The sequence below is a fragment of the Pseudomonas sp. URIL14HWK12:I12 genome, from assembly GCF_003097135.1.
Lineage (GTDB): Bacteria > Pseudomonadota > Gammaproteobacteria > Pseudomonadales > Pseudomonadaceae > Aquipseudomonas.
Genome location: NZ_QEQL01000002.1, coordinates 279,117 through 392,007, shown reverse-complemented (window position 1 = coordinate 392,007; position 112,891 = coordinate 279,117). Strand labels below are relative to the sequence as shown.

The 112,891-nt window shown below is 63.6% G+C and carries 106 protein-coding genes, 5 tRNA genes and 1 riboswitch (2 of these 112 only partly in view); of the genes, 36 read left to right on the top strand and 75 right to left on the bottom strand.

All coding sequences use genetic code 11. The features are described from left to right. The 4 genes from F474_RS08905 to F474_RS08890 all read right to left on the bottom strand — a co-directional run. A protein-coding gene (locus tag F474_RS08905) for an amidase (protein ID WP_097085498.1) crosses the window boundary here: on the bottom strand, positions 1–1,027 show its 5' portion. It extends 680 nt beyond the left edge of the window; 1,027 of the gene's 1,707 nt are visible here — the first part of the coding sequence; the start codon lies at positions 1,025–1,027; the stop codon falls past the left edge of the window. A gap of 444 nt (positions 1,028–1,471) precedes the next feature. Continuing rightward, complete coding sequence (locus F474_RS08900; RefSeq protein WP_097085499.1) at positions 1,472–1,906, bottom strand: hypothetical protein; 435 nt, start codon at positions 1,904–1,906, stop codon at positions 1,472–1,474. 50 nt (positions 1,907–1,956) lie between these two features. Further along, positions 1,957–2,691, bottom strand: coding sequence for a gamma-glutamyl-gamma-aminobutyrate hydrolase family protein (locus F474_RS08895; protein ID WP_097085500.1), 735 nt, complete (start codon positions 2,689–2,691; stop codon positions 1,957–1,959). A gap of 254 nt (positions 2,692–2,945) precedes the next feature. Further along, a complete protein-coding gene (locus F474_RS08890; protein WP_097085501.1) occupies positions 2,946–4,445 on the bottom strand; it encodes a CoA-acylating methylmalonate-semialdehyde dehydrogenase in 1,500 nt (499 codons plus the stop codon). Between the two features lie 112 nt (positions 4,446–4,557). Between F474_RS08890 and F474_RS08885 the strand changes: the two genes are divergently transcribed. Then, positions 4,558–5,502 carry a LysR family transcriptional regulator gene (locus F474_RS08885; protein ID WP_097085502.1) on the top strand — a complete coding sequence of 315 codons (945 nt, stop codon included), beginning with the start codon at positions 4,558–4,560 and terminating at the stop codon, positions 5,500–5,502. A gap of 46 nt (positions 5,503–5,548) precedes the next feature. Here the strand turns inward: F474_RS08885 and F474_RS08880 are convergent. Beyond that, positions 5,549–5,638, bottom strand: a tRNA-Ser gene (locus F474_RS08880). A 207-nt stretch (positions 5,639–5,845) separates the two neighbouring features. Between F474_RS08880 and F474_RS08875 the strand changes: the two genes are divergently transcribed. From F474_RS08875 to F474_RS08865, 3 genes are all read left to right on the top strand, one after another. Further along, on the top strand, positions 5,846–6,541 hold the full coding sequence (locus tag F474_RS08875) for a crotonase/enoyl-CoA hydratase family protein (protein WP_097085503.1): 696 nt from the start codon (positions 5,846–5,848) through the stop codon (positions 6,539–6,541). 74 nt (positions 6,542–6,615) lie between these two features. After that, positions 6,616–7,359 (top strand): 1-acyl-sn-glycerol-3-phosphate acyltransferase, encoded by a 744-nt coding sequence (locus F474_RS08870; protein WP_097085504.1) that lies wholly within the window; start codon positions 6,616–6,618, stop codon positions 7,357–7,359. Positions 7,360–7,389: 30 nt separating this feature from the next. After that, positions 7,390–8,361, top strand: coding sequence for a magnesium and cobalt transport protein CorA (locus tag F474_RS08865; protein WP_097085505.1), 972 nt, complete (start codon positions 7,390–7,392; stop codon positions 8,359–8,361). On the opposite strand, the gene F474_RS08860 is transcribed toward F474_RS08865, so the two are convergent. The 3 genes from F474_RS08860 to F474_RS08850 all read right to left on the bottom strand — a co-directional run bounded on the left by F474_RS08860 (position 8,339) and on the right by F474_RS08850 (position 10,330). Continuing rightward, positions 8,339–9,073, bottom strand: coding sequence for an amidotransferase (locus F474_RS08860; RefSeq protein ID WP_097085506.1), 735 nt, complete (start codon positions 9,071–9,073; stop codon positions 8,339–8,341). The two genes, F474_RS08865 and F474_RS08860, sit on opposite strands and share 23 nt — an antisense overlap. Positions 9,074–9,574: 501 nt before the next feature. Beyond that, on the bottom strand, positions 9,575–9,916 hold the full coding sequence (locus F474_RS08855) for a ribonuclease E inhibitor RraB (protein WP_097085507.1): 342 nt from the start codon (positions 9,914–9,916) through the stop codon (positions 9,575–9,577). A gap of 174 nt (positions 9,917–10,090) precedes the next feature. Then, positions 10,091–10,330 (bottom strand): hypothetical protein, encoded by a 240-nt coding sequence (locus tag F474_RS08850; RefSeq protein WP_097085611.1) that lies wholly within the window; start codon positions 10,328–10,330, stop codon positions 10,091–10,093. Between the two features lie 217 nt (positions 10,331–10,547). Between F474_RS08850 and F474_RS08845 the strand changes: the two genes are divergently transcribed. Together F474_RS08845 and alkB are read left to right on the top strand one after the other, a co-directional pair. Further along, complete coding sequence (locus F474_RS08845; RefSeq protein ID WP_097085508.1) at positions 10,548–13,070, top strand: penicillin acylase family protein; 2,523 nt, start codon at positions 10,548–10,550, stop codon at positions 13,068–13,070. A 7-nt stretch (positions 13,071–13,077) separates the two neighbouring features. Then, positions 13,078–13,737, top strand: a complete 660-nt coding sequence (alkB, locus tag F474_RS08840) for a DNA oxidative demethylase AlkB (RefSeq protein WP_097085509.1) — start codon at positions 13,078–13,080, stop codon at positions 13,735–13,737. Here alkB and F474_RS08835 read toward each other — a convergent pair. The 7 genes from F474_RS08835 to alaS all read right to left on the bottom strand — a co-directional run bounded on the left by F474_RS08835 (position 13,722) and on the right by alaS (position 19,276). Then, positions 13,722–14,351, bottom strand: a complete 630-nt coding sequence (locus tag F474_RS08835) for a DUF998 domain-containing protein (protein WP_097085510.1) — start codon at positions 14,349–14,351, stop codon at positions 13,722–13,724. The genes alkB and F474_RS08835 overlap by 16 nt on opposite strands. A gap of 135 nt (positions 14,352–14,486) precedes the next feature. Beyond that, positions 14,487–14,563: transfer RNA gene (locus F474_RS08830), tRNA-Arg, on the bottom strand. A gap of 74 nt (positions 14,564–14,637) precedes the next feature. Next, positions 14,638–14,714, bottom strand: a tRNA-Arg gene (locus F474_RS08825). A 142-nt stretch (positions 14,715–14,856) separates the two neighbouring features. Then, positions 14,857–14,947, bottom strand: a tRNA-Ser gene (locus F474_RS08820). A gap of 61 nt (positions 14,948–15,008) precedes the next feature. Next, the gene (csrA, locus tag F474_RS08815) at positions 15,009–15,197 is read right to left on the bottom strand and encodes a carbon storage regulator CsrA (RefSeq protein ID WP_097085511.1); all 189 of its coding nucleotides are present in this window, start codon (positions 15,195–15,197) and stop codon (positions 15,009–15,011) included. Between the two features lie 121 nt (positions 15,198–15,318). Beyond that, entirely contained in the window at positions 15,319–16,554 is a 1,236-nt protein-coding gene (locus F474_RS08810; protein WP_097085512.1) for an aspartate kinase, read from the bottom strand. Between the two features lie 97 nt (positions 16,555–16,651). After that, entirely contained in the window at positions 16,652–19,276 is a 2,625-nt protein-coding gene (gene alaS / locus F474_RS08805) for an alanine--tRNA ligase (protein ID WP_097085513.1), read from the bottom strand. Positions 19,277–19,569: 293 nt separating this feature from the next. Beyond that, a riboswitch (FMN riboswitch) is annotated at positions 19,570–19,715 on the top strand. 84 nt (positions 19,716–19,799) lie between these two features. Between alaS and F474_RS08800 the strand changes: the two genes are divergently transcribed. Next, on the top strand, positions 19,800–20,300 hold the full coding sequence (locus F474_RS08800; protein ID WP_097085514.1) for a 6,7-dimethyl-8-ribityllumazine synthase: 501 nt from the start codon (positions 19,800–19,802) through the stop codon (positions 20,298–20,300). A gap of 100 nt (positions 20,301–20,400) precedes the next feature. Here the strand turns inward: F474_RS08800 and F474_RS08795 are convergent, their stop codons facing one another. The 19 genes from F474_RS08795 to acs form a co-directional block, all read right to left on the bottom strand. After that, positions 20,401–21,378 carry a succinylglutamate desuccinylase gene (locus F474_RS08795; RefSeq protein WP_097085515.1) on the bottom strand — a complete coding sequence of 326 codons (978 nt, stop codon included), beginning with the start codon at positions 21,376–21,378 and terminating at the stop codon, positions 20,401–20,403. Positions 21,379–21,414: 36 nt separating this feature from the next. Beyond that, entirely contained in the window at positions 21,415–21,708 is a 294-nt protein-coding gene (locus F474_RS08790; protein WP_097085516.1) for a topoisomerase II, read from the bottom strand. Positions 21,709–21,726: 18 nt separating this feature from the next. Beyond that, positions 21,727–23,070, bottom strand: a complete 1,344-nt coding sequence (gene astB / locus F474_RS08785; protein ID WP_097085517.1) for an N-succinylarginine dihydrolase — start codon at positions 23,068–23,070, stop codon at positions 21,727–21,729. Between the two features lie 63 nt (positions 23,071–23,133). Beyond that, the gene (gene astA, locus F474_RS08780) at positions 23,134–24,150 is read right to left on the bottom strand and encodes an arginine N-succinyltransferase (RefSeq protein ID WP_097085518.1); all 1,017 of its coding nucleotides are present in this window, start codon (positions 24,148–24,150) and stop codon (positions 23,134–23,136) included. Positions 24,151–24,182: 32 nt separating this feature from the next. Continuing rightward, on the bottom strand, positions 24,183–25,202 hold the full coding sequence (gene aruF / locus F474_RS08775) for an arginine/ornithine succinyltransferase subunit alpha (RefSeq protein WP_097085519.1): 1,020 nt from the start codon (positions 25,200–25,202) through the stop codon (positions 24,183–24,185). 52 nt (positions 25,203–25,254) lie between these two features. Then, complete coding sequence (locus F474_RS08770) at positions 25,255–26,475, bottom strand: aspartate aminotransferase family protein (RefSeq protein WP_097085520.1); 1,221 nt, start codon at positions 26,473–26,475, stop codon at positions 25,255–25,257. Positions 26,476–26,711: 236 nt separating this feature from the next. Then, positions 26,712–27,869 (bottom strand): glutathionylspermidine synthase family protein, encoded by a 1,158-nt coding sequence (locus F474_RS08765; protein ID WP_097085521.1) that lies wholly within the window; start codon positions 27,867–27,869, stop codon positions 26,712–26,714. 2 nt (positions 27,870–27,871) lie between these two features. Continuing rightward, positions 27,872–28,546 (bottom strand): DUF1190 domain-containing protein, encoded by a 675-nt coding sequence (locus F474_RS08760; RefSeq protein WP_097085522.1) that lies wholly within the window; start codon positions 28,544–28,546, stop codon positions 27,872–27,874. A 25-nt stretch (positions 28,547–28,571) separates the two neighbouring features. Continuing rightward, entirely contained in the window at positions 28,572–28,997 is a 426-nt protein-coding gene (locus tag F474_RS08755; protein WP_097085523.1) for a DUF350 domain-containing protein, read from the bottom strand. A gap of 13 nt (positions 28,998–29,010) precedes the next feature. Then, a complete protein-coding gene (locus F474_RS08750; RefSeq protein WP_097085524.1) occupies positions 29,011–29,658 on the bottom strand; it encodes a DUF2491 family protein in 648 nt (215 codons plus the stop codon). A gap of 51 nt (positions 29,659–29,709) precedes the next feature. Beyond that, positions 29,710–30,408, bottom strand: coding sequence for a PspA/IM30 family protein (locus F474_RS08745; protein WP_097085525.1), 699 nt, complete (start codon positions 30,406–30,408; stop codon positions 29,710–29,712). A 15-nt stretch (positions 30,409–30,423) separates the two neighbouring features. Then, complete coding sequence (locus tag F474_RS08740; RefSeq protein ID WP_097085526.1) at positions 30,424–30,849, bottom strand: YjfI family protein; 426 nt, start codon at positions 30,847–30,849, stop codon at positions 30,424–30,426. A 172-nt stretch (positions 30,850–31,021) separates the two neighbouring features. After that, complete coding sequence (gene argR / locus F474_RS08735) at positions 31,022–32,002, bottom strand: transcriptional regulator ArgR (protein WP_097085527.1); 981 nt, start codon at positions 32,000–32,002, stop codon at positions 31,022–31,024. Positions 32,003–32,032: 30 nt separating this feature from the next. After that, entirely contained in the window at positions 32,033–32,797 is a 765-nt protein-coding gene (locus F474_RS08730; protein WP_097085528.1) for an ABC transporter ATP-binding protein, read from the bottom strand. A gap of 19 nt (positions 32,798–32,816) precedes the next feature. Next, on the bottom strand, positions 32,817–33,923 hold the full coding sequence (locus F474_RS08725) for a succinylglutamate desuccinylase/aspartoacylase family protein (RefSeq protein ID WP_097085529.1): 1,107 nt from the start codon (positions 33,921–33,923) through the stop codon (positions 32,817–32,819). Between the two features lie 3 nt (positions 33,924–33,926). Continuing rightward, positions 33,927–34,586 (bottom strand): ABC transporter permease, encoded by a 660-nt coding sequence (locus F474_RS08720; protein WP_371916151.1) that lies wholly within the window; start codon positions 34,584–34,586, stop codon positions 33,927–33,929. A gap of 35 nt (positions 34,587–34,621) precedes the next feature. Beyond that, complete coding sequence (locus F474_RS08715) at positions 34,622–35,311, bottom strand: ABC transporter permease (protein ID WP_097085531.1); 690 nt, start codon at positions 35,309–35,311, stop codon at positions 34,622–34,624. 34 nt (positions 35,312–35,345) lie between these two features. Continuing rightward, entirely contained in the window at positions 35,346–36,122 is a 777-nt protein-coding gene (locus F474_RS08710; RefSeq protein ID WP_097085532.1) for an ABC transporter substrate-binding protein, read from the bottom strand. A 209-nt stretch (positions 36,123–36,331) separates the two neighbouring features. Continuing rightward, positions 36,332–38,293 (bottom strand): acetate--CoA ligase, encoded by a 1,962-nt coding sequence (gene acs, locus F474_RS08705; protein WP_097085533.1) that lies wholly within the window; start codon positions 38,291–38,293, stop codon positions 36,332–36,334. A 219-nt stretch (positions 38,294–38,512) separates the two neighbouring features. On the opposite strand from acs, the gene F474_RS08700 reads away from it, so the two are divergent. Next, positions 38,513–42,904 (top strand): deaminase domain-containing protein, encoded by a 4,392-nt coding sequence (locus F474_RS08700; RefSeq protein ID WP_097085534.1) that lies wholly within the window; start codon positions 38,513–38,515, stop codon positions 42,902–42,904. 82 nt (positions 42,905–42,986) lie between these two features. Beyond that, the gene (locus F474_RS08695) at positions 42,987–44,177 is read left to right on the top strand and encodes an MFS transporter (RefSeq protein ID WP_097085535.1); all 1,191 of its coding nucleotides are present in this window, start codon (positions 42,987–42,989) and stop codon (positions 44,175–44,177) included. On the opposite strand, the gene arfB is transcribed toward F474_RS08695, so the two are convergent. The 7 genes from arfB to F474_RS08660 all read right to left on the bottom strand — a co-directional run bounded on the left by arfB (position 44,171) and on the right by F474_RS08660 (position 50,377). Further along, a complete protein-coding gene (gene arfB / locus F474_RS08690; protein ID WP_097085536.1) occupies positions 44,171–44,587 on the bottom strand; it encodes an alternative ribosome rescue aminoacyl-tRNA hydrolase ArfB in 417 nt (138 codons plus the stop codon). The genes F474_RS08695 and arfB overlap by 7 nt on opposite strands. A gap of 2 nt (positions 44,588–44,589) precedes the next feature. Continuing rightward, the gene (locus tag F474_RS08685) at positions 44,590–45,972 is read right to left on the bottom strand and encodes an amino acid permease (protein WP_097085537.1); all 1,383 of its coding nucleotides are present in this window, start codon (positions 45,970–45,972) and stop codon (positions 44,590–44,592) included. 137 nt (positions 45,973–46,109) lie between these two features. Continuing rightward, positions 46,110–47,138: a 23S rRNA pseudouridine(2605) synthase RluB gene (rluB, locus tag F474_RS08680; protein ID WP_097085538.1), complete on the bottom strand. Its 1,029-nt coding sequence runs from the start codon at positions 47,136–47,138 to the stop codon at positions 46,110–46,112. An 83-nt stretch (positions 47,139–47,221) separates the two neighbouring features. Next, positions 47,222–48,043 carry an SMC-Scp complex subunit ScpB gene (scpB, locus tag F474_RS08675; protein WP_097085539.1) on the bottom strand — a complete coding sequence of 274 codons (822 nt, stop codon included), beginning with the start codon at positions 48,041–48,043 and terminating at the stop codon, positions 47,222–47,224. Between the two features lie 12 nt (positions 48,044–48,055). After that, complete coding sequence (locus F474_RS08670; protein ID WP_165830297.1) at positions 48,056–48,769, bottom strand: ScpA family protein; 714 nt, start codon at positions 48,767–48,769, stop codon at positions 48,056–48,058. A gap of 110 nt (positions 48,770–48,879) precedes the next feature. Beyond that, a complete protein-coding gene (locus F474_RS08665) occupies positions 48,880–49,509 on the bottom strand; it encodes an L-threonylcarbamoyladenylate synthase (RefSeq protein WP_097085612.1) in 630 nt (209 codons plus the stop codon). Positions 49,510–49,519: 10 nt separating this feature from the next. Further along, positions 49,520–50,377: a PHP domain-containing protein gene (locus F474_RS08660; protein WP_097085541.1), complete on the bottom strand. Its 858-nt coding sequence runs from the start codon at positions 50,375–50,377 to the stop codon at positions 49,520–49,522. 66 nt (positions 50,378–50,443) lie between these two features. On the opposite strand from F474_RS08660, the gene F474_RS08655 reads away from it, so the two are divergent. The 5 genes from F474_RS08655 to F474_RS08635 all read left to right on the top strand — a co-directional run bounded on the left by F474_RS08655 (position 50,444) and on the right by F474_RS08635 (position 54,021). Then, complete coding sequence (locus F474_RS08655; protein WP_097085542.1) at positions 50,444–51,031, top strand: septation protein A; 588 nt, start codon at positions 50,444–50,446, stop codon at positions 51,029–51,031. Between the two features lies 1 nt (position 51,032). Next, positions 51,033–51,332, top strand: coding sequence for a YciI family protein (locus tag F474_RS08650; protein WP_097085543.1), 300 nt, complete (start codon positions 51,033–51,035; stop codon positions 51,330–51,332). A gap of 3 nt (positions 51,333–51,335) precedes the next feature. Continuing rightward, complete coding sequence (locus F474_RS08645; protein ID WP_097085544.1) at positions 51,336–52,013, top strand: response regulator transcription factor; 678 nt, start codon at positions 51,336–51,338, stop codon at positions 52,011–52,013. Positions 52,014–52,145: 132 nt separating this feature from the next. Next, entirely contained in the window at positions 52,146–52,619 is a 474-nt protein-coding gene (locus F474_RS08640; RefSeq protein ID WP_097085545.1) for a Spy/CpxP family protein refolding chaperone, read from the top strand. Positions 52,620–52,689: 70 nt separating this feature from the next. Next, complete coding sequence (locus tag F474_RS08635) at positions 52,690–54,021, top strand: HAMP domain-containing sensor histidine kinase (RefSeq protein ID WP_256577761.1); 1,332 nt, start codon at positions 52,690–52,692, stop codon at positions 54,019–54,021. A gap of 7 nt (positions 54,022–54,028) precedes the next feature. Here the strand turns inward: F474_RS08635 and F474_RS08630 are convergent, their stop codons facing one another. The 3 genes from F474_RS08630 to F474_RS08620 form a co-directional block, all read right to left on the bottom strand. Further along, positions 54,029–54,268, bottom strand: a complete 240-nt coding sequence (locus F474_RS08630; protein ID WP_097085546.1) for a hypothetical protein — start codon at positions 54,266–54,268, stop codon at positions 54,029–54,031. Positions 54,269–54,342: 74 nt separating this feature from the next. Further along, positions 54,343–55,107, bottom strand: a complete 765-nt coding sequence (tam, locus tag F474_RS08625) for a trans-aconitate 2-methyltransferase (protein ID WP_097085547.1) — start codon at positions 55,105–55,107, stop codon at positions 54,343–54,345. Positions 55,108–55,125: 18 nt separating this feature from the next. After that, a complete protein-coding gene (locus F474_RS08620; protein WP_097085548.1) occupies positions 55,126–55,521 on the bottom strand; it encodes a hypothetical protein in 396 nt (131 codons plus the stop codon). Positions 55,522–55,680: 159 nt separating this feature from the next. Between F474_RS08620 and F474_RS08615 the strand changes: the two genes are divergently transcribed. Beyond that, the gene (locus tag F474_RS08615) at positions 55,681–55,899 is read left to right on the top strand and encodes a hypothetical protein (protein ID WP_097085549.1); all 219 of its coding nucleotides are present in this window, start codon (positions 55,681–55,683) and stop codon (positions 55,897–55,899) included. Here the strand turns inward: F474_RS08615 and F474_RS08610 are convergent. Continuing rightward, positions 55,893–56,990 (bottom strand): glycerophosphodiester phosphodiesterase, encoded by a 1,098-nt coding sequence (locus tag F474_RS08610; protein WP_097085550.1) that lies wholly within the window; start codon positions 56,988–56,990, stop codon positions 55,893–55,895. The genes F474_RS08615 and F474_RS08610 overlap by 7 nt on opposite strands. Positions 56,991–57,111: 121 nt before the next feature. Between F474_RS08610 and F474_RS08605 the strand changes: the two genes are divergently transcribed. Continuing rightward, the gene (locus F474_RS08605; protein WP_097085614.1) at positions 57,112–58,092 is read left to right on the top strand and encodes a DUF4917 family protein; all 981 of its coding nucleotides are present in this window, start codon (positions 57,112–57,114) and stop codon (positions 58,090–58,092) included. 3 nt (positions 58,093–58,095) lie between these two features. On the opposite strand, the gene F474_RS08600 is transcribed toward F474_RS08605, so the two are convergent. Further along, a complete protein-coding gene (locus F474_RS08600) occupies positions 58,096–59,307 on the bottom strand; it encodes an SAM-dependent methyltransferase (RefSeq protein WP_371916152.1) in 1,212 nt (403 codons plus the stop codon). Between the two features lie 183 nt (positions 59,308–59,490). On the opposite strand from F474_RS08600, the gene bglX reads away from it, so the two are divergent. The 7 genes from bglX to F474_RS08565 all read left to right on the top strand — a co-directional run bounded on the left by bglX (position 59,491) and on the right by F474_RS08565 (position 68,551). Further along, positions 59,491–61,782 carry a beta-glucosidase BglX gene (gene bglX, locus F474_RS08595; RefSeq protein ID WP_097085551.1) on the top strand — a complete coding sequence of 764 codons (2,292 nt, stop codon included), beginning with the start codon at positions 59,491–59,493 and terminating at the stop codon, positions 61,780–61,782. A 13-nt stretch (positions 61,783–61,795) separates the two neighbouring features. Beyond that, positions 61,796–63,535 carry an ATP-binding protein gene (locus F474_RS08590; protein ID WP_097085552.1) on the top strand — a complete coding sequence of 580 codons (1,740 nt, stop codon included), beginning with the start codon at positions 61,796–61,798 and terminating at the stop codon, positions 63,533–63,535. Continuing rightward, positions 63,532–64,863, top strand: coding sequence for a sigma-54 dependent transcriptional regulator (locus F474_RS08585; protein WP_097085553.1), 1,332 nt, complete (start codon positions 63,532–63,534; stop codon positions 64,861–64,863). Before F474_RS08590 ends, F474_RS08585 begins: the two co-directional genes overlap by 4 nt. Before the next feature lie 170 nt (positions 64,864–65,033). Next, positions 65,034–66,347, top strand: coding sequence for an MFS transporter (locus F474_RS08580; RefSeq protein ID WP_097085554.1), 1,314 nt, complete (start codon positions 65,034–65,036; stop codon positions 66,345–66,347). 58 nt (positions 66,348–66,405) lie between these two features. Next, complete coding sequence (locus F474_RS08575) at positions 66,406–66,885, top strand: MgtC/SapB family protein (RefSeq protein ID WP_097085555.1); 480 nt, start codon at positions 66,406–66,408, stop codon at positions 66,883–66,885. Between the two features lie 134 nt (positions 66,886–67,019). After that, positions 67,020–67,775 (top strand): L-ornithine N(alpha)-acyltransferase, encoded by a 756-nt coding sequence (olsB, locus tag F474_RS08570; RefSeq protein WP_097085556.1) that lies wholly within the window; start codon positions 67,020–67,022, stop codon positions 67,773–67,775. After that, a complete protein-coding gene (locus F474_RS08565) occupies positions 67,775–68,551 on the top strand; it encodes a 1-acyl-sn-glycerol-3-phosphate acyltransferase (RefSeq protein ID WP_097085557.1) in 777 nt (258 codons plus the stop codon). Before olsB ends, F474_RS08565 begins: the two co-directional genes overlap by 1 nt. Here F474_RS08565 and F474_RS08560 read toward each other — a convergent pair. After that, positions 68,497–69,120, bottom strand: a complete 624-nt coding sequence (locus F474_RS08560; RefSeq protein WP_097085616.1) for an ACP phosphodiesterase — start codon at positions 69,118–69,120, stop codon at positions 68,497–68,499. The genes F474_RS08565 and F474_RS08560 overlap by 55 nt on opposite strands. Positions 69,121–69,256: 136 nt before the next feature. On the opposite strand from F474_RS08560, the gene F474_RS08555 reads away from it, so the two are divergent. From F474_RS08555 to F474_RS08545, 3 genes are all read left to right on the top strand, one after another. Beyond that, a complete protein-coding gene (locus F474_RS08555; protein WP_097085558.1) occupies positions 69,257–69,559 on the top strand; it encodes a helix-turn-helix transcriptional regulator in 303 nt (100 codons plus the stop codon). A 57-nt stretch (positions 69,560–69,616) separates the two neighbouring features. Then, complete coding sequence (locus F474_RS08550) at positions 69,617–70,666, top strand: alkene reductase (protein ID WP_097085559.1); 1,050 nt, start codon at positions 69,617–69,619, stop codon at positions 70,664–70,666. A 311-nt stretch (positions 70,667–70,977) separates the two neighbouring features. After that, complete coding sequence (locus F474_RS08545; protein WP_097085560.1) at positions 70,978–73,128, top strand: TonB-dependent siderophore receptor; 2,151 nt, start codon at positions 70,978–70,980, stop codon at positions 73,126–73,128. Positions 73,129–73,190: 62 nt separating this feature from the next. Here F474_RS08545 and F474_RS08540 read toward each other — a convergent pair whose 3' ends face one another. The 3 genes from F474_RS08540 to F474_RS08530 all read right to left on the bottom strand — a co-directional run bounded on the left by F474_RS08540 (position 73,191) and on the right by F474_RS08530 (position 76,061). Beyond that, on the bottom strand, positions 73,191–74,066 hold the full coding sequence (locus F474_RS08540) for an ATPase (protein ID WP_097085561.1): 876 nt from the start codon (positions 74,064–74,066) through the stop codon (positions 73,191–73,193). A gap of 61 nt (positions 74,067–74,127) precedes the next feature. Beyond that, on the bottom strand, positions 74,128–75,132 hold the full coding sequence (locus F474_RS08535; protein ID WP_097085562.1) for an NAD(P)-dependent oxidoreductase: 1,005 nt from the start codon (positions 75,130–75,132) through the stop codon (positions 74,128–74,130). After that, positions 75,129–76,061, bottom strand: a complete 933-nt coding sequence (locus F474_RS08530) for a LysR family transcriptional regulator ArgP (RefSeq protein ID WP_097085617.1) — start codon at positions 76,059–76,061, stop codon at positions 75,129–75,131. Before F474_RS08530 ends, F474_RS08535 begins: the two co-directional genes overlap by 4 nt. A gap of 126 nt (positions 76,062–76,187) precedes the next feature. Between F474_RS08530 and F474_RS08525 the strand changes: the two genes are divergently transcribed. The 3 genes from F474_RS08525 to F474_RS08515 all read left to right on the top strand — a co-directional run bounded on the left by F474_RS08525 (position 76,188) and on the right by F474_RS08515 (position 79,851). Then, entirely contained in the window at positions 76,188–76,787 is a 600-nt protein-coding gene (locus F474_RS08525; RefSeq protein WP_097085563.1) for a LysE/ArgO family amino acid transporter, read from the top strand. A 163-nt stretch (positions 76,788–76,950) separates the two neighbouring features. Next, on the top strand, positions 76,951–77,547 hold the full coding sequence (locus F474_RS08520; protein WP_097085564.1) for a superoxide dismutase: 597 nt from the start codon (positions 76,951–76,953) through the stop codon (positions 77,545–77,547). Between the two features lie 246 nt (positions 77,548–77,793). Continuing rightward, a complete protein-coding gene (locus tag F474_RS08515) occupies positions 77,794–79,851 on the top strand; it encodes a bifunctional diguanylate cyclase/phosphodiesterase (protein ID WP_097085565.1) in 2,058 nt (685 codons plus the stop codon). Positions 79,852–79,970: 119 nt separating this feature from the next. Here F474_RS08515 and F474_RS08510 read toward each other — a convergent pair whose 3' ends face one another. Further along, on the bottom strand, positions 79,971–81,353 hold the full coding sequence (locus tag F474_RS08510; RefSeq protein WP_097085566.1) for an MFS transporter: 1,383 nt from the start codon (positions 81,351–81,353) through the stop codon (positions 79,971–79,973). 84 nt (positions 81,354–81,437) lie between these two features. After that, the gene (locus tag F474_RS08505; RefSeq protein ID WP_097085567.1) at positions 81,438–82,340 is read right to left on the bottom strand and encodes a helix-turn-helix domain-containing protein; all 903 of its coding nucleotides are present in this window, start codon (positions 82,338–82,340) and stop codon (positions 81,438–81,440) included. Between the two features lie 137 nt (positions 82,341–82,477). Between F474_RS08505 and pobA the strand changes: the two genes are divergently transcribed. The 5 genes from pobA to F474_RS08480 all read left to right on the top strand — a co-directional run bounded on the left by pobA (position 82,478) and on the right by F474_RS08480 (position 88,730). Further along, on the top strand, positions 82,478–83,659 hold the full coding sequence (gene pobA, locus F474_RS08500) for a 4-hydroxybenzoate 3-monooxygenase (RefSeq protein ID WP_097085568.1): 1,182 nt from the start codon (positions 82,478–82,480) through the stop codon (positions 83,657–83,659). 128 nt (positions 83,660–83,787) lie between these two features. Continuing rightward, positions 83,788–85,110, top strand: a complete 1,323-nt coding sequence (locus tag F474_RS08495; RefSeq protein ID WP_097085569.1) for an imelysin family protein — start codon at positions 83,788–83,790, stop codon at positions 85,108–85,110. A 31-nt stretch (positions 85,111–85,141) separates the two neighbouring features. After that, a complete protein-coding gene (locus F474_RS08490) occupies positions 85,142–86,563 on the top strand; it encodes a di-heme oxidoredictase family protein (RefSeq protein ID WP_097085570.1) in 1,422 nt (473 codons plus the stop codon). A gap of 20 nt (positions 86,564–86,583) precedes the next feature. Beyond that, a complete protein-coding gene (locus tag F474_RS08485; RefSeq protein ID WP_097085571.1) occupies positions 86,584–87,645 on the top strand; it encodes an imelysin family protein in 1,062 nt (353 codons plus the stop codon). A gap of 2 nt (positions 87,646–87,647) precedes the next feature. Next, the gene (locus F474_RS08480) at positions 87,648–88,730 is read left to right on the top strand and encodes a DUF1513 domain-containing protein (protein ID WP_097085572.1); all 1,083 of its coding nucleotides are present in this window, start codon (positions 87,648–87,650) and stop codon (positions 88,728–88,730) included. Between the two features lie 53 nt (positions 88,731–88,783). Here the strand turns inward: F474_RS08480 and F474_RS08475 are convergent, their stop codons facing one another. From F474_RS08475 to colR, 4 genes are all read right to left on the bottom strand, one after another. Next, the gene (locus tag F474_RS08475; RefSeq protein ID WP_097085573.1) at positions 88,784–89,008 is read right to left on the bottom strand and encodes a hypothetical protein; all 225 of its coding nucleotides are present in this window, start codon (positions 89,006–89,008) and stop codon (positions 88,784–88,786) included. Then, on the bottom strand, positions 89,008–89,688 hold the full coding sequence (locus tag F474_RS08470; RefSeq protein WP_097085574.1) for a lipopolysaccharide kinase InaA family protein: 681 nt from the start codon (positions 89,686–89,688) through the stop codon (positions 89,008–89,010). Before F474_RS08470 ends, F474_RS08475 begins: the two co-directional genes overlap by 1 nt. Positions 89,689–89,803: 115 nt before the next feature. Next, positions 89,804–91,090, bottom strand: a complete 1,287-nt coding sequence (locus tag F474_RS08465; protein WP_097085575.1) for a HAMP domain-containing sensor histidine kinase — start codon at positions 91,088–91,090, stop codon at positions 89,804–89,806. Continuing rightward, positions 91,080–91,763, bottom strand: coding sequence for a two-component system response regulator ColR (colR, locus tag F474_RS08460; RefSeq protein WP_097085576.1), 684 nt, complete (start codon positions 91,761–91,763; stop codon positions 91,080–91,082). The genes F474_RS08465 and colR overlap by 11 nt, the downstream gene beginning before the upstream one ends. Before the next feature lie 177 nt (positions 91,764–91,940). On the opposite strand from colR, the gene F474_RS08455 reads away from it, so the two are divergent. Next, on the top strand, positions 91,941–92,684 hold the full coding sequence (locus tag F474_RS08455) for a phosphatase PAP2 family protein (RefSeq protein ID WP_097085577.1): 744 nt from the start codon (positions 91,941–91,943) through the stop codon (positions 92,682–92,684). Here the strand turns inward: F474_RS08455 and F474_RS08450 are convergent. From F474_RS08450 to leuC, 15 genes are all read right to left on the bottom strand, one after another. Next, positions 92,675–93,442: an SDR family oxidoreductase gene (locus F474_RS08450; protein ID WP_371916153.1), complete on the bottom strand. Its 768-nt coding sequence runs from the start codon at positions 93,440–93,442 to the stop codon at positions 92,675–92,677. The genes F474_RS08455 and F474_RS08450 overlap by 10 nt on opposite strands. A 5-nt stretch (positions 93,443–93,447) precedes the next feature. After that, positions 93,448–94,659 (bottom strand): O-succinylhomoserine sulfhydrylase, encoded by a 1,212-nt coding sequence (locus F474_RS08445; RefSeq protein ID WP_097085579.1) that lies wholly within the window; start codon positions 94,657–94,659, stop codon positions 93,448–93,450. Between the two features lie 13 nt (positions 94,660–94,672). Continuing rightward, positions 94,673–96,178, bottom strand: coding sequence for an amidophosphoribosyltransferase (gene purF / locus F474_RS08440; RefSeq protein ID WP_097085580.1), 1,506 nt, complete (start codon positions 96,176–96,178; stop codon positions 94,673–94,675). Between the two features lie 16 nt (positions 96,179–96,194). Continuing rightward, a complete protein-coding gene (locus F474_RS08435; RefSeq protein ID WP_097085581.1) occupies positions 96,195–96,776 on the bottom strand; it encodes a CvpA family protein in 582 nt (193 codons plus the stop codon). 94 nt (positions 96,777–96,870) lie between these two features. Further along, positions 96,871–97,551 carry an SPOR domain-containing protein gene (locus F474_RS08430; RefSeq protein WP_097085582.1) on the bottom strand — a complete coding sequence of 227 codons (681 nt, stop codon included), beginning with the start codon at positions 97,549–97,551 and terminating at the stop codon, positions 96,871–96,873. Positions 97,552–97,566: 15 nt separating this feature from the next. Then, positions 97,567–98,847 carry a bifunctional tetrahydrofolate synthase/dihydrofolate synthase gene (gene folC, locus F474_RS08425; RefSeq protein WP_097085583.1) on the bottom strand — a complete coding sequence of 427 codons (1,281 nt, stop codon included), beginning with the start codon at positions 98,845–98,847 and terminating at the stop codon, positions 97,567–97,569. After that, entirely contained in the window at positions 98,844–99,740 is an 897-nt protein-coding gene (accD, locus tag F474_RS08420; protein WP_097085584.1) for an acetyl-CoA carboxylase, carboxyltransferase subunit beta, read from the bottom strand. The genes folC and accD overlap by 4 nt, the downstream gene beginning before the upstream one ends. A gap of 171 nt (positions 99,741–99,911) precedes the next feature. Continuing rightward, on the bottom strand, positions 99,912–100,547 hold the full coding sequence (locus F474_RS08415; protein ID WP_097085585.1) for a phosphoribosylanthranilate isomerase: 636 nt from the start codon (positions 100,545–100,547) through the stop codon (positions 99,912–99,914). Positions 100,548–100,604: 57 nt separating this feature from the next. Then, a complete protein-coding gene (gene truA, locus F474_RS08410) occupies positions 100,605–101,429 on the bottom strand; it encodes a tRNA pseudouridine(38-40) synthase TruA (RefSeq protein WP_097085618.1) in 825 nt (274 codons plus the stop codon). A 100-nt stretch (positions 101,430–101,529) separates the two neighbouring features. After that, entirely contained in the window at positions 101,530–104,073 is a 2,544-nt protein-coding gene (locus tag F474_RS08405; RefSeq protein WP_097085586.1) for a FimV/HubP family polar landmark protein, read from the bottom strand. 68 nt (positions 104,074–104,141) lie between these two features. After that, the gene (locus tag F474_RS08400) at positions 104,142–105,134 is read right to left on the bottom strand and encodes an aspartate-semialdehyde dehydrogenase (protein ID WP_097085587.1); all 993 of its coding nucleotides are present in this window, start codon (positions 105,132–105,134) and stop codon (positions 104,142–104,144) included. Positions 105,135–105,256: 122 nt separating this feature from the next. Beyond that, a complete protein-coding gene (asd, locus tag F474_RS08395; RefSeq protein WP_097085588.1) occupies positions 105,257–106,369 on the bottom strand; it encodes an aspartate-semialdehyde dehydrogenase in 1,113 nt (370 codons plus the stop codon). 64 nt (positions 106,370–106,433) lie between these two features. Continuing rightward, positions 106,434–107,516: a 3-isopropylmalate dehydrogenase gene (leuB, locus tag F474_RS08390; RefSeq protein WP_097085589.1), complete on the bottom strand. Its 1,083-nt coding sequence runs from the start codon at positions 107,514–107,516 to the stop codon at positions 106,434–106,436. Positions 107,517–107,588: 72 nt separating this feature from the next. Beyond that, positions 107,589–108,227 carry a 3-isopropylmalate dehydratase small subunit gene (leuD, locus tag F474_RS08385; RefSeq protein WP_097085590.1) on the bottom strand — a complete coding sequence of 213 codons (639 nt, stop codon included), beginning with the start codon at positions 108,225–108,227 and terminating at the stop codon, positions 107,589–107,591. Next, a complete protein-coding gene (gene leuC / locus F474_RS08380; protein WP_097085591.1) occupies positions 108,224–109,657 on the bottom strand; it encodes a 3-isopropylmalate dehydratase large subunit in 1,434 nt (477 codons plus the stop codon). Before leuC ends, leuD begins: the two co-directional genes overlap by 4 nt. 143 nt (positions 109,658–109,800) lie before the next feature. Here leuC and F474_RS08375 point away from each other — a divergent pair, with 143 nt between their 5' ends. After that, a complete protein-coding gene (locus F474_RS08375; RefSeq protein ID WP_097085592.1) occupies positions 109,801–110,679 on the top strand; it encodes a LysR family transcriptional regulator in 879 nt (292 codons plus the stop codon). Between the two features lie 138 nt (positions 110,680–110,817). Here the strand turns inward: F474_RS08375 and F474_RS08370 are convergent, their stop codons facing one another. The 4 genes from F474_RS08370 to F474_RS08355 all read right to left on the bottom strand — a co-directional run. Next, entirely contained in the window at positions 110,818–111,264 is a 447-nt protein-coding gene (locus tag F474_RS08370) for an Hsp20 family protein (protein ID WP_097085593.1), read from the bottom strand. A gap of 66 nt (positions 111,265–111,330) precedes the next feature. Then, positions 111,331–112,314, bottom strand: coding sequence for a tRNA-dihydrouridine synthase (locus F474_RS08365; protein ID WP_097085619.1), 984 nt, complete (start codon positions 112,312–112,314; stop codon positions 111,331–111,333). 4 nt (positions 112,315–112,318) lie between these two features. Then, complete coding sequence (locus F474_RS08360) at positions 112,319–112,756, bottom strand: thioesterase family protein (RefSeq protein ID WP_097085594.1); 438 nt, start codon at positions 112,754–112,756, stop codon at positions 112,319–112,321. 104 nt (positions 112,757–112,860) lie between these two features. Further along, positions 112,861–112,891 (bottom strand) — tRNA-Glu (locus F474_RS08355); it runs 45 nt beyond the window's last position.

Below are 112,891 nucleotides of genomic sequence, written 5' to 3'. Positions count from 1 at the left end.
GGAAGTCCGTCTCGATCACTTGCGCGCCTGCCGCCAGTAACGCATCGCGAGCCTGCTCCCACAATGCGATGACGCTGGCACGGGTGTGGATGCGCTGGCCAGTCGGCCCACCGATGCCGGGGTTGGCCGAAGTGCCGGCGGCCTCGTCGCGGTTGATGAACATGCGCGGTACCCCAAACCGCTTACCTGCCAGGGAGCTTGGGGTGGCCTTGAGCTCAGCGTAGCTCGCTGGGCGCACCTGCTCAACGCTGGGGAGCGGCACCCACGGCTGCAGGCGCCACAGATCGCCGCGAGGGTCGGGGTCGGGGGCGACGATCACCTCGAGCACCTCCAGCAGGTCGCCCATGGTACGGGCGTAGGGCACCACCACATCCATGGTCGGGGTCAGCGGCCAGTTGCCGCGCACTGAAATCACGCCACGAGACGGCGTATAGGCGCACAGGCCGTTATTCGACGCCGGGCCTCGCCCGCTGGACCAGGTTTCTTCGGCCATGCCGAATGCAGCAAAGCTGGCTGCGGTCGCAGTGCCAGCGCCATTCGAGGAGCCCGAGGCGAAGGGCGCGGTTAGAAAGCTTGCGTTGTAGGGGCTTTCGGCGCGGCCGTACACACCACGCTGCATGCCGCCGTTAGCCATTGGCGGCATGTTGGTCTTGCCCAGGCAGATGGCGCCGGCCTGGCGCAGGCGCTCAATGGTGAAAGCGTCGCGCTGGGCGACTAGGTGCTGGAACGCGGGGCTGCCCGACGCCGCCGTCATGCCTTTGACCAGATAGCTGTCCTTGGCGGTATAGGGAATGCCGTCAAGCGGGCCGAGGCATTCACCACGCGCGCGGCGGGCATCAGAGGCCTGCGCCTCGGCCAACGCTTGCCGGTTGCGCACTACCACCGCGTTCAATGCTGTCGCCGTGCCGACTCGATCATAGGCATCGATCCGTGCCAGATAGGCTTCGACAAGCTGCACCGACGTCGCCTGGCCGCTTTCGAGTGCCTGGCGCAGCTGGGCAATGGACGCTTCAGTGACTTCGATCATGGAGTATGCCCTTCCTTATCAACACAGCCCGCCCTGCGTCAGCGGTATCTGGCTCGACTGTATAACGGCCGACGTAGCCGCACTCACTTCCTGACGCACTTTTGCCCTCGTAGGCTTCACACTCGGCATGTAATTTCTGGCCCCCTGAATTACCAGAGGTGCATACCATGCTAAAGCAACTATCGATGATCGTCCTTGCAAGCCCCTTGGTAGGGTGCGTTGCCACGCCTCTCGAGGAGGCGCCAGCGCCCCTCTGGCAGCCGCAGGTACCGCAGGCACCTGCAGTGTACGTCCACCCTCGCAGTGCGGGGCCAACTCAGTCGAAGATGTGCAGGCAGGTGTCCTGCAGTCCCCGGCCGATGCCTGCGCATTGAAGCACCGTCGGATTCCCAAACGCCCCAGGCGAGCGAGAAACACCCGCCGAGCTTGATACTGCGCTGCGGCTCAGCGCTTGAAGTGCGCCACTGCATCGGAGAAGCGCTGGCACGCTTGCTCGGTCGCTGTGACGGCGCGATAGAGCGCGCGCCCTTCCCCGCTACGCACCACCAGCTTGCAACGCCCTTGGCGCGCCTTGTACAAGTCGACCTTGGCCACTTGATTGAAATACACCAGCACCTGCAAATTGCGTGAGACACCCGGGCGAGATGCAGCGGTTTCTTCACCCACCGGCTTGGCGTACAACGGCCCGCTAGCGTAGCCGAAATAATCGGGTGTCACGTACGTTTGATCAGGGGCGCGTTTGCCCGGCAACCCCTGCAAAACCTCCACCATGGCAGCGCGCGCTGGCTCATCACCAATCGGTGCGGGTGTGTAATCCACCGTTCGGCTCCCGCAACCGGCCAACATCAAGGCGGCCAGCCCAACAATCCCTGCCTTCATCCCTTCGCTCCTGGGTCATCAAAGGGCGCGAAGGATACCGGCTCACCAGCTCAAAGGCCACGTTCAGCCCTGTAGGCTCTGCACGCATCACCGAAGGCTTGGAATAACTTGACCGACACCGGGTTACTTGCCGCCAGCCACTCAGGGTGCCACTGCACCGCAAGCAGAAACGACGCGAGGCTTTCTCCACCGAAGGCCTCGATGACCCCGTCCGGCGCGCGACCAAGGACTTCAAGGCCTGCAGCCAACCGGGCGATGCCCTGGCCATGCAGTGAATTCACGCGAATTTCAGTGCTTCCCAGCGCATCGGCCAACCAGGAATTGGCGGCCAGGCTTACGCTATGGCTGTCGCCATATTGCTCGGCGATGGGGGCGTCAGGGTTTTCCCTGTGATCCATCACCCCTGGCTGAGCGTAGAGTTTTTGATGGATGTCGCCGCCCAGGGCCACGTTGATTTCCTGCATGCCGCGACAGATGCCGAACAGTGGCACACGCCGCTCGAGGGCGGCGCGGATCAACGGCAGGTCGAAGTTATCGCGATCACGGTCCTGGGGTTTTTCTGGGGTAAGGTTTTCCTGACCGTAGTGCGCAGGGTCGATATTCGAGCCGGCGCCCGTCAGATACACACCATCTGCCAAGGCGAGGTATTGCTGGAGGTCGTCGATGCCGCAGCAGGTGGGCACCAGCAACGGTACACAGCCGGCAAGTTCTACCAGAGGTGTGATGTACTTGTGGGTCATCACCTGGTACGGATGGCCCTTGCGCTCCTGCGCCCCCATGGTCATGAGCACGACCGGTTTATCACGCGAAGCTGTTGCACTGGTCACGATTGCACCGCCAAGGCTTGTTGTTTGTAAAATATCTCAATCGAAGAGGCCCGATAATAGCCGTCCAAGACCCAATCTCGGCTGATAGCCTCATAAGATGTAAAACATACTAAACAAAAGCTCTCGCACCCGGCAAATATTCCCACACACAAATGCCAAGCCCCGAAGGGCACATACCGTTCGGGGCTTGGCGGTGCCACGGTGCACGCAACCTATTTGGCCACGGGCATCGCGAACTCTGCGCCTTTCTCGATGCTTTCTGGCCAGCGCTGCATGATGGACTTCTGCTTGGTATAGAAGCGCACACCCTCAGTGCCGTAGGCATGCATGTCGCCGAACAGGCTCTTCTTCCAACCGCCGAAGCCGTGCCAGGCCATAGGCACCGGAATCGGCACGTTGATGCCGACCATTCCTACTTCGATACGCCGCGAGAACTCGCGGGCTACGTTGCCATCGCGAGTGAAGCAGCTCACACCGTTACCGAACTCATGTTCGTTGATCAGGCGTACGGCTTCGGCGAAGTCCGGCACGCGCACACAGGCCAGAACAGGGCCGAAGATCTCTTCACGGTAGATCGCCATTTCCGGGGTAACGTGATCGAACAAGGTCGCCCCCAGCCAGAAGCCGTTCTCAAGCCCCGCCTCGGCTGGCTTGAAGCCCCGGCCGTCCACCACCAGGCTAGCCCCCGCGTCAACGCCTTGCTGAATGTACCCGGTGATGCGCTCATGCGCCGCGCGGCTGACGATGGGCCCCATCTCTGCCTTGAGGTCACGGCCGTCGGTCACACGCAGCTCGGCCGCACGTCGGGCCAGCGCCTCTACCACTTTATCGGCCACATCCCCGACCAGCACCGCCACCGAGATGGCCATGCAGCGTTCGCCAGCACTGCCATAGGCAGCGCCCATCAGGGCATCGACGGTTTTCTCGATATCCGCGTCGGGCATGACCACCATATGGTTCTTCGCCCCGCCCAACCCTTGCACGCGCTTGCCGTTGCGGGCGCCAGTTTCATAGATGTACTGCGCGATCGGTGTCGAGCCTACGAAGCTAAGCGCTTTGACGTGCGGGTGCTCAAGCAGCGCATCGACCGCGACCTTGTCACCTTGCACCACGTTGAACACACCCTTGGGCAGCCCTGCTTCGCGCAACAGCTCGGCCATGAACAACGACGCGCTCGGATCGGTAGGGCTGGGTTTGAGCACGAAGGTGTTACCGGCTGCGATGGCGATCGGGTACATCCACATGGGGACCATTACCGGGAAATTGAACGGCGTGACACCGGCCACGACGCCCAGCGGCTGGCGCACGGTCCAGTTGTCGATACCACGCGATACCTGATCGGAGTGGTCCCCTTTGAGCAGGTGTGGAATGCCGCAGGCGAATTCCAGAATATCGATGCCACGCTCTACCTCACCCTGGGCGTCGGTGAACACCTTGCCATGCTCGGCGGTGATGATGCGGGCAAGGTCGTCCTTGCGCTCCTGCAGCAGCTGCAGGTAGCGGAACAGTACGCGGGCACGGCGAATGGGCGGAGTATCGCTCCACTCGGGGAACGCCGCACGTGCCGCAGCCACGGCTTCATCGACGGTGCTGGCGCTCGCCAATGCCACACGCCCGGTGACCTCACCGGTGGCGGGGTTGTAGACATCCTGGTAGCGGTCGTCACGGCTGACGCGGGCGTCGTCGATGTAATGCTCGATGGTGGTGCTCATGGCGGTTTTCCCTCAGCTGTCGATGGGCGATGTGCCCACGATAGCGTTGGAATTTGTTCTTAACGAGAGCAGAATCCAGAACTCATTGTGCGCTCAGGAGAACAATAACCCTATGGATCGTGTGCAGGTCGACGGCCTCTGGTCGCACATTCATTGGCTGGCGGTGCTTGAGGACCAAGGCACTTACACCGCAGCTGCTACCCGCCTGGGCGTAAGCAAGTCGGTGGTGAGCCAGAAAATCAGCGACCTGGAGCGCGCTGCAGGGACTTCCTTGGTCACTCGAACCACCCGCAGCGTCCGGCTCACCGAAGCGGGCGCGGCGCTTACCCGTGAAGTGCGAGGTGCCTACGCCCACATTGAGCAGAGCTTCCGGACAGTTCGTGACTCAGCCGGCGCCGTCGGTGGCCTGCTGCGCCTGACCGCTCCGGTCGCCTTCGCCCGCCAGCAACTGGTGCCGCACCTTGCAGGCTTCTTCGCGTTGTACCCTCAGGTGCGCATCCAGTTGGACGTATCCGACGCTCTGAGCTCTATTGCCGCGCAAGGTTATGACCTGGCGGTGCGCCACAGCTTTCAGGTGCCCGAGACCCATGTCGCCTGGAAGCTCTGCGACACCGCGTCGGTGCTGGTGGCCAGCGAGCAGTACCTGGCCGATTACGGTGAGCCGGCCTCGCCCCAGGCCCTGAGCGGGCATAACTGCCTCTACTACCCCCGAGGAGCCGACCAGCCCGCATGGACGTTCGAGCGCAGCGCCGGCAATGCAGATGACGCCGAGCGAGTCACCGTACCCATCAGCGGAAGCTTTGCCACCAATAACAGCGAAGCCCTGCGTGATGCGGCCCTCAACCATATCGGTATTGCCCTGCTGCCGGATTTCAGCGCACACGCGGCACTGGCTGCTGGCAGCTTGCGCAGAGTGCTGCCGGGGTGGCGGCTCAGGGGGGCCTTTGCAGGTGAGATCTACTTGATCAGGCCTTATTCCCCACAGGTACCGCGGGCGGTGACGGCACTGGTGGGGTATCTGCGGGAAAAACTCGGGAATGGTTTTCCAATGCCCTGAAAGCACAAAACCCCTGAAGCAGGAGGCTTCAGGGGTTTCGCTAATGTGGCGGTGAAGAAGGGATTTGAACCCTTGATACAGTTTCCTGTATACACACTTTCCAGGCGTGCTCCTTCGACCACTCGGACACTTCACCGGGTTCGGCACAGGCTTGCTGTACCGAGGCGCGCTAATGTAGTCGAAAGCTGTGCTGATGGCAAAGGTTTTTTTGCAGAATTTTCATGTGCTTAACCAGCGCCCCTGCAAGGGCCCTGTGACCGGGCGGTCAGCCTTGGTGCTTTACCTGCACGCTGGCGATGGGTAACGTCACGCACCACACTGCCCTGGAACGGACGCACCTCCCATGACCGACCTGATCGATTACCGCCTCAACGACGGCGTCGCCACCTTGATGCTCAACAATGGCAAGGTCAACGCCCTGTCGCCTGAGGTGATCACCGCTTTCCATCAGTGCCTTGACCGCGCACAAGCTGACGACGCCGTTGTGCTGATCACGGGGCAAGCCGGTGTGTTTTCCGGAGGCTACGATCTGAAGGTCATGGGGGCCGGCATGGCCCAGGCCACCGAGCTGGTCGCCAGCGGTTCGGCGCTGGCGCGCAGGCTGCTCGCCCATCCGGCACCGGTGGTGATGGCCTGCAGCGGCCACGCCATTGCCAAGGGCGCCTTCCTGCTGATGTGCGGCGACTACCGCGTCGGCATCGAGGGCCCATTTCAGATTGGCCTGAACGAAGTGATGATCGGCATGACCATGCACCATGCGGGTATCGCGCTGGCGCGCGCGCGCCTGCAGCCCGCGGCTTTCGAACGCGCAGTGAACAATGCCGAGATGTTCAACCCCCAGGCCGCGGTCGCTGCAGGGTTTCTCGACGAGGTGGTTGAGCCAGCACGCTTCCAGGAACGCGCCGAGGAAGTGGCGGTGAAGCTTTCGCATCTCAACCGCAATGCTCATGCAGCCACCAAGCGCAAAGTGCGCAAAGCTTTGCTCGAAGCACTCGACCACGCCATCGTGCTCGACCGCGAGCAGCTTCTCACCGCCTGAATCCTGCCGTTCATTTGCCGCCAGCGGCGCGCGACCGTACACTTCCTGCCTTCAGCACAAAGGTATGGCGCGCGATGCTTTATTTGCTCCGCATGGTCCTGGTGGGCCTGAATTTTCTTTTCGTCGGTTTCGTCGGCCTGATCATTGGCATGCTGCGGCCATTCAACCCCGACAACAACCGCCTTTACGGTCGCCTGTACAGCCACCCAGCCTTACGTATTCTGGGGCTGAAGCTCGAAGCCGAGGTCGGCCCCCTGCACGACCAGCCTCCCGGGTGCGTGATCATCGCCAATCATCAATCGAACTGGGACCTGTTCCTGCTCGGCACCGTGGTGCCCCGTCGCATGGCCTGCATGGGTAAAAAAAGCCTCAAATGGGTACCGCTGTTCGGCCAGTTGTTCTGGCTGGGCGGCAACGTGCTGCTCAACCGCGAAAACGCCTACCAGGCCCGCCGTGCGCTGCGCACCACCTCACGGGTACTGGCTGAGCAGAACACCTCGATCTGGATTTTCCCGGAAGGCACGCGCAACGCCGGCGAAACGCTGCTTCCCTTCAAGAAAGGCGCCTTTCAGATGGCCATCGAAGCGGGCGTTCCCATCGTTCCGCTGTGCGTAAGCCGCTACCGTGGCCGGTTGAATTTCAATCGCTGGCGCAGCGGCGAGCTTCGCGTACGATCACTGCCGCCAATCCCGACCCAGGGCATGACCAGCAAGGATGTGCCTGAGTTGATGGCGCGCTGCCGCGAGCAGATGCAGTTCTGTATCGATCATCTTTCTGCGCCGGCGGCACAGAACTCCGTCGCGCCTGTTCGATCTTAAGCTCCACACTTATAAAAAGGGCGGGCCAGCATGGGCAGAGTGGTTGCCTCGGCGGTGTATGCCGCCGGCAAGAAACTTCGTGACATTCCAATCGATCAAGGGCGGGAGTGGGCTAAGGAACCCGGCCACTTTGTCTGGATAGGCCTGGAAGAGCCCGATGCGCAAACTCTGGCCACGTTGCAAGCCCAGTTCAACCTGCACGAGCTGGCTATCGAAGATGCACTTGAACGCCACAGCCGCACCAAACTGGAAACCTTCGGGGATGCGCTGTTCATCGTGACCTATTCGCCCGTTCGTGAGAATGGCGTGCTGGTATTCATCGAAACCCATATCTTCGCCGGCAAAGGCTACGTGGTGACGTGCCGCAACGGGCACTCGGCTTCCTACGCGCAGGTTCGTCAACGTTGCGAGGCGCGCCCATTGCTGCTGGATCACGGCGAAGACTTCGTGCTGTACGCCCTGCTGGATTTCGTGACCGAGTGTTACCACCCTGTTGCCGAGGCGATCCATCAGGAGATCGAAGTACTGGAGCGTCAGGTGCTGTCTCGTCATCCGCCCGAGGACGATATCCGCCAACTCCACCAACTGCGACGGGAGCTGCTGCGCCTGGGCCGCTACCTGGCGCCGATGGTGGAGATCAGCGAGGAGCTGCAAAGGCTGACGTTCCCGTTCATTGACAAGAATATGCGGCCCTACTTTCGCGACGTGCAGATCCACGTCAACCGGCAAATGGAAGACCTTGCAGGGGCGCGTGACATCGCCGGGCAGACCATCGAGATCGGCATGCTGCTGGAGTCTGCGCGCCAAAGCATCACCCAGCGCAAGTTCGCTGCCTGGGCTGCCATTCTTGCGCTGCCTACCGCCATCGCGGGCATCTACGGCATGAATTTCCAGTACATGCCCGAGCTCAACTGGCACTACGGCTATTTCGCCGTATTGGGGGTGATCGGCGGTGGCTGCTGCGGTTTGTTCGCGATTTTCAAGCGCTCTGGTTGGCTTTAGTGCTTCCAGCAGCTACAAATCGCATCATCCACTCGGCCACCGTTGCTCCGTCGTGGTCATGGGCCAGGCTGGCCATTGCGGCGGCATAAACGTCATCGCCCAGGTGCATTTGGCGCAAGTCCAGCAGTGCACGCGAGTAGTCATGCACGAATTCGGGGTGGCCCTGGAAGCACAGCACCTGGTCGTTGAGCTGGTAGGCCGCGAACGGGCAAAATTCGCTAGAGGCGACCACTGTCGCGCCCTCGGGAAGCTGGGTGACTTGATCCTGATGGCTGATCAGCAGCGTCAGGCCTTGCGCCGCAGGCGTCATCCAAGCAGTAGGTTGGCCGACTTTATAGCGGTGGGTACCTACGCCCCATCCCTGATGGGCTCGCTCAGCCTTGCCGCCCAGCGTCAATGCCAGTAGCTGATGACCAAAGCAGATACCCAACAATTTGGCGCCTTCTGCATAGCGAGCGAGCAGAAAGTCCTTGAGCGGCGCAATCCAGTGGTCGTCGCCGAAAGAGTCGGCCTTGCTGCCGGTGACCAGGTAGGCGTCATAGGGCTGGCCAAGCTCGGGGTAGCGGCCGTCTACTACATTGAAGATCTCGAACTCAGCAGCAATCGGCTGGCGCTTGAACAGCTGCGTGAACATATGGCCATAGCCCCGGTAACGCTCCACCAGCTCAGGGCGGATATGGTCGGTTTCCAGGATGCAGATTCGCAATGGCATGGGCGGCCTCTCAAGTTGGCGGGCAAGGCCCGTACAAAAACCGCCAAAGCCTGCAACGAAAGCGACGCGCTGGCAAGGGCTGACGAACGGTCAATAGCCCGAACGGCCTGCTGGAGCGGCTCTAGCATGAGAGTGGCAACGCCTCAAGTTATCGTTCCATAAGACTTTGGCATGAAAAACATTATTAGTGCGTACAAACCGCTCTAAGCCGCGTGACGATTCATGCTTACAGTAAAGGGGTGAGGCCACGTAAACGGGGGCTTGCGACACGTTATGCATCATGCTCAGCACCTGCGGCCTAGAACGGATGGGCCAGCACGGGCAGGCAATAACAACAATGAAGGCATGCAGCCATGTTCAAACATCCCAAAATTCGCCAAGCGAGCTTAATCGTTTTTGCCACCACCCTGGTGCTGATCATTCCCAACCTGGGACGCTGGTTCGGCTAACGCCAGCGATAAAAAAGGCCAGCAATGCCGGCCCTCTTTCACGCCACGCGGGTCAGGCGTTGAGCTTGCGTACCCGCTGTTTGACACCCCAGCCTTCGAACTCGCCTCCCAGTGGCCTTACCACCTTGGCGAAATCCTGTTCGAATTCATCGATGCCGTCGTAAGTGGCAAACATCAAGCGCGACAACTCCAGGTGCCAGCCTCCCTCCTCGCGCTCATGCACCTGTGCGTTCAGAGACTCGCCACGGAACTGACCGGCCGCCGCGCGTGCGGTGCCCTCATCGGGAAACGTGGCATAGAACTCAATGGGGTGGATGCTGGCAAAGTCGAAACCACCTTCTTTCATACGGCGCAGAACGGCTGTGCTGACGTCTTCGGAATAGGCATTGCTCATGAAACGTCCTCCCAGGTTGCTATGGATAGGGCTTTCAGTGTTCCGTGGGCCTCCTGTTACGAGGTTCGTGCAGGGCGTTGCATGTTGCGAGGTACGTGTTGCGCGGTTCGAGTGGCTGAAGGGTAGGAACGCCCGGCGCGCGCCGGGCTTGCCTTCACTGTAGCGGGATCCGGCTCAGGCAGCTATCTCTTGGATGGAAGTGATCTTCACTCCATTCTGCTCCTCCAGCCACTTGGCCGTGGGAGCGGTGACTCGACCCTCGAAATCGTTGAGGTCGGCTTTTTCGATCACCGGGAACAGGTGCGCTCGGATCGCCAATGCCGCCTCTTCAGCGCTGGGGCACTGCTCGGAGCGGATCGGCAGGCGGGTGGGTACGCCTTTCTGATCAACGAAGGTGATCTCCCACTCTTTCATCGGCATCTCCCTCCACAGGATGAGGACGGACAGCCTCCACGATGGCGGCTGTTGTCCTACTCTTGACCCACGGGCCCTGCCGGTTGTTCCAGCGCTATGCATGGCGCCCAACCCCATGCGATGGAAGGCCATAAATATCCTCGCCGCCCCGCTTGCGCGGCGCCTGTCACGTCACTACCTTAGCGCCTTCCCGTTTGCCCCCTGCGCAGGAGCCCTCATGTCGCGCGCCTTTGTTTCCCGTTTCGCCTCAGTGGCGGTGTTCGGCAGCTTGCTGGGCCTTGCCGGTTGCCAGAGCTGGATGGACGACCGCTACCAAGGCAGCCTTCCGCCGACGCAGGGCGTACAGCCCTTGACTGGGCTGGGGCAAAACGTGTCTGTGCGCCGCAACGCCCTGGGCATGCCGCTGATCGAAACCAGCAATTTCCATGATGCATTGTTCGCATTGGGCTACGTGCATGCCAGTGACCGGATCAGCCAGATGGCAAGCATGCGATTGCTCGCCCAGGGCAGGCTCTCGGAGCTGGCTGGCCCTGCGGCGTTGGACGTCGACCGTTTCATGCGAACGGTCGATCTCAAAAGCCGCGCCAGCGAGCTCTACGCTGCCGCCTCTCCGCGCATGAAGCAGTTTTTCGAAATCTACGCCCGCGGCGTGAACGCCTGGCTGTTCCGCTACCGCGACAAGCTGCCGATGGACCTGGCCGAAGCAGGCTACACCCCTGAATACTGGAAGCCTGAAGACTCTGCACTGTTGTTCTGCCTGATGAATTTCAGCCTTTCCAGCAACCTTCAGGAAGAGCTCAACTCGCTGGTGCTGGCGCAGAAGGTCGGGGCCGACAAGCTCGCCTGGCTGCTGCCGATCTACCCTGACGAGGCCCTGCCATTCAGTGAGGCCGACAAACTCAAGGGGCTGAATCTGGCCGGGCAGTTCGCCAGCCTCGACGCCGTGCGCGAGCAACTCGCAGCATTGGGCCAAAGCGGCCTGGCCGCGTCCAACAACTGGGCATTCGCTCCCGCTCGAAGCCGCAGCGGCAAAAGCCTGCTGGCCAACGACACCCACCTGCCGATCGGCCTGCCATCGGCCTGGAATTTCGTGCAACTTCGCTCGCCGAAATTCCAGGCTGCCGGCATCACACTAGCAGGCGTGCCCGCTGTGGTAGCAGGCTTCAACGGCAAGCTGGCGTGGGGCATGACGATGGTGATGGGCGACAACCAGGATGTTTTCCTCGAACAACTCAAACGCGATAACGGCCGCCTGATGTACCTGGATAACGGCCAGTGGCGGCCAGCCGTCGCCCGCAACGAAACCTATTTCATCAAGGGTGAGAAGCCCGTACGCGAAGTAGTCTACTCCACAGCCCACGGCCCCTTGCTCAACCCCGCCCTGGGTGAGCGCAAGCTCGACGTGCAGCCATTGGGCGTTACCAGCCGTTACGGCCTCGCCCTGAAAACTCCCGACTTCAAAGGTGACAAGTCCCTCGACGCCTTCTTCGACCTGACCCGCGCCGCCAGCGTCGACAAAGCCTTCGACGCCAGCCGTGAGATCCGTGCCGTGGCGCTGAACCTGGTGTTCGCCGACGCTCAGCACATCGGCTGGCAGGTAACCGGGCGCTACCCTAATCGCAAGGATGGCAAAGGCCTGGTGCCCTCGCCCGGGTGGTCTGGCCAGTACGATTGGGACGGCTACGCCGATGCGATGCTGCACCCCTATGATCAGGACCCAGCCCAAGGCTGGCTGGGCACCGCTAACCAGCGTACGGTGCAGCCCGGCTACGGCATGCAGTTGTCCAGCTCATGGTACTACCCTGCGCGGAGTGAACGCCTGGCTCAACTGGCCTCCGCTGGTAAGCAGGATGCCCGCAGCATGATCGCCATGCAGTACGACCAGACCACCACCTTCGCCGCCAAGCTGCAGCAGATGTTCCAGGCTCCAGGCATGGCCGCCCCGCTCAAACAGGCGATTGAAGCGCTTCCGGAAGCCGACCGTGGCCGCGCGCGCGAAGCACTGAGCCGGCTGATGGCGTTCAACGGCAACCTCAGCCCGACATCCGCCGACGCCGCGTTGTACGAGCTGTTTCTGCAGGAAAGCTGCAAGCAGATCTTCCTCGACGAGTTAGGGCCTGAAGACAGCCCCAGCTGGAAGGCCTTCGTTGCGAATGCCGACACCAGCTACTCGGCGCAGGCCGATCATTTGCTCGGCCGTGACGACAGCCCTTTCTGGGACGACACGCGCACCCCGCAGAAAGAAGACAAACCCACCATCCTGGCAAGAAGCCTCGCCGCCGCAGTGCGCGCTGGCGAGGCCCAACTTGGCAGCGACCGCCAGGCGTGGCAGTGGGGCAAGCTGCACCAATACAGCTTCATCAGCGACAGCAGCAAACTGGCCCCCTGGCTCGACACCACGCAACGTGCCAGCCTTTCGGCGCTCAGCGGCTATCTCAACCGTGGCCCCTTCCCTGCTGGCGGCGACCAAGACACACTGAACGCATCCGCTTGGCATTGGGGGGGCAGTAACTTCGACGCGTGGCTGATTCCGGCGATGCGAATCGTTGTGGATTTTGGCCAGCCTGAGCCGATGATGGGCGTGAACAGCACCGGTCAGTCGGGCAACCCGGCGAGCCCGCATTACGCCGACGGCATCGATGCCTGGCTCAAGGGGCGCTATGTCACCTTCCCGATGCAGCCTCAGAACTTCGACAAGGCCTATGGCACCCAGCGCCTGACTCTGGTGCCCGGCAAGTGAGCTGACCATGCACACCCTCGACCTGTTCGCAGGTGTCGAGCATCCCCCAGGCCTACCCTTTGCGCTCGGCGAGGCGGCCTGGCACCTTCCAGGCTTCGCCCTACCCTGGGCAGAGGCCCTCTACCCCGAGCTGTTTGCCATTCGCGCCCAAGCGCCTTTGCGGCAGTTGAGCACTCCAGGGGGCGGGCGCATGAGCGTGGGCACCACCAGCTGCGGGGCTCTGGGCTGGGTGAGTGATGCACGAGGTTACCGCTACACGGCCTTCGATCCCGACAGCGGCCGGCCCTGGCCGGCAATGCCGGCGATGTTCGCCGCCCTGGCGGGCAACGCTGCCGCCGCCGCTGGTTACGAAGGCTTCGCCCCAGATACCTGCCTGATCAACCACTATCGGCCGGGTGCCGGCATGGGGCTCCATCAGGACCGCGACGAGCGCGACCTGAACGCGCCCATCGTCTCGGTCTCGCTGGGTATCGGCGCGGTGTTTCTCTGGGGGGGCCATCAGCGCAGCGACAAAGCACTGCGCATCGCACTGGCGCACGGGGACGTGGTGGTATGGGGCGGCGCGGACCGCCTGCGCTTTCACGGCGTGATGCCACTTGCGCCTGCCATGCACCCTAGGCTGGGCGCGCGGCGGATCAACCTGACGTTTCGTCAGGCACGCGCCTGACGGCGGATCAGCATCCAGGCGAACACCGCCACCCATATCACCTGGCTGAAATAGTTGAAACGTTGGTAGAGGCCAAAACTGGTGTCCATCTGCGCAGCGGCGGCCATCCATGGGATGGACGCGACCGTGGCAAAGGTCAGGATGATCGACCAGAAACCGAACCATCGTTCTTGGGCGCGAAACGCCAGCCAGCTCCAGAGGGCACTGGCGGCCAGCAGCGTCAGCAACATGGCAAACCCCGCTGTATTGTGGATCAGCTGCGAGGTGGAAGGCTCTGCTGGCTTGCACAGGGCATCGCAGGGGAAATAGCCAGCGAAGAAACTGGCCAGGCCATGGGCGCCGATCAATACGCCAGTGAACCTGCCCAGCTTCGGCAGTTGCGGGGTAAAGACCACGCCCAAGGCAAAGATGATGAAAAACAAGCCCAGCGGATAATTGTTCAGCAATGCAGACATGCCTCGGGTCGGGGCGCCTACGGCCCCTAGAGCGCTCATGGCCTGATTGATATGGCTGTAGCCTGGGTAGAATTGGCCAGTGATGAACAGACCCAGCAGCAGCCAGAAAGGAATGATCAGGCCCACCGCATAGGCCGGGGTGCGTCCATTGAAGAACATGACGGGTAACGTCCGTTGAAAAGGGGGACCAGACCTTACAACAGCAGCATGGGCAGCACAACGCGGGGATTATTGCCGCCCATTTTTCGGCAGACAAAGAAAAAGCCCGCATCAAAGGATGCGGGCTTTTTGATATGGCGCACTCGAGAGGATTCGAACCTCTGACCGCCCGGTTCGTAGCCGGGTACTCTATCCAGCTGAGCTACGAGTGCGTGTTGGTAGTTTTAGACCAGATCACCACTGGTTTATCTGAAGCCACCTTACCAAGGTTAGCTGACTTCTGATATGGCGCACTCGAGAGGATTCGAACCTCTGACCGCCCGGTTCGTAGCCGGGTACTCTATCCAGCTGAGCTACGAGTGCGTATTTCGTGTGGCGCATTGTAGAGATTTTTAAGAGCCTGTCAAATCTTTTTCTTAGTGATTTCAATCACTTAGCGTTTGGATTATGACTCAGCCTTCTTTCGCGCCCAACCACTGCGCTTCTACACTACAGCCTTGAATAATGGCGGAGAAGGGGGGATTCGAACCCCCGACACCCTTTTGAGGTGTACTCCCTTAGCAGGGGAGCGCCTTCGGCCACTCGGCCACCTCTCCGCAACACGGGGCGTATATTAACCAGCTTCCTCCCCGTTTGCAAACTAAAAATCGATAAAAATTAAAGGCTTGGTTCTTCGTCTTTCTCTTTCTTGATGCGCTGGTAGATTTCCTCGCGGTGAACCGCGACTTCTTTGGGCGCATTTACACCAATACGCACCTGATTGCCCTTCACACCCAGCACAGTCACGGTGATCTCGCCATCGCCAATCACCAGGCTTTCCGCACAGCGGCGGGTCAAAATCAGCATTTACTACTCTCCTACGTACAACAGTCGGTAACCGACACGTCTGCGAACAATGCGATGGCTGCCCGGTAGCAGCACAAAAACAAAGGGCGCGCCAGAAGGCGCGCCCAAGGACAAGGCTGGCTTATTCAGCCTGGCTGTTACTGGCGTCCAGCTCGAAAGCGGTGTGCAGTGCGCGCACCGCAAGCTCAAGGTACTTCTCTTCGATGACCACCGAGACCTTGATCTCAGACGTCGAGATCATCTGGATATTGATGCTCTCTTTGGCCAGTGCCTCGAACATGCGGCTGGCAACACCTGCGTGCGACCGCATGCCTACGCCAACGATCGACACCTTGGCGATCTTGGTGTCGCCGATCACTTCTCGCGCTCCCATTTCACGCGCGGTCGTCTCAAGCACCTGCTGGGCCTTGAGGTATTCGTTGCGGTGAACAGTGAAGGTGAAGTCGGTGGTGTTATCGTGCGACACGTTCTGCACGATCATGTCGACTTCGATGTTGGCCGCGCTCACCGGGCCGAGGATCTTGAACGCAACGCCCGGGGTATCAGGCACGCCACGGATCGTCAGCTTGGCTTCGTCGCGGTTGAAAGCGATGCCGGAAATGATCGGCTGTTCCATGGTTTCCTCTTCGTCGATGGTGATCAGGGTGCCAGGACCCTCTTGGAAGCTGTGCAACACGCGCAGCGGGACGTTGTATTTGCCAGCGAACTCCACGGCGCGAATCTGCAGCACTTTGGAGCCGAGGCTTGCCATTTCCAACATTTCTTCGAACGTGATCTTCTCCAGCCGCCGTGCTTGTGCAACGACGCGCGGATCGGTGGTGTAAACCCCGTCGACATCGGTGTAGATCTGGCACTCGTCGGCCTTGAGCGCTGCTGCCAGGGCAACGCCTGTGGTATCGGAACCTCCACGGCCAAGCGTGGTGATATTGCCCTGCTCGTCCACGCCCTGGAAACCGGCCACTACCACGACCCGGCCCTGCTTGAGGTCGGCGCGGATGCGCTGGTCGTCGATTTGCTGGATGCGCGCCTTGGTGTGCGCGTCATCGGTCAGGATGCGCACCTGGTTGCCGGTATAGGACACAGCAGGGACGCCGCGCTCGATCAACGCCATCGCCAGCAGGCCGATGGTGACCTGCTCGCCTGTGGAGACGATCACATCCAGCTCGCGCGGGCTGGGCTGCTCGCTGATCTGCGTGGCAAGGCCGATCAGGCGGTTGGTTTCGCCACTCATGGCCGACACCACCACCACGATATCGTGACCTTCAGCGCGGAATTTCTTGACCTTCTCGGCCACTTGCTGGATCCGCTCGACTGTCCCGACCGAGGTGCCCCCGAATTTTTGTACGATCAAAGCCATCTTATTGCCGCCTCAGCCCGTGAAGGGCGCCCATTGAACTATCAAACCCAGCCTGGCCGCAGCACCGGCGCGATAACACCGGCTGCTGCCCAGCTGCTTAAAGCCCCTGCTCGACAAAAGGCACCGCCAGCGCCAGTGCGCCGTCCAGGGCATCGATATCGACACCACCGCCCTGAGCCATGTCAGGGCGGCCGCCGCCCTTACCGCCAACCGCAGCAGCGGCTTGCTTCATCAAATCGCCTGCCTTGACCTTGGCCGACAGCTCCTTGGATACCCCCGACACCAGGACCACCTTGCCCTCGTGTACGCCGCCCAACAGGATCACACCCTGGCCAAGCTTGTTCTTGAGCTGGTCGACCAGCGCCAGCAAGCCCTTGCCATCCACGCCATCGAGACGGGCAGCCAGTACCTTGACCCCTTTGACGTCCAGCGCCTGTGCGCCGAGATCGTCGCCCGCTGCGCTGGCGGCCTTGGCCTGCAACTGCTCGAGCTGTTTTTCCAGCTGGCGGTTGCGCTCCAGCACTGCACCGAGCTTGTCGACCAGGTTGTCGCGGCTGCCCTTGAGCAGGTTGGCCGCTTCCTTGAGCTGGTCTTCGGCGCTGTTGACCCAGGCCAGCGCTGCGGCCCCGGTGATGCCTTCGATACGGCGCACGCCAGACGCCACGCCGCCTTCGCTGATGATCTTGAACAACGCGATGTCGCCGGTGCGCTTGGCATGGATGCCGCCACAGAGCTCTACGGAGAAATCGCCGCCCATGGTCAACACCCGCACGCTCTCGCCATACTTCTCGCCGAACAGTGCCATGGCGCCCTTGCGCTTGGCGCTCTCGATGTCCATTTCTTCGGTTTGCACCGGTGTGTTGCGGCGAATCTCAGCGTTGACGATGTCTTCGATCTGGCGCAGTTGCTCAGGTTTGATCGCCTCGAAATGGCTGAAGTCGAAGCGCAGGCGCTGCGAATCCACCAGCGAGCCCTTCTGCTGCACATGGTCGCCCAGCACGATACGCAGCGCCGCGTGCAACAGGTGTGTTGCCGAATGGTTCAGCGAGGTGGCCTGCTGCAGCGCCGCCTCGACCTGGGTGCCGACCTTCTCGCCCACCTTGAGAGTGCCAAGGGTGATCACACCATGGTGCAGGAAAGCGCCACCGGTTTTGGTGGTGTCGCGTACCTCGAAGCGCGAGTTGGCACCTTGCAGGTAACCGCGGTCGCCGATCTGCCCCCCGGACTCGGCATAGAACGGCGTTTGATCGAGAATCACCACGCCCTCCTCGCCCTCGGCCAGTGCTTCGACCGCCTGGCCGGCCTGGTAGAGTGCTACCACGGTCGCTTCGCTGCTGTGCTCGCGATAGCCGGTGAACACGGTGTCCTTGTCGACCTTGACCAGGCTGTTGTAGTCCATGCCGAACGCGCTGGCCGAACGGGCACGCTCGCGCTGGGCCTGCATCTCACGCTCGAAACCTGCCTCGTCGAGCGTCAGCTGGCGCTCACGGGCGATGTCGCCGGTCAGGTCCATCGGGAAGCCGTAGGTGTCGTACAGTTTGAACACCACTTCGCCCGGCACGACGTTGCCCTTGAGCTCGGCCAGGTCTTGCTCGAGGATCTTCAGGCCCTGCTCCAGCGTTTTGGCAAACTGCTCTTCTTCGCCTTTCAGCACACGCTCGATGTGCCCTTGCTGCGCCTTGAGCTCAGGGAACGCCTCGCCCATCTCGGCCACCAGCGAAGCAACGATGCGATGGAAGAAGCTGCCCGTGGCGCCAAGCTTGTTACCGTGGCGGCAGGCGCGGCGGATGATGCGGCGCAGGACATAGCCGCGGCCTTCGTTGGACGGCAGCACGCCGTCGGCGATCAGGAAGCCACAAGAACGGATATGGTCGGCCACAACCTTGAGCGAAGGCTGCCCCTCGTTGCTGCAGCCAATGGCCTGGGCCGCGGCGCTCAGCAGGTTCTGGAACAGGTCGATCTCATAGTTGGAGTGCACGTGCTGCAGCACGGCGCTCACCCGCTCCAGGCCCATACCGGTGTCGACCGAAGGTGCCGGCAAGGGGTGCAACACGCCATCGGCCGTGCGGTTGAACTGCATGAAAACGTTGTTCCAGATCTCGATGTAGCGATCACCGTCTTCTTCTGGGGACCCGGGCGGGCCACCCCAGATGTCCGGGCCGTGGTCGTAGAAGATCTCGGTGCACGGGCCGCAGGGGCCGGTGTCGCCCATGGTCCAGAAGTTGTCGGAAGCATACGGCGCGCCCTTGTTGTCGCCGATACGTACCATGCGCTCTGCTGGCACGCCGATTTCCTTGGTCCAGATGTCGTAGGCTTCGTCGTCGGTGGCGTAGACGGTGACCCAGAGCTTTTCCTTGGGCAGCTTGAGCCACTGCTCGCCGGTCAGGAACGTCCAGGCGAAGGTGATGGCGTCACGCTTGAAATAGTCGCCGAAGCTGAAGTTACCCAGCATTTCGAAAAAGGTGTGATGGCGAGCGGTGTACCCGACGTTTTCCAGGTCGTTGTGCTTGCCGCCGGCGCGTACGCATTTCTGGCTGCTGACCGCGCGGGTGTAGGCGCGCTTTTCCTGGCCCAGGAAGCAGTCCTTGAACTGGTTCATGCCCGCATTGGTGAACAGCAGGGTCGGGTCATTGTTGGGAATCAGGGAGCTGGAGGCGACACGGGTGTGGCCTTGCTCTTCGAAGAAGCTCAGGAAGGCTTCACGGATTTCTGCGCTTTTCATAGGTTCTTCCACGGAGACTGCGGCCCAGGGCGTGGGCTGAACGTCGGATCGACGGCAAAGGGCCGCATTATATAGGCCCTGTCGGCTGGGTACAGCGAGTTTGTACGATCGAGACCATAGTTTTACACAGGGACTTTTGCCCGCGACATTGGCGTGTTCGCCAGCGCCACGATTCGTGGCGACCCCCGCGTGAATGCGAGACATGAGTCTAGCGCAGCCGCCGACGGGCGTGGCCGATGCTGTGCAGCGTGCTGAAAACTATGGTAATAATTGCTCCGCCGCACCGTGTGCGGCAACGTTCTCAGGGCGGGGTGAGAGTCCCCACCGGCGGTAATGGCGTACCAACGCCTAGCCCGCGAGCGCTCCCCCACGGGGAGGTCAGCAGAGCCGGTGTGATTCCGGGGCCGACGGTTACAGTCCGGATGAAGAGAGAACGGGATTCACGCCCAAGGGCCGCCCCGGCGTACCCTTAAGATCCCTTTCGATCCGATGCCCTGTTTCATTTATGAACAGGAGATTCGCCATGCAACCCGTTTCCATCGACAGCAAGCATCACGAACGCATCGCTTTCGTTCAAGCTTGCTGGCACAAAGACATTGTCGATCAAGCCCGGCTGGGTTTCGTCGCCGAAATGGCCCAGCTGGGTTACCAAGAGCAGGACATCGACTTCTTTGAAGTCGGCGGCGCTTACGAAATTCCTCTGCACGCCAAGCTGCTTGCCAACAGCGGCCGTTACGCAGGGGTCATCGCGGCGGCCCTGGTGGTCGATGGTGGCATTTACCGCCACGACTTCGTCGCGCAGACCGTGGTCGGCGCGCTGATGCAAGTGCAGCTCGAAACCGAAGTGCCGATGTTCTCGGTGGTGCTAACCCCGCACCACTTCCATGACGGCAAGGAACATCACGACTACTTCTTCCGCCACTTCGAGCTCAAGGGCCAGGAAGCGGCCCGCACCTGTGCCGATACACTGGCCAAAATCCGCAACCTGCGCCGCCTGACTCTTCCGCAGAAAGTTGCAGTCTGAGCCAAACCGCCGCCCGGCCAGCCGCCCTCCCGCGTGAGCAATACGGCTCACGCTGCGGGAGGGCGCCTCGCTTCTGAAGGTGCAGGCCGGTCGATATCGATCAAAGCGGCGCCACCACCAAACCCGCGCGCATTCCATTGCGCACGCGCGCACTGGGTAGCACCAGCCGCTCACCCTCCTCTTCCACCAGCCAGCGCTTGCTTTCATCCACAGCCAGCAGCGTGCCGCGCGGCAACTCGCCAAAATGCTCGAGATCTTCGCTCAGGCGCCATTGAAAGCCGTCGCTGTGCTTGATGATTTCGCGCACCACGCGATAAGGCTGAAGCTCATCGGCCAGTGATTCGTTCGGCTGAGCCCCCTCACCCTGGATTAGCCCACGCAGGCGCTGCTCCAGCGTTTCATAGAACGTGTGGCTCGCTGGCAGGTTGCCCAGCTCCAGGTTGAACGCGTCAACCGCCAAGTGCTGGCTACTGTAACCGCTGAAGGTCGGCACGCTGGCACGGTGATAAAGCACCCCGCGCATGCCCAGCGCCGCCAGCCGAGCCAACTGCTGGCGTGGTGTGCTCTGCCCCTCGCGCCAGGGGCAGATGGCGAAAGGGCCAATGGCCGAAGCGCGCATAGAGGTGTGCAGGTCGTAATGCAGCCGTGCGCGCCCCGGTTGGGCGAAAAAGCTTTCGGCCAACCTTTCGAGCTCACCTGCACGGATGGCGTCTGGGCCCGAGGACAGCTCATGGCGCCCACAGAACAAACGGTTGAGGTCCTGTTCGAGATAACGGCCACCCCGGCGCAGCGCACCGGGGCTGCCGAACAGGAAAAGCACCCGTGCGTGAGGGTGCAGCTCGCCTCGGGCAATGGCGTGAATCAGTTCGTCGAGCAGGGCGACCGGAACGGTCTCGTTACCGTGCAGCCCTGCCGAGAGCAACAGATCGAGCCCGCAATCACGGGAGGCCGCTGGAGTGATCTCCAGCGCCCCCTCGGCCAGCCAACGCAGGCGAGTGCCCGCCACGGTCATCTGGGTCTGCTGGGCGGGCTCCCGGCCCGCCAGCGTCAGTTCAAGCAGCTTGCCGAGTGAAAGCATCGGGCGAATCCTTGTGCCGGTAAGCCGGGGAACCGATCAGTGATGGTGACCGCAATCAGGGCCGTGTACATGGCCGTCATCGTCGTCCCCGGCATCGGCCGGCTCCATTTCCAGCTGCAGGCTCACAAGGTTGGTGGCCATCGGCCGCAATACCAGATTGGCGTATTCGGTGTCGCCATCCTCGACATCGACCCCTATCAGCAACTGGCCACTGCCATCCTGCTGAATCCACAGCTCCTTGCCCTGCCACACCACCGCCATGCGTGTGCAGGAGGTCTCCAACTGGGTGCCGTCGTCGTCTTCGAGGATCAGGCGCAGTGCATCAGCCATGTGTTCGTTCCCTTCTGGTCATCGTTGAAAGGGATAGACCGACCCGATCCCCAGGATCGCGGTCAGCTCATCCAGCGCCGTTCGGCATTCGTGCAGCAATTGAGGGTCGGCCAGGTCCGCTTCGCCCAGGCGATCACGGTAATGGCGCTGCACCCACAGGTCGAGCCGCTCGTGCAGTTGCGCGGTCATCATAACCCCTGGCGTGACCGCTGCCAGCTCCTTCTCGTTGAGCACCACGCGCAGCCGCAGGCAGGCTGGGCCACCGCCGTTGCGCATGCTCTGCTTCAGGTCAAAGGCCAGCACCTGGGTAATCGGCCCACCGCTGGCCAGCAGCTGCTGCAGATACCCCCAAACCCCTGCATGCTGGCGGCACTCCTCGGGCACCAGCAAGCACATGCCGCCGCCGGGCAAGGTCAGCAACTGGCTATTGAACAGGTAGGAGCGCACGGCGTCCTCCACCGAAATCTGCTGGCTCGGCACGCTGATCGGCAGTAACTGGCCACCTCGCTCGGCAAGCCGCGCACGCAATGCCTCGAGCACCTGGTCGCTGTCGACGAACGCCTGTTCGTGATGCAGCAGCACCGGCCCATTGGCCACGGCGATCACATCGTTATGAAATACACCCTGGTCGATCACGTGGGGGTTCTGCTGGGCGAACACCACCCCGGAATCCTTCAGGCCGTGCAGCCTGGCCACGGCCTCGGAGGCTTCGAGCGTCTGGCGTGCCGGGTAATGCAGCGGTGACGGCTTGCGCCCGTCGTAGGCACTGCGCCCATAGACGAACAACTCCACGCCCGGGCTTGCATGGTGGGCGCACAGGCGCCCGTGGTTGGCAGCCCCTTCATCGCCGAACGCCTGCACCGCGGGCAGCGCCGGATGGTGCGCGAAGTGCGCAGGGTCATTGAACATCGCTTGCAGCAGGCGGCCGGTGATGTCGTGCTCAAGGCTGCGATGGAATTTGCAGTTGAGGTTGGCCACGGTGAAGTGCACACGGCCGTCGCTCGTATCGGCACTGGGGCTGACGGTTGCGGCGTTAGCCACCCACATGCTCGATGCCGAACTGCTGGCCACCAGCAACGGCAGGGCCTGGCGCGCGGCTTTTTCGATCACCTGGCTATCGCTGCCAGCAAACCCAAGCCTGCGCAAGGCCGCCACGTCCGGGCGCTCCTGGGGCGGGATCACACCCTGCAGCAAACCCAGGTCCATCAGGGCCTTCATTTTGGCCAGGCCTTGGCGGGCGGCTTCCCTGGGGTTGGCCACGGCCTGGCAGTTGTTCTGCGATGCCAGGTTGCCCCACGACAAGCCGCCGTAGTTGTGCGTAGGCCCCACCAGGCCGTCAAAATTGACTTCGAACGCTCTCATCGGCGCCGCTCCGGTCTTTTTTCTGATCAGGCGACAGGCTCTTGCGGCCCGCTCGCCGGGTATTCAACCCGCCAGCGGCACTGCGCGCACCTGGTCACCGGGGTACAGGCGCAAGCGCTGGGCAGTGGCAGGGTCCACGACCAGAGTGCCAGCGGCCACCCGTGCGGGGGCGGCGACAATGCGGCACTCTTCGCGCAGGCGGTTGTGGATCAGGTAGGGCGCCGCGCTTTCGCCTGCGGTGCCCACGGCCAGGATCAACACCTGGCTGTCGCGCACGGCGCGAATACGCGCGGTCTCGCACTCCACCGCCGGGCCTGCATCGAAGATATCCACGTAGCCCTGGTAGCTGAAGCCCTCGGCTTCCAGCATGGCCAGGGCCGGTTCCGATTCAGGGTGAACCCGCCCGATGACCGCACGTGCGGCCTCAGAGAGAAAGCAGGTGTACAGCGGAAACTTGGGCATCAGCTCAGCGATGAACGCGCGGTTACCAACCCCGGTGAGGTAGTCGGCCTGGCTGAACTCCATCCTGAAAAAGTGCCGGCCCAGGCTCTCCCAGAACGGCGAGCGGCCGGTCTCATCGCTCATCCCCCGCATTTCGGCCATCACGCGGCGGCCGAACAACTCAGGAAACTGCGCCATGAACAGCAGCCGCGCCTTGGCCAGCAAACGGCCGTTGAGGCCGGTGCGCAGGTCCTGGCGCAGGAACAGCGAGCACAACTCGGAGTTGCCGGTCAGGTCGTTGGCCAGAAACAAGGTCGGGATTTCGCGGTAGATGTCGAGCTCGCGCGAAGCGTTGACCGTCAGGCCGACGCGGTAGTTGTACCAGGGCTCGCGCTGGCCCACCGCAGCGATGATGCCACTGATACCGACCACTTCGCCGCCGTCGCTTTCGAGCACGAACAGGTAGTCGGCGTCGGCACGGTCGGCGTCGCCGCGGAAGGTTCTTTCCGCGGCTGCAACACGCTCGGCCAGCCGCGTTTCGTTGGGGGGCAAGGTAGTCAGGCCAGTGCCGGCACCGGCACCATGGGCCAGCTCGATCAGCGCTGGCAGGTCACTGCCGCGCACAGGGCGAACGATCATGCTTTCTCCTAAGGGCTGGCCCTGCGAGGGTCTCAAACCGGTATCAGGCGCACACTGGCGCCGTCGCTTACATTCAGCGCCTGAGCCTGGGCCGCGCTCAGCGTCAGCGGCTGGCCAGGGGCCCAGTCCAGGGTCAGCATCACGGCCCGGTAGCCCTGCAGCTGCTCGTTGCTCAGCAGGTAGGGCCGCCCGTGGCTGGGCTCCCCCTCGCCCAGGCGCACGGCCACCAAGCGGCTCTGGCCGATGGAGCGGATGCCTGATACCCGGGCATTGAGGGTGGGGCCGCCGTCGAAAATATCGATGTAGTGGTCGGTTTCGAAACCCTCACGCATCAGGATGTCGAAGGTCACCTGCGCACGCGGGTGCACTTGGCCCATGGCCTCCTGCGCGGTATCGGGCAGCAAGGGTACGTAGATGGGATAGTGCGGCATCAGCTCGGCGATGAAGGTACGGTTGTTGAGCCCGCACAGCCGTTCGGCCTCGGCATAGCTGATGTTGAAAAAATTACGCCCCACTGCATCCCAGAAGGGCGAGTCGCCGTTTTCATCGCTGTAGCCGACGATTTCGGTAACCACCGAGTCGGCGAAGCGCTCCGGGTGCGCTGCCATGAACAGCAACCGCGCGCGGGAATTGAGCTCAGCCCACGCGCTGCGCACCAGCTCAGGCACCACATAGAAGCTGGTTAACAGGCTGTTGCCGGTCAGGTCGTGGCAGGGCGAAAGCACGTGGATCTTGTTATGGATCGCCAGCTCCCGCGAGGCATGCACGAAGGTTTCGTTGCGAAAGCTGTAAAACGGCTCGCTGTACCCAGCCGACGCAACGATGGCTGAGCAGCCCATCAGCCGAGACGTGCTGAGATCTTCGAGCACGAAGAAGTAGGTTTCTTCGCCGTTGAACATCACCTCGGCCGCGAACGACGACTCCGAGGCTGCGATCTTATCGGCCAGCCGCTGAGCGTCGTTGGGCAGGGAAGTGACGCCGATGGGGCTATCGGCGGCCAGCCGCTGAACCTCTTGAAGGTCAGCCATTTGCGCAGGGCGCATCACCAGCATCGTGCCACTCCTAGAAAACAGGTTACAGGCCGGGGGTACCCCCGCCTGGGGCTCAAGCCCCGGTCAGTTCCGCCACGGCACGTTCGAAGCGGTCCAGGCCTTCGTCGATGTCCGCGTTGTCGATCACCAGGCTTGGCGCGAACCGCACCACATCCGGGCCTGCTTGCAGGATCATCAGGTCATGCTTCTCGGCCATCTTGAAGAACTCGCCTGCCTTGCCCTTCCAGGCGTCGGTGAGCACACAGCCAATCAGCAGGCCCTTGCCGCGAACTTGGCTGAAAACGCCATAACGCTCGCCGATCCCACGCAGGCGCACGTTGAAACGCTCCGCACGCGCCGTCACGCCTTCAAGCACGTGCGGGGTGTTGACCACATCAACCACCGCCTCGGCCACCGCGCAAGCCAGCGGGTTGCCGCCATAGGTGGTGCCGTGCACGCCTACGCTGAAGTGCTTGGCCAGTGCTTCACGGGTGAGCATCGCACCGATCGGGAAGCCCCCGCCCAGGCTCTTGGCGCTGGAAAGGATGTCCGGCACCACGCCGTAATTCATGTAGGCGAACAGCTTGCCGGTGCGCCCCATGCCACTCTGCACCTCGTCAAACACCAGCAGCGCATTGTGCGCATCGCACAGCGCCCGGGCACCTTCGAGATAAGCCTGGTCGGCCGGCAGCACCCCGCCCTCCCCTTGGATCGGCTCGATCACCACAGCGCAGGTTTTCTCGGAGATGGCCGCTTCAAGCGCTGCGAGGTCGTTGTAGGGCACATGGGTGATGCCTTCGATCTTCGGCCCGAAACCGTCCGAATACTTGGCCTGGCCGCCCACGCTCACGGTGAACAGCGTGCGCCCGTGAAAACTGTTGAGGCAGGCGATGATTTCGTTCTTCTCAGGCCCGAAGCGATCGTGGGCAACACGCCGTGCCAGCTTGAAGGCAGCCTCGTTGGCCTCGGCGCCGGAGTTGGTGAAAAACACCCGATCAGCGAAGGTCCCCGCCACCAGCTTCTTGGCCAGGCGCAAGGTTGGCTCGTTGGTGAACACATTGGAGACGTGCCACACCTTGTGCGCCTGTTCGGTGAGGGCCTTGACCAGCACCGGATGAGCATGCCCCAGCACGTTGACTGCGATGCCGCCGGAGAAGTCGATCAGTTCTCGGCCTGCCTGGTCCCACACACGGGAACCGGCCCCTCGCACGGGAATGAAACCGGCTGGGGCATAGGTAGGCACGATGACGTGATCGAAATCGGTGCGCTGCACCACGGGGTGCTCAACGGACATTGCAGTCTCCTGAAGCGAAACGCGCACCCTGCAGGGGTGGCGGTTGGGGAAGAAAGTGTAAGGACTGGGCGGGCAGTGGCCTTGTCGCCAGGCGACAACTTGTTACAACCTGAACCCACCACCCCACGAAGCTTATACCCAGGCGACATAAACCTACGTGAATGCGTAGTTTAAACGTTGCCAAGGGCGTTTTGAAACGGGGGATTTCAAGGGAAGCCCTCTTTGTCCGCCACCGCTCAATCCAGCACCACATGTGGCAGGAAACGGCTGCTGTCCTTGGTGATGAGGCTGTCGTCCTCGCGGATGCCGATACCCGCCGGTACATCACCCACCACCCAGGCGCCTATGAGCGTGTAGCTATCGCCGAAGCGCGGCAGCGGCGCCATGGCCTGGAGAATATAGGGCGCATCCGTGTAGGGCCCGCTTTCGGCCACGCGTTGGCCTTGCTCGGTGCACAGCTCGATGTTGGCGCCCTCGCGGGAGAAGAAAGGCTTGCGCACCCAGCCCTGCTTCACTGGCTCGCCGGGCGCTGGGTCGACGAACGCCGGCAACAGGTTCGGGTGCCCTTCGAAAAAGCGCCACAGCAGGGGCAGGATGCCCTTGTTGCTGATGATCGCCTTCCAGGCCGGCTCGACGAATTGGGTACCGCTGCCAGCGACCGCCTCGCCGAACGGCTCCTCGAAGATGTGCTCCCAGGCGTGCAGCTTGAACAGCCGGGTAATCGGCTCGCCCGAAAGGTCGATGAAGCGCCCTTGGGCATCCAGGCCGATATCCTGCAAGTCGATATGCCGCGCATCTATGCCGGCGTGCGCGGCCATGCGCCGCAAGAAGTCGGTCGTGCCGCGGTCTTCGCTGGAGCCCGCGATCGCGGAGAACCACCAGGGGCTAGCAGTGCCGAACGTCGCCAGGGCCCTGACCAGGTCTTCGGCGAGGGTGTTGAACTGGTTGGCATGCGCCGGCAGCTCGCCGCGGGCGATCTGCTCTTCCAGCCAAAGCAGTTGGATGGCGCCGGCTTCGAGCAGTGAGGTAGGCGTGTCGTAGTTAGCCTCCAGCAGCTTGGCCGGCCCGTTGCCACAGTAGGAAAAATCGAACCGCCCGTACAGATGCGGCTCGGCCCGGCGCCAGGAATCGCACACCAGGTCATGGAAGGCCGAAGGGATGGCAAGCTCGGTGAGTAATTGCTCGCTCTGCACCACGCGGTCAACGACCTCCAGGCACATCTGGTGCAGGGCGCGAGTGGGCGCTTCCAGATCCTGAGTCACCTGGCGTTCGCTGAAACGGTAGTAAGCGCGCTCATCCCAGTAACGCTCGCCGTCGAAGGTATGAAAGCCGAAGCCCTGCGCTTCAACTCGCGCCTGCCAGCCCGGGCGCTCGGCGATCGGAACCTTTTTCATGCTCAACCGCCAGAGCTGAAGCCGCCTCGAGTGGCGCTGCCCCACCCGCTGCGTGCCGTGGCCGAGCTGCCAAAGCCGCCGCGGGACACCGCCGAGCCGACAGATTCATTGCGCCCGAGCGTCGGGGGCACGTAGCTGCCAGTGCTTCGCGCCTGGGTCGAGCGGCTGAAGGTCTGGCCATTGTCCGCTTGGCGCGACAGGGTTGAGGTCGAGTACCCGCCCGCCCGGTTGCGCATGTCGTAGATGGGCTCGGAGTAATAGCGGTTACCGCCGCCGAGCATCTGGCCCAGCAACAGCCCGGTCAACAGCCCGTTGCCGCTCTCCCCCTGCGAGCGCGCCTGTTCGGCGGCCTGGCGAGGTACGTCGCCCGACATTGCCAATTCGAAGCCGCCGAGCCGCGGGACGTACTTGCCACCGGAGGTCAGCTGGCAGTAGCCGGGGACGAAGTCTTCCTCACAGGCTGCCTGATCGTCGTAGGTGGGGGCGATCTTGCGGTGATCGTCCAGCGCGTGCATGTACGCGGTGGAGCACACGTCGACCGGCACCTTGGCGTCCACACACTCCTGCACGGTTTTGAAATCCTTGCGCGCGGTGACGTTCACCGAGTCGTCACAGCCGGCCAGGGCCAGGGGCAGCGCACCCACCAGCACGAGGGTCGCGCAGCTTCGGTTTCTCATCGCTTTCTCCTTGTGCGAGGCAGGCTCAGGCCGCCGGCGTCATGCAGGCCGAATTGAGCAAGCCAATGCTGATCGCCACCGCCGCCGAATAGATGGCCGCCGCCAGCTCACCACGGGCGATACGTGCCGACAACCCTTTGACTACCAGGCTGGTGGCACCGAACGCCAGCAGTTGTACCAGCGCCGCGATCAGCACCCACACTGTGAAATCGAGCACGCTCACGCTGTAGGCGATGATGTTGCTTGCCGGCAGCGCAAAGCCTACCAGCGAGCCACCCAGTGCCACCGCCGCGGCCACGTTGTTGTCGCGAATCAATGCGAACTCACGGTGCGGCGTGATGCGGGTGTAGATGAACTGGAACAGGGCGAAGAGCACCGCCGCGACAGCGATGTAGACGATGAAGCCAAACACGGCCGTGGCATTGAGCGACAGGGCGAGTGCGTCGAGCATGGAGATGTCCTTGTCAGAGAACCTGAAGGTCAGGCAGTTGCAGGGTCACCCCCACCGCCGTGGTGAGGCTGACGTTGCCCTGCTCGTCTTCCTCGACGGAAAACAGCAGGTATTCCTTGCGGTTGACCAGGCCGATTTCGCGCGCATAAAGCATCGCGTGGTGTTTGACCGTGTAGCTGGCCTCGGGGCTGGTGACCGATTCGTGCAAGGGTACCAGTTCGGCCAACCCCATTTCACTCCCCCACTGCCGCTCGAAGCTTTCGCCTTCGTGCTCAAGCGTCGGCAAGCCGATATTGGCAGTCAGGCGCTGCAGCTCTGCCTTGCTGGTCACATTCAGCGCACTGAAGTAACCGAACAGTTGCACCTCGTCGATAGCCTCGTTGCCCGCACCGCCCATGACCACTTGCAGGTAGTAGTCTTCGTCGTCCAGGTAATAGCGCAACAGGCGGCTGCCCTGGCCCAGTTCGATGCTGCCGCGGGCGCAGATCTTTTCGTCGCCGGGGACCACGACATAGGAATGGCCGTCAAGCAGGCTTGCCAGCGACGGCGACAGGCTTGGCATGCGCCCGATGTCCAGGCCCAGGGGCCCTTCAGCCCTGGCCTGGGGCGCACCCTTTGCAACGGGTGCTTCCAGCCCCAGCATACGTTTGATCAGGCCCATGGCCTCGCTCCTCGATAAGGCGGCGCAAGCCTGGGCTCGCACCGCACCGGGTTACTGCTGTGGGTTCTGCTTGGCCTTGAGCCGGGCCAGCACGTCGGCGCCGCTGGTGGCCGAAGCGCCGATGCCAGCCTGTTGCAGGCGCCGCTCGAGGTCGCCGCCGTTGGCTGCATTGGCCAGCTCTTCGGCGGCCTCGAGCTTGGCATCGCGTTCATCCTGGCGCTGCTTGATGCGGGCCAGGGAGTCGACCGCCGTTTCCAGCTTGCCATTCGCGCCGCCGGTCGCCGTTGCGGTGGCGACCCTAGCCTGCTGCACGCTTTCCCGGGCCTTGGCCATCTCAACCTGCTGCTTGAGGCCCTTGATCTGTGCCTCAGCCTTGCTCAGTTGGGCCTGCAATGCATTGGCCTGTTGCCCGAACTGGTCGGCCAGTACCTGTTCCTGATTGCGCTGGCCTTCGATCTCGGCAACCTTGGCGGCGCATTCGGTGGCCAGGGCTTCTTCGCCCTTGTCGAGCGCGGCCATGGCCTTGCCTTCCCAGTTGGCGATGTCGTTGTTCAGCGCCTCGAGGCGCTGTTGCGACAGCTTGTGCCGCGCCTTGATGTCGACCAGCCCGTTGCGCGCTTTCAGCAGCGCAGCCTCGGCGTCACGCTGCTCCTGCTCGAGAATGCGAATGGCATTGGCGTCGACGATTGCCTCACCGGCTTCGGACACGCCGCCCCGTACGGCAGTGATGATTTTTTTCCAGATACTCATGAAAGTTGGCTCCGGTCAGGCAGTGAAATGGTCGGCGAACGCTTCGCTGGCACGTACCAGGTTTTCGGCGAGGGTATCGATTTCGTGCACGATCACCGGCAGCGGCGATTCAGCGCTCAGGGCACCGAACAGGCCGTAATAGGCAGTGCCGCCGACCTGCTCGATGCACACCGACGAGAGCGGGAACAGCTCGCGGCTGCGCAGTACGGTGTCATTGAAGGCGGCGCGGTCGTTGACCTTGCTCGCTTCCACCAGCAGGCCGTCGACCAGTACCTGATCGCCCGAGATGGCCAGCTCCAGGGCGAAGCCATGAAGGTTGAGCCGCAGCACTGGCGCCGGGCCCTCCTGCAGAGCAAGCGCCAAGGCGCCGCTGGTCACCCGTTCGTGTTGTTGCAAGGCTTGGTGCAGCGAGGTGATGGACCACACTGAGGTGTCGCTCATGAGCACTCCTTTCTTCTGCGATGGCGCGTGAGGGCGCCTGGCTGGAATGGCGGGTTAACGGTGTTCGAGAACCCTTTCCTTGTGCGCGCAAACTACAGTGCTGCGGTGTGCCTGAAAAGCTCGACGCTATCGAGGGCTGGCTTTTCCTGACGGAAAATCATGACAAGATTGGTCAGCCACGCTCTGCCGGGGCCGATGCGAGCTCGAACGGGCTGCCGCCGCGGCGCTGGTTGCGATCCTCGCGGGGGGTCGCACCGAAGAAATTTCGATAGGCGCTGGAGAAATGCGGGCCGGAAGAGAAGCCGCACGACAGGCCGATCTGGATGATCGACTTGCTGGTCTGCAATAGCATCTGCCGTGCCTTGTTCAAACGCAGCTCCAGGTAGTACTGGCTTGGCACGCGGTTCAGGTATTGCTTGAAGATCCGCTCGAGCTGCCGCCGGGATACGCATACATGCTGGGCGATTTCGTCGGTTGTGAGCGGCTCCTCGATATTGGCCTCCATCAACACCACCGCCTGGGTCAGTTTGGGGTGGCTGGAGCCCAGTCGATTCTGCAGAGGAATGCGCTGGCGCTCGCCCCCTTCGCGGATGCGCTCCACCACCAGCTCTTCAGAAACTGCGCCAGCGAGCTCGTTGCCGTGGTCACGCGCGAGCATCGCCAGCATGAGATCGAGCACGGCAATGCCACCGCAGGCGCTCAAACGGTCGCGATCGCAATCGAACAAGTGGCTGGTGCCGATGACCTTGGGAAAACGCTCAGCGAAGTCGTCCTGCCAACGCCAATGCACCGCTGCCCTGTAGCCATCGAGCAGGCCCAACTGGGCCAGCGGGTAGATCCCGGCGCCAAGCGCGCCCATTACGCAACCGCCGCGCGCCAGCTGCTTGAGCGCAGTGCCCAGCGCCGACGGCAAGGCTTGGGGTGGTTCGTCGGCCACCAGAAACAGCCGCTGGCAGCCCTCCAGCGCACCGGCCCACGGCCCACCAGGCAGCTGCCAGGCCGCTGCTGCGGGCTGCTGCGCCTGGAAGAACGACAGCTCATACGACACATCCGGATGCACCCTGCCCGCGACCTCCAGCGCTTCTTCGGCCAGGGCCAGGGTCATGGGCCTGGTGCCGGGCCAGATAAGAAAACCGATTCGCTGAGGGGTCATGGGGCGATTACGCTCACTGGCTGAAGCCGACTATTTAAGACTACCGGAAAGAAATTGGCGCAGCCGCGCCGATTTCGGGTCGCTCAATACCTCGCGAGGTGCGCCCTGCTCTTCGATCAGGCCCTGGTGCAGGAAGATCAACTGATTGGAGACTTCCCGCGCGAACCCCATCTCGTGGGTCACAACCACCATGGTGCGCCCTTCGCGGGCCAGCGACTGCATCACCCCGAGCACATCGCCGACCAGCTCTGGGTCCAACGCGGAGGTGGGTTCGTCGAACAGCATCACTTCAGGCTCCATGGCCAACGCACGGGCAATTGCTACACGCTGCTGCTCACCACCGGACATGTGCGCAGGGTAGGCGGCCTTGCGATGGGCAACGCCCACCCGGCCCAGGTAATGCTCGGCGCGTTCTCTGGCCTCGGCCTTGCTTACGCCCAGCACCTGTACGGGCGCCTCCATGACGTTTTCAAGTGCACTCATGTGGGCCCACAGGTTGAAATGCTGGAACACCATCGACAGCCGCGAGCGCATGCGCTGCAACTGGCCCCGATCAACTGCCCGCAGCGAGCCATCCTTGCCCGGCGCCAGCCTGAGCGCCTCGCCATTGAGGCTGATGCTGCCGGCGTGGGGCTGCTCCAGCAGGTTGATGCAACGCAGGAAAGTGCTCTTGCCCGAACCACTGGAGCCGATGATGCTGATCACATCGCCGGCCCCGGCCGCGAGCGAGACGCCCTTGAGCACTTCGTTATCGCCGAAGCGCTTGTGCAGGTCCCGGACCTGAAGCTTGTACATAGGGTTGTTATCCGTCGATTCAGTCACTGAGCAGCCGCCCTTCACGCAACGGCTGCGCGCCCGCCACCTTGGCCAGCCAAACGCCAGGCTGTGCGTAGCGCAGCCGCTCCACGGCGAACAGCACCCCGGGGATGGTCGAGCGCACTACTGTGGCCCGGTCGGCAAGTGGGTCGACCACTTCGAACAGCGCATCGCCTGGCTGCACATGGGCACCCGGCTGGCTCAGGTAGCTGACGACCCCGGCATGGGGTGGGTAATACAATTGAGTACCGGCAAATGGCAGCCCTTCACACGCTGGCCCGGCCGCCGCAGGTGCATCACCGGCAATCAGCCCCTGCTCGGTGAGAAACGCGAGAATGCCACGCGCGTGAGCGTCTGCCTGGCCAGGCGCGGTATCGGCCTGCCCGCCCAATTCGAGGGTGGTCGCCAGGCACGCTAGCGGCACATGGTCGAAATGGCGAGACAGCCGCAGCCAGGGTAGCGAACAAGCCTCGTCGAAGCTGCTGCCGCCGGAGTCCTCGGCCAGCAGGCCAACCGCCATTCCCAAGTGAGCGGCCAGCGAGCGCCATTGCGGCCAGTGCTGCGGCAAGGCGTACATGTGCAGGGCGGCCTCGGCGTCGCAGTGCAGATCGAGCACGATGTCGGCGTCGCAGGCATGGCTGAGCAGCAGGCGCTGCAACCCTTCAAGCGCACTGCTAGGCGCACGCAGGCTCGCCAGGTGCTCACGCATGGCTTGGCGGATCAACTGGGTGTTGGCACGTGGGTCGTCGCCCAGGCGCCCTTCCAGCAGGTCGGCCACCGGCGCGGAGAGCTCGACGAAATCCCGATTGAAATTGCGCCCACTGCCCTGCTCGAAACGCCCTTGGTGCACCCCTTGGAGTAACTGGCCAAGGCCCAGCGGGTTGGCCACAGGCACCAGCTCGACGGTGCCCAGCAGACGCTGCTGCCCTTCGAGCTCGGCCAACTGCCGCTTCAGCGACCAGGCCGTACGCATGCCCGGGAGCTCGTCGGCATGCAAGCTGGCCTGGATGTAGGCCTTGCGCTCGCCCTGGCCAAAGCGGAACACACTCAAAGTGCGCTCGGTACCCAGGCTGCTCCAGGGCAGGCGGTGATCGATTCGTTGCATGGTTCAGCCCCTGCGCGGAGAAAGGTAAGCCAGCCAGCGGCGCTCGGCCAGGCGAAACAGCCGCACGAGCAGCAGCGTCAAGGCCAGGTAGAAGGCACCGGCGGTCACATAGGCTTCGAACGGCAGGTAGTACTGCGCGTTCACTGCCCGTGCCGCACCAGTGAGGTCCATCAGCGTGACGATCGAGGCCAGGCTGGTGGTTTGCAGCATCATGATGACCTCGTTGCTGTACTGCGGCAGCGCACGGCGCAGCGCCGAGGGCAGCAGAATACGCCGGTACATCGTGGCCGGCGACATGCCCATGGCCCTGGCCGCCTCCACCTCGCCAGGCGGTGTCGCACGCAGGCTGCCCGCGATGATTTCGGCGGTGTAGGCACTGGTGTTGATGGCAAAGGCAAGGCAGGCACAGAAGGTCGCACTCGACAGCCACGGCCACAGGACGCTCTGGCGTACCGCCTCGAACTGCGCCAGGCCGTAATAGATCAGAAACAGCTGCACCAACATCGGTGTGCCGCGGATCACGTAGGTGTAGCACCAGGCTGGCAGGTTCACCCAGCGGCGAGACGACACCCGCATCAATGCCAGCGGTAGCGCTACCAGCAACCCGAATGCCAGCGCGATTGCCAGCAGCTTGAGGGTTTCGAGCAGCCCGGCCAAATACATCGGCAGGCTCGCCCACACAATGGTGTAGTCGAAGATCACAGGCTCACCTCCTTCACGCCATGGCTGTAGCGCCGCTCGACCCATTTGAGCAGCAGCAGCGAGACGCTGGTAATCACCAGGTACAGTGCCGCTACCGTCAGATAGAAGGTAAAGGGCTGGCGGGTGGCATCGGCTGCCTGCTTGGCCTTGAACATCATGTCCTGCAGGCCGACCACGCTGACCAGTGCAGTGGCCTTGGTCAGTACCAGCCAGTTGTTGGTGAAGCCCGGCAGCGCAAGGCGAATCATCTGCGGTACCAGCACCCGAAAGAACACCTGCATAGGGCGCATGCCATAGGCCACGCCCGCTTCGGCCTGGCCGGCGGGAATCGCCAGGAAGGCACCGCGGAAGGTTTCGCAGAGGTAAGCGCCAAAAATGAAGCCCAGGGTGAAGATGCCGCAGGCCAGCGGATCGAGATCGATGTAGTCGTCATGGCCGAGCATCGGCGCAACCCGGTTGAGCAGGTCCTGGCCGCCGTAGAAGATCAACAGGATCAGTACCAGGTCGGGTATACCCCGTATCACCGTGGAATACACATCGCCCAGCCAGGCCAATGGCCGGATCGGTGAAAGCCGCAGCGCGGCGCCCAGCAGGCCCAATGCGATCGCCAGTGCCATCGAGGCCAGCGCCAACTGCAGCGTCAGCCCCACGCCCTCGACGATCAATGCCCCATAACCACTCAGCATGGCCGCACACCTTCAAAGCCCATCGACATGGCGGTCACTGGCCGTAGATGTCGAAATCGAAGTACTTGTCCTGGATCTGCTTGTAGGTGCCGTTGGCGCGGATGGCCTCCAGGGCGCTGTTGAGGGCCTCGAGCTGCTCTTTGCTGCCCTTGCGCACGGCAATGCCCACACCGTCGCCGAAGTACTGCGGGTCGGTGAAGGCCGGGCCTGCAAAGGCGAAGCCCTTGCCGGCGTCGGTTTTCAGGAAACCATCCTGCAGCAGGGTAGCGTCGGCCAGGGTGCCGTCGATGCGACCGGCGGCCAGGTCCAGGTAGATTTCGTTTTGCGAGCTGTAGGGCGCTACTTCAACCCCCTTGGGCGCCAGCACTTCGCGGGCGAAACGCTCGTGAATCGAGCCGCGCTGCACCCCAACCTTTTTGCCGGCCAGGCCCGCGAGGTCATCGCCTACGGTCGCGCCCTCCTTCATTACCAAGCGAGCCGGAGTGCTGTAGTACTTGTTCGTGAAATCCACGGACTTCTTGCGATCGTCGGTAATCGACATCGACGACAGGATCGCATCGATCTTGCGTACCTTCAGCGCCGGGATCAGGCCGTCGAATTCCATTTCTACCCACTGGCACTGGGTGTTCATCTGCTTGCACAGGGCGTTGCCGATGTCGTAGTCAAAACCGGTGATCTGCCCATCGGGCGTCTTGGAGGCGAAGGGTGGGTACGCGGCTTCGATACCGATTCGCAGCGGGCGGTCAGCGGCAGAAACGCCGAACGACAGGACGGACAGCGCCAAGGCGCCCAGCAGGGCGAGCTTTTTCATCGGAACACTCCAGAAAGGCAGAACGCGCCAGCCAAGGGCATTGGCTGGGCAAGGTAATCAGGGGCGGGGTTGCCCGCGAAAGGGGCGCATTTTAGCGGCGGAGAGGCGACAACATATTGCGTTTAAGCGACAACTTGTTACAGAGCACTAAATCGAAGCCCACGCTCCTATTGACCAGGTGCGTGGGCCTGCGCTAGTGGTGCCAAGGCTCAGGCCGAGGCTTTGCTCATCTGTTTGTGGGTATCGATCAGGTGTTGCACCACCCCAGGGTCGGCCAGTGTGGAGATGTCCCCGAGCGCGTCGTACTCGCCCGTGGCGATCTTTCGCAGGATACGCCGCATGATCTTGCCCGAGCGGGTTTTCGGCAGCCCTGGCGCCCACTGGATCACATCCGGCGAGGCAATCGGGCCGATTTCCTTGCGTACCCAGTTTTTAAGCTCCATACGCAGCGCCTCGTTGGGCTCTTCGCCACCGTTGAGGGTCACGTACACATAGATGCCCTGACCCTTGAGGTCATGCGGCACGCCAACCACTGCAGCCTCGGCGACCTTCGGGTGGGCGACCATGGCGCTTTCGATCTCGGCCGTGCCCATGCGGTGCCCGGAGACATTGAGTACGTCATCGACCCGGCCGGTGATCCAGTAATAGCCATCTTCGTCTCGGCGTGCGCCGTCGCCGGTGAAGTACATGCCCCGGAAGGTTTTGAAATAAGTGTCGACGAAGCGGTCATGGTCACCGTACAGCGAGCGCGACTGGCCTGGCCAGGAGTCCAGAATCACCAGGTTGCCTTCGGCAGCGCCCTCGATGATGTTGCCCAAGTTGTCCACCAGCGCCGGTACCACGCCGAAGAACGGGCGGGTCGCCGAGCCGGGCTTGAGCGCAGTGGCACCCGGCAGCGGGCTGATCAGGATGCCGCCGGTTTCGGTCTGCCACCAGGTGTCGACGATCGGGCAACGCTCCTTGCCCACGGTTTTGTAGTACCAGCCCCAGGCTTCAGGGTTGATCGGCTCGCCGACCGAGCCCAACAAGCGCAGGCTGGAGCCATCGGCGCCCCGTACGGCCGCGTCACCCTCGGCCATCATCGCACGCACTGCAGTCGGGGCAGTGTAGAGGATGTTGACCTTGTGTTTGTCGACCACCTGCGCCACGCGGGTGATGTCGGGGTAGTTGGGGACCCCTTCGAACAGCAAGGTGGTGGCGCCATTGGCCAGGGGGCCGTAGACGATATAGCTGTGCCCGGTCACCCAGCCCACGTCGGCGGTGCACCAGTACACCTCGCCTGGGCGGTAGTCGAAGACCCGCTCATGGGTGAGCGCGGCATACAGCAGGTAGCCACCTGTGGTGTGCAGCACGCCCTTGGGTTTGCCGGTGGAGCCGGAGGTGTAGAGGATGAACAGCGCTTCCTCGGCGCCCATCTCCTTGGGTGCGCAGGTGGAAGACGCCACTTCGAGCAACGCGTGGTACCAGATGTCGCGGTGGCGGTTCCACTCGATCTCGCCACCGGTGCGCCGGCAAACGATGACCTGCTGCACGGTAAAGGTATCGGGGTTGGTCAGGGCCTTGTCAACGTTGGCCTTGAGCGGGATCTTGCGGCCGCCGCGCACGCCCTCGTCGGCGGTGATGACCACCTTCGAGCCGCAGTCGATGATGCGCCCGGCCAAGGCTTCGGGAGAGAACCCGCCGAAGACTACCGAATGGATGGCGCCGATCCGGGCACAGGCCAACATGGCGACCACGGCCTGGGGAATCATTGGCATGTAGATGGTGACGACGTCGCCGCGGTGCACATCCTGCCCGCGCAGGGCGTTGGCGAACTTGCATACTTCTTCGTGAAGCTCACGGTAGGTGATGTTGCGGCTTTCGCTTGGGTCGTCGCCTTCCCAGATGATCGCCACCTGGTCACCCCGCTCGGCCAAGTGGCGGTCGAGGCAGTTATAGGCCACGTTCAGAGTGCCGTCAGCGAACCATTTGATGTCGACGTGGTGATCGTCGAAAGAGGTCTGCTTGACCTTGGTGAACGGCTTGATCCAGTCAAGGCGCTTGGCCTGGTCGCGCCAGAAGCCGTCCGGGTTGATCACCGACTGTTGATACATGGCCTTGTAGGCCGCCTCGTCGGTGAGGGTGTTCTTGGCCACCTCGGGAGGTACGGGATACAGGGAAGCCGCAGTCATCGCTTTACACCTCGGGGCAATCATTGTTTTTGTATGGTTTCGTTTTTAGCGGAGTCAATCGCTGGCGAGCCATTCGACCATGGTCTTATGAACCTTCGATCATAGCCAATATCCCACTACGGCAAACAAACAGCGCTATTCATGTAATACAAACAAACCGCTGCGGCACGGCACGATTTGCGGCCCTGGGGCGAAACCGCCCGCACCTGGAGCCTGGATATGCCGACACATCCACAGATCAATCTGGAAGAAATGCACCTTACGGTCACGCATCCCCCCAGCCTTTCCCTGCGCGACGACCTCGAAACACTCTTGGTACACCTCGATATCCTGTTCCCGCCCGAGCAGAAGTTCCCCCCTGCGCTCAATGACACCGCTGTTTCGACGGCCACTGAGGCCGCGTTGGCAGCAACTTCCGCGGCCGACCATCTGATCACGACGTTCAACCTGCCGGCAGGAACGCCCCTGACACTTGCCGACCGGAAAACCCTCGCCAGGCATTTATGTACGTCTCTTTTCCCCCAAAGCACCAGGCCTTGGCTGGACCAGCTGGCCGCGTCGGCTGCAGCCACCTCGGGCTATCGCATCGCTTACCTGGCCCAACTGCTGGCCCCGATGATGCCGGGATGGTTCCGACGGTATTCGCCCAGGCCCGCGTTCGCAGTGGCCGCTTTGCTGCTCGAGCGGGCCACCACCCAGGCACCACCTGCGGCCAACTACTCACTGGATGTGGCCGACACGCTCGATCTGCCCCCGTTGGTGGCTTTTATCCTGGGTGAACCGCTTCACACCGCCAAGGCGCTTTTGAACGCTCTGGACATCGACACCTACGGGGTCGCGTCTTATTTGCGACCACTGACTGCAGCTGAAAGGCGCGCCGGTATCCAGCCTTTTAGTGCCGGTGAGCGCCGGGTGGACCCTGCGCTGCCGCCCGGCTACGAACACCAGGCGGTAGACGCACTGTTGTGCTCGCCGGCGTTCGAGCGTTGGGCCGAGCGCTTGGCCGGCCAGGCGGGGTGGTCGGTAGAGGCCCAGGCATGGCCCGCCAACCGCGCCTTGGGGGTGCAATCGATCGTAGAAACGCTCTACCCGATAGCCGATCGCAAGCCTGGGCAGATCATGGGTTTTGAACTCTTCCCCGGCGACTACCAACCCGTCAGCTTCCGGGAAATCCGAATCGACCTCACTAACCATATCCTCGACAGGCTGGGCTGCCGCCTTGTGCAGGCACAGGTGGCGATGCACTTGTTGCTCAGGAGCCTGGCACCTGAATTACTCATCGATGACGCCCCGGAGCAATGGGCCCACCGCCCGGACCTGCAGTGGGTATCACTGCGTCTGGGCACCCAAGCACTGCTGGGCAGTGACAAGCCCTTGAGCTTCGCCGCCGCCATGAGTGCCATGGAGCAGGCGATGGCGGATGGCGAGCCGGCTGCGTGCGACCCGAAGCGGTTCAGCGAGGTTGCTTGGGAATGGGCCCTCATCAACCAAGTGATAGACCCGGACGACCCGCAACTCGACGACCCGCAGCACTTTGCCGAACAGCACCTGCTTCAAGCGTTGACCCTGGAACGGCTGGCCTTCCCGCCCGACCGCGTTCAGGAAGCGGCCCGGCGCCTGCTCGCGGCCGGCGTCACAGGTGATCAATTGCCTGATCTTACCCGCCGCTATCTGGAAAGCAGCGGCCCCTTCGAGCTGGCAGCGCCGTCAAGGCAGGTCCTGGGCGATATCAACCCGTGGTTCGATGCCCAGTTCGACGCTTACCTGCTCGAAGCGCGCGGTGTGTTCGAAAGTGCGATCAAGCGGCTGCTGGCCCTGATGCCCTCGGCACACGCGCAGCGCCTGAAAACGCTTCCTGGCACCGCCTATGCACTGGCGTGGCCCCATTATCGGCGCGAAGGCCCGGCTCCCGGCTTCGGCGACTCCCCGGAGGAGATGTGGGAATACGTGACGGCCACCGACGGGGTGCTGGTACACCTGGCCGATACAACGGCGCAGCATGTATACGAGTTGTTTCCCGAAAAGCTGGCGTTCCGCTACTTCACGCTCAGCGCCGAACAAACGCTCGATTGTCCCGAGACGTGCTCACAGTCAGATCTACTGCTACATCACCTCAACGAAAGTTCGCCGGTCGAGTACCTGGGGCATCCTCTGCCCTATCGGGCGGCTGACTTTCCCAGGCTGTGCCATGCGACCCCGTTGGCCGGCGACGGCACAAGCGCCGCGCTCGAAGCGCTCTACGGGCAGCATGTCGCATTGGCCAATCAAGCCTCGTTGCGTGCGGTAGCTCGCGGCCTGACACCGACCGAACTGGCGCTGGAGCGCCAACGCAGCCGTTCCAATGCCGAATATGCCTGGTCACTGATCAAGGCCACGGTCCCTTTAGCCAGTTGCTTCGACGTCCAGACAGCGGGCGATGCCGCGTCGTGTGCCTTCGACGGAGTGACGGGCCTCGGTGCTGCGGTCAGGGCGGCCAGCGCATCGATCAAGGCCGGCCACCGGTTGCTCGCCGCCGGCGCCGCTTTCAAAGCCACGCGCTACCGAGACATTGCACGCATTCACAGCGCCTGGGCCGCCGCTCAACCCACTGCCCCCATTCCCCATTCATACCGCGCCTTGCGGCGAGTGGTCGGTACGCCGCAACCGAACGTCGCGGCCCAAGCCCTGGTGGATGGCCACCTGCAGGAAATACAGCAGGGCACGCCCGCACGGCTGATCGAAAGCAGCGCGGCAATGCCTTATGGGCCGGCACTGGAACACGTGCAGCACACAGGAGGTGGGTGGGTCAGCACGCAGTCCAATGCAAGGCCTGGATTAACACCCGGAGCATTCGCCCTGCGCCCCACTCCCTACAACGAACCCACGGTTGTGGTCCAGGGCATGCCCCCACCCCGCCAGATCTTTCGTGGCGATGGCGTCGCCGACCTGCTCGTGAATAACCGGCCCTACCGCTACCGCTACGGCCAAGCCGAAGGAAGGGCAGTCAGGGTCGATCACAATGATCTGCCAGGCGCGACGACCTCACCTTATCAAATGCCTGAGCCGGGCCCGTTGCCCTACCCGGCTCATCCTTCTTCAGCCTCGCTGGCGCTTTGCTTTCATCTCAAGCCGGTGGCTTACGATCTACCGTTTACCGGCCAGAAGCTCAGCCGCGCCTTCATGGCCAGGCGCATCGAAACCGTGCCGGCGTACTACCGCAGTGGTGATATCAACGAACATCTGCTGGGCCAGGTGTTCGTGATCGACAATCGGCTGGTGAGCTACGTGGACCATGTGGTACCCGCCAAAGGCCACCGCCCGGCCAGCATCCAAGGCAAGAAACTCGAAGCCATTGCACCGGGGCAAGCGCCCGTCAGGCTCAACCTGCCGGGGGCGATTCGCTACCGGGACCAGCTTGACCTGCATTTAACGAGCGAATTCGAGTTTGGCCTGCAGGCGTCGGTCCCTGTATCGACCCTTCAGGCCTTCGCCCGCGACTGCCCAGTGGTTCGCCTAGGCAGCTTCGTCCAAGGCATCCGGGACCGCCGCACCCTGCGAGCGTTGATCGTGAACAAGCACACCCAGCCACAGCTGGTGGTAGAAGCTGACACCGGTGTCTTCTACGCCACTTCCTACCGAGAACCTGCGTGGTACAGCAGCCGCGTGGACGCGCTCGCAAACGGCCCATCCGCGACGGTGGAACAGTACGGCCCCCTACGACTAAGCCGCACCAGAGACACTGAGCTGATCAATGCCTATCTGGATGCAAGCGAAACTTACCGAGTTGTCGCCACGCGCAGCACGTTGGACTCGGACATTTCGAACATCACCACCTTGCTGGCCGACTGGATTCTTCACCGCCGAGCGATTCACCATGGCGATCCGACGATCGCGCTGGATGATCTGATGGAGCTCAACCAGGCCGACCTTGTGCAATGTGCACAAAACATACTGGCACGTGGCATCGAGCAGGACATTCTGGTGGGCTCCTCTGGCAGGCGGCTGACGGGGCTGGTGCGTTCGATAATCCCTGACTGGGCAATTTTGACGGCGCGGCCACCACTGGCCCAACAACAACATATCGAGACGTTGACCCGCCTACTGCCGGTCACCGGCCGCGTGCGGCTGCCAGCGCTCCCCGTGCTCACACCCGAGCGCATAGCGACTCAAGAGGTCGTCGAAGCGCTGCGCCTGCACTTGGGCGGGGCTAACCTGGCCTATGCCAAGGTGGTCTTGCGCAATGGCGAGCAACGCGTTTACTACGCCCTTTCAGGCGGCCGTGCGCACCGCGCGTTGGTGATTGCACCCAATGCGCAAGCCGGCACTGCCTACATCGATGCTCGAGCAATCATGACCGACCTGCCGCCAGACACGCGCTTCACCGAACTGCCTGTGCTACGCGGGGCCCCCGATTTCCGGCCACATGATCACAGCCGGGGCCTGGACTCCGAGCGCATGATCGCCAGTGTGATCAACCGCGACCTGCTCCTGTCTGCCGATCAGGTGCAATCGATCGATGTCTTCTCCCTGTTCGACACCTGTCGCTCCTGCGGCGGCTTCGTACTGCCACGGCTGCGTTTGGATTACCCAGAGGCACAATTCAGCATTAGCTGGCTTATCCCTTACGGCTAACCAGCCCCCCGGCCGCTTGGCTGCAGCATGTGCAGCCAAGCGGCGCTATCATGGGCGGCTTACGCGTCTACTGGAACCGCTCATGCCCGACACCCATGCAACGTCACTCTCGGTCACCCTGCGAGTGATGTCGATCGTGCTGTTCACCTTCGCCGGCTACCTGAATATCGGTATCCCCCTGGCCGTGCTGCCAGGCTTCGTGCACTCGACGCTGGGCTACGGTGCTGTGCTGGCAGGCTTGGTCATCAGCGTCCAATACCTGGCAACGCTGGTCAGCCGCCCCTTCGCCAGCCGCGTGATCGACAACAGAGGCTGCAAGAAAGCGGTGATCTACGGGCTTTTCGGCTGCGCCGGCAGTGGCCTGTTCATGTTGTTGGCCGCGCTGCTACAGCAATGGCCGGCCTGGAGCCTGGGTTGCCTGTTCGTCGGGCGAGTTGCGTTGGGTGGGGCTGAAAGCCTGGTCGGCTCCGGCGCCATAGGCTGGGCAATCGGCCAGTTGGGCGCGGCGCACACCGCCCGGGTGATTTCCTGGAACGGCATCGCCAGCTATGGCGCACTGGCCATTGGTGCACCGCTGGGCGTGGTGCTGGCCGAGCACATGGGCATCTGGAGCATAGGCCTGAGCATCCTGCTGGTCAGCGCTGCCGGCCTTGCACTGGCTTGGCGGCGGGTGGGTGCACCTATCGTTTCAGGCGAGCGGCTACCGTTTCTCCATGTGCTGGGGCGGGTGTTCCCCCACGGCATGGGGCTGGCGCTCGGCGGCGTCGGCTTTGGCAGCATCGCAACCTTCATCACCCTCTATTTCGGCAGCAAGCAGTGGCCCAACCCCGCGCTGTGCCTGACCCTTTTTGGCGGTTGCTTCATCTGCGCACGGCTGCTGTTCGGCAACATGATCAATCGCCTGGGCGGTTTTCGCGTGGCCATGGCCTGCTTGAGCGTTGAAACCCTTGGCCTGTTGCTGTTGTGGCTGGCACCTGACGTGCAGTTGGCGATGCTCGGCGCCGCCCTGACAGGCTTCGGCTTCTCGTTGGTGTTCCCGGCCATCGGCGTCGAAGCAGTGAACCTGGTGCCCGCGTCCAGCCGGGGGGCCGCAGTCGGGGCCTATTCGCTGTTCATCGACCTCTCATTGGGCATCACCGGCCCCCTGGCAGGCGCGGTGGCTTCCCACTTCGGCTTCGTGTCGATATTCCTGTTCTCGGCAATGGCCTCGGCGCTTGGCCTGGGTGTCTGCATATTGCTCTATCGCCAGGCGCTGCGGGCTCACGCTCAATAGTCGACCTTGCCCCGCCCAGCCTTGACGTCGCCCCGCCGGCTCTTGCCATCGAGCCGGCGGGCCTTCGAGGCCCGGGTGGGCTGGGTAGGCCGGCGCTTTTTCTGCACCACAGCCGCCGCAACCACCAACTCGCGCAAACGTGCCTGGGCGTCGGCAAGGTTCTTTTCCTGGGTGCGGAACTGCTGCGCCTTGATCACCACGACACCGTCTTCGGTGATGCGGCTGTCGCGCAGCGCAAGCAGCCGCTCCTTGTAGAAGGGCGGCAGGCTGGACGCCTGAATGTCGAAGCGCAGGTGCACGGCACTGGAGACTTTGTTCACATTCTGCCCGCCCGCCCCCTGGGCGCGAATCGCCGACCACTGAATCTCATGGTCGGGAATGCTCACCAGGCTCGAGATTTCTACCGCCATATTCAGGCCCTGTGCCTCACCCTGTGAATGATATACATCGCCGTTACCCACACCGGCATCGCATAGGCCGACACCCGGATACCGTCGATCATCAGCATGATCACCAGTATCAACACCACGAAAGCCAGCACCAGGTAATTACCCCAGGGGTAGAACAGTGCAGGGAACAAAGGTTTCCAACCCGGCTCACGGCGCAGCGCTCGGCGAAACGCCAGGTGCGACAGTGCGATCATCGCCCAGTTGATCACGAGCGTGGCCACCACCAGGCTCATCAACAATTCCAGGGCATCGTGCGGCACGAAGTAGTTCAGCGCGACGGTGAATGCAGTCACCGTCGCGCTCGCCAGGATCGCCAGCACCGGCACGCCACGCGCGTCGATCAAGCCCAAGGCCCGCGGCGCATCGCCCTGGGCGGCCATGCCCACCAGCATGCGCCCATTGCAGTAGGTGCCGCTGTTGTAGACCGATAGCGCTGCGGTAAGCACCACGAAATTGAGCAGATGGGCAGCGTTGCTGCTGCCCAACATCGAGAAGACCTGCACGAAGGGGCTGCTGCCGTAGCTGTCGCCATTGGCAGTGAGGGTTTCGACCAACGCATTCCAGGGCGTGAGTGAGAGCAGGATCGCCAGCGAGCCGATGTAGAAGATCAGGATGCGCCAGATCACCTGGTTGATCGCTTTGGGGATCACCTGCCGCGGCTGGTCGGCCTCGGCAGCAGTGAACCCGAGCATCTCAAGGCCACCGAAGGAAAACATGATGAACGCCAGGGCCATCACCAGCCCGGCCAGCCCATGGGGGAAGAAACCGCCATAAGCCCAGAGGTTGCTCACAGACGCCTGCTCGCCGCCGTGGCCGCTGAGCAGCAACCAGGCGCCCAGCCCGATCATGCCCACCACCGCCACCACCTTGATGATGGCAAACCAGAACTCCGCTTCGCCAAACACCTTGACGTTGGCCAGGTTGATCGCCGTGATCAGGACGAAAAAACCCGCTGCCGATACCCAGGTAGGCACCTCAGGCCACCAGAACTGGATGTATTTACCCACGGCGGTGAGCTCGCTCATGCCCACCAGCGTATACAGCAGCCAGCAATTCCAGCCCGCAAGAAAGCCTGGGAAGGCGCCGCCGTATTTGTGCGCGAAATGGCTAAAGGAGCCGGCGACGGGCTCCTCGACGATCATTTCGCCCAACTGGCGCAGGATCAGGAACGCAATCACGCCACACAGGGCGTAGCCGAGGATCATCGACGGGCCAGCGCTTTCGAGCACGCCGGCCGAGCCCAGGAACAGGCCGGTGCCGATGGCGCCGCCCAGAGCGATGAGCTGGATGTGGCGGTTTTTCAGGCTGCGCTGCAAGCCGCCCGAGGAAGAAGGTTGTGAACTCACAAGGGTGTCGCCTATGGGGATTCAAGCCTTTGGCGCCGGCTGCAGCGGTGCCGTCAGAAGGCGCAAAATGCGCCGGCCGCGCAGTTTACACAACGCGGCCGGGCAGGGTTCAACAAGGGTGGTGCAAGGTGCTTCGATCAGCCGCGCGGCGGTTTGCGCTTACCGCGCACATCACTCGGGCGTTCTGCCACTTGTGAACCCCGAGGCTTGCGAGGTGCAGCCTTGCCAGCTGCCGGCTTGCCTTCCGCGGCCTTGCGCTCGCCGCCTTCATGGGCCGGGCGCAGTTGGCGAACCCGCTCACCACGGCCCAACGGCCGCGACGCCTTGCGCTGCAGGCGCTCCAGCTTTTCCTTGTCGCGACCGGGCTGCGACGGCAGCGCCACCGGCTTGAGGCCCACTTCGGCAGCCAGGATGTCGATCTCACCCTGGCTCATTTCACGCCAGCGGCCCATCGGCAGGTCGGAGTTCAGAAACACCGGGCCGAAGCGCACACGCTTGAGGCGGCTGACCACCAGACCCTGAGACTCCCAGAGGCGGCGCACCTCGCGGTTGCGGCCTTCCATCACCACGCAGTGGTACCAATGGTTGAAGCCGTCGCCGCCCGGGGCTTCCTGGATATCGGTGAACTTGGCCGGGCCGTCCTCGAGTTCGACACCTGCCTTGAGGCGCTCGATCATTTCATCGGTGACCTCGCCACGCACACGCACCGCGTACTCGCGGTCCATCTCGTAGGAAGGGTGCATCAGGCGGTTGGCCAGCTCGCCGTCGGTGGTGAACATCAACAGGCCAGTGGTGTTGATATCGAGGCGGCCAACGTTGATCCAACGGCCCTCGCGCGGGCGCGGCAGGCGGTCGAACACCGTCGGGCGGCCTTCGGGGTCGTCGCGTGTGCAGATCTCGCCGTCAGGCTTGTTGTACATCACGACGCGGCGCACGTGCTCGGTGGCCTTTTCGCGCTTGATCAACTGGCCGTCGACGCTGATGGCATCGAGCGAATCGACGCGCTGGCCCAGGTTGGCGACCACGCCATTGACCTTGATACGGCCTTCGCTGATCCATGCCTCGACGTCACGGCGTGAGCCGACGCCGATACGGGCCAGTACTTTTTGCAGTTTTTCGCCCGAAGGCGGGATGACGACGGCGTCGTCGGAATGCTGTTCAGCCATGAGTGAGCACCTCCCGGTGTGTGAGCTGTAAAGGGGCGCGCATCATACGCTGCGAACAACGCCTGCGCATCCTGATTGTGGCCTTATTGCGCAGGTTCGTCGGGCCGGTCGTCGGCCGGCGCATCACTGGCAGGCTCCGGGTCGGTTTCGGGTGCAGGGCGCAGCAGGTCATCGAAGTCGGTCTTGATGCCCTGCTCCATGGTGTCGAGCTCAGCCAACAGTGTGCGAAAGCTCGTATGCTCGCGGGCCTCGCCCCCGGCTTGCCCCTCGACCTCCTCGCCTTCCAGCGCAAGGCTTGCATCGGCCAGCGCCTGCAAATGGGCAGGCACCGGCGCATCCTCATCGCCTTCCTCCGGCACCAGCTGTGGCTCCAGCTCGCGCAGTTCGGCCAGCGGTGGCAGGTCTTCCAAGCTCTTCAGATTGAAATGGTCGAGAAACGCCTTGGTGGTGGCGAACATTGCAGGGCGGCCGGGCACGTCCCGATACCCCACCACGCGAATCCACTCGCGCTCCACCAGGGTCTTGACGATATTGCTGTTAACCGCAACCCCCCGGACGTCTTCGATTTCCCCCCGGGTGATGGGCTGGCGATAGGCGACCAGTGCCAGCGTCTCGAGCAAGGCGCGTGAATAGCGCTGGGGGCGTTCCTCCCAAAGCCGCCCCACCCAAGGGGCGAACTTCTCGCGAATCTGCAAGCGATAGCCGGAGGCCACTTCCACCAGTTCGAAGGCGCGGTTGTCGCAGGATTTCTTCAGCAGCTCCAACGCACGCTTGAAAACAGTCGGCCCGGGGCGCTCGGCTTCGTCGAACAGCTCATAGAGGCGATCCAGGTTTTGCGGCTTGCCGCTGGCCAGCAGGAAGGCCTCCAGCAGCGGCGCCAGTTCACGGGGCTCGTTCAGGTTCATCGGGGCAGTGGGTCACTCGGCGGTGGGGGCTTCGGTGCGGGTACGCACATGGATGGCAGCAAAGGGCTCATTCTGCACCAGTTCGATCAGCGATTCTTTCACCAGCTCCAGAACTGCCATGAAGGTCACCACCACACCCAGCTTGCCCTCCTCGGCACTGAACAGCTCGATGAAGGGCACGAAGGCCCCGCCCCGCAGCCGCTCGAGAACCTGGCTCATGCGCTCGCGGGTCGACAGCGCCTCGCGGCTGACCTGGTGACTTTCGAACATATCATTGCGCCGCAGCACATCGGCCATGGCCAGCAGCACTTCTTGCAGCGCCACCTCCGGCAGCAGCTTGCGGGCCACGGCCCGTGGCGCGTCCAGGCTTGGCACCACGATCTCGCGACCTACCCGTGGCAGCTCGTCGATCTGTTCGGCAGCACTTTTGAAACGCTCGTACTCCTGCAGGCGGCGGATCAGTTCGGCGCGTGGGTCACCTTCTTCTTCTTCCACCTCGGCAGAGCGAGGAAGCAACATCCGCGATTTGATCTCGGCGAGCATGGCTGCCATCACCAGGTATTCGGCGGCCAGCTCCAGGCGCACGGTTTTCATCAGCTCCACGTAGCTCATGTACTGGCGGGTGATCTCCGCCACCGGGATGTCGAGGATGTCGATGTTCTGTTTGCGGATCAGGTACAGCAACAGGTCAAGGGGCCCCTCGAAGGCCTCCAGAAATACCTCCAGCGCGTCAGGGGGGATGTAAAGGTCCTGTGGCAGCTCGGTGACCGCCTCGCCGTACACCAGCGCCAGTTGCAGTTGCTGCGGGGCCGTGAGCGGCACGGCCTCGAGCTCGGTCATGCCGGGGCTCCGAAGGGCGCCGGGTCACCACAGCCCACACGCACCACCTGCGGGTCGTCGGCGGTCATGTCTACTACCGTGGAGGCCGAATGGCCGCCGGCACCGCCGTCGATGATCAGGTCGACGTGGTGCTCCAGGCGCTCACGCATCTGTTCGGGGTCGTTCAAGGGCTCGGCGTCGCCTGGCAATACCAGGCTCACGCTCATCAACGGCTCGCCCAGCTCCTCGAGCAGCGCCAGCGCGATCGGGTGCGCCGGCACGCGTACGCCGATGGTTCGCCGCTTGGGGTGCAGCAGCAGCCGCGGCACCTCGCGGGTGGCGTTGAGAATGAACGTATAGGGCCCCGGCGTGTAGGTCTTGAGCAGCCGGAACTGGCCGGTGTCGACCTTGGCGAACAAGCCCAGTTGCGAAAGGTCGCGGCACAGCAGGGTGAAGTTGTGGCGATCGTCGATCTGGCGCAGCCGCCGCACACGCTCCACTGCCGATTTTTCACCCACACGGCAGCCAATGGCGTAGGAGGAATCGGTGGGGTACACCACCACCCCGCCACGGCGGATGATGTCCACGGCCTGCTTGATCAGCCGCGCTTGGGGGTTTTGCGGATGAATCTGGAAGAACTGGCTCACCGTATCTACCTCAGGCCAATGCTGGCTCATGTCGAAAACGCGCCCACAGCGGCGGCAGGTCGTCGGGCAGCGGGCGATAGCTGCCGATCTCACCCCACAGCCCGGGGCCATGAAAGTCGCTGCCTGCGCTGGCAAGCATGCCGAATTCCCGGGCAAGGATCGACAGCGTACCAACCTGCTCGGCCGCCTGCAGGCCGTTGACCACCTCCAGCGCGTGGCCTCCGGCGGCAAGAAAGTCGGCCACCAGGCGCCGGCGCTTGCTGCGGGTGAAGTTGTAGTGCATCGGATGTGCCAGGCTCACCCAGGCACCGGCGTCGCGCAACGTGCGCACCGTGGCTTCCAGCGTCGGCCAATGCAGCTTTACGTCGCCCAGCTTGCCGGCACCCAGCCAGCGGTGGAACGCGGTGTTGCGGTCGGCCACGAAGCCGGCCTGCACCAGATACTCGGCAAAGTGCGGCCGCGCCGGTGCATTGCCGCTATCACCCAGTGCCTGCTGCACCGCCCGCGCCCCCGCCAGGGTGCCGGGCATGCCCTTGGCGGCCAGCCGCCGGTCGATCTCCTCGGCGCGCAGCCAGCGGCCCTGGTGCAGCGCCTGCAGCGCCTCGACCAGCGGCGGTGCGTCCAGCGCGAAGTGATACCCCAGCACATGGATAGTTGCGCCACCCCAGAGGCACGACAGCTCTACCCCGCTGACCCACTGCATGCCCAGCGCCTGAGCGGCGTCGCGCGCCTGCGGCAGGCCTTCGAGGGTATCGTGGTCAGTCAGCGCCAGGGTGCGCACCCCCTGCTCGTGGGCACGGGCCACCAGCTCGGCAGGCGCGAGCAGCCCGTCGGAGGCGGTGCTGTGGCAGTGCAAATCAACGATCATCGGCGGCGCTTTCGCAGTGAGGAAGGTTTGCTATTATGCCGCCACGTCCCGTCGCTGGCTGCTACCGTGAAGCAATTAATCGATTTCATCCCGCTGTTCCTGTTTCTCATCGTCTATAAAGTCGCCCCGCACACCTTCGATGTTGCCGGCATTCCTTTGAGCGTAGGCAATATCTTCAGCGCCACGCAGGTGCTGATCGCCAGCTCCGTTGTGGTTTACGGCGCGTTGTTCATCAAGCAGCGCAGGCTCGAAAAGGGCCAGTGGTTCACCTTGCTGGCGTGCTTGCTGTTCGGCAGCCTTACCCTGGCCTTCCACAGCGAAACCTTCCTGAAGTGGAAGGCGCCGGTGGTGAACTGGGTGTTCGCGCTGGTGTTTCTGGGCAGCCACTTCGTCGGCGATCAGGTTCTGGTCAAGCGGGTGATGGGGCATGCACTGACCCTCCCCGATGCCGTGTGGGCGCGCCTGAACCTGGCCTGGGTCGCATTCTTCATCATCTGCGGGGCCGCCAACCTGTTCGTGGCCTTCACTTTCGAACGCTTCTGGGTCGACTTCAAGGTGTTTGGCAGCCTCGGCATGACGCTGATCTTCCTGCTGGCCCAGGGCGTCTACCTGTCGCGCCACCTTCACGATGCCAAGCCCGATCAGGAGAAATGACATGCTGTATGCAATCTTCGCCACCGACGTGGCCGACTCGCTGGAAAAACGCCTGAGCGTTCGCCCTGCCCACCTGGAGCGCCTCAAGCAGCTGCAAGCCGAGGGCCGCTTGACGCTGGCCGGCCCATTGCCGGCGATCGACAGCAATGACCCCGGCAGCGCCGGCTTCACCGGTAGCCTGGTGGTGGCCGAATTCGCCTCGCTGGACGCCGCCAAGGCCTGGGCCGCCGCGGACCCTTACGTCGGCGCCGGTGTCTATGCCGATGTAGTGATCAAACCGTTCAAACAGGTGTTGCCGTAAACCATGAGCGATGTGCTGCTGATCGACGACGACGTCGAGCTGTGTGAGCTGCTGAGCAGTTGGCTGGCCCAGGAGGGCTTCAGCGTGCACGCCTGCCATGACGGCGCCAGTGCTCGTGCAGCACTGGCCGACATGCCGCCGCAAGCGGTGGTGCTGGATGTGATGCTCCCCGACGGCAGCGGCTTGGAGCTGCTCAAGCAGCTGCGTGCCGAGCACACTGACTTGCCCGTGGTGATGCTCTCGGCCCGCGGCGAGCCGCTGGATCGTATTCTGGGCCTGGAGTTGGGGGCCGACGATTACCTGGCCAAGCCCTGCGACCCTCGCGAGCTGACCGCACGGCTGCGCGCGGTGCTACGCCGCAGCCATCCCACCGCGACCACGACGCAACTGGAGCTGGGCGACCTGGTGTTCAGCCCCGCACGCGGGGTGGTCACCGTCGACCAGCGTGACATTTCCCTGACCGTTTCCGAAAGCCGGCTGCTCGAAGCCCTGTTGCGCCAACCCGGCGAGCCGCTGGACAAACAAGAGCTGGCGCAACTGGCGCTAGGCCGCAAGCTCACGCTTTACGATCGATCGCTCGACATGCACGTGAGCAACCTGCGCAAGAAGATCGGCCCCCATGCCGATGGCCGCCCTCGCATCGTCGCGCTGCGCAGCCGCGGTTATTTTTACGCCCAATAGCCGCTACCTCGAGCCCCGCCCCGTTTACCAACCCTTTACCTTGGCCTGACCGCGGCTTACGCAGCCCTGGGTAATCTGAGCTCATCCGGTAACCACATACCACCGGGCCCAGACCACCAGGAGAAACACCTCATGCGCAAGACCCTCACCGCTTTGATGTTCGCCGCTACCCTGCCGACCCTGGCCATGGCCGCATTGCCGCCAGCAGGCCCGGACGGCGCACCGCCACCAGCGCCGTTCGAACACGGCCCGATGATGGATCGAGGCCCGCTGCTCGAACGCGGGCACCCCGGCCCGGACATCTTCCGCGGGCTGGACCTCAAGCCTGAACAACGCATGCAGATCGGTAAGCTGATGCGTGAGCAGATGCACCAGCGCCGTGAGATCACCCAATCGTTCCTGAACAAGCTGCCCGCTGCCGACCAGAAGGCCATGCAGGATCAGATCAAGGCCAACGAAGACAAAGGCCGCGATGCCGTGCGCGCTGTTCTGACGCCCGAACAGCAGAAGCAATTCGACGAAATGAAGAAGCGCCAGGACGCCCGCCGTGCTGAATGGGCCGAGTTCCAGGCCTGGAAAGCGCAAAAGGACAAGAAAGCCCAGTAAACTGCCCTCTGACTGTCCACCGGCCCGGCCCTCCCTGCGAGGGCCGGGCCGCCTGCGCTCGAGGTGCATTTTGCGTTCATTGTTCTGGCGAATCCTTGCAAGCTTCTGGCTGGCCATCGCCCTGGTGTCGGGGCTATCGGTGCTGATGGGCCATGTGTTGAACCAGGACGCCTGGATTCTCAGCCGGCACCCTGCCTTCAAGGACTTTGCCCAGCAGTGGGTCGACGTCTATGAGGGCCAGGGTGCTGACGCGGCCCAAGCCCTGCTCGAACAGCGCAAGCGCCAGTTCCACATCGATACTCAGGTGCTCAACGACAGCGGCGATGCCGTGGTGCCAGGCACCTTTCCACGGCGAGCCCAAGCTATGGAAGCCCGCAGCGATGACGAGCGGCGCCTGCCCTGGCGGCGCCTGACCGCCGAATACACCAGCCCCAACAGCCAGGACACCTACCTGCTGATCTACCGCATCCCGCACCCATTGATCGACGATTGGCACCGGGAGAGCCTCACAGGGCCCATCGGTGGGCTGATCATCGCGTTGGTTGTGCTGACCCTGTTCAGCTTGTTGGTCACACTGTCGATCACCCGCCCGCTCAGCCGGCTGCGCGGAGCGGTGCACGACCTTGGCCAGGCCACCTACCAGCAGAACAGCCTGGCCAAGCTTGCAGCGCGGCGCGACGAATTCGGCGTATTGGCCAATGACTTCAACCGCATGGGTTCTCGGCTGCAAAGCCTGATCGGCAGCCAACGGCAGTTGCTGCGGGACGTGTCCCACGAGTTGCGCTCACCGCTGGCACGGCTACGGATCGCCATGGCCCTGGCAGAGCGTGCCGAGCCTGCGCAGCGCGAGCAGCTATGGCCCCGGCTGACCCGCGAATGCGACCGGCTCGAAGCCTTGATCAGCGAAATACTCGAACTTGCCCGCGTCGATGCAGAGCAGGCCCATCCTGAAACGGTCGATTTGAATCAGATTCTGGGCGGCATCCGTCGGGATGCGCAGCTCAGCGCACCGGATCAGAACGTCAAAGTAGAGGCCGAGCCCGGCCTGCAGCTGCAGGGCTGGCCCACCTTGGTCGAACGGGCGCTGGATAATCTGGTACGTAATGCTCTGCGCTTCAATCCTGCCGACCAAGCGATCGAGATCACGGCAGCTAGTGAGGCGCAAGGGTTGGTCATCAGCGTGCGCGACCATGGGCCAGGCTGCCCGGCTGAGCATCTGGACCGGCTGGGCGAGCCGTTCTACCGCGCGCCAGGGCAGAGCGCCGCGGGGCATGGCCTGGGGCTTGCCATCGCGCGCCGGGCGGCAGAGCGCCATGGGGGCAGCCTGGTGTTTGCCAATGATCCAGCCGGCGGCTTCGTCGCCCGCATGCAACTACCCCGAACCCCAGCGCCGGCTCGGTAAGCGAGCGTCAATTCAACGCAAGGGCCACGCCCGCCTGGCCGCCTGACCAGCGGCAGTAAGTATCACGTGCCCGGTCGAGCCAGGTAAGCCACTGCTGCTCGTCGAGCAGGCGAAAGTCACGCAGCGCATAAAGGTAGCCCACCGTGGACGTATAGTTGCTCAGTGCCAGCGCGTCGAAACCGGCGCAGGCGATTGCATCGATGCGAGCTTCCACACGGCTGCTGACTGAATCAGAGAGGTCGGCCATAGGGCACTCCAAAATGCTTTCTGAAAGCGAATTCAGGAAGTAGGAGCTGCCCCAAGGATCACAAGTTCAACGTATCAGCGCTGGGCAATAACGAACAAGCGAGGAAATGGCAGCAACACGCTGCCATCTGGCAATACTTCGTAGGCACTGGCCAACTCGGCGTGATACTGGGCCAGAAATGCCTCGGCCTGGGGTTCATCCAGCTGTGAAAGGTACGGCCCCAGTGCCGAGCCCTTGAACCATTCCACCACTGCCCCGATGCCTCCGGCCAACGGGTGATGGTAAGTGGTGCGCCAGACATCGACCTGTTGGCACAGGGGGCGCAGCAGGCGGTAGTAAAACGCGGCGTCATGCCGGGGTGGCAACGAAAAGCCAGCGAACCGTGCAGCCCAGGGGCCATTGCCGGCGACCTTGCGCAGCAGGCGATGGGCAGGCTCCTGAAGGTTGTCCGGGGTTTGCACCGCCAAGGTACCGCCAGCGGCCAATTGCGCTACCAGCCGCGGGTAGAGCTGGTCGTGATCTGGCAGCCACTGCAACGAAGCATTGGCCAAAATCACCTCCAGCGGCTGGGCGGCTTGCCATTGCCCTATGTCACCGGCCTGGAAACTCAATTGTGGCAGGCGCTCGCGGGCGGCATGAAGCATATCGGCGGCCGAGTCCAGCCCACTGATACGTGCATGCGGAAACCGCTGGGCGAGAATCTCGGTGGAGTTGCCGGGCCCGCAGCCCAGGTCGATCGCATGGTGTACCGCCGCGGTGGGAATGGCGGCGATCAGATCGCGCACAGGGCGAGTGCGCTGAGCTTCGAAGATCGAGTACTGCTGGGCATGCCAACTCATCAAGCCTCCTTGGCGGGCCTACTGGCGAAAGTCACCGGTGCCGAATACACGTTCGCGGCCTTTTTCGTTCTTCACGGTCAGGCGCGTACGCTGCTCGCTCCAGGTAATCTGGCCGTCTTCGCGGCGGTCATGCCAGCGGCCCCAGTTTTTCTTGTCATCGATATAACTGGCCCACACCACCTTGCCTTCTGCCGGGAACTGGCAACGGTAGCGGCTGCGCTGGCGGGTAGTGGGGTGAGTAAAGACGATTTCCGGCGTATTGCCGCCATGGGTGATGCGCAGGCGGCCCAGGTCGTGGTTCAGTTCCAGAGCCAGCACCGCCTTGCACACATCGGCGTGCGTGTAGCCGCCAGCAAAGGCGCAGCCGCTGGCCAGTGCCAGGGTATAAAACAACAGCAGCGATGACGCCTTCATGAACCGTCCTTAAGATCAGAAATTCCGCAATGCCATCACTGTAACCAAGCCTGCCATCGGCGGCCAGTCGGCTTCAGGCTGTTTCATCGCTTCGCCGCAAAACGAACCCTTTAGCGGCCGCCGTGTCAGCATTTTCAAGCACCCTTCGGAGGGAACGTAATGACCGAAATGCAGGCACTGACAGTCACCCTGGAGAAACTCTACGAAAACCAGGTGGCGATCGCCGCGTCGATCGAGGAGCTGGCACTCTGGGTTGAGGTACGCGGCAACGACGAAGGCACGGCCGAGAATGTACGCGGCGCCCTCGAAACCCTGGACCGCAACGCCGACAGTATCAGTGCTGCGGTACAACGGCTGCGTGGCGCCCCGGGTCAGTAGCCTTCTTCGGTCAGCAGCTCGCCGACCGCCTTCGCGGGCGGGCGGCCATAGAACTGCAACAACTGCGCGGCGCGGTTAGTGAAGATGCCATCAACGCCGGCGTCCATGACCTTCTTGTAATCGACCGGGTCATCGACCGTGTACACGTGCACCAGCAGGCCCTTGTCGTGGGTGTAGCCGTTCATCCACGGCTGCACCAGGTCCATGTAGCTTTGGTCGCCACCTTGGGTAAGCGCTGCCGATGGGCCTGTCCCTACCGCACCCTGCGCCTTGGCGAAGTCCACCCACTGCTCGAAAGCGGCCTTGTCTTTGGGCTGCTGGCGCGCGTACCAGGCGGCTTTGTCTTTCTCCCCAGACTGGGCGAAGGTCTGGTTCGACGCCGGCGTGATGCTGCCCTCGCCCACCCACAGCAACAGGATCTTCGGCACCTTGGGCATTTCCTGAGCCAGCAATTGCAAGCTGGGTTTCTCGAACGTTTGAAGGATGATCCGCTTGCCCGGCGCCACCTCTGCGGTTTCCGTCAGCCAGCCTCGCTGCTGCAGCTTGAGCTTGAGGTCATGTTCGATACCGGGAAACAGGCTGGGCACCTTGGTTTCCATGTAAAGCCCGGGCGTATGCTGGGGGTTGCCTTCGGCGATATCGATGATCTCGTCGAGAGTCTGCACTTGCAGGCCCTTGAACTTGGGCCGTGCTCGGTCCGGGTAAGCGGCGTTGAACCAACTGCCGGCGTCGAGCTGCTTGAGCTCGGCCAGGGTGAAGTCGCTCACCGGCCTGTCCTTACGGTCGGGAAAGCGCGTGGCGATGTCGGTGGTACGTTGCAGGTTTTCGTCGTGCAGGGCGATCAGAACGCCGTCCTTGGTGCGTTGCAGGTCCATCTCCAGGTAGTCGGCGCCCAGGTCGCGCGCGGTCAGGTAAGAAGCACGGGTAGACTCCGGCGCATCGAACGAAGCGCCTCGGTGGGCAATCACCGCCGGGTGCGGGATGTTCGCCGCCCGGGCGAGTTCCGCAGGCGATTGAGCGTGGGCCACGCCTGCGCACAGCGCGGCGCCGAGGGTCAGGGAACACGCTATGCGGGAGAGCTTGAAAGTCATTGGCTGCCAATTCCATATGCGGTCGAAGGAGCCAAGCATAGTCGGCGCAGCGCATGACAGCGGCGTTTCACATGCTACAGTCGCGCCCCACACAGGTTTTGCAACGAAGATGACAATGGCCATACCCGAATTCGACGCCCACTTGCCCGCGTGGGCCGACCTGGCCCCAGCCTGCACTGGCATCCTGCTGGGCAATGGGGCCAGCCGCGCGCTGTGGCGCGCCTTCAACTACGACTCGCTGTTCGAGCTGGCCTGCACGGTGCGCAACAAGCCGCTGGGCAAGACCGACAAGGCCCTGTTCGAGGCCATGGGCTGCGAAAGTTTCAGCCAGGTATTAGTGGCGCTGGGCGCTGCCGCGCGGGTGAACGCTGCGCTGGCGATCAGCTCGACCGCGCCGCTGAACCGCTATTACTCGATCAAGGAAGCGCTGATCCACGCAGTGCGCAGTGTGCACATCCCCTTCGCCAGCGTGCGGCCCCAGGCCCTGGCAGCGATCAATCAAGCGCTGCGCCACTACCGCACGGTCTATAACGGCAACTATGACCTGCTCACGCACTGGGCCATCTGGCATTGCTCGGAAGGTTTCGAAGATTTGATGGACGAAGACCAGAGCTTCGACCCGCGCCGCTTCCAATACGAAGGCACCCGGGTATTGCACCTGCATGGCGGCCTGCACCTGATCCGCAACCGCGACGGCAGCACCCGCCGGCGCAGTGCCAGCGGCGCTGAATTGCTGGACGGCTTCGCCATCAACACCCCGGGTGACCTGCCGCTGCTGGTGAACGAAGGGCGCTGCGAAGACAAGCGGCGCAGCATCGGCGAGTCAGCCTACCTGAGCCTCGGCCTGCAGGCCCTGGCCACGCATCAAGGGCCGCTTTGCCTGTTCGGGCACCAGTTGAACGCCCAGGACGGGCACTTGCTCGAGGCCATTCGCGCCGCCCGGCCCGAGCAGACGGCGGTGTCGATATTCCCGCTCAGCGCCCCTTGGGTACTGAGCCAGAAGGCGCGCTACCACCAACTACTGGGCGATGTGACCACGCTGGCCTTTTTCGACGCCACCAGCCACCCTCTTGGCGCACCTTCGCTGCTGCACAGTGCCTGAGGTTCAGAGCAAGGCGTCGGCCTTCAACAGGCCTTCCAGGCAATGCCGCTCGATGCCATAGAACGCCTTGAGCGCGGCAATCTTCTCCAGCAGCGCGGCGTTGTCGCGCGGCAGGGCGCGCTTGACCGCCAGGATCATCTTGTTTTTGCTGGTGTGCTCCAGCGAGACGAACTCGAACACCTTGGTGTCGTAGCCACAGGCCTCCAGATACAGCGCACGCAGCGCATCAGTGGCCATCTCGGCCTGCTGCCCCAGGTGCAGCCCATACTGCAGCATCGGCGCCAGCACCTGCGGGCTGTGCATCTGCGGGCGGATCTCCTTGTGGCAGCACGGTGAGCACAACACGATGGCAGCGCCTGCCCGAATGCCCGTATGGATGGCGTAATCGGTCGCGATATCGCAAGCGTGCAAGGCGATCATCACATCGACGCGTTCAGGCACCACACTGCGCACGTCACCGCATTCGAACACCAGCCCCGGGTGCTCCAGCGGTGCTGCGGTGCGGTTGCACAGCTCGACCATGTCTGGGCGCAGTTCCACCCCAAGCACCTGAGCCTGCCGGCCCAGGCCATGGGTGAGGTGGTCGTGCACGGCGAAGGTCAGGTAGCCCTTGCCCGAACCGAAATCTGCAACGCTCACGCGCTCGGCACCGGCCAGTGGGCTGGCGGCCAGGGCGTGATCGAACACCTCGACGAACTTGTTGATCTGTTTCCATTTGCGCGACATCGCCGGCACCAGCTGGCCCTGCGCATCGGTGACCCCCAACGCGCGCAGAAACGGCCGCTCGAGGCTCAGGTAGCGATGCTTCTCGCGATCATGGCCTTGGGGCTGCGCGGCCACCGGCTGGGCATTGCCTGCACGATGTAACATCGGCTTGCCCTTCTTGCTGAAGTCCAGTTGCAGGGTCTCGCCCAGTGTCACCAGGTGGGCGTTGCGAAAGGCCGCTGGCAACCACGCGTCGACCTGCGCCAGCGCCTCTTCGGGCGCCAGATGACGGGTGACGTCGCGGGTCTTGTAGCGCAACACCAGGCCCAGCCGAGGCTGGCCTTTTATCTGCAGAGGTTTGAGCGTCACCCGCTGCAGGTCGGGCTCTTCACCCACGTGCCGAGCCAGCACCAGCTTGGCCAATTGCCCCTGTTCTACACTGAGGCGCAGCGAAGCGAGGAACCGCTGGCGAGCATCGGAGTCGGTGTTTACGGCGGGCATGGCAGGCAGGGCCTCGATATTGGCGACGGACGCAAAAGCGAACATTCTACCGCCATCGGCGCAAGGCGTCTTGGCCGGCTCGGCTGGCGAACAAGGCGCCGATGAGTTACAACGTGCCAGCTCCGTCATTACAACAGGCGCCTGCAAGCGCCGCTGCCGTATATCGCAGTCACCCCGGGGAATCCGTAATCCATGAACAAGCTGTACCTGCTCGGCCTGGTCGCAAGCCTGGCCTGGCCCACTGCACACGCCGCCGACTACACGCCACCTACCCAGGACAAAGCCACCTTCATCAATGATTTGATCAAGCGCATGACCCTGGACGAAAAGATCGGCCAGTTGCGCTTGATCAGCATCGGCGACGACGTGACCCTGGAGTCGATCCAGCAGGACCTGGCCGCCGGCCATATCGGCGCTACCTTCAACTCGGTGGTGCCATGGGATAACCGCCTGATGCAGGACGCAGCCCTGCGTAGCCGGCTGCATATCCCGATGTTCTTCGCCTACGACGTGATCCACGGCCACCGCACCCAGTTCCCCATCAGCCTGGGCCTTGCCGCCAGCTGGGACACCGCCGCTGTCACCAAGGCCGCGCGCACCGCCGCCGGCGAAGCCAGCGCCGACAGCCTCGACATGACCTACGGGCCGATGGTCGACATCGCTCGCGACCCACGCTGGGGCCGCACCAGCGAGGGTTTCGGCGAGGACACCTACCTGGTATCGAAGATGGGCGAGGCAATGGTCCATGGCTTCCAGGGCAAAGGCCCGCAGGCGCCGGGCAGCATCATGGCAATCGTCAAGCACTTCGCCCTGTACGGGGCCGTGGAAGGCGGGCGTGACTACAACGTGGTCGATATGAGCCCGCAGCGGATGTACAACGATTACCTGCCGCCCTACCGCGCCGCACTGGACGCCGGCGCAGGCGGCGTGATGGTGGCGCTGAATTCTATCAACGGCGTGCCCGCGACGGCCGACACCTGGCTGATGCAGGACCTGCTGCGCAAGCAATGGGGTTTCAAGGGCCTGACCGTCAGCGACCACGGCGCGATCCTGGAGCTGGTCAAGCATGGCGTGGCCGCCGACCCCAGCGACGCCGCGCGCCTTGCGATCAAGGCCGGTATCGACCAGAGCATGAACGACAAGGCCTATGGCGTGGCGCTGCCGGCGTTGATCAAGGCCGGCAAGGTGCAGCAAGCCGACGTCGATGCCGCAGTACGCGAAGTGCTCTCGACCAAATGGGACCTGGGCCTGTTCGCAGACCCCTACCGGCGCATCGGCAAAAAAGCCGACGACCCTGCCGACATCAACGCCGAAAGCCGCCTGCACCGCAAAGAAGCCCGTGATGTGGCACGTCGCACCCTGGTGCTGCTCAAGAACGCCAACGGTACCTTGCCGCTGAAAAAGCAAGGCACGATCGCCGTGGTCGGCCCGCTGGCCGACTCGCATACCGACATGCTCGGCAGTTGGTCGGCCGCTGGCCTGCCCAAGCAGACCGTGACCGTGCTCGACGGTATCCGCAGTGCCGTCGGGGGCCAGGCCAACGTGGTCTACGCCCGCGGCGCGAACGTGACCGACAACGCCAAGAGCATGCGTTTTCTGAACAACATCATCCTTGACCACACCGAGATCGAGCCGGATAGCCGCAGCGCTCAGGCGCTGATCGACGAGGCCGTCAAGGCCGCGTCCTCTGCTGACGTGATCGTCGCGGCCGTGGGCGAGTCGCGCGGCATGTCCCACGAGTCGGCCAGCCGCACCACCCTCGACATCCCCGACACTCAGCGCAAGCTGATAGAAGCGCTGCGCGGCACCGGCAAACCCCTCGTGCTGGTGCTGATGAATGGCCGGCCATTGGCACTGGAGCGTGAGAACGCCGAAGCCGATGCACTGCTGGAAACCTGGTTCTCCGGCACCGAGGGCGGCAACGCCATCGCCGACGTGCTGTTCGGCGACTACAACCCCTCCGGCAAGCTGCCGATCACCTTCCCGCGCTCGGTCGGGCAGATCCCGATGTACTACAGCCACCCCACCATCGGCCGCCCCGCCGAGCCGGGCGGGCCGGGCAACTACCGCTCGCAGTATTTCGACGCCGAGACCTCGCCGCTTTACCCCTTCGGTTATGGCCTGAGCTACACCCAATTCGAGGTCTCCGACATCAGCCTGTCGGGTGACAGCCTCAAGGCCGGGGGCAAGCTCACCGCCAGCGTGACCGTGCGCAATACCGGCAAAGTGGCCGGGCAAACCACCGTGCAGCTCTACCTGCACGACAAGGTGGCCTCCATTGCGCGGCCGATCCAGCAGCTCAAAGGCTTCGAGCCGGTGATGCTGCAGCCGGGGGAATCGAAGCAAGTGCAATTCATCGTCGACGAACCCATGCTGCGTTTCTACAACGCCAAGCTTAAGTTCGCTTCCGAGCCTGGCGAGTTCGACCTGCAGATCGGCCTGGATTCCCAGGACGTGAAGCACGCCAGCTTCCGTTTGCTCTGAGGGCAGCCTGGGCATGAACCATCGCCGCCTGCGCCTGGCGGCGATCATTCTGCCGGCCGTGCTCGGTACCCTGTTATGCGGGGCTCTGGGTGCACGCTACAACGCCCGTCAGGCGCTGTTGGAAGACTCTCGCGTCTCCGAGCAGCGCCTGAACCTCTACGCCAATAACCTCAATACGCTCATCGAACGCTACCGGGCGCTGCCCGCGGTGCTGGCGCTGGACCCGGAGGTAGCCGATGCCCTGCAAAGGCCGTTGGAGCGCAGCAGGCAACTGCGCCTGAACCTCAAGCTGGAGCGGCTCAATCAGGCGGCACAGTCTTCCACGCTTGAACTGCTTGACCGCAACGGCATTGCCGTGGCTGCCAGTAACTGGGATACCTCCTCCAGCTACGTGGGCCATGACTACAGCTTCCGGCCCTACTTCCAGCAAGCTCGCACCCAGGGTGCCGGGCGCTTCTATGCCGTGGGCGTTACCACCGGTGTGCCGGGGTATTTTCTTTCCTGCGCCGTGACCACCCCCGGCGGTGAGTTCCTCGGCGCGCTAGTGGTCAAGCTGGAGTTCGCCCAGGCCCTGCAGCAGTGGCCACAGGACCGTGACATTCTGCTGATCAGCGACGGGCGCGGGGTGGCCTTCATCGCCAGCGATGCGCGCTGGCGCTACCGTTTGCTCCGCCCCCTGGACCAGGTGGATCGCATGGCCCTGGCCGACACTCGCCAGTACCATCGCCAACCCTTGGCGCCGCTGGCGTGGGAGCCTCTTCAAACACTGGGCGAGCGCCACCAGCTAGCCCGGATCGACGGCGCCGAGTACCTCTGGGAAAGCCGCCCACTGCCGGCAGAAGGCTGGACGCTGCACGTGCTGCGCCCCTGGCAGCCCGACGCGCGTGGGCAGTGGCTGGCGGCAGTGGGGGCAGGCAGCGCCTGGCTGTGCGCGGTGTTCGCCTTGCTCGTGGGCTACCAGCGGCTGCGCCTGGCCCGGCTGCGGCGCAATGCCCAGCACGAGCTCGAGCGCCTGGTGCATGCCCGTACCCTTGACCTGCGCGAGGCGCAGGACGGGCTGGTGCACTCAGCGCGCCTGGCGGCCTTGGGGCAGATGGCCGCAACACTGGCCCACGAGATCAACCAGCCGCTGACCACCCAGCGCATGCAGCTGGCCAGCCTGCGCCTGCTGCTGGAGCGCGGCCGGTTGGACGAGGCCCGTGCTGCCGTGCGGCCGCTGGAGCAGATGGTCGAGCGCATGAATGCCCTGACCCGCCACCTGAAGGATTTTTCCCGCAAGAGCCCACGAGGGCTGCGCGAGCCGCTGGACCTGGCAGAGGTGCTCGACCAGGCGTTGCAGCTGCTGGCCAGCCGGGTGCGGGAACAAAAACCTGAGCTGGTGTTGCAGGTGGCACGGCCGGCCCGCGTATTGGGCGATGCGCTGCGCCTGGAGCAGGTCTTGATCAACCTGCTGGGCAATGCACTCGACGCCCTGGCAGGGGTGAGTGACCCCATGCTGCGCATCACCCTGGAACGCCATGGCAATGATTGGCACCTAGCTGTTATCGACAACGCCGGCGGTATCCCGGACGATGCCCTGCCCCGTGTGTTCGACGCTTTCTTCACCAGCAAACCGGCCGGCCAGGGCCTTGGGCTGGGGCTTGCGGTCTCGCGCGCCATCGCCGAAGAACAAGGGGGGCGCCTGAGCGCCGAAAACCGTGAAGGCGGTGCGTGTTTTACTCTGCAAATGCCGGCGGCTACGGAGGCCTCATGAACCCACCCCTCACCATTGCGGTCATCGACGATGAAGCCAGCATTCGCGCATCGATCGAACAATTCCTGACCCTTTCGGGCTTCAGCGTGCGCACATTCGAAAGCGCCGAGGCGTTTCTCGCCCTGCCATGCCCCAGCGCAATGGGCGCGGTGCTCAGTGACGTGCGCATGGCGGGCATGGGCGGCCTGGCCCTGTTGGGCGCCGTGCGGGCGCTGGATGCCGACCTGCCGGTGATTCTGCTCACCGGCCACGGCGATGTACCCATGGCCGTGGCCGCACTGCGCGACGGCGCCTACGATTTCCTGGAAAAACCCTTCGACCCCGACCGCCTCGGCCAGGCGCTGCAACGCGCCCTCGAGAAGCGTGCGCTGGTGCTGGAGAACCGCCAGTTGCACCAGCGCGCTGACGCCCAGGGGCAACTGCAGCAGCGGCTGCTGGGCCAGTCTGGGGCCATGGTCACTCTGCGACAGCGCCTGCTGGACATGGCCGGGCTGCCGGTGAACGTGCTGATTCGCGGCGACACCGGCACCGGCAAGGAGCTCGCTGCCCGCTGCCTGCACGACTTCAGCCCGCGCGCCGCCGGCCCGTTCGTGGCCCTCAACTGCGCTGCCATCCCCGAGGCGCTGTTCGAGGCCGAACTGTTCGGCCACGAGAGTGGCGCCTTCACCGGCGCCCAAGCCAAACGTATCGGCAAGCTGGAATACGCCAGCGGCGGCACGCTTTTTCTCGATGAGGTTGAAAGCCTGCCGTTGGCGCAACAGGCCAAACTGCTGCGCGCGCTGCAGGAGCGCAGCATCGAGCGGCTGGGGGGCAACCGCAGCATCCCGATAGACCTGCGACTGGTGGCGGCCACCAAACCTGACCTGCTCGAAGAAGCACGTGCCGGGCGTTTCCGCGAAGACCTGGTGTACCGGCTGAATGTAGCCGAGCTGCACCTGCCGCCGCTTCGCCAGCGCCGTGAGGACATTCCCGCGCTGTTCGAGCACTTCGCTCAGCACAGCGCCGAGTTGGCCGGCCGGGCCTGGCCGGGGCTTGCGCCTGCGCAGTTGCCGGGGCTGCTGGCGCATGATTGGCCAGGCAATGTGCGCGAGCTGGCCAATGCTGCCGAGCGAATGGCCTTGGGGCTGGGCGAGTTGCCCGCCGAGGCTGGCGCTTCAGGTTCACTCAACGCCCAGGTGGAAGCTTTCGAAGCCCAATGCCTACGCGCCGCACTGGCCCGCCACCGAGGCGATATCAAAGCGGTGATGGATGACCTGCAACTGCCACGGCGCACACTCAACGAAAAGATGCAGCGCCACGGGCTGGTACGGGACACCTTTCTTGGTTGATCGGCAAAAAACCGCTCATCACTGCGGGCCGCATGAGCGGTTTTTTGCCGAGAACTCCTACAGACCTTCTGATTTCGGGGCTTCCAGCGATTGGCACGGGCTGTGCTATCAGCACTGTACCCGGCGCTGAGCATGGCGCTGACCGACAATAACAAAAGAAGGTTTCACTGATGAATTCCACCACTGCTCCTGGCCATGTCGCCACGGCTACACCCGTTCGTGCGCGTTCGCGCCTAAAATCCATCTTCAGCGGCTCTGTTGGCAACCTCGTCGAATGGTACGACTGGTACGTCTACGCCGCCTTTTCGCTGTACTTTTCCGCCGTGTTCTTCCCCAAAGGCGACTCGACCGCGCAGTTGCTCAACACCGCTGCGATCTTCGCGGTGGGCTTTCTGATGCGCCCGATCGGTGGCTACCTGATGGGCCTGTACGCCGACCGCAAAGGCCGCAAAGCCGCGCTGCTGGCTTCGGTGCTGTTGATGTGCTTCGGTTCGCTGTTGATCGCCCTTACACCCAGTTACGAAACCATTGGGGTGGCCGCGCCGATACTGTTGGTGGTGGCGCGGCTGCTGCAAGGCCTTTCGGTGGGCGGTGAATACGGCACTTCGGCAACCTACCTGAGCGAAATGGCCGATCGCCAGAACCGTGGCTTCTGGTCTAGCTTCCAATACGTGACCCTGATCAGCGGCCAGCTGATCGCGCTCGCGGTTCTGCTGGTGCTCCAGCAAACCCTCAACGAAGAGCAGCTGCATAGTTGGGGCTGGCGCATTCCTTTCGGCATTGGCGCAATCTGTGCGGTGGTGGCGTTGTACCTGCGCCGCGGCATGGAAGAAACCGAGTCGTTCACCAAGAGCGCTGAAAAACGCAAGGAAAGCGCCCTGCGCCAGCTGCTGCAGCACCCGCGCGAGCTGATGACAGTGGTTGGCCTGACCATGGGCGGCACGCTCGCCTTCTACACCTACACCATCTACATGCAGAAATACCTGGTCAACAGCGTCGGCATGAGCAAGGCAGACTCCACCCTGATCTCCGCCGCCACGCTGTTCCTGTTCATGTGCCTGCAACCGGTGGTGGGTGCGTTGAGCGACCGCATCGGCCGGCGCCCGATCCTGATCGGTTTCGGCGTGCTCGGCACGCTGTGCACCTATCCGATCCTCAGTACGCTCAATACCGTAAGCACATTGTGGGGGGCGTTCTGGTTGATCATGGCCGCGTTGGTGATCGTCAGCGGCTATACCTCGATCAATGCGGTGGTCAAGGCTGAGCTGTTCCCGGCGCAGGTGCGGGCGCTGGGCGTGGGCTTGCCATATGCGTTGACAGTATCGATCTTCGGCGGCACGGCAGAAGTCATCGCGCTGCAATTCAAACAGGCGGGTTACGAGAGCGGGTTCTATTGGTACGTCACCGCCTGCATCGCCATATCGCTGCTGGTCTATGTCTTCATGAAAGACACCCGCAACAGCTCGCGCATCGAAACGGACTGACCGCACCTGCGCCACGAAGGATGGTCTATTGGCCATCTTTCGTCGTTAGGGGTGATCAATGGACGATTTCGGTGGGCGCGTTCTGGCTGTTCTGGCCATGGAATTCTCCGACCTGACAGACCTGGACAACTGCGTTCGGCTGTTGGCACGCCTGCTGCTGGCGGCCTTGCTGGGCGGGCTGCTGGGCCTGCAACGTGAGCTCAGCGGCAAGGCTGCCGGGCTGCGCACGCACATGCTGGTGTGCACAGGCGCGGCCCTGTTCGTGCTCGCGCCGGGGCTCAATGGCGCCAGCCCCGATGCGCTGAGCCGCGCCATTCAGGGGGTGGTGGCCGGCATCGGCTTCCTGGGCGCCGGGACCATCCTCAAGGGCAACGAGCAGGACACCCACAAGGTCAAGGGCCTGACCACCGCTGCTGGCCTGTGGATGACCGCGGCCATCGGCGTGGCGGCCGGAATGGGCCACGAAGGCAGCGCCATTTTCGCCACCGCGCTGGCGTTGTTGGTGCTGGCGGTCGTGCCCCGCTCGCCTGGCGCCTGAGCTCGCCAAGCCTCGCCGGGGCAGTCATACAAGCATCACCAAAGCTTCATGGCGCTGACACCGCGCCTACATAGCCTGACCGTGCCGCCCCCATGGCGGCACGTCTGCCCTCAGGCCAGCTTTGGAGACACGCCATGACCCAGACCGCCCTTACCGCTGTGCGCCGCCCCGAACGCCAACTGCGGGCAGAGCGCCTGATCGGCCCCGCTGCCGTGCAACAGGCCCAGGCCCTGCGCTACCGCGTCTTCAGCGCCGAATTCAACGCCTGCCTGAGTGGCGCCGAGCGGGGTTTGGACACCGACGACTTCGACGCCTGGTGCCTGCACATCGGTGTGCGCGACCTGGCGACCGGCGAGCTGGTTGCCACCACTCGGTTGCTGGATCACCGCGCCGCGGGGCACATGGGCCGCTTTTACAGCGAAGGTGAATTTCACCTGCACGGCCTGAGCCACCTGCAAGGGCCAATCCTGGAAATCGGCCGTACCTGCGTGGCCCCCGACTACCGCAACGGCGGCACCATTGCGGTGCTCTGGAGCGAATTGGCCGAGGTGCTCAACAAGGGCAACTACAGCTACCTGATGGGCTGCGCGAGCATCCCCATGCACGACGGCGGCCTGCAGGCCGAAGCCATCATGCGGCGCCTGCGCGAACGCTACCTGTGCAACCAGAACCTGCGCGCCGAACCCCGCACGCCCCTGCCTGCACTGGAGGTGCCAGCCAACCTGATCGCCGAAATGCCACCGCTGCTCAAGGCCTACATGCGCCTGGGCGCGAAGATCTGCGGCGAACCCTGTTGGGATCGCGAATTCCAGGTCGCCGATGTGTTCATCCTGCTCAAGCGCGCCGAGCTGTGCCCGCGCTATGCCCGCCACTTCAAGGCGGCGGTGTGATGCGCGCGCTGCGCCTGGGGCGCATCCTGCTGGTAGTGGCTATGGGCCTTTGCATGGCCGCGACCCTCTGGGTGGCCAGGCACCTGGGCATCCCGGACCGCCAATGCCGACGGCAGCGCTGGACACGCTGCTTCATGGCCGCCTTGTGTCGAGCGCTGCCCTACCGCATCCACGTACATGGCAAGCTGCCGGACGCCCCCATGCTGTGGTTGAGCAACCATGTGTCCTGGGTCGACATTGCCGTGCTTGGGCAACTGACGCCGCTGGTTTTCCTGGCCAAGGACGAGGTGCGCCAATGGCCGATTGCCGGCAGGCTGGCGGCCAGTGCCGGGACCTTTTTCGTCTGCCGCGGCGCCAGCGATGGCCAACGCCTGCGCCTGGAGATGGGTAAGCACCTGCGCCAACAGGGGCCGCTGGTGATCTTTCCAGAAGGCACTACCACCGACGGGCGCGATGTGCGCACCTTCCACGGCCGCCTGCTGGCCTGCGCCGTAGAGCAAGGCGTACCGGTGCAGCCAGTGGCGCTGCGTTATCTGCGCGACGGCCAGCGCTGCGACGTCTCGCCCTTCATCGGCGATGACGACCTGGTGTCGCACCTGCTGCGCCTGTTACGCCAGCCGCTGATCGATGTGCACGTGCATCTGTTACCGCCAATACCCAGTACCGGCAAAGAACGCGCAGCCCTGGCCCACGCCAGCCAGGCGGCAGTGCGCAGCGCACTTCAAAGCCTGCCGGTGGCTACGCCCGCTTCGGGGCCGGTAGCGTCGCCTGCCTGAATACCCTGCGCTGCAAATGCCTGCAGGGCGGGGTAAAAGCGATGGAAGTCTTCGGTCAACGGCTGGTATAGCTGCACCAGCTCATGCATCACGCCATCCAGTGCCCCGGCGCGCGATAGCCGCCGGCCGATACCCTCGAATACACCCTCCAGCACCTCGAAGCGCTGGTAAGCCCCCAGCCAGTCATGGGCGATCATGTGCGGCGCCGTCTGCGCCAGCCGCCCGGGCAGGTCATCGGTACGCTCCAGCAGCCGGTACACCGACGCACTGAAGGTTGCCAGCGGCTCTTCGCAATAGCGGTGCCAATAGCGTGCCAGGCAGTGGTCGAAAAAAACGTCCAGTACGATGCCGGCAAACCGTCGGCGCTCCTTCGGAAAGCGTGCCAACGCCACCAAAACCAGAGGGTGGCTGTCGGTGTAGCGGTCGATGGCGCGATGCAGGCGGATGCTGGCTTCCAGGGCCGGGCTGAAACGCCCTTCCAGGGGGCCTTTGACGAAGTCACCGTAAAGGCTGCCAAGGCGTTGTTGCTCGCCTGGGCCTCCCAGGTGCAAATGGGCAAGATAGTTCATGGCGCCAGCGTACACCGAATAGGCCGCAAGCTTGCCTATCAATCGTATTGATAGCGACCATGCCTGCCAGGCATTGGTATATCGGCAAACACCGATTTACATTTCGCTTCAACACGATATACGCCACTAGCCGACCATGCCCGACAACCTCGACCCCATCATCAAAGCCCTGGCGCATCCGATGCGGCGAGAGATCCTGCGCTGGCTCAAAGACCCTCAAGAGCATTTCCCCGAGCAGTATCACCCTTATGAACAGGGCATCTGCGCGGGGCAGATCGACCAGCGCTGCGGGCTGTCTCAATCCACGGTGTCGGCGCACCTGGCCACGCTGCAACGCGCTGGCCTGGTCAGCAGCCACAAGATCGGCCAATGGCACTTCTTCAAACGCAACGAAACCACTTTGCAGCGCTTCATCGAGCAGCTGCGTGACCTACTTTGATGGCCGTGGCGGCACCTCGCCGGGGCCTGGCAACTCACTGACCCAAGAGACGTAGACATGACGACGATTTTCGACCCGATCACACTGGGCGACCTGGAATTGCCCAACCGCATCATCATGGCGCCGCTGACCCGCTGCCGCGCTGATGAAGGCCGCGTGCCCAACGCGATGATGGCCGAATACTACGTCCAGCGCGCCAGCGCCGGCCTGATCCTCAGCGAAGCCACCTCGGTGACCCCGATGGGTGTCGGTTACCCTGATACCCCCGGCATCTGGTCTGACGCGCAGGTCAAGGGCTGGGCCAACGTAACCCGCGCAGTGCATGCCGCCGGCGGGCGCATCTTCCTGCAGCTGTGGCACGTAGGCCGCATTTCTCACACCAGCTACCTCAATGGCGAGCTGCCGGTGGCCCCCAGTGCCATCCAGCCCGCAGGGCACGTGAGCCTGATCCGCCCGCAAGTGGATTTCCCGACGCCGCGCGCGTTGGAGACTGCTGAAATCGCCGAAGTCGTGGAGGCCTACCGCAAAGGCGCCGAGAACGCCAAGGCCGCCGGTTTCGATGGCGTTGAGATCCACGGTGCCAACGGTTACCTGCTGGACCAATTCCTGCAAAGCAGCACAAACCAACGTACCGATCAGTACGGCGGCTCACTGGAAAACCGCGCCCGCCTGATGCTGGAAGTCACCGACGCTGTCGTGAGCGTATGGGGGGCAGGCCGTGTAGGCATGCACCTGGCGCCACGTGCCGACGCCCACGACATGGGCGACGCCAATCGCCTGGAGACCTTCAGCTACGTGGCCCGCGAGCTGGGCAAGCGCGGTATCGCGTTCATCTGTGCACGTGAGAAGGAAGGTGAAGACAGCCTGGCAGCGCAGCTCAAGCAGGCCTTCGGTGGCGCTTACATCGTTAACGAGCGCTTTACCAAGCAAACGGCCAATGCCGCACTGGAGAAAGGCGTTGCCGATGCCGTGGCCTTCGGTATTCCTTTCATTGCCAACCCCGACCTGCCCGAGCGCCTGGCGGCCGACGCCCCTCTCAATGAGCCGGACCCAAGTACCTTCTACGGCCAGGGTGCCAAAGGGTATCTGGATTACCCGCGCCTCTGACCCGCCCCGCAAACGGAAAAGCCCTGGCCAATGGCCGGGGCTTTTTCGTTTTCAAGCCTGCGAGGGTGAAGGCCAGGCAGATTATCGATAAGCAATAGTGTTTGTTATAAATTCACTTACGATAAATTGATGCCGTTGCGATGGATTACTATTTACATTTTTTTCACTTTTAAATAGCCTTCCGCCACCCCGCCACTGCGGCGGCTTTCTCGCAGGCGCTCACGGATGATCGACCCCGCCACCACGGCGCGCCAACGTAGCGCGCCGCGCGACGCTGCGTGCCTGCGTTCCTTGCCGAGGACACACAACACATGAAGCACCTCCCCTTGCTCAAGCTGGCAGTCGCTGTCTCGCTGCTCAGCGCAGGCGTTACCCAGGCGGCCGACGACACTTCTGCGCAAACGCCCACTACCAACGCCGACGGCAGTCTTTCGCTAGGCGTTATCTCCGTGACAGGTGAAGGCGTTGCAGGGCAATCGACCACCGAAGGGACTGGTTCCTACACAACGGGGAAGATGAGTACGGCCACCAAGCTGAACCTGTCGCCACGCGAGACGCCGCAGTCGGTGAGCGTGATCACCCGCCAGCGCATCGAAGACAAGGGTATGAATGACCTCAACGATGTGGTGCAGAACGCGCCTGGCGTAACGTTGCAAAAGTACGGTGCCGATCGCCAGCAGTTCATGTCCCGTGGCTTCAAGATCGACAACATCATGTACGACGGGCTCGCGACGAGCGTGGGTACCTATACTCAGGACACCATATCCTCGGCCGACATGGCCATGTTCGACCGTGTCGAAGTGGTGCGCGGGGCAACCGGTTTGATGACTGGCGCCGGTAGCCCTTCGGCGACGTTGAACCTGGTGCGCAAGCGGCCCACCGACACCCCGCAGGTGAGCGTGACCACCAGCGCCGGCAGCTGGGACCGCTACCGCACCGAACTGGACGCCTCCAACCGCCTGAATGAGTCGGGCACCCTGCGTGGCCGCGTGGTCGCGGCCTACCAAGACAACAAAAGCTTCCAGGACCTCAAGACCAACCAGCGCCAGACTTTCTACGGTGTGCTGGAAGCCGACCTGAACGACTCCACCACCTGGACGGTAGGCGCCTCCAAGCAGCGTGACGATAACCGTTCAGACTGGGGTGGCATTCCCAGCGGCCCGAACGGCGAGAACCTGGACCTGCCGCGCTCGAGTTTCCTCAGCAACCAATGGTCCTACTGGGACAAGGACAACTACAGCTTCTTCACCGACGTGACCCACCGCTTCGACAACGGCTGGACGGGCAAGCTGGCGGCGCAAAAAATCTGGGCCAACCTGGACTCCTTCGCCGCCTACTCGACCGCCAATACCAACGGCACCTTGACCCAGTTCTCAGGCCATTACATCGACTCGGACTACCAGACCAACTACGACGCCTCGTTGACCGGCCCTTTCCAGTTGTTCGGGCGCGAGCATGAGCTGAGCTTCGGTACCAGCTACCGCCAGGAACGCTTTGACCAGAACGGCGGCACCCTGGGGGGGTTCACCTATAACCCTTACACCTTCGATCACAATGCCCCCAAAAGCGAACCCAACCTGTACAGCTGGGAATACCGCAATACCGCGACCGAGAAATCAGCCTATGCCGTGGCGCGTTTCAACCCGATCGACCCGCTGCATGTGATCATCGGTTCGCGCGTGCTCTGGTACAAATGGGATGATCGTGCCGGCGACACCGACTACAACCAGACCCAGAAAGTGACGCCCTACGCCGGTATCGTCTATGACCTGAACGACACCTACTCGGTGTATGCCAGCTACACCCAGATCTTCAAACCCCAGGCCGGCGTAACGGTGGGCGGAGGCGCGCTGGAGCCGATGACGGGCGAAAACTACGAGATTGGCCTCAAAGGCGCCTATCTCGATGGCGCGCTCAATGGCTCGATCGCGTTGTTCGACCTCACGCAGGAAAAGCGCGCCTACAGCCTGGATGCGCAGTGCGGTGCGGTGAAATGCTCGGCCACCGCCGGCGAGGTCCGCAGCCAGGGTATCGATGCCGAGATCAGCGGCGCTATCACCCCGAACTGGCAAGCCTCGGCGTCCTACACCTACGTGCTCAGCCAGTTCGTCAAAGACGACGATAACAAGGGCATGCTGTTCGACCCTTCCCAGCCCAAACACCTGTTCAAGGCCGCTACCACCTACCACCTGACCGGCGACCTGCACAAATGGCGTGTCGGCGCTGATCTCTACGCACAGAGCGGCACGTTCGAGCATGTGGTTAATGGTCTGAGTAACCAGAGCAGCTACTCAGTGGTAGGGCTGATGGCAGGGTATCGTTTCAACGATCACTGGGACGGCCGGGTGAACGTGAATAACCTGTTTGACACCCAGTACTGGCAGGGCCTGCCAGAGACCTTCGGTGGTGGCATCTATGGCGACCCGCGCAATCTGATGTTCAGCCTGAAGTGGACACTCTGACCCCCTGAAAACGAAAAACGAGCCACGGTTCGATCACCGTGGCCCGTTTCTCATCCATCGCTTCAACGCCGCGCGTCGATCTGCTGCTGCAGGTTCTGGATCTGGCTTTGCAAGGTATTGAAGTTGCGCGTGGCCTGGCCGCGGAACGAGTCGAATTCCTGGTTGGTCGGCCCGTTACTGGCGCTCGGCGCCGGCCGGTTGTCCAGCTCGCTACGCAGCACGATCAAGTCCTGCTCGACCTGGCCAATGCGGGCGGCGCTGTCGCCTTGTTTTTTCAGCGCGGCCACGTCGGTTTCCAGGCCTTTGAGCCGGGTATCGTTGCTGCCTTGCCCGGCCTGGGCCGCCTTGAGGCTGGCAATGTCTGCCGCCAGCGCCTTGATCGCCTGGTCGTGGCTGGCCTGCTGGCTACTTAGCTGCGTAGCGAGCTGGTCGAGGCGCTTGGCAAAGTCACCTTGCTGGCCGGCCACGCCCTGAGCGGTGCGGCTCTGGTCGTCGAACTGGCCCTGCAGCTGCTTGAGGGCCTGCTTGAGCGACTCGGTGTCGGAGGTGGTGCTGTTCTCACCGGCGGCCATCTTGCCGCTGATGTCGCGCAGGCGGCCCGCCGCTTCTTCACTGACTTTGGCAAAGCTTTCCTGGGTCGCTACCAGTTGCTGTTCCATCAGCGAGATCTGCTGGAAGCTCCACCACCCCAGCCCGCCCAAGGCGATCACCAAGGCAAGCACCAAGGCCCATAGCGCGCCGCTGCCAGGTGCCTTGACCTTCACCACGGGCGGCGAATACACCGCCTCTTGCTCACGTGCCGCCGGTGCGCGGCGCCTGGCCTGGCGCGGCTCGGCATAAGGCTCGGGTTCCGGGTCGTCCGAAAAATCATGGTCGCGCGCATCGGCCCGCAGGCTGGGCAGGTGTTCGTCGAAATCATCAACGGCGTCTTTTCGCATGGCTTGCCTTTGAGCAGTTCAGATAAATGAGGGCGATTCTAACCCGGAACGCGCGCGCTGCTCAGCGGTAGCGCCCGCTGGTGTCCTGGCTTTTCCACCACAGGGCGAACTCATCCAGGGCCGGCCACAGGCCTGTCGCCGGCGCATAGCCCAGATAATGCCGTGCCCGGTGGGTATCGAGGGTGAAATCTTCGGTCAGGCGCGTCACGTCGTCGAGCGTGAGCCGTGGCCGCGGCCTACCCGGCCAGGCCCGGCAGAGGCCTTCGGTACAGCCGGCGCGCAGCCGGGCCAGTGCCACGCTGCGACCTTGCGGCACACGCGCCAGGCCGAGCTGCCTGGCCACATAGGCCACAGCGTCCCACAGCGGCACCGGTGCGCCATTGCTGATGTTGTAAGCGCGGCCCAGTGCCGGAGCATCGGCATGGAGGGCCAGCCAAAGGGCTTCGCAGAGGTTGTGCACGCTGGTGAAGTCGACCCGGTTCAGGCCGTCACCCAGCACGCCCAGGCGTTGCGCTTCGTGCAAGCGCACCAGCCGCGGCAACCACTGCCGGTCGCCCGCGCCTACGACGCGCGTGGGCCGCAGGGCAATCACTTGCATACCGAATTCTTCAGCGCCGAACACCCGTTGCTCGGCCAGGAACAAGGCCCGAGCGTACGCCCGCGCGTGCCGTGACGGGATCTGCTCCTCCCGCACCGCCTCCCGGGTGGGGCCGCTGTAGTACAGCTGGGCGCAAGAAAGATGCACGAACCGCGGCACGTGCTCCTTCAAGCATGCTTCGACTAGGTTTTCCGTCACGCCCTGGCGCGCCTGTTCGAGCGCCTGGGCCTGTATCCAGCTGTCGGCGGGGCCGGCGCAATGCACTACTGCTTCTACGCCCGCGCACAGGCGGCGGGCGAAATCGGCATCACCCAACTCGCCTTCCAGGCACTGTGCACCTGCGCGCACCAGCCCCTCGACGGCGAGGGCGCTGCGGCTGGCAATGCGCACCTGGCAGCCTCGGCCCAGCGCAAGGTGCGCGAAGCGCGCCCCGATGAAACCGCTGGCGCCTGTGACCAGAATATTCATGAAAAACCCTTGCTCGATAGCCTGGTTGCGCTGACGTCTTCTGGCGGGATCAAGGCACGCCGGGCCTGGCGCAACAGGTGGGTGGTCAGGGCATCCAGCAGTTGCCCGCCGTTGCGCCAATGGTGCCAGTACAGCGGCACATCGCTGTGGAAACCCGGCAGCAGTTCCACCAATACCCCCTCGGCCAGTTGCCGCGCGGCCTGTGCCTGGGGAATCAACCCCCAGCCGGCACCGGCCTCGGCCATGCGCAGGAAGCCTTCACTGGAGGGGCACAGATGATAGACCTGCACCGTCTCCACGCCCAGCGACGCCATGTAGCGATGCTGGAGAAAATCGTCGGGCCCGAAGATCAATGCCGGTGCGCATGCCAAGGCCTGGGCGCTGAACCCGTGGGGCAGGTACTGCTCCATGAACCCAGGCGTTGCCAGCGGCAGGTAGCGCATCGCCCCCAGCAACTGGCTGCGTGCGCCAGCGACCGGCCGCTCGGCAGCGCATACACAAGCAGCCACTTCGCCTGCGCGCATGCGCTTAAGGCCTACATCCTGGTCCTCGACCAACAGCTCCAGCAACAGGCCCTGAGCACTGCAGAACTCGCCAACGGCCGCCGCCCACCATGTCGCCAGGCTGTCGGCATTGAGTGCGATACGCAGCCGTTCCGGGCGAGGCTCGTCATCCAGGGTGGGCACCTGGCCCCGCAGGTCGCGCTCAAGCAATCGCACCTGCTGAACATGGTTGAGCAGGCGCCTGCCTACATCGGTGGGTGCAGGCGGGTTGGCCCGCACCAGCACCGGCTGCCCGACGCGCGCCTCCAGCAACTTGATGCGCTGTGAAACGGCCGACTGCGACAGGCCCAGCGCCAGGGCGGCGCGTTCGAAGCCGCCCTGCTCTATCACCCCAGCCAGGGCAGCCAACAATTTGTAGTCGAACACCATCAGGCTCCGAAGTGAAACTCGCACATAAGTTGCGCTAATGACGCATAGCTTATATTCGTTTTTCTGATTGCGCTGCATTCGGCACACTCTAGCCATCTTTCCCAAACCTGGATGCGAACGAGCATGTGGCAGAGCTATCTCAATGGGTTGCTGGTGTCGGCGAGCCTGATCATCGCGATCGGTACGCAGAATGCCTTTGTACTGGCGCAAAGCCTACGCCGCGAGCATCACTTGCCGGTCGCGCTGTTGTGCGTGCTGTGCGATGCGGTGCTGATGAGCGCAGGCGTTTTTGGCCTGGCGAGCCTGTTGGCGCAGAACGACACCCTCTTGTTGCTGACCCGCTGGGGCGGGGTGGTATTTTTGCTGTGGTATGGCGCCAAGGCCCTGCGCCGCGCGCTGGCCCGGCAAGCGCTGGGCACTGCGGGCGACGCCGGCAAGCGCTCCCGGCGCGCAGTGCTGCTCAGCGCGCTGGCCGTCACCCTGCTCAACCCGCACGTTTACCTGGACACCGTCTTGCTGGTGGGCTCGCTCGGCGCTCAACAGGCTGCACCAGGGGCGTACGTGGCCGGGGCGGCCAGCGCATCGGCGCTGTGGTTCTTCGCCCTGGCGCTGGGCGCGGCGTGGCTGGCGCCTTGGCTGGCCCGGCCCGGAACCTGGCGAGCGCTGGACCTGATGGTGGCGGTGATGATGTTCGCGGTCGCAGCCCAACTGATGATGGGCTGAAGCGGCGATCGCTCTGGAACCTCTATCCCACACAGTTGTTGCGTGGTTATGCCCTACACCCGGTGCTATGATCCCGGGGCTCGCCAAAGAGAGTACAAACTCCCTGGCGCACCCTGGCCGCCCGTGAACGGCCCGTGTTAATGACCTGATCAGGAGAACCGACATGGCTTTTGAATTGCCGCCGCTGCCCTATGCACACGACGCCCTGGCGCCGCACATCTCCAAGGAAACCCTGGAATTTCACCACGACAAGCACCACAACACCTACGTCGTGAACCTCAACGGCCTGATCCCTGGCACCGAATTCGAAGGCAAGAGCCTCGAAGAGATCGTCAAGTCGTCTTCCGGTGGCATCTTCAACAACGCCGCCCAGGTGTGGAACCACAGCTTCTACTGGAACTGCCTGTCGCCCAACGGCGGCGGCGAGCCCACCGGCGCCCTGGCCGACGCGATCAACGCAGCCTTCGGCTCGTTCGCCAAGTTCAAGGAAGAGTTCACCAAGACTTCGGTCGGCACCTTCGGCTCCGGCTGGGGCTGGCTGGTCAAGAAAGCCGATGGCTCCCTGGCCCTGGCCAGCACCATCGGTGCGGGTTGCCCGCTGACCAGCGGCGAAACCCCGCTGCTGACCTGCGACGTCTGGGAACACGCCTACTACATCGACTACCGCAACGTTCGCCCCAAGTACGTCGAGGCGTTCTGGAACCTGGTCAACTGGGAATTCGTCGCCCAGCAGTTCGAAGGCAACACCTTCAAGGCCTGATCTTTTCGAGCCTTGCATGCGCCCCGCCTTTGCGGGGCGTTTCTTTGTGGAGCGCTCCTAGCCGGCCAGCTAAAGTTTCAGGCATGATCGGCCGACACATGAAACGACGAGCATCCACGTCAATTTGCCGAAAAGCGCCCGCATTCGGCCTCACCGCTTGACGACTCCAGGCTCTGCGAAGTTTCATGGCAATTTGATGCCAACCAGCGTGCGCGCGCCGGCGCCAGCGAGAAGGAATCCTCTACATTGAAGCTGGAACTCAAGCACAGCTTGTCAGTGAAGCTGCTAAGGGTCGTGTTGCTGGCCGCCCTCGCCGTAGGCGTGGTGCTCAGTTGCGCGCAGATTCTATTCGACGCCAGCAAAGCCCATCATGCGCTGAACAACGACGCCCAGCAGATTCTGGGTATGTTCCGCGACCCTTCCACCCAAGCCGTCTACAGCCTCGACAAGGAAATGGGCATGCAGGTGCTGGAGGGGCTGTTTCAGGACGAGGCCGTGCGGCAGGCAAGCATCGGCGTACCCGGCGAGCCCATGCTGGCCCAGAAGTCGCGCCCGCTGGCCAATAGCCCCTGGCGCTGGCTCACTGACCCGATCCTGGGCCGGGAAAAAACCGCCAGCATCCATTTGATGGGCCGCGAACCCTATAACGAGTACTACGGCGACCTCTCCATCACCCTCGACACCGCCACCTATGGCGAGAGTTTCATCGCAAGCTCGGTGATCATTTTCGTCTCTGGCGTGCTTCGCGCCCTGGCCATGGGGCTGGTGCTGTACCTGGTGTATCACTACCTGCTGACCAAGCCGCTTTCGCGCATGCTTGAAAGCCTCACCCAGATCAACCCCGACCGACCGGCCCAGTACCAGCTGCCGTTGCTCAAAGGCCACGAGCGCAATGAGCTGGGGTTGTGGATCAATACCGCCAACCAGTTGCTGGCGTCTATCGAGCGCAACACCAGCCTGCGCCACGAGGCCGAGAACAGCCTGCTGCGCATGTCACAGTACGACTTCCTCACCGGCCTGCCTAACCGCCAGCAGTTGCAGGACCAGCTCGACAAGATCCTGATCGACGCCGGCCGCCTGCAACGTCGTGTTGCCGTGTTGTGCCTGGGGCTGGACGACTTCAAGGGGGTGAACGAGCAATTTAGCTATCAGTGCGGCGACCAACTGCTGCTGGCGCTGGCCGAGCGCCTGCGCGGCCATAGCGGCAGGCTCGGCGCACTGGCGCGCCTGGGGGGCGACCAGTTTGCGCTGGTGCAAGCCGATATCGAGCAACCCTACGAAGCGGCAGAGCTGGCCCAGGCCGTGCTCGATGACCTTGAAGCCCCTTTTGCGCTCGACCAAGAGCAGATCTACCTGCGCGCCACCATTGGCATCACCTTGTTCCCCGAAGATGGCGACAGCACAGAAAAGCTGCTGCAAAAAGCCGAGCAGACCATGACCTTGGCCAAGGCTCGCTCACGCAACCGCTACCAGTTCTACATCGCCAGCGTCGACAGCGAAATGCGCCGACGCCGCGAGCTGGAAAAGGACCTGCGCGAAGCCCTCGCCCGAGACCAGCTCAGCCTGGTCTATCAACCGCAGATCAGCTACCGCGACAACAGCGTGGTGGGTGTCGAAGCCTTGCTGCGCTGGTCACACCCTGAGCGCGGCAGTATCTCGCCTGATCAGTTCATTCCGCTGGCCGAGCAAAACGGCAGCATCATCGCTATCGGCGAATGGGTGCTCGACCAGGCTTGCCGGCAACTGCGCGACTGGCACGACCAGGGTTTTACCGGCCTGCGCATGGCAGTGAACCTCTCCACCGTGCAGCTGCACCATGCCGAGCTGCCACGGGTGGTCAGCAACCTGATGCAGATCTACCGCCTGCCCCCGCGAACGCTGGAGCTGGAGGTGACCGAAACCGGCCTGATGGAAGACATCGCCAGCGCTGCTCAGCACCTGCTGAGCCTGCGCCGGGCGGGTGCGTTGATCGCCATCGACGACTTCGGCACGGGTTATTCCTCACTCAGTTACCTCAAGTCGCTGCCGCTGGACAAAATGAAAATCGACAAGAGCTTCGTCAAGGACGTGCTCGAAGACGACGACGACGCCACCATCGTGCGAGCCATCATCCAGCTGGGCAAAAGCCTGGGTATGCAGGTCATTGCCGAGGGTGTGGAGACCCGGGAACAGGAAGCCTACATTCTGGCCGAGGGGTGCCACGAGGGGCAGGGTTGGCTGTACAGCAAGCCAATGCCCGCCAAGGAGGTAACGGCATTTCTCAAGCAGGCCCGCAAGAAGGCGGTGGGCGAAGCTGCTTCCTGAACCCTGTGCAGCCGGAGGCTATTCCCCCCGGCAGAGCGGCTTGGCGCATGATCAAGTAACGGCCGGCAGACCCTGTTCAAGCGTGAAGGCCAGGCACGAGCATGCCCGGCCTATGGGGCTCAGGTAGCGTCCGCGTGGCTGGTCATGCCCTTGATCAGCACCGCGCCACTGGCCAGCACCGCCGGCACCAGCAACGCCGTCAGCACTTGTTCGAAGTGCCAACCCATCCCGAGCAAGGTGGCGCCGATCCAGGCACCGAGGATGGCACCGAAACGCCCGACGCCCAGCATCCAGGAGACGCCCGTGGCGCGCCCGTGGGTGGGGTAGAAGCGCGCGGCCAGCGACGGCATCGCCGATTGCGCACCGTTGACACACATACCGGCGGCCAGCACCAGGGTGGCCAACAGCATCGTGTCCCCCAGGCTTTTGCCGACGGCCCAGGCAAACAGGCCCGCGAGCAGGTAGAACACGCCGATGACCTTGTGCGGGTTGAAGCGGTCCATGGCCCAGCCGACGGCCACTGAACTGAGCACCCCGCCGAACTGGAACAGGGCGCCGATGAACGCGGCCTGCTCCAGGCTCGCACCGCTTTCGCGCATCAGCGTCGGCAGCCAGCTGGTGAGCAAATAGACGATCACCAGGCCCATGAAGTAGGTCAGCCAAAGCAACAACGTACCTGCGCTGTACACGCCGCCGAAGATCACTGCGAACACGTTGCGTGCCTTGACCCCCTGCTGCTCCGGCACGCTGAAGGCTTGCGCCTGAGCAGCCTGCTCACCGATTGGCCGCAGCACCTTGCGCACCCGCTCGGCCGATTGCCCGCGCACTACCATGAACCGCGCCGATTCCGGCAGCCAGAACGCCAAGGCCAATGCCAGCAGCAGCGGCAACACGCCGCCCACCAGCAGCAGGCTGTGCCAGCCCCAACTCGGGATGAGCCAGGCCGAGATGAAACCGCCCCCGGCCATGCCCAGGTTGAAGCCGCAGAACATGCTTGTTACCAGCAGCGACTTGAGCCGCTCTGGGGTGTATTCAGACAGCAGGGTGGTGGCATTGGGCATCGCCGCGCCCAGCCCCAGGCCGGTCAGGAAACGCAGTAACACCAATTGCTCGAGGTTGGCGCTGAACGCGCAGGCGAGGCTGAAGATGCCAAACAAGAACGCCGACACCACCAGCACGCCCTTGCGCCCGAAGCGATCGGCCAACGGCCCCGAACCCAGGGCACCGAAGACCATACCGATCAGGGCGGCGCTCATGACCGGGCCCAGTTGAGCACGGTTGATGCCCCAATCCTGGCTCAGCGCGGGCGCAATGAACCCCATGGCAGCGGTGTCCAGGCCGTCGAGGAACACGATCAGAAAGCACAGCAGTGCGATGCGCCACTGGTACCGCGACAGCGGCTGGGCGTTGATGAATTGCTGAACATCGAGGGTGCCGGCTGGCGAGGTGGCCTGCGCGGGCGCGCCAGCAATGTCGCCGGCAGCAGTCAGCGTCTGTGACATGGTTTTTGCTCTTGTTGTTGGATGCCGCAAACGCTAAGCCCGGCTGAACCCGCCCAGCAAGGCACGGATCTGGAATCGGTGCGGTTATCGCACGCTTTGCACAGCAGCTGCTTTGCGAAATGCCAGAGGGCTTTGGCCGGTCATGCGCTTGAAAAAACGTGAGAAGTAAGCTGGCTCGGAAAAGCCCAGCGCGTCGGAAAGCTGGTTGATGCTCAAGGTTGAGTACACCAGCTCTCGGCGCGCCTCCAGCACCAGGCGTTCATGGATCGTCGCCAGGGCACCCTGGCCCCCGAGCCGCATCACCACATCGCGCAGGTGGGCGGTGGTGATGCCCAGTTGCCGCGCATAACGCTCCAGGCTCCAGTGCTCGCGAAAATGGGCCTCCACCAAGGTGGTGAAGGCCGCCAGGTGCGCCTGCCCGGGTGCCGGCCTGCGGCTCGCCTGGCGCCGCTGGCGCTGCCGGGCGAGCCAGGCGGCGAGCAGGCCCAGTAGCGATTGCACGGCCAACTCACGTGCGGCCAGCAGCGGGTTGGCGTATTCAGCGGCCAACTGCTCGAACACCTGTGCCACCCAACCGCCCTCCTCGCCCAATGGGTAGAGCCCAGGGCGCTCAAGGACCACGCGCTGATCGCCCATTGCCTGCTGCAGGGAGGCCACCAACGGCGCCGCCAGCGTCAGCACATGGCCATCAACCGCATCGCTGAAACGAAACCCGTGCACGCACAGCGGCGGCACCAGCTGCACCGCAGGTTGCTCCACGCGCGCCCGCTGGCCCTCCAGCTCGATGTCGGCCCAGCCTTGGCGCAAGAACAACAACTGGGTCAGGTCGGCGTGCCGGTGCGGGCGGATCTCCCAGCCATGCAGGCGGCTGCGGCTCGGGATCGATTCACAGTGCAGAAAGTCCGGCGCAGGCCAGTCCACGCCATCGCCGTACAGCTTGAAGACCGGTACCGAAGCGCCCGGCTGTGCAGGGCGAAGGCGCTGCATAGGCCGCTCCCTAAGTTGCGAAAAGTCCAAAAAGTAGCATGGAAAATGCCTTAACCACAGTGGCAGGGCAGGATAAAAATACAGGAACCTCTCCACAAAACAGGGCCGTGAGCCCGCTACAACACGAGGTCACCGCCATGCAAACCTGCGTCGCCATCATCGGTGCCGGCCCGGCCGGGCTGCTGCTGGGCCAATTGCTGCACAACGCTGGCATCGCCAACGTCATCCTCGAACGCCAAAGCGCCAGCCATGTGCTGGGGCGCATCCGTGCCGGCGTGCTCGAACAGGGTACGGTCGAGCTGCTTCATGAAGCAGGTGTCGGCCAGCGCCTGGCCGCCGAAGGCCTGGTGCATGAAGGTTTCGAACTGACCTTGGGTGACCGGCGCGAGCGCATCGACCTCAAGCGCCTGACCGGCCGAACTGTCACGGTGTATGGGCAAACCGAAGTCACCCGCGACCTGATGCAGGCGCGCGAACGCAGCCAGGCACTGACCTGCTACAACGCCAGCGACGTGCAACTCCACGACCTGCAAAGCGACCGGCCCAGCGTTACGTTCCAGTACCAGGGCGAACAGGTCCGCCTGGCCTGTGACTATATCGCGGGCTGCGACGGCTTCCATGGGGTGGCCCGCCAGTCGATCCCTGCCGCAAGCCTGCGCACCTTCGAGCGTGCCTGGCCATTTGGCTGGCTCGGCGTGCTGGCCGACACACCACCGGTCAACGACGAACTGATCTACGCCAGCCACCCCCGCGGCTTTGCCTTGTGCAGCCAACGCTCCCATACCCGCTCGCGCTACTACGTGCAGGTGCCGGCCGACGAAGCGGTAGACCAGTGGAGCGATGAGCGCTTCTGGAACGAGCTGCGAGCACGGCTTCCCGGCGACGTCGCGCAAGCGCTGGTCACCGGCCCCTCGATCGAGAAAAGCATCGCGCCGCTGCGCAGTTTCGTGGTCGAGCCTCTGCAGCATGGCCGGCTGTTCCTGCTGGGTGACGCGGCCCACATCGTTCCGCCCACCGGTGCCAAAGGCTTGAACCTGGCGGCCAGTGATGTGAGCACGCTTTATCGCATTCTGCTGAAGGTGTATCGCGAGCAACGCACCGATCTGTTGGAGCGCTATTCGCCGCTGTGCCTGAAGCGCATCTGGAAAGCCGAGCGGTTCTCCTGGTGGATGACCTCGATGCTGCACACCTTCGAACAGCGTGATGGGTTCAGCGAGCGCATTGGCCAGGCGGAGCTTGAATATTTTCTGGATTCAGAAGCCGGGCGCACCTGCATCGCTGAGAACTACGTGGGGCTGCCTTATGAGCCCATTGAGTGAAACAGCATTAAATCAGCCGTTTTGTAACCTGAGGTTTCCTTCATCTAGCGTCAAATGAAAATCCTTCGCATCATGTCGGCCGCTCGGGGGGCCCCCGCCAGTTACCACCATTGATGCAGGATTTCTTAATGAATCGTACCCCATTGGCCGCGGCCAGCTTGCTGGCCATCGCCGTTGCGCTCAGCGGCTGCGGTGACAGCAAAGACACCACCAAACCTGTGGCGCAGGCGCCCGCCGCGGCTTCAGCGCCGGCCACCACGCCTGCCGAGGCAAGCAGCAAGGCGGTGGTAGCGCACTATGCGGAAATGGTCCACGCGGTGTTCAGCGATTCGCTCACCGGCGCGCAAAAGCTGCAGGTGACCATCGACGCCCTGCTCGCCAGCCCCTCCGACGCCACGTTGAAAGCCGCGCGCCAGGCGTGGCTCGATGCTCGCCCAGCGTACCTGCAGAGTGAAGTGTTCCGCTTTGGCAACACCCTCATCGACGACTGGGAAGGCCAGGTGAATGCCTGGCCGCTGGACGAAGGCCTGATCGACTACGTCGACGAGGGCTACGAGCAGGCCCTTGGCAACCCGGCCGGAAAAGCCAATATCATCGCCAACACGCATATCCAGATCGGTGAAGACACCCTCGACGCCGGCAAGATCACCCCACAACTGCTCGCCAGTCTCAACGAGGTAGGCGGCTCGGAGGCCAACGTCGCCACCGGTTACCACGCCATCGAATTCCTGCTCTGGGGCCAGGACCTCAATGGCACCGGCCCCGGCGCAGGCAACCGCCCCGCCTCCGACTACCTGGAAGGCGCAGGCGCCACTGGCGGGCACAACGACCGCCGCCGCGATTACCTCAAAGCCGTGACCCAGCTACTGGTCAGCGATTTGCAGGAAATGGTCGAGCAATGGGCGCCGGGCAAGGCCGACAACTACCGCGCCAGTTTGCTGGCCGAGCCCGGCGAGGCTGGGCTGCGCAAGATGCTGTTCGGCATGGGCAGCCTGTCGCTGGGTGAGCTGGCCGGCGAGCGGATGAAGGTCGCCCTGGAGGCCAACTCACCTGAAGATGAACACGACTGCTTCAGTGATAACACCCACAACTCGGCGTTCTGGAACGCCAAGGGCATCCGCAACGTATACCTGGGCGAATACACACGCCTGGACGGCAGCAAGCTGGCCGGCCCAAGCCTGTCGCAATTGGTCGCCAAGGCCGATGCTGCCACCGATGCCGCGCTAAAGGCCGACCTGGCCGACACCGAGGCGAAAATGCAGGTGCTGGTCAACAAGGCCAACCAAGGTGAGCACTTCGACCAGTTGATCGCACCCGGTAATAACGCAGGCAACCAACAGGTGCGCGATGCCATCGCCGCGCTGGTCAAGCAGACCAGCGCCATCGAGCAGGCAGCAGGCAAGCTGGGCATCAGCGACCTGAGCCCCGACACCGCCGACCACACCTTCTGAGGCCCGCCCGGGTGGGCTGCTCCGTACCTTGATGCGCCGATTCTTCGCCTTCTGGCCAGCCCTGTGGCTGGCCATCTCTCTAGGTGGCTGCGACAAGCTCCCGCCCATGGGCGCTGTGCAGCCCGGCGAAACCCACCCCGGTGGCGCAACCACGGTGCAGCGCAGCGACCGGCTTGCCTTTTCGTTGCCCGCGGCCAACCTGACCGCCGAGCAACGGCTCGACTTCAGCGTCGGCCGTTCGTTCTTTCGCAACCCCTGGGTGATTGCGCCTTCCACCACCACCGCGCGCGACGGCCTGGGGCCGTTGTACAACGCCAATGCCTGCCAGGCATGCCATGTGCGCAACGGCCGCGGCCACCCCCCTGAGCCGGGCGCGCTCAATGCGGTATCGATTCTGGTCAGGCTGGCTATCCCGCCGGGCCCTGGCAGCGCTGCCACGCTGCGTACGATGGGCGTAGAGCCCGAGCCTGTCTACGGGACCCAATTGCAAGACCAGGCCATTCCAGGCGTGCCGCCGGAGGGGCGCGTACGTGTGAGTTACAGCGAACACCCCGTTCACTTCGCCGACGGTTTCGAGGTGCGCCTGCGCAAGCCCGTGTTGACCATCGACCGCCTTGGCTATGGGCCGCTGCATCCGGCCACGCAGCTGTCGGCACGCATCGCGCCGCCGATGATCGGCCTGGGCCTGCTCGAAGCGATCCCGCAGGCAGACCTGCAGGCCCAGGCCGCACGCCAGCCCGCATTGGGCCTGCAGGGCCGGCCCAATTACGTCTGGGATGACGCCAAGGGCCAAACCGTGCTCGGCAGGTTTGGCTGGAAAGCCGGCCAGCCCAACCTTGACCAGCAGAACGCTCATGCAGCGCTGTCGGACATGGGCCTGACCAGCGCGTTGCTACCGGCGCAGAACTGCACCGCAGCGCAGGTCGCCTGCAAGCAGGCCACCCCTGGCGACGGGCCGGACGGCGAAGGCGAGGTCAGCGACAACATTCGCAGGCTGCTGTTGTTCTATACCCGCCATCTGGCGGTGCCCGGCCGCCCGGCGGCAGCCCAGAGGGCGGTGCTCGAAGGCAAGCAGCTGTTTCAGCAGGCTGGCTGCCAAGGCTGCCATGTACCCCGCTGGGTGACCGCCTCCGACGCGGCCGAGCCGTCCCTGGCCGGGCAGACCATCTGGCCCTATACCGACCTGCTGCTGCACGACATGGGGGCCGGGCTTGCCGACGGCCGCGGTGAGTTTCAGGCCGGCCCCCGTGACTGGCGCACCGCGCCGCTCTGGGGCCTTGGCCTGACCCGCGCGGTCAGCGGCCATTACCAGCTGCTGCACGATGGGCGTGCCCGCGACCCTTTGGAGGCCGTGCTCTGGCACGGCGGCGAGGCCGAGGCGGCGCGCCAGCAGGTACTGACGTTCGACGCCCGCCAGCGCGCCGCGCTGCTGGCTTTTCTCGACTCACTTTAACGCTCTCGGGAGCCCTTGCCATGTTTCGCCCCAAACTCTTGTTCACCAGCCTCGCTGCCCTGGCCCTGGGCGCTTGTGCACCCCAGGATCGCGAAGCGAGCACCAGCGCGGCCTTGGCCAAGCAGGTGATCCTTCCCGGCTACAGCCAGTGGCTGGCTGCCGACCGTCAATTGGCCGCCAGCGCCCTGGCCTTCTGCGAGGGGCGTGAGGCACTGGCCCAGGCGCGGGCTGATTACCTCACGGCCCAGCGTGCCTGGGCCGCGCTGCAACCGATGCTGGTCGGCCCTCTGGCCGAAGGCAATCGCGCCTGGGCGGTGCAGTTCTGGCCAGACAAGAAAAACCTGGTAGGCCGCCAGGTCGAGCAACTCCTGGCCAGTGGCACGCCGGTGGATGTCGCTAGCCTGGCCCAGGGCAGCGTAGTGATCCAGGGCCTCTCGGCGTACGAATACATTCTCTACGACAGCCAGCCCGAGCTGGCCGACCCGGCGCGCAAGGCGCGCTACTGCCCGTTGCTGATCGCCATCGGCGAACGCCAAAAGGCCCTGGCCGAAGACATCTTGGCGGCCTGGAACCGCCAGGGCGGGATGCTCTCGCAATTGACGCAGTTTCCCAACGACCGCTATGCCGATGCCCACGAGGCGCTGGCCGACCTGTTACGGGCACAGGTCACCGCGCTGGACACGCTGAAAAAGAAACTCGGTGCGCCCATGGGCAGGCAAACCAAGGGCGTGGTTCAGCCGTTCCAGGCCGAGGCCTGGCGCAGCGACGCTTCGCTGTCGAGCCTGCGGGCGGGTCTGGAAGCGGCCAGGGCCGTGTGGGACGGCGTCGACGGCCAGGGCTTCAAGGGCCTGCTGCCCAAGGAACACAAGGCGGTCGCCGAGCGCATCGACAGCGCCTACGCGGCGGCGCTGAGCCTGCTGGAGCCGGATCAGCGCCTGTCGAACATGCTGCAAAGCCCGGATGGCCTGAGCCAACTCAAGCACCTCTATGACAGCCTCAATAACGTCCATCGCCTGCACGAAGGCGAGCTGGCACGGGCGCTGGGCATCCAGCTGGGCTTCAATGCCAACGACGGGGACTGACCATGGCCATGCCAAACCTTCTTGAGGGTGCCCTCGCCCTGGTAGGGCGGCTGCTGCCGGGCCGCAAAGGCCGCGCGCCGATGTTGCTCTCGGCACGCGACGACGCCCAGGGGCGGCATTACGCCGTCGCGTGCCGGCTCGATGGGCGCGTGCTGTTCGCTACCGAGGTGCCGCTGCGCTGCCACGCCGTGGTCGATCATCCTCACTTGCCATTCGCGCTGTGGGTCGCTCGCCGCCCCGGCTGTGAAAGCTACCTGATCGACTTGCGCAACGGGCGGCTGCTGCAGCGGCTGGCCACGCCCAGTGGGCGGCATTTCTACGGCCACGCGGCCCTGCACGCAGGGGGAGAATGGCTGTATGCCACGGAAAACGACACCAGCGACCCGGGCCGCGGGGTATTGGGCGTTTATCGCTTCCAGGCGAACGGGCTCACCCGCGAAGGTGAAGTGCCGACCCATGGCCTCGGCCCGCACGAGGTCAGCTGGATGCCGGACGGTGAAACCCTCGTGGTCGCCAACGGCGGCATCCGCACCGAAGCCGAAAGCCGCGTGGAAATGAACCTTCAGGCCATGGAACCGAGCCTGGTACTGATGGACCGTGCCGGCCGGCTGCTATCGAAGGAGACGCTGGCGCTGCCCATGAACAGCATCCGCCACCTGGCCGTTGCAGCCGACGGCACGATCCTGGCCTGCCAGCAGTACATGGGCGCCAGCGACGACCTGGCGCCGCTACTGGCGATCAAACGGCCCGGGCAGTCGTTCGAGGCCTTCCCGGTGGGCGATGCGCAGCTGCGCAATATGGCTCAGTACACGGCCAGCGTGGCCGTGCACGATTCACTGCGGCTGGTCGCCTTGACCGCGCCCCGGGCCAACCGTTTGTTTATCTGGGCGCTGGACAGCGGTGCGCCGGTGCTTGAAGCACAGGTACCGGACTGCGCAGGTGTGGCCGCCGTGGCCGACGGGTTCGTCGTGAGTTCTGGGCAAGGGCGCTGCCGGCATTACCGCTGCAGTGGCGAGGTGATCCAGGCCAGCGCATTGACGCTGCCCTCGGGCGGCTGGGACAACCACCTGCATCAGGTGGCCTGAAACGCCATCGCCCAGCAAGGCTGGGCGATGGCGGTGTACGGGTGCTCGTTTTCTTATTGCGCTCTGGTCCCCTGGGCCAAGCCGTAGACCAACAACAGCAGGTCTGAGTCAGGCTTCATTGCCGCTTGGCTCTGCTGCACGCGCGGAAGATGGCACAAGCCCTCTCCATGCGCGGCAGTGAGGATCGCAGGGCCCGGCTGATGCCAAGCCGCCATGGCGGCACCGGTGACCGCCAGGCCCGTGAGCACGAAGGCTGCACGCGCGATTTTTATATTCATCACTCCAACCCTTTGACAACGCTGCCAAACGCTGCCTCGTAAAAGTAGAGCAGTTTTGCCCAATCGGCATCACTGAATGACGAATGGCGGCGCAATTGCTTCAAGTCATGTGAGGCGGCGCGCTGGGCGCTAAACACTCGGCGGCACTTTTCGAAATCAAGCAACGCAGCTTCCACGCTCAGTTCCGGGCCATCGACCTGAACGCGAATGAACACATGCTTGATGTACAGGCAGTTGTGCTGCCAGCGGCCGCGGTGCATACGGGCCAGGTTCTGCGCTAGATCCTGAAGGAAACGCTCATGCACCCACTCGCCCAGGCGCTCCCGGCCACCGCCTTCCAGCCAGTGGGTATATTCCTCGAACCCATCGAGCGATTCGGTCACCAGCAGCGCGCGCCAACCAGCCTGGTGGTCGCGCTGGGCTTCGCAGAACTTGAGCGCAGGCACCCTTACGTTGAGGTTGGCCACCCCCGTCAGTGCATCCCGTTCGCGGAGCACTGTTGGCCTGCCGAAGGGGTGCAGCGGGCTGCGATAGATATGCCCCACCTGGCGCTTGACGTACAGCAGGTGGTCTTCATCGTAGATTCGCTGCACACCACTCTCGCCGCCGCGGCGGCGGTTGGGTTCTTCTACCCACTCCCCCTGGCGCGCCCAGTAGTCCTGGAAGCTAGCTATTGCCATTGTGTTGATCCCTCGAGCCCATGCGCACGGAACTTTTTGTGGTTAGCACCATAGGAGCCATGGCGTACTCGAAAAGTTACGGTCATGTGAAAAAAATGTTTCGAGGTACTACCGCTTACGTTGGCGTAGCGGGCGCTAGGTTCACGGTGAATCGGCAGCCATGGGGCTGCATATGCGCAAGGTCGACCGACCAACCTTGGTCGGAACAGATCCGCTGTACCAGCGAAAGGCCCAGGCCGAGGCCCTCGCCGCGCTTTTCGGTACCGCGCACAAATGGCTTGAACATCGCTTCGCGTTTATCTTTGGGAATGCCCACGCCGCTGTCTTCGACGACAAACTCGGTGCCTTCGACCGCCAGTCGGATATAGCCCTGTTCGGTGTAGTGCAGCGCATTGCGCAACAAGTTGCTCATCACGGTCTGCAAAAAGGTAGCGTTATAAGTGACGGCACCCTCGGTGGCCTCGGGCCGCTCCACGTGCAAGGCCAGCCCTTTGGCCTCGATCTGCGTCTGCCACTGCGCGGCGAGGTCAGCGGCGACTTGGCTGAGCGTCGCCTTGGCGGCCAGCGCGTCGTTTCGTTGCGCGCGCGCAAGCATCAGGAAGGTCTGCACCAGCTCTCGCATGTCTTCACAGGCGCGGGTGATGCGCTCCACTTGCTTGCGTGAGCGCTCGTCGAGCAACGGGCTGGCGAGCAACAACTCGCAGGAGGTGGCCAGCACCATCAGGGGGGTACGCAGCTCATGGCTCACATCGCTGGTGAACAGCCGCTCGCGGTTGAGCGCCTCGCGCAGCCGGCCCAAGGTGGCATCGAACGCCACCGCCAATTGCCCTACTTCGTCGGCGGCATAGTCCGGTGCCAGTGGCGGGGCCAGGCCCAAGAGCTGGTCACGGTGGCGAACCTGGCGCGCCAGCCGGATCACCGGAGCCATCACCCTACGCGCCAGCAGCCAACCGAGGAACACCGCCAAGGCCAGGCTCAGCACAAAACCGATCAGCACGACGGCAAAAAGAATTCGTTCGCGCTCTTCGAAGTCACTTTGATCTTGCAGGAGCACGTAGCGCCGGCCGTCTACCACCTGCACCATCGCGTGGTACGACAGGTCGCCACGGAAAACCTCATGAAAACCCGGGCTAAGATGGCGCAGATCCTTGGGCAGCTCGAAGTCACCCTGGCCGCCGCTGAAATAGAACAGCTGGTCGGGCTCGGGGCGATGGTTCCAGTCGCTGATGCTGTCCATCATCAACAAGCGCTGAAGATCGCCGCCCAGGCCGGCGGAAATGAGCTTTTCCTCCACCAGGTGCACCGTAGCGACGATGCCCACTGCGAAAGCCCCGGCGACCAGCGCGCTCATCAACGCAAAAGCGATGATGATGCGCTGTGCAAGGCTCTGCTTAAACTCCATCCCGGCCCTCGGTCAGGCGGTAGCCCACGCCATGCACGGTGTGCAGCAGCGGTTTGTCGAACGGCTTGTCGATCACTTGGCGCAGCTGGTGCACGTGGCTGCGCAAGCTGTCGCTGTCGGGGCAGTCATCACCCCACAAGGCCTCTTCGAGCACCTCGCGGCGCAGCACGTGCGGGCTTTTTTGCATCAGCACCGCCAGCAGCTTGAGGCCGACGGGGTTGAGCTTGAGCAGCTTGCCCGCCCGGGTGACTTCCAGTGTGTCGAGGTCGTAGATCAGGTCGCCCACCTGCAACGAACGCCGGCCTCCCCCTTGGGCGCGGCGCATGACCGCCTCGATGCGAGCCGCCAGCTCGGACAGTGCGAAGGGCTTGACCAGATAGTCGTCGGCGCCGTTGCGAAAGCCTTGCAGCCGGTCGTCGAGCTGGTCGCGGGCGGTGAGCATGATCACCGGCGTATCACGACGGGCGTCTTCACGCAGGCGCTTGCACAAGGTGTAGCCGTCGATGCCCGGCAGCATGATGTCGAGCACGATAAGGTCGTAATGCTCGGTGGCCGCCAAGTGCAAGCCCGACAGCCCATCCTGGGCGCAATCGACCGTGTAGCCCTTGAGCCCCAGGTAATCGGCAAGGTTGGCCAAGATGTCGCGGTTGTCTTCGACGACCAGAATTCGCATGGGATTGCCCCTGTGGTGGCGTGGTTCGGTGCAAACAGCGCGCGCAGCTTAAGCCGAACCGGCCGCGGCCGCCAGTGTACATCCGCTTTGACGCTTTTTTTACCCAAGGTTCACGGCGGCCCCACACATCCAGGCGCAGGCTGCGCGCTGTCCGTCCCCCTGCCTTACGGAGCTTCCATGCCCTCCTCCCCTTCCCGGCCACCCTCACGCCCGCTCAACCTTTGGCTGGTGCTGGGTATTCCACTGGTGATAGCCGCCTTATTGATACTGCTGGAACTGACTGATCTGGACATGTACCTGGCGCGGCTGGCCTACGACCCGGCAGCGGGCGACTTCATTGGCCGGCACAGCTATTTCCTCGAAAACTTCTTGCACGACCGGGCCAAGCAGGTGGTCATCGCCATTGGCCTGCTGGCATTGGCAGCCTTGATCGGCAGCCTGTTCATCCAGCCGCTCAAGGCAGTACGCCGCGAGCTGGGTTGCCTGGTACTGTCGATGGCCCTGGCAACCAGCTTCGTTACACCGATGAAGCAGCTGACCCAAGTGCAATGCCCTTGGAGCCTCAAGGAATTCGGAGGCAGCGAAACCTACAGCAAGCTGCTGCAACCGCGGCCCGCCACTGACAAGCCTGGCCTGTGCTGGCCGGGCGGCCATGCGGCCACTGGCTTCACGCTGTTCGCGCTGTTTTTCGTATTCCGCGACCGAAAGCCCCGCGTGGCCCGTGGCATGTTCGTGTTCGCCTTGGTGCTGGGGTCGATCTTCTCGATAGGCCGCATGCTACAGGGCGCCCACTTCTTCTCGCACAACGTGTGGACGGCCGTGTTCTGCTGGCTGATTTGCCTGGGGGCTTACTACGCGGTGCTCTATCGCCGAGTGGGCGAGGCCCGCAAACAGGCCCCGGCACACTTGCCTCAGGTGTAGATCATCTTGCGGGCCATGCCGCCGTCGATCTGCCAGGCCTGGCCGGTCACAAAGCTGGCCTGCGCCGAGAGCAGCCAGGCCACCAGTGCCGCTACATCCTCCACCGTACCGACCCGGCCCGCCGGATGTTGGGCATGGTCAGCAGCGCTGAGCGGCTCGGCGCGCCGCTCGGCGTTGTCGCGCACGTCGATCCAGCCGGGGCTGACGGCATTGACGCGGATCTCCGGGCCCAGGCTGACCGCCAGTGCGTGAGTGAGCGCCACCAGGCCGCCTTTGCTGGCGGCATAGGCTTCGCTGTCGGGCTCAGACTGCACGGCCCGGGTGGAGGCGATGTTGACGATGGCGCCGTTGCGTACACGCAGGTAGGGCACCGCATGCCTGGCCAGCAGCATGGCGCCGGTGAGGTTCACCGCCAGCACGCGGTTCCAGTGTGCCAGTGTCAGGTGCTCCAGCGGCCGGCTGTGCGGATCGGCGATCGCCGCGTTGTTGACCAGCGCATCGAGGCGACCGAAGCGTGCCATCGTTTGCTCTACCGCCGCTGCGGCTTGTGATTCGTCCGCCACGTCCAGGGCGATGAACATCGCCCGGTCACCCAATGCCTGGGCGACTTTCTGCCCACGCGCCTGGTCGATGTCGGCCAATGCCACCCGCCACCCTTCGCAGATCAACCAGGCCGCCACGCCCAAGCCAATGCCGCGTGCGGCGCCGGTCACCAATGCGACACGGCCATCGTGGAAGCTGCCACCGGCAGCGCCCACTTCGATCACAGCGCGGCCAGCCCGCGGGCCAGGTCGGCCTGCAGGTCGGTAACATCCTCAAGGCCGACCGCCAGGCGGATAAGGCTGTCGCGGATACCCGCCGCTTCACGCTCCTGCGGGCTCAGGCGGCCGTGGGAGGTAGTGGCCGGGTGGGTAATGGTGGTTTTGCTATCGCCCAGGTTGGCAGTGATCGACACCAGCCGCGTGGCATCGATGAAGCGCCAGGCACCCGCCTTGCCGCCCTTGACCTCGAAACTCAGCACGCCGCCGAACCCGCGCATTTGGCGCTTGGCCAGTGCGTGTTGCGGGTGGCTGGGCAAGCCGGCGTAGTGCACCTTTTCGACTCCCGGCTGTTGCTCGAGCCACTCGGCCAGCGCTTGCGCGCTTGCACAATGGGCACGCATGCGCAGGTTGAGGGTTTCCAGGCCCTTGAGGAAGATCCAGGCGTTGAACGGGCTCAGTGAAGAGCCTGCCGTACGGATGACCCCGACCATTTCCTTCATGTGCTCGGCGCGGCCGGCGACCACGCCGCCCATGCAACGGCCCTGGCCATCGATGAACTTGGTGGCCGAGTGCACAACGATGTCTGCGCCCAGTGCCAGCGGCTGTTGCAAGGCTGGGGTGCTGAAGCAGTTGTCCACCACCAGCAGCGCGCCTTTGGCATGGGCCACTTCGGCCAGGGCGGCGATGTCGACCAGCTCGGCCAAGGGGTTGGAGGGCGATTCGACAAACAACAGCCGTGTGTTGGGCTTGATGGCTTTTTCCCAAGCGGCAACATCGGCCAGTGGCACGTAGGACACCTCGATGCCGAAGCGCTTGAAATACTTGTCGAACAGGCTGATCGTCGAGCCGAATACGCTCTGGGAAATCAGCACGTGGTCGCCCGCGCTGCACAGGCCCATGGCCACGCCGGTGATTGCCGCCATGCCGGTTGCAAAGCCCACGGCCTGCTCGGCGCCTTCCAATGCCGCAATGCGCTCTTCGAACGAGCGCACCGTGGGGTTGGTGTAGCGCGAATAGACGTTGCCCGGCACTTCACCGGCAAAGCGCGCCGCCGCGTCTGCGGCAGTGCGAAAGACATAACTGGAGGTGAAGAACAGCGGGTCGCTGTGCTCACCTTCAGGGGTGCGGTGCTGGCCAGCCCGGACTGCGAGGGTATCGAAGGCCACGCCTTCGAGGTCGCTGTCCAGGCGCCCGGCGTCCCAATCCTGACTCATGGCGCCTGCTCCTTCAGTTGTTGTACAGGTCGATGATCGCGCTCACCGCCTGAGTTTTCACCTTGGCCATGTCATTGCGCGCCTGGTCGATTTTCGCCAGGTAGCGCTCATCGATATCACCGGTGATGTAATTACCGTCGAACACCGCGCAATCGAACTGGTCGATCTTGACCTTGCCGCCGCCGACCGCATCGATCAGGTCAGGCAGGTCCTGGTACACCAGCCAGTCGGCGCCGATCAGGTCGGCCACCTGCTGAGTGGTGCGGTTGTGCGCGATAAGCTCATGGGGGCTCGGCATGTCGATGCCGTAGACGTTGGGGAAGCGCACCGCTGGGGCTGCGGAGCAGAAATAGACATTCTTGGCGCCGGCTTCGCGGGCCATCTGGATGATCTGCTTGCACGTGGTGCCGCGCACGATCGAATCGTCGACGAGCATGACGTTCTTGCCGCGGAATTCCAGCTCGATGGCATTGAGCTTCTGCCGCACCGATTTCTTGCGCGCCGCCTGGCCGGGCATGATGAAAGTGCGCCCGATGTAGCGGTTCTTGACGAAGCCCTCGCGGAACTTCACGCCCAGCTGGTTGGCCAGCTCGAGCGCCGAGGTGCGGCTGGTGTCCGGGATCGGGATGACCACGTCGATGTCGTGATCAGGGCGCTCGCGCAGGATCTTCTCGGCAAGCTTCTCGCCCATGCGCAGGCGGGCCTTGTACACCGAGATGCCGTCGATGATCGAATCGGGGCGGGCCAGGTACACATGCTCGAAGATGCAAGGGGCGTAATGAGGGTTGGGCGCGCACTGGCGGGTGTGCAACTGGCCGTCTTCGGTGATGTACACCGCCTCGCCTGGGGCGAGGTCGCGAATCAGAGTGAAACCCAGCACGTCCAGCGCCACGCTCTCGGAGGCGATCATGTACTCGACGCCTTCGTCGGTATGGCGCTGGCCGAACACGATCGGGCGGATGGCGTTGGGGTCGCGGAAACCGACGATGCCGTAGCCGGTGATCATCGCCACCACGGCGTAGCCACCGCGGCAGCGCTTGTGCACGTCTTTTACGGCAGCGAACACGTCTTCTTCGGTGGGCTGCAGCTTGCCCCGCACTGCCAGCTCATGGGCAAACACGTTCAGCAGCACTTCGGAGTCGGAGCTGGTGTTCACATGGCGCAGGTCAGACTCGTAGATCTCCTTGGACAGCTGCTCGGCGTTGGTCAGGTTGCCGTTGTGCGCCAGGGTGATGCCATAGGGCGAGTTGACGTAGAACGGCTGGGCTTCGGCCGAAGTGGAGCTGCCTGCCGTCGGGTAACGCACATGGCCGATACCCATGTTGCCCACCAGCCGCTGCATGTGGCGCTGCTGGAAGACATCGCGCACCAGGCCGTTGTCCTTGCGCAGGAACAGGCGGCCGTCATGGCTGGTGACAATACCGGCAGCGTCCTGGCCGCGATGCTGCAGGACGGTTAACGCGTCATACAGCGCCTGATTGACGTTCGACTTACCGACGATACCGACGATGCCACACATGCGACACAACCCCTGTTTAATGAACCTGAACGGCCTGCGGCTCCGGTGCCTTCTGGGCAGGGAGCAACTGGTCCTTGAACGGAATGGTGACCGGCGGCACGGTGCCGTCGTTCATCCATTGGCTGGTCTTGCCCACAATGAGGTTTTTAGACCAGTCGGCAACCAGCAGAAACCGCGGCAACAGCTGGGATTGCTGCCACCAGACATCCTGCTGGACCGGCCCCAGGCTGAGCAGCCCGGCGGCCACTACCACCAGCAAACCTCCCCGAGCGGCGCCGAACACCATGCCCAGGAATCGATCGGTGCCGGACAGGCCGGTCACGCGGATCAGTTCACCGATGAGGAAATTGACCAACGCCCCAACCAGCAGGGTGGCCAGGAACAAGAGTGCGCAACCGACAATGACGCGGGCGGACGGGGTTTGGATGTAGTTCTCCAGATACGGCGCCAGGCCGCCACCGAACATCCACGCCACGCCGCCGGCAATGATCCAGGTAACCAGCGACAGAGCTTCCTTGACGAAGCCTCGCTTCAAACTGATCAGAGCGGAGACGGCGACGATCGCCACGATCGCCCAGTCGACCCAAGTAAATGCCACGGCGCAGCCCGTTGACGGATGAGGCGGCGCATTTTACCAGAGGTAACAGGTTCCGGCGATGGCGGATTCAAATCGCGGCGACGGCCAGAACCTATCAGGACTTCTCGGGCTCGAAGCGCACCACCAGGCCGTTGAGCTGCAGCTGGCGATTGAGGGTAGTGCGCAGGCGGTCGGCTTCGGCCCGCTCGATCACTGGCCCCACGAACACCCGGTTCTTGCCATCTGCCGAGCGAACATAGGCGTTGTAGCCCTGGGTACGCAGGCGGCTCTGCAACCCTTCGGCCCCCGAACGGGTCGACAAGCTGGCAACCTGGATAGCCCAGCTGACCGGTACACCGTTGGTATCGAGCTTGGCGTTGCCGTCGGGCTTGGCCGACACACCGGCGACCGGTGCGGTAGCCTGCACGGGCTGCGCTGGCGGTGCTGGAGGCACCGGCAACGGCGTGGTGGCCCGGGCGGCCGGGGCAGTTTGCGCCTGCTTGCTGGCAACCGGCTGCGCTGGAGCGACCGGCATGCTGGGCGCCGTCGTGATCGGCTGCGCATCGGCCTGGGCCTGCTCGCTGCCGGCAGGCGGTGCCACAGGCGAGTTCTCAGGCACCGCTACCGGCTCGACCTTGACCTGCGCCAATGCAGGCGCGCTCGGCGCTGCCGGCGCATCCACACGCACCTGACGCATTTCATCCGGCCGGCTGAACAGCATCGGCAAAAAGATCACCGCCAGGGCTATCAGCACCACGGCGCCAACCATCCGCTGCTTGACCACGCTATCGAGCATCGCCCAAGGGCCTCCCTACTCCGACCGCTCGCCCAGCCACTCAAGCGCCTGGGCCACACAGAAAAACGAACCGAACACAACGATCTCATCGCCCTCGCCCGCCCGCTCGCACTCGAAGGCGAGCGCAGCGGCGACGCTGTCATGAGACGCTACGTTGGCACCAAGGTTCGCCAATACCTGCGCAAGCTCTACGGCCGGGCGGCTGCGGGGCGTGGGCAAGGGCGCTACCGACCAACGCGAGAACGTGACGGCCAGCGGCTCGACCACGCCTTGCAGGTCTTTGTCGGCCAGCAAACCGAACACCGCCGTGCGCTGCCCGGCGACCGGGCGGGCCAGCAACCGTTGGCGCAGGTAGTGCGCAGCGTGCGGGTTGTGGCCCACATCCAGCATCAACTGCACCTTGCGGCCCTGCCAGAGCACCTCGCGCCGGTCGAGCCGGCCGGTCACACGCGCAGCACCCAGGGCCTGTGCAATCACCTCGGGCTCCCAGGCCAAGCCCAACTGGGCGTAACCCTGCAGCGCCAAGGCGGCGTTTTCCATGGGCAGGTCAAGTAGCGCAAGGCCCTGCAGGGCCAGCGGCAAGCCGTCACGGCCCTTGCCGCGCCAGCTCCACTGCCCGGTGCCCACCTGAAGGTCGTAATCCCGGCCACGTAACGACACCGGGCAGCCCAGCACTCGCGCTTGCTCAAGCAATGGAGCGGGCGGGTCGAGATCACCGACCAGCGCGGGCACACCCGCGCGGAAGATACCGGCCTTCTCGAACGCCACCGATTCGCGGGTATCGCCCAGGTATTCGGCGTGATCCAGGCCGATGCTGGTCACCAAGGCAAGGTCGGCATCGACCAGGTTCACGGTATCGAGGCGCCCGCCCAGGCCCACTTCGAGCACCACGGCGTCCAGCCCGGCGCGAGCGAATAGCCAGAACGCGGCCAGGGTGCCCATTTCGAAATAGGTCAGGGTGATGTCGCCGCGCGCGGCCTCAACCGCTGCGAAGGCTTCACACAAGGCCTGATCGGTCGCCAGCGTACCGTTCAGCCTCACCCGCTCATTGTAGGTGAGCAGGTGCGGGGAGCTGTAAACGCCCACCTTCAGCCCTTGCGCGCTGAGCAAGCTTGCCAGCATGGCGCAGGTGGAGCCCTTGCCATTGGTACCGGTCACGACCACCTGGCACGGTGCCAGGCGCTCGAGCCCCAGGTGCTGCATGACCTGGCGCGAACGTTCCAGGCCCATATCGATGGCAGAGGGGTGCAGTTGCTCGAGCCAAGCCAGCCACTGCGCCAGTGTGCGTTCGGTCATACCTCGGCAGGGACCGGCACGTTGGCTTGCACGGGTGTGGGTTGGTTGGTCATCTGGGCCAGCAGGCGAGCCAGGCGCGGGCGCAGCTCGCTACGGGAAATGATCAGGTCGATCGCGCCGTGGTCGAGCAGGAACTCGCTTCGCTGGAAACCTTCTGGCAGTTTTTCGCGAACGGTCTGTTCGATGACCCGCGGGCCGGCAAAGCCGATCAGCGCCTTGGGCTCCCCGACGATGACATCGCCCAGCATCGCCAGGCTCGCCGATACACCGCCGTAGACGGGGTCGGTCAGCACCGAGATGAACGGAATGCCTTCTTCACGCAAACGGGCCAGCACGGCGGAGGTCTTGGCCATCTGCATCAGGGAGATCAGCGCTTCCTGCATGCGTGCACCACCGGAGGCGGAGAAGCAGATCATCGGGCAGCGATTTTCCAACGCGTAGTTGGCCGCGCGCACGAAGCGCTCCCCAACGATGGCGCCCATGGAGCCGCCCATGAAGCTGAACTCGAATGCGCTGCACACCACCGGCAGGCCCATCAGGGTGCCGGTCATGGAGATCAGAGCATCCTTTTCGCCGGTCTGTTTCTGCGCACCGACCAGGCGATCCTTGTACTTCTTGCTGTCGCGGAATTTCAGGCGGTCCACCGGCTCCAGGTCGACCCCCAGCTCTTCGCGACCTTGCTCATCCAGGAAGATGTCCAGACGCTGGCGGGCGCCGATGCGCATGTGATGGTTGCACTTGGGGCATACATCGAGGGTTTTTTCCAGCTCGGGCCGGTACAGCACGGCCTCGCAGGACGGGCATTTATGCCAGAGCCCCTCGGGAACCGAGCTCTTCTTCACCTCCGAACGCATGATCGAAGGGATCAGTTTGTCTACCAGCCAGTTGCTCATGCTTGCTCATCTCCAGTAACGGGGCTGCCGTTTAAGCCAGGTGCCCCGGCCTTGGGTGTGTGTCGGGCATGGTTGCGCCAAGGCGCCACCCGATAAATCAAGGTAACGGCCGCTGGCCATCACCGTATTGAAATGTGTGGACGGCCCAGCCTTGCCTGCCGTCACATGTGCTCAATTCGCCGCCGCTTGTCGCACCGCCGAGGTGAATGCAGTGATCAGTGCCGCATCCTTGATGCCCTTGGACGCCTCCACGCCGCCGCTGACGTCTACTGCCCACGGCTTGACCTGAGCAATGGCCTGGCCGACGTTGGCCGGCGTGAGGCCGCCGGCGAGGATCACCGGCATGCCCAGGTCGGCAGGTACCAGCGACCAGTCGAACGCCTGCCCGGTACCGCCTGGCACGCCCTCTACAAAGGTGTCGAGCAGCACACCGCGGGCGCCAGCGGCGCGGTAGGCCTGGCAGGCAGCGGCGATGTCGTCACCGGCACGCACGCGCAGTGCCTTGACCCAGGGGCGGCCGTGGCCTTCGCACTGGGCGGGGGTTTCATCGCCATGGAACTGCAGCAGGTCCAGAGGCACGGCGTCGAGAATCTCCCCAAGCTCGCACCGGCTGGCGTTGACGAACAGGCCCACTGTGGTCACGAAGGGGGGCAGCGCCTGCACGATCGCCCTGGCGCGCGCGAGCGTGACGGCTCGCGGGCTTTTGGCGTAGAACACCAGGCCGATGGCATCGGCGCCCGCCTGGGCCGCCGCGAGGGCGTCTTCCACGCGGGTGATGCCACAGATTTTGCTGCGAACAGCGGCCATAAAGGAAAACTCTGCCTGCAAAGAAGGGCCGGATAGTAGCAAACCCCACCCTGCCCGTCAGCCAGCGCCTTCATTCAAGGGCGTTAAAAAATGCGGCCCGAGGTAGCGCTGGGGCAGTTCATAGGCCTGGGGATATTCCACCTGCACCAAGTACAGACCGAAAGGGTGGGCAGTGACCCCGCCCTCACGCCGCGATCGGCTTTCCAGCACCTGCCGCGCCCACTCCACTGGTCGCTCGCCCGCGCCGATGGCCATCAGCACACCCGCCAGGTTGCGCACCATGTGATGCAGGAAGGCATTGGCACGGACATCCAGCACGATCAACTTGCCATGGGCCTGAACCTGCAAATGGTGAACCTGCTTGATGGGCGACTTGGCCTGGCACTGGCCAGCACGGAACGCACTAAAGTCATGGGTGCCAACCAATGCCTGGGCCGCTTCGGCCATGCGCGAGACATCCAGAGGGCGGTAGTTCCAGGTGACCTCCTCGCCCAAGTGTGCCGGGCGAATGGGGTCGTTGTAGATCACATAGCGATAGCGACGCGCCTTGGCCTTGAACCGGGCATGGAAATCGGCCGGCATCACTTTCGCCCAGGTCACGCTGATGTCATGCGGCAACTCGGCATTGGCGCCCATCACCCAGGCCTTGAGCGGGCGGTGCACCTGGGTGTCGAAATGCACCACTTGCCCGCACGCATGCACCCCGGCGTCGGTTCGCCCGGCGCACATGACCGAAATCGGTGCTGCAGCTACTCGCCCAAGCGCTTTTTCCAGGGTCTCCTGCACCGTCTGGGCGGTACTGGCCTGGCGCTGCCAGCCCGCATAGCGGGAGCCTTTGTATTCAACGCCCAAGGCGATGCGCGTGTAGCCTTCGGCGGCGATTTCGTTGGCGGCGGGTTCGAAGCTGTTCACGGTCGGGCCTGCTTGGAAAAAACGAAAGCGGCAGCCCTAAGGGCTGCCGCCTGGGTAGAGCACGAGAAGATCAGGCAAGCTGTTCGAGCATGCGCCGGGCTTCACTTTGCTGGGCACTGTTGCCCTCTTTCAAAACCTCGTCGAGGATGTCGCGGGCGCCGTCGGCGTCCTGCATTTCGATGTAGGCCTTGGCCAGGTCGAGCTTGGTGGTGACCTCATCGGTTTCAGCCATGAAGTCGAAATCATCTAGCCCGCCGCTACCTTGCTCCATCTCTTGGGAAAACTGCCCCAACTGGGCATTGACCTCGTCGAGATCGGCAGCGAAGCGATCCTGCTCCTCAGGGTGCTCATCGGCCAGCGACAGGTCGAAGTCCTCGGGCAACGTACCGACCGGAGCGGGCTCAGGCTCAAGGTCATCCAGCGCATCGACCGGCGAGGGGGCCGGGTCGTGCGCCGGAACATCGAGGTCGAAGTCGGCCAGGTCAAGCTCGCGCGCACGCTTGGCCTCGGTATCACGTAGCAACGCGTCGAAATCCAGATCATTGACTGGGGCACTTTCAACCTTGGCAGCCGGCTCGGCAGTGGCGGGGTCGATGCCATCAAGGCTCAGGTCGAAGTCGGTATCGAACACCTCACCGATCGGCTCCGGGGCATCGGGCTCATCCTGCAGCAGGTCCTTGACGTATTGAGCGTCCATTTCGGCTGCCACTGCTGCCGCGCTTAGCCCGGCCGCTGCGGCCACGCCAACCATGGCGGGGAAGCGCGCCTTGAGGCTTTCCACCGAGGCCTGATTGGCGCCACTGGCTTGAAGCCGTCGCTCGTTGGCCACGAAGGCGTCACGATCACCTTGGTGGGCATACACTTCCATCAGCTTCAGGCGCAGCTCGCTGCGGTCAGGCTCGGCCTGCACGGCAGGCTCCAGCAGATCGGCAGCGTGGTTGTAGCGGCCACGCTCGATCGCATCCTGGGCCTGGGTGAGCACGTCGTCAGCCGCAGGGGCTTTGACCAGGCTGGCGACCGTTGGCACGTCGTTTTCCGGCGGCGGTGCCGGGGCGAAGGGTGCCGGGCCGCTGGCGGCGGCCTGCGCGGCTGCGGCAGAGGCCGCGACCATCGCTGGCGCCAGTTTCACGTTAGGTGCCTGCGGATCAAGCCCCTCGAAGCTGGTGGGGGGAAGTTCGAAATCTTCCTCCCGGAATTCACGCTCTTCTTCTAGCGCCCGAGCCATGCGCATGTGCTTTTCGGCCTGTTCCTGCGCCTTGCGGCGCCTGGCCAGCAGCCAGGCTGCGATCAGCACCGCCAACAACGCCACGCCCCCTGCAGCGCCCAACACGTAGGGGTTGCTGGCAGAAGGCGCTGTATTGGTGGCAGGCGCGTTCGCAGCGCCTGACGAACCGGGCGCGGCCTGGCCATCCGGGGTGGCCGGGGCTTGCCCGGTTGCCCCTTCGGAAGGGGCGCCAGCAGGATCTTGCCCAGGGCTGGCAGGGGTGTTCGGCGCCTCGTTCAGCTGCGCATTGATCGCTGGCTGGGAAGGCGTGGCTGCTCCCGGTGCAGCGGGCTGGCCCGCGGGCGGAGCGGCAGCGGCGGCTTGCAGCCGGGCCAACTGATCGTTCTTGAGGTCGATCAGCCGCTGGAGTTTGTCCAGTTGGCTTTGCAGGTCGGCGTTGCGGCTATTGAGTTCGTCATTTTCGCGCCGGGCGGAGTCCAGGCTTTCCTGCACAGTAGAGAGCTGATCGCGCAGCGCCTTCTGGTCTGCCGCAGCGCCGCGGCCGTTGCGCGTGTCGCCGGAGACCAGGGTGAGGTTGTCTTTGGGCTCGGTGGCCGGCGCAGTGCCCTTGGCGCCCCGGCGCGTAGCATCGACCTGCTGGGCACGTGGCCCGAGGCGACGCCCTTCACGCCAGGCCGCATTCTGCCGAGCCACTTCGGCGATGGCCTGGGGCTGGCCAAGCGCGGTAGCGTTGGGGGCATCAGGCAGGCGCAGAACCTGCCCGGCACGGAGGCGGTTGATGTTGCTGTCGAGAAACGCGTCGGGGTTGAGCGCCTGGATAGCAAGCATGGTCTGCTGTACAGAGGCACCCGCCGGGCGCGACCTGGCTGCGATTTCCCAGAGCGTATCAGGGCTCTTGGTGGTGTATTGGGCGTTCTTGCCGGTGGTAGTAACCGCCGGTGTGGGCGCTGCGCTGGCTGCAGGCGTAGCAGCCGGGGCCTGCGGCGACAGCTTCGAAGGGTCGACGAGCACGCTGTAGTCGCGCATCAGCCGCCCGGCCGGGTACACCACCTGCACCAGGAACTTGACCATTGGGTCGGGCAACACGCTGGCAGAGGTGACCTGGATCACGCTGCGGCCTTGGGCATTGATCACCGGCGTGAAGCTCAGCTGGCTCAGATAGGCTGCGCGGTTGACCCCGGCCTTGCTGAAGTCTTCGGGTGACGCCAGGCTCGGCACGACTTCCGGCGCGGTGAGGTTGCCGACGTCGCGTAGCTCTATCTCCGCCAGGAGCGGCTGGTTGGGAGCCGACTTGAGTGTGACCTCCCCCAGTTCCAGGGCTTGCGCGAGCCCCGAGGACAATGTCGACGCCGCGGCAATCGCCAGTGCCAGCTTACGGAGATGAACCATGGCCAATTCCTTTGTGAACTTACAGGGTGAAGCCAGAAACACGACGAAAAACAACGCTCAAGTATCTTTTAGGCAAGGTCTTTTATCAACAATTCCGCGATTTGCACAGCATTGAGGGCCGCCCCCTTGCGCACGTTATCCAGCGTCAGCCACAGGTTCACTTCGCGCTCGCCGCGCAATGCAGGCCGTAGCCGGCCAGCATAGACCACGTCCTGGCCGACCGCGTCGCCCACCGGCGTGGGGTAATCCCCCGCCTCCTCCACCAGCTCCAGGCCAGGCGCGCTGGCCAGCAGCTGATTGATTTGCCCGATATCCACATCGCCTTCGTTCACCAGGCTTACAGTGAGGCTGTCTCCAAAAAATACCGGCACCTGGATGCAGGTGGCCGCTACCTCCAGTAAAGGCAGTTCCAGCACTTCGCGCAATTGCTCATCGATACGCCTTTCAAGGGCGAGGTGGCCAACGGCATCGGGCTTACCCACCTGTGCAAGCAGGTTGAACGCCACCTGCCGATCGAAATGCTGAGGCTCCAGAGGGCGCGCGTTGAGCAATTCTGCGGTTTGCCGTGCAAGCTCCTGAACCCCTTCTCGCCCGGCACTGGACACCGCCATGCATGCAGTGACGGTCAGGCGTTGCGGCGCCAGCAGCGCGCGCAACGGTGCCAATGCGACGGCCAGCGCAACCACCGGGCTGCATGGGCTGATCGCTTCACGCGTGGCGAAGGCCGAGGCGTTGGCCTCGGGGACGATAGCCGGCGCGTCCAGCGCCCCCGCCAGGTCGATGATTGCACAGCCTGCCTGCCGCGCCCGTGGGGCGAAAGCCAGGGTAGTCGCGGGGGCCGCCGCGAAGAATACGAGCCCTACCTGGCTGAAATCGAACGCATCGACCTCGCGCACCCGCAGGTTCTTGCCCCGGAACGGCAGCGACTTGCCTGCCGACTCGAGGCTGGCCAGCACGTGGAGGTTACCCACCGGGAAGTTCCGCTCTTCGAGAACCTCGACCAGGGTTTCCCCCACACGGCCAGTGGCACCGACAATGGCGATATCCAGGGTTGCGGGCATGGGTGAACCTCTTGGGCAATGCGAAGGGGGCGAGACTTTAACAGGGCTGGCACTTGCCCCGCCACAGGCGATAAAAAACCCGCGAACCTTTCAGTGCGCGGGTTGGCTGGATCGGCGGGCGATCAGCGTTCGAGCAGGATGCGCAGCATGCGACGCAGTGGCTCGGCAGCGCCCCACAGCAGTTGGTCGCCCACGGTGAAGGCACCCAGGTACTGCGAGCCCATGTTCAGCTTGCGCAGGCGGCCCACCGGTACGTTCAGGGTGCCGGTGACCTTGGTGGGGGTCAGCTCCTGCAGGCTGGCTTCGCGCTGGTTCGGCACCAAGGTCACCCAGGGGTTGTGCTGGCTGATCAGGCCTTCGATGTCGGCCAGCGGCACGTCTTTGTTCAGCTTGATGGTCAGCGCCTGGCTGTGGCAGCGCATGGCGCCGATGCGCACGCAGATGCCGTCGACCGGGATCGGGTTCTTGAAACGGCCCAGGATCTTGTTGGTCTCGGCCTGGCCTTTCCATTCTTCACGGCTCTGCCCGTTGGGCAGCTCCTTGTCGATCCAGGGGATCAGGCTACCGGCCAGTGGCACGCCGAAGTTTTCGGTTGGGTAAGCCTCGCTGCGCATGGCCTCGGCAACCTTGCGGTCGATGTCGAGGATCGCGCTGGCCGGGTTGGCCAAGTCATCGGCCACCGACTGGTGAGTGACACCCATCTGCCGGATCAGCTCGCGCATGTTCTGTGCACCAGCACCTGAGGCAGCCTGGTAGGTCATGGCGCTCATCCACTCCACCAAGCCCGCTTCGAACAGGCCACCCAGGCCCATCAGCATCAGGCTGACGGTGCAGTTGCCGCCGATGAAGTTCTTGGTACCGGCTTCGAGCCGTTGGTCGATGACCTTGCGGTTGACCGGGTCGAGCACGATGACTGCGTCGTCTTCCATGCGCAGGCTGGAGGCCGCGTCGATCCAGTAGCCCTGCCAGCCGGCTTCGCGCAGCTTGGGGAAAACTTCGCTGGTGTAGTCGCCACCCTGGCAGGTCAGGATCACATCGAGGCCCTTGAGCTCGTCGATGTTGTAGGCGTCCTTGAGCGGGGCGACGTCCTTGCCGATGGCAGGGCCCTGGCCGCCTACGTTCGAGGTGGTGAAAAACACCGGTTCGATAAGGTCGAAGTCTTGCTCTTCCAGCATCCGCTGCATGAGCACGGAGCCAACCATACCGCGCCAACCGATCAGACCAACACGTTTCATCGCAACTGCACCTTGGTTAGAAGTGGGCCACCGCGGCTGTGGTTCACGCGGTGGGCCGGAGAGATTACAGATTTCGCAGCGCCGCGACTACTGCGTCGCCCATTTCCTGGGTACCTACCTTGCGGCAGCCTTCGGACCAGATGTCGCCGGTGCGAATACCGTCGTCCAGCACGCGGCTTACTGCCTGCTCGATCGCATCAGCAGCCTGGGCCTGATTGAAGGTGTAACGCAGCATCATCGATACCGAGAGGATAGTCGCCAAGGGGTTGGCGATACCTTGCCCGGCGATGTCCGGCGCCGAACCATGGCAGGGCTCGTACATGCCCTTGCCAGCCGCATCCAGCGACGCCGAAGGCAGCATGCCGATGGAGCCGGTCAGCATGGAGGCCTGGTCGGAAAGGATGTCACCGAACATGTTGTCGGTCACGATCACATCGAACTGCTTGGGCGCGCGCACCAGTTGCATGGCAGCGTTGTCGACGTACATGTGGCTGAGTTCGACGTCGGGGTAGTCCTTGGCCACTTCCTCGACCACCTCACGCCACAGCTGGCTGGAGGCAAGCACGTTGGCCTTGTCGACCGAGCACAGCTTCTTGCCACGCACACGGGCCATGTCGAAGCCTACCTTGGCGATGCGGCGCACTTCGCTCTCGCTGTAGGGCAAGGTGTCGTAGGCCTGGCGCTCACCGTTCTCCAGCTCACGCTGGCCACGCGGGGCGCCGAAGTAGATGCCGCCGGTCAGCTCGCGCACGATCAGGATGTCCAGGCCAGCCACCACCTCACGCTTGAGGCTGGACGCCTCGGCCAGTTGCGGGTAGAGGATCGCCGGGCGCAGGTTGCCGAACAAGCCCAGTTGCGCACGGATCTTCAGCAGGCCGCGCTCAGGGCGGATATCGCGTTCGATCTTGTCCCATTTCGGGCCGCCCACGGCGCCGAGCAAAACGGCATCGGCCTTGCGGGCGGCGGCCAGGGTCGAATCGGCCAGCGGCACGCCGTATTTATCGATGGCCGCGCCACCGATCACGTCATGCTGCAGCTCGAAGCCCAAGCCGAACTTCTCGTTGGCCAGCTCCAGCACCTTGACCGCCTCGGCAGTGATTTCAGGGCCGATGCCGTCACCGGGAAGAATCAGGATCTGCTTGCTCATGCTTTCCTCTTGATCGCAAACGGCGCTCCTGAGGGAGCGCCAGGTCAATGCTGCGGCGCTAGGGCCTGTTAATCAACGAAACAGCCAGGGCTGGCTCTGGCGGTGGCGGGCTTCGAAAGCCTGGATGGCGTCCGCATCCTGCAGGGTAAGGCCGATGTCGTCCAGGCCATTGAGCAGGCAGTGGCGGCGGAAGGCGTCCACTTCGAACCGGTAGGCCTTGCCATCCGGGCGGGTCACGGTACCGGCGGCCAGGTCGATGTTCAACTGGTAGCCTTCTTCGGCTTCCACTTGCTGAAACAGCTCTTCCACCTCGGCAGCCTCCAGAATGATCGGCAGCAGGCCGTTCTTGAAGCTGTTGTTGTAGAAGATATCGGCAAAGCTGGGCGCGATCACACAGCGAAAGCCATATTCGTCCAGGGCCCAGGGCGCGTGCTCGCGGCTCGAGCCGCAACCGAAGTTCTCACGGGCCAACAATACGCTGGCACCCTGGTAACGCGGTTGATTCAGCACAAATTCGGTATTCAGCGGGCGTTTGGAGTTGTCCTGGTAGGGCTGGCCTACGTCCAGGTAACGCCATTCGTCGAACAGGTTCGGGCCAAAGCCGGTGCGCTTGATCGACTTGAGGAACTGCTTGGGAATGATCTGATCGGTGTCGACGTTGGCGCGATCCAGCGGCGCAACCAGGCCGGTGAGCTGAGTGAAGGCTTTCATGCTGCGCTCCCTTGGGTCAATTCACGGACGTCGATGAAATGGCCTGCCACGGCGGCAGCCGCAGCCATCGCCGGGCTCACCAGGTGCGTGCGCCCTCCGGCACCCTGCCGGCCTTCGAAGTTGCGGTTAGAGGTCGATGCACAATGCTCGCCCGATTCCAGCCGATCCGGGTTCATCGCCAGGCACATCGAGCAGCCCGGCTCACGCCATTCGAAGCCTGCTTCCAGAAAGATCGTGTGCAACCCTTCGCGCTCGGCCTGCTCCTTGACCAGGCCCGAACCCGGCACCACGATGGCTTGCTTGACCGAAGCGGCCACCTTGCGGCCCTTGGCCACTTCAGCGGCAGCGCGCAGGTCTTCGATGCGCGAGTTGGTGCAGGAGCCGATGAACACGCGGTCGAGGCGAATATCGGTAATCGGCTGGTTGGCACGCAGGCCCATGTACTTGAGCGCACGCTCGATCGAGCCGCGCTTGACCAGGTCGGGTTCACGGGCAGGGTCGGGCACGTTCTGGTCGACCGCCAGCACCATCTCCGGCGAGGTGCCCCAGCTGACCTGCGGCATGATCTGTGCCGCGTCGAGATGAACGACGGTGTCGAACACCGCGTCGTCGTCGGATTTGAGGTCTGCCCAGGCGGCCACGGCCTGCTCCCACTGGTCGCCACTGGGGGCGAAGGGGCGGCCCTTGACGTAGGCCAGGGTCTTGTCGTCGCATGCCACCATACCCACACGGGCACCGGCCTCGATGGACATGTTGCAGATGGTCATACGGCCTTCCATGGACAGGTCGCGGATGGCACTCCCGGCGAACTCCATCGCATGGCCGTTGCCACCAGCGGTGCCAATCTTGCCGATCACCGCCAGCACGATGTCCTTGGCAGTTACGCCTACAGGCAGCTTGCCTTCGACGCGCACCTGCATGTTCTTCATTTTCTTGGCCACCAGGCACTGGGTCGCCAGTACATGCTCGACTTCGGAAGTGCCGATGCCGTGGGCCAGTGCGCCAAAGGCACCGTGGGTGGAGGTATGCGAGTCGCCGCATACCACTGTCTGGCCGGGCAAGGTGGCACCCTGCTCTGGGCCGATCACATGGACGATGCCCTGGCGGGGGTCGTTCATCTTGAACTCGGTAATGCCGTATTCATCGCAGTTGTCGTCCAGCGTTTGCACCTGCAGGCGCGAAACCTGATCGACGATGGCTTCGATACCGCCCTTGCGGTCGGGGGTGGTCGGCACGTTGTGGTCAGGGGTAGCGACGATCGAGTCGACGCGCCAGGGTTTGCGCGAGGCCAGGCGCAGGCCTTCGAACGCTTGTGGCGACGTTACTTCGTGGACGATGTGGCGATCGATGTAGATCAGCGACGAGCCATCGTCACGCTTTTTGACTTCGTGCGAATCCCAGAGCTTGTCGTACAGCGTCTTTCCAGCCATCAGGTATTCCTCATCAGGACTTTCTATGCCGTTTCGCCCAGTGACCGTGCGAGGGGGCTTGTAGGTTCGGATGCTATAACGCTAAATTCAATAACTCAAATTCATACTTTTTATTAACTGCATAACGTGAAGGAATTGAGCAGATGGACTTGGCTAACTTGAGTGCGTTCATCGCCATCGCCGAGCTAGGCAGTTTTTCCGCCGCAGGGGAGCGCCTGCACCTGACCCAGCCTGCCATCAGCAAACGCATTGCCAGCCTTGAAAGCCAGCTGGGCAATCGCCTGTTCGACCGCCTCGGCCGTGAGGTGAGCCTGACCGAGGCAGGCCGTGCACTGCTGCCACGTGCCTACCAGATCGTCAATGTACTGGAAGACACCCGCCGCGCCCTGACCAACCTCAACGGCGAGGTGTCCGGCAGGCTCACTCTAGCCACCAGCCACCACATCGGCCTCCACCGCTTGCCGCCTCTGCTGCGGGCGTTTACCAAGCGCTACCCTAACGTCGCGCTCGATATCCAGTTTCTCGATTCCGAGGTGGCTTATGACGAAATCCTTCATGGCCGCGCTGAAGTAGCGGTGATTACGCTGGCACCGGAACCCTACGGCCTGATCAAGGCCACTCACATCTGGGACGACCCTCTGGACTTCGTCGCCGCACCCGAGCACCCACTGGCGCGGCAGCAAGAGGTCACCCCGGCCGATATCGCACAGCACCCGGCCGTATTCCCCGGGAACAACACCTTTACCCACCATATCGTGCAGCATCTGTTTCGTGCCCAGGGCCTGGCGCCGAATATCGCCATGAGCACCAACTACCTGGAAACCATCAAGATGATGGTTTCCATAGGCCTGGCCTGGAGCGTGCTACCCCGCACCATGCTCGATGATCAGGTAGTGCGCCTGCACCTGCCGGGCGTTCAGATGAGCCGCAAGCTGGGCTACATAGTGCATACCGAACGCACGCTTTCAAACGCTGCCCGCGCATTCATGGCCTTACTTGAAGCTGAAATGGCATTTAGCTGACGAACAGCGCAGGTTCCTTTCACTGGCACTACGCCATGGATGCGCAACCGGCTGCACAGACGAAAAAAGGGGGGCGCCCCACCAGGCGCCCCCCCTTCTTGCCTATCGCTACGAAGCGTTCACGCAGCGCTTAGGCGATCACTGCAGAACGGGCTTGCTTGCACCGATCGGAATGCGCTTGGCCTTCGCTTCTTCGGGCACAACACGCAGCAGATCGATGTTTAACAGGCCGCTTTCCAGCGCCGCAGCCTTGACCTCGATGTGGTCGGCCAGGCGGAACGACAGTTTGAAAGCACGCTGCGCAATGCCCTGATGCAGATAGGTCACGCTATCAGGCTTGGCTTCGCGCTCCCGAGTACCGGTCACTGTCAGCACGCCTTTCTCCACTTGCAGCTCCAGGTCCTGTTCCTGAAAGCCTGCCGCCGCCACGACGATGCGGTATTGATCGTCGCCGTGTTTTTCGACGTTGTAGGGAGGGTAGCTGCTACCTGAGTCGTTACGTGCCGCCGACTCGAACAGATCGTTGAAACGATCGAAACCAACCGAGTGGCGAAACAGGGGAGCCAGGGAAAATGCAGTAGTCATGTCAATCTCCTGAGATTCAGCGAGTTAGGTTCTTTACGCGACCCGACTTCGGCATCGCGTACTCGACTAAATGGAGATGGCCTCGGCGGTTTCAAGACCGTTCGTCGGCTGCACGCCGAGCAACCTACCGATGCGATCGCAGTCGGTTTCACGGCGCAGCGCATCGAACAACACCACTGCCTCGGGATAGCTGCGGATCAGCATGGCCAGCCACTGCTTGATACGGCCTGGGGCGTAACGGGGCGATAGCTTGTTCAGGGCCTGAGCCCAGAAGCAGTGAAGCAGCGGCAGCAGCTCGGCCCACGTCATTGGCTCGAAGGCCTCACCGCGTTCGGCGGCAGCGATCTGCCGGGCCAGGTCAGGCCGCGAAACCAGGCCACGGCCCAGCATGACGTCACGGGCGCCGCAGACTTCACGACAACGCCGCCAGTCATCCACTGACCAGATTTCACCGTTGGCATAGACCGGCACCGCTACCGCATCCTGCACCTTGGCCACCCATTCCCAATGCGCCGGCGGCTTGTAGCCGTCGAGCTTGGTGCGGGCGTGCACTACCAGCTGCTCGGCGCCGCCCTCTACCAGCGCCCTTGCGCAGTCCAGCGCACCGTGAGGGCTGGCATAGCCCAGGCGCATCTTGGCCGTTACCGGAATGTGCGAAGGGGTATGCCGGCGCACGGCATTGACGATGCTGTAGAGCAGCTCCGGCTCATTGAGCAGCACCGCCCCGCCACGAGAACGATTGACCGTCTTGGCCGGGCAACCGAAGTTGAGGTCGATGACCGGTGCGCCCAGCTCGGCTGCCACCGCCGCGCTCTCGCCGAGCAGCAGCGGCTCCGACCCAAGAAGCTGAACGCGCAACGGCGTGCCGGCGCGTGTCTGGCTGCCACGGGCGAGCTCAGGTGCCAGCTTGTGAAAAGCGGACGCTGGCAACGCCCGGTCCGACACGCGCACAAACTCGGTCACGCACCAGTCAACGCCGCCCACACGGGTAAGTACATCCCGCAGGATGTCGTCTACCAGGCCCTCCATCGGGGCTAGCGCGATCTGCATGAGCTCAGCCTTGCGGGGCAATGGCGGCGCCATAGCCTTCGATGAATTCGGGCGGCATGCGCTTGGGTTTGCCGGTGGACAACTCGATGCACACGAAGGTGGTCTGAGCACGCAGCAACGTAGTGCCATCGGTCGGGCGCAAGAGCTGGAAGCGGCGGTTCATGCGCAGTTTTTCGTCCCAGTCGACGATCCAAGTGCCCATCAGCAACTGCTCGCCCTCATAGGCGCTAGCCAGGTAGTCGATTTCATGGCGCACCACTGCCATGGCCCGGTCCAACCGGCGGTATTCGGCGAGATCGAGGCCCAGACGTTGTGAGTGGCGCCATGCGCACCGCTCGAGCCAGGTGACGTACACAGCGTTATTGGCGTGGCCGAGCCCGTCGATGTCTTCGGGGCCGACGCTCAGGGGCAAGGTGAACGGCTCAGGTGCGTCCCAGTTCATGTAGCCTCCAGGCAGGATGACTGTCGGAACATTTTCAGGCCGGAAAAACAAAAGGCCCATTCAATATTCGAATGAGCCTTGATTCCCGGAGACCGGGTAAACAGTGGCGTCCCCTAGGGGACTCGAACCCCTGTT

Excerpts from the sequence above, each read along its gene's own strand:
- F474_RS08375 (WP_097085592.1), top strand. The coding sequence starts at position 109,801 with ATGGACTTGGCTAACTTGAGTGCGTTCATCGCCATCGCCGAGCTAGGC.
- F474_RS08730 (WP_097085528.1), bottom strand. The coding sequence starts at position 32,797 with ATGTACAAGCTTCAGGTCCGGGACCTGCACAAGCGCTTCGGCGATAAC.
- F474_RS08520 (WP_097085564.1), top strand. The coding sequence starts at position 76,951 with ATGGCTTTTGAATTGCCGCCGCTGCCCTATGCACACGACGCCCTGGCG.
- F474_RS08740 (WP_097085526.1), bottom strand. The coding sequence starts at position 30,849 with ATGAGCGACACCTCAGTGTGGTCCATCACCTCGCTGCACCAAGCCTTG.
- rluB (WP_097085538.1), bottom strand. The coding sequence starts at position 47,138 with ATGGCTGAACAGCATTCCGACGACGCCGTCGTCATCCCGCCTTCGGGC.
- F474_RS08430 (WP_097085582.1), bottom strand. The coding sequence starts at position 97,551 with ATGCTCGATAGCGTGGTCAAGCAGCGGATGGTTGGCGCCGTGGTGCTG.
- olsB (WP_097085556.1), top strand. The coding sequence starts at position 67,020 with ATGACCCAGACCGCCCTTACCGCTGTGCGCCGCCCCGAACGCCAACTG.
- F474_RS08810 (WP_097085512.1), bottom strand. The coding sequence starts at position 16,554 with ATGGCTTTGATCGTACAAAAATTCGGGGGCACCTCGGTCGGGACAGTC.
- F474_RS08885 (WP_097085502.1), top strand. The coding sequence starts at position 4,558 with ATGGATCGTGTGCAGGTCGACGGCCTCTGGTCGCACATTCATTGGCTG.
- F474_RS08535 (WP_097085562.1), bottom strand. The coding sequence starts at position 75,132 with ATGAATATTCTGGTCACAGGCGCCAGCGGTTTCATCGGGGCGCGCTTC.
- bglX (WP_097085551.1), top strand. The coding sequence starts at position 59,491 with ATGAACAAGCTGTACCTGCTCGGCCTGGTCGCAAGCCTGGCCTGGCCC.
- astA (WP_097085518.1), bottom strand. The coding sequence starts at position 24,150 with ATGATCGTTCGCCCTGTGCGCGGCAGTGACCTGCCAGCGCTGATCGAG.
- F474_RS08620 (WP_097085548.1), bottom strand. The coding sequence starts at position 55,521 with ATGAAGGCGTCATCGCTGCTGTTGTTTTATACCCTGGCACTGGCCAGC.
- folC (WP_097085583.1), bottom strand. The coding sequence starts at position 98,847 with ATGACCGAACGCACACTGGCGCAGTGGCTGGCTTGGCTCGAGCAACTG.
- F474_RS08495 (WP_097085569.1), top strand. The coding sequence starts at position 83,788 with ATGAATCGTACCCCATTGGCCGCGGCCAGCTTGCTGGCCATCGCCGTT.
- F474_RS08555 (WP_097085558.1), top strand. The coding sequence starts at position 69,257 with ATGCCCGACAACCTCGACCCCATCATCAAAGCCCTGGCGCATCCGATG.
- F474_RS08370 (WP_097085593.1), bottom strand. The coding sequence starts at position 111,264 with ATGACTACTGCATTTTCCCTGGCTCCCCTGTTTCGCCACTCGGTTGGT.
- scpB (WP_097085539.1), bottom strand. The coding sequence starts at position 48,043 with ATGAACCTGAACGAGCCCCGTGAACTGGCGCCGCTGCTGGAGGCCTTC.
- F474_RS08455 (WP_097085577.1), top strand. The coding sequence starts at position 91,941 with ATGCCCTCCTCCCCTTCCCGGCCACCCTCACGCCCGCTCAACCTTTGG.
- F474_RS08770 (WP_097085520.1), bottom strand. The coding sequence starts at position 26,475 with ATGTCCGTTGAGCACCCCGTGGTGCAGCGCACCGATTTCGATCACGTC.
- F474_RS08745 (WP_097085525.1), bottom strand. The coding sequence starts at position 30,408 with ATGAGTATCTGGAAAAAAATCATCACTGCCGTACGGGGCGGCGTGTCC.
- F474_RS08585 (WP_097085553.1), top strand. The coding sequence starts at position 63,532 with ATGAACCCACCCCTCACCATTGCGGTCATCGACGATGAAGCCAGCATT.
- F474_RS08415 (WP_097085585.1), bottom strand. The coding sequence starts at position 100,547 with ATGGCCGCTGTTCGCAGCAAAATCTGTGGCATCACCCGCGTGGAAGAC.
- F474_RS08650 (WP_097085543.1), top strand. The coding sequence starts at position 51,033 with ATGCTGTATGCAATCTTCGCCACCGACGTGGCCGACTCGCTGGAAAAA.
- F474_RS08545 (WP_097085560.1), top strand. The coding sequence starts at position 70,978 with ATGAAGCACCTCCCCTTGCTCAAGCTGGCAGTCGCTGTCTCGCTGCTC.
- alaS (WP_097085513.1), bottom strand. The coding sequence starts at position 19,276 with ATGAAAAGCGCAGAAATCCGTGAAGCCTTCCTGAGCTTCTTCGAAGAG.
- F474_RS08490 (WP_097085570.1), top strand. The coding sequence starts at position 85,142 with ATGCGCCGATTCTTCGCCTTCTGGCCAGCCCTGTGGCTGGCCATCTCT.
- F474_RS08645 (WP_097085544.1), top strand. The coding sequence starts at position 51,336 with ATGAGCGATGTGCTGCTGATCGACGACGACGTCGAGCTGTGTGAGCTG.
- csrA (WP_097085511.1), bottom strand. The coding sequence starts at position 15,197 with ATGCTGATTTTGACCCGCCGCTGTGCGGAAAGCCTGGTGATTGGCGAT.
- F474_RS08900 (WP_097085499.1), bottom strand. The coding sequence starts at position 1,906 with ATGAAGGCAGGGATTGTTGGGCTGGCCGCCTTGATGTTGGCCGGTTGC.
- F474_RS08505 (WP_097085567.1), bottom strand. The coding sequence starts at position 82,340 with ATGCAGCGCCTTCGCCCTGCACAGCCGGGCGCTTCGGTACCGGTCTTC.
- asd (WP_097085588.1), bottom strand. The coding sequence starts at position 106,369 with ATGAAACGTGTTGGTCTGATCGGTTGGCGCGGTATGGTTGGCTCCGTG.
- F474_RS08405 (WP_097085586.1), bottom strand. The coding sequence starts at position 104,073 with ATGGTTCATCTCCGTAAGCTGGCACTGGCGATTGCCGCGGCGTCGACA.
- F474_RS08695 (WP_097085535.1), top strand. The coding sequence starts at position 42,987 with ATGCCCGACACCCATGCAACGTCACTCTCGGTCACCCTGCGAGTGATG.
- colR (WP_097085576.1), bottom strand. The coding sequence starts at position 91,763 with ATGCGAATTCTGGTCGTCGAAGACAACCGCGACATCTTGGCCAACCTT.
- F474_RS08800 (WP_097085514.1), top strand. The coding sequence starts at position 19,800 with ATGCAACCCGTTTCCATCGACAGCAAGCATCACGAACGCATCGCTTTC.
- leuB (WP_097085589.1), bottom strand. The coding sequence starts at position 107,516 with ATGAGCAAGCAGATCCTGATTCTTCCCGGTGACGGCATCGGCCCTGAA.
- F474_RS08510 (WP_097085566.1), bottom strand. The coding sequence starts at position 81,353 with ATGTCACAGACGCTGACTGCTGCCGGCGACATTGCTGGCGCGCCCGCG.
- F474_RS08610 (WP_097085550.1), bottom strand. The coding sequence starts at position 56,990 with ATGACTTTCAAGCTCTCCCGCATAGCGTGTTCCCTGACCCTCGGCGCC.
- leuD (WP_097085590.1), bottom strand. The coding sequence starts at position 108,227 with ATGAAAGCCTTCACTCAGCTCACCGGCCTGGTTGCGCCGCTGGATCGC.
- F474_RS08765 (WP_097085521.1), bottom strand. The coding sequence starts at position 27,869 with ATGAAAAAGGTTCCGATCGCCGAGCGCCCGGGCTGGCAGGCGCGAGTT.
- F474_RS08540 (WP_097085561.1), bottom strand. The coding sequence starts at position 74,066 with ATGCGAAAAGACGCCGTTGATGATTTCGACGAACACCTGCCCAGCCTG.
- F474_RS08485 (WP_097085571.1), top strand. The coding sequence starts at position 86,584 with ATGTTTCGCCCCAAACTCTTGTTCACCAGCCTCGCTGCCCTGGCCCTG.
- F474_RS08400 (WP_097085587.1), bottom strand. The coding sequence starts at position 105,134 with ATGCCCGCAACCCTGGATATCGCCATTGTCGGTGCCACTGGCCGTGTG.
- F474_RS08790 (WP_097085516.1), bottom strand. The coding sequence starts at position 21,708 with ATGGCTGATGCACTGCGCCTGATCCTCGAAGACGACGACGGCACCCAG.
- astB (WP_097085517.1), bottom strand. The coding sequence starts at position 23,070 with ATGAGAGCGTTCGAAGTCAATTTTGACGGCCTGGTGGGGCCTACGCAC.
- F474_RS08565 (WP_097085557.1), top strand. The coding sequence starts at position 67,775 with ATGCGCGCGCTGCGCCTGGGGCGCATCCTGCTGGTAGTGGCTATGGGC.
- purF (WP_097085580.1), bottom strand. The coding sequence starts at position 96,178 with ATGTGTGGCATCGTCGGTATCGTCGGTAAGTCGAACGTCAATCAGGCG.
- F474_RS08360 (WP_097085594.1), bottom strand. The coding sequence starts at position 112,756 with ATGAACTGGGACGCACCTGAGCCGTTCACCTTGCCCCTGAGCGTCGGC.
- arfB (WP_097085536.1), bottom strand. The coding sequence starts at position 44,587 with ATGGCGGTAGAAATCTCGAGCCTGGTGAGCATTCCCGACCATGAGATT.
- F474_RS08720 (WP_371916151.1), bottom strand. The coding sequence starts at position 34,586 with ATGTATTTGGCCGGGCTGCTCGAAACCCTCAAGCTGCTGGCAATCGCG.
- F474_RS08875 (WP_097085503.1), top strand. The coding sequence starts at position 5,846 with ATGACCGACCTGATCGATTACCGCCTCAACGACGGCGTCGCCACCTTG.
- F474_RS08715 (WP_097085531.1), bottom strand. The coding sequence starts at position 35,311 with ATGCTGAGTGGTTATGGGGCATTGATCGTCGAGGGCGTGGGGCTGACG.
- F474_RS08445 (WP_097085579.1), bottom strand. The coding sequence starts at position 94,659 with ATGAGTCAGGATTGGGACGCCGGGCGCCTGGACAGCGACCTCGAAGGC.
- F474_RS08855 (WP_097085507.1), bottom strand. The coding sequence starts at position 9,916 with ATGAGCAATGCCTATTCCGAAGACGTCAGCACAGCCGTTCTGCGCCGT.
- F474_RS08525 (WP_097085563.1), top strand. The coding sequence starts at position 76,188 with ATGTGGCAGAGCTATCTCAATGGGTTGCTGGTGTCGGCGAGCCTGATC.
- F474_RS08725 (WP_097085529.1), bottom strand. The coding sequence starts at position 33,923 with ATGCAACGAATCGATCACCGCCTGCCCTGGAGCAGCCTGGGTACCGAG.
- F474_RS08750 (WP_097085524.1), bottom strand. The coding sequence starts at position 29,658 with ATGGGCCTGATCAAACGTATGCTGGGGCTGGAAGCACCCGTTGCAAAG.
- F474_RS08890 (WP_097085501.1), bottom strand. The coding sequence starts at position 4,445 with ATGAGCACCACCATCGAGCATTACATCGACGACGCCCGCGTCAGCCGT.
- F474_RS08860 (WP_097085506.1), bottom strand. The coding sequence starts at position 9,073 with ATGCCATTGCGAATCTGCATCCTGGAAACCGACCATATCCGCCCTGAG.
- F474_RS08845 (WP_097085508.1), top strand. The coding sequence starts at position 10,548 with ATGTCGCGCGCCTTTGTTTCCCGTTTCGCCTCAGTGGCGGTGTTCGGC.
- F474_RS08615 (WP_097085549.1), top strand. The coding sequence starts at position 55,681 with ATGACCGAAATGCAGGCACTGACAGTCACCCTGGAGAAACTCTACGAA.
- F474_RS08550 (WP_097085559.1), top strand. The coding sequence starts at position 69,617 with ATGACGACGATTTTCGACCCGATCACACTGGGCGACCTGGAATTGCCC.
- F474_RS08710 (WP_097085532.1), bottom strand. The coding sequence starts at position 36,122 with ATGAAAAAGCTCGCCCTGCTGGGCGCCTTGGCGCTGTCCGTCCTGTCG.
- F474_RS08870 (WP_097085504.1), top strand. The coding sequence starts at position 6,616 with ATGCTTTATTTGCTCCGCATGGTCCTGGTGGGCCTGAATTTTCTTTTC.
- F474_RS08760 (WP_097085522.1), bottom strand. The coding sequence starts at position 28,546 with ATGAGAAACCGAAGCTGCGCGACCCTCGTGCTGGTGGGTGCGCTGCCC.
- pobA (WP_097085568.1), top strand. The coding sequence starts at position 82,478 with ATGCAAACCTGCGTCGCCATCATCGGTGCCGGCCCGGCCGGGCTGCTG.
- aruF (WP_097085519.1), bottom strand. The coding sequence starts at position 25,202 with ATGCTGGTGATGCGCCCTGCGCAAATGGCTGACCTTCAAGAGGTTCAG.
- F474_RS08590 (WP_097085552.1), top strand. The coding sequence starts at position 61,796 with ATGAACCATCGCCGCCTGCGCCTGGCGGCGATCATTCTGCCGGCCGTG.
- F474_RS08560 (WP_097085616.1), bottom strand. The coding sequence starts at position 69,120 with ATGAACTATCTTGCCCATTTGCACCTGGGAGGCCCAGGCGAGCAACAA.
- F474_RS08480 (WP_097085572.1), top strand. The coding sequence starts at position 87,648 with ATGGCCATGCCAAACCTTCTTGAGGGTGCCCTCGCCCTGGTAGGGCGG.
- tam (WP_097085547.1), bottom strand. The coding sequence starts at position 55,107 with ATGAGTTGGCATGCCCAGCAGTACTCGATCTTCGAAGCTCAGCGCACT.
- F474_RS08470 (WP_097085574.1), bottom strand. The coding sequence starts at position 89,688 with ATGGCAATAGCTAGCTTCCAGGACTACTGGGCGCGCCAGGGGGAGTGG.
- F474_RS08755 (WP_097085523.1), bottom strand. The coding sequence starts at position 28,997 with ATGCTCGACGCACTCGCCCTGTCGCTCAATGCCACGGCCGTGTTTGGC.
- F474_RS08365 (WP_097085619.1), bottom strand. The coding sequence starts at position 112,314 with ATGCAGATCGCGCTAGCCCCGATGGAGGGCCTGGTAGACGACATCCTG.
- alkB (WP_097085509.1), top strand. The coding sequence starts at position 13,078 with ATGCACACCCTCGACCTGTTCGCAGGTGTCGAGCATCCCCCAGGCCTA.
- F474_RS08640 (WP_097085545.1), top strand. The coding sequence starts at position 52,146 with ATGCGCAAGACCCTCACCGCTTTGATGTTCGCCGCTACCCTGCCGACC.
- acs (WP_097085533.1), bottom strand. The coding sequence starts at position 38,293 with ATGACTGCGGCTTCCCTGTATCCCGTACCTCCCGAGGTGGCCAAGAAC.
- accD (WP_097085584.1), bottom strand. The coding sequence starts at position 99,740 with ATGAGCAACTGGCTGGTAGACAAACTGATCCCTTCGATCATGCGTTCG.
- F474_RS08630 (WP_097085546.1), bottom strand. The coding sequence starts at position 54,268 with ATGGCCGACCTCTCTGATTCAGTCAGCAGCCGTGTGGAAGCTCGCATC.
- F474_RS08465 (WP_097085575.1), bottom strand. The coding sequence starts at position 91,090 with ATGGAGTTTAAGCAGAGCCTTGCACAGCGCATCATCATCGCTTTTGCG.
- F474_RS08580 (WP_097085554.1), top strand. The coding sequence starts at position 65,034 with ATGAATTCCACCACTGCTCCTGGCCATGTCGCCACGGCTACACCCGTT.
- F474_RS08795 (WP_097085515.1), bottom strand. The coding sequence starts at position 21,378 with ATGCTTTCACTCGGCAAGCTGCTTGAACTGACGCTGGCGGGCCGGGAG.
- leuC (WP_097085591.1), bottom strand. The coding sequence starts at position 109,657 with ATGGCTGGAAAGACGCTGTACGACAAGCTCTGGGATTCGCACGAAGTC.
- F474_RS08660 (WP_097085541.1), bottom strand. The coding sequence starts at position 50,377 with ATGATCGTTGATTTGCACTGCCACAGCACCGCCTCCGACGGGCTGCTC.
- F474_RS08850 (WP_097085611.1), bottom strand. The coding sequence starts at position 10,330 with ATGAAAGAGTGGGAGATCACCTTCGTTGATCAGAAAGGCGTACCCACC.
- F474_RS08835 (WP_097085510.1), bottom strand. The coding sequence starts at position 14,351 with ATGTTCTTCAATGGACGCACCCCGGCCTATGCGGTGGGCCTGATCATT.
- F474_RS08700 (WP_097085534.1), top strand. The coding sequence starts at position 38,513 with ATGCCGACACATCCACAGATCAATCTGGAAGAAATGCACCTTACGGTC.
- F474_RS08895 (WP_097085500.1), bottom strand. The coding sequence starts at position 2,691 with ATGACCATGGGGGCGCAGGAGCGCAAGGGCCATCCGTACCAGGTGATG.
- argR (WP_097085527.1), bottom strand. The coding sequence starts at position 32,002 with ATGACCCCTCAGCGAATCGGTTTTCTTATCTGGCCCGGCACCAGGCCC.
- F474_RS08575 (WP_097085555.1), top strand. The coding sequence starts at position 66,406 with ATGGACGATTTCGGTGGGCGCGTTCTGGCTGTTCTGGCCATGGAATTC.
- F474_RS08475 (WP_097085573.1), bottom strand. The coding sequence starts at position 89,008 with ATGAATATAAAAATCGCGCGTGCAGCCTTCGTGCTCACGGGCCTGGCG.
- F474_RS08865 (WP_097085505.1), top strand. The coding sequence starts at position 7,390 with ATGGGCAGAGTGGTTGCCTCGGCGGTGTATGCCGCCGGCAAGAAACTT.